At 59.7% G+C, this 114390-nt stretch carries 103 protein-coding genes and 7 pseudogenes (2 of these 110 cut by a window edge); 57 read left to right on the top strand and 53 right to left on the bottom strand.

The window, feature by feature from the left end; translation table 11 throughout:
- The 5 genes from N2600_RS25330 to N2600_RS25350 all read right to left on the bottom strand — a co-directional run.
- A protein-coding gene (locus tag N2600_RS25330; protein ID WP_260299246.1) for a Gfo/Idh/MocA family protein crosses the window boundary here: on the bottom strand, window positions 1-467 show its beginning. The gene continues 625 nt to the left of window position 1, outside the view; the window shows 467 of its 1092 coding nt (coding positions 1-467); the start codon lies at window positions 465-467; its stop codon lies off the left edge, out of view.
- 121 nt (window positions 468-588) lie between these two features.
- Window positions 589-1368: an ATP-binding cassette domain-containing protein gene (locus N2600_RS25335; protein ID WP_027664439.1), complete on the bottom strand. Its 780-nt coding sequence runs from the start codon at window positions 1366-1368 to the stop codon at window positions 589-591.
- On the bottom strand, window positions 1368-2480 hold the full coding sequence (locus N2600_RS25340; RefSeq protein WP_222281281.1) for an ABC transporter permease: 1113 nt from the start codon (window positions 2478-2480) through the stop codon (window positions 1368-1370). The genes N2600_RS25335 and N2600_RS25340 overlap by 1 nt, the downstream gene beginning before the upstream one ends.
- Before the next feature lie 73 nt (window positions 2481-2553).
- Window positions 2554-3507 carry a sugar ABC transporter substrate-binding protein gene (locus N2600_RS25345; protein WP_222281280.1) on the bottom strand — a complete coding sequence of 318 codons (954 nt, stop codon included), beginning with the start codon at window positions 3505-3507 and terminating at the stop codon, window positions 2554-2556.
- A gap of 550 nt (window positions 3508-4057) precedes the next feature.
- Window positions 4058-4972, bottom strand: coding sequence for a LysR family transcriptional regulator (locus N2600_RS25350; RefSeq protein WP_222281279.1), 915 nt, complete (start codon window positions 4970-4972; stop codon window positions 4058-4060).
- Between the two features lie 134 nt (window positions 4973-5106).
- On the opposite strand from N2600_RS25350, the gene N2600_RS25355 reads away from it, so the two are divergent.
- The 5 genes from N2600_RS25355 (at window position 5107) to N2600_RS25375 (ending at window position 10408) form a co-directional block, all read left to right on the top strand.
- Window positions 5107-6015: a LysR family transcriptional regulator gene (locus N2600_RS25355; RefSeq protein ID WP_260299247.1), complete on the top strand. Its 909-nt coding sequence runs from the start codon at window positions 5107-5109 to the stop codon at window positions 6013-6015.
- 562 nt (window positions 6016-6577) lie between these two features.
- Window positions 6578-7651: a zinc-binding dehydrogenase gene (locus N2600_RS25360; RefSeq protein WP_222281277.1), complete on the top strand. Its 1074-nt coding sequence runs from the start codon at window positions 6578-6580 to the stop codon at window positions 7649-7651.
- A 166-nt stretch (window positions 7652-7817) separates the two neighbouring features.
- The gene (locus tag N2600_RS25365; RefSeq protein ID WP_222281276.1) at window positions 7818-8243 is read left to right on the top strand and encodes an RrF2 family transcriptional regulator; all 426 of its coding nucleotides are present in this window, start codon (window positions 7818-7820) and stop codon (window positions 8241-8243) included.
- A gap of 75 nt (window positions 8244-8318) precedes the next feature.
- A complete protein-coding gene (locus N2600_RS25370) occupies window positions 8319-9062 on the top strand; it encodes an SDR family oxidoreductase (protein ID WP_260299248.1) in 744 nt (247 codons plus the stop codon).
- A gap of 224 nt (window positions 9063-9286) precedes the next feature.
- Window positions 9287-10408: a metallophosphoesterase gene (locus N2600_RS25375; RefSeq protein WP_222281274.1), complete on the top strand. Its 1122-nt coding sequence runs from the start codon at window positions 9287-9289 to the stop codon at window positions 10406-10408.
- A 281-nt stretch (window positions 10409-10689) separates the two neighbouring features.
- On the opposite strand, the pseudogene N2600_RS34635 reads toward N2600_RS25375, so the two are convergent.
- Window positions 10690-11221, bottom strand: a pseudogene (locus tag N2600_RS34635) (DUF4143 domain-containing protein).
- Between the two features lie 71 nt (window positions 11222-11292).
- Window positions 11293-11850 (bottom strand): ATP-binding protein, encoded by a 558-nt coding sequence (locus N2600_RS34640; RefSeq protein ID WP_445944949.1) that lies wholly within the window; start codon window positions 11848-11850, stop codon window positions 11293-11295.
- Between the two features lie 277 nt (window positions 11851-12127).
- Here N2600_RS34640 and N2600_RS25385 point away from each other — a divergent pair.
- Window positions 12128-12648, top strand: a pseudogene (locus tag N2600_RS25385) (methyltransferase); the annotation flags it as partial.
- Window positions 12649-12814: 166 nt separating this feature from the next.
- Here the strand turns inward: N2600_RS25385 and N2600_RS25390 are convergent.
- Window positions 12815-14689, bottom strand: a complete 1875-nt coding sequence (locus N2600_RS25390) for a HAMP domain-containing methyl-accepting chemotaxis protein (RefSeq protein ID WP_162115842.1) — start codon at window positions 14687-14689, stop codon at window positions 12815-12817.
- A 413-nt stretch (window positions 14690-15102) separates the two neighbouring features.
- On the opposite strand from N2600_RS25390, the pseudogene N2600_RS25395 reads away from it, so the two are divergent.
- From N2600_RS25395 to N2600_RS25435, 9 genes and pseudogenes are all read left to right on the top strand, one after another.
- Window positions 15103-15441: pseudogene (locus tag N2600_RS25395) on the top strand (4'-phosphopantetheinyl transferase family protein); the annotation flags it as partial.
- 423 nt (window positions 15442-15864) lie between these two features.
- Window positions 15865-16608 (top strand): FadR/GntR family transcriptional regulator, encoded by a 744-nt coding sequence (locus N2600_RS25400; RefSeq protein WP_003550551.1) that lies wholly within the window; start codon window positions 15865-15867, stop codon window positions 16606-16608.
- Entirely contained in the window at window positions 16592-18190 is a 1599-nt protein-coding gene (locus tag N2600_RS25405; protein ID WP_260299249.1) for an ABC transporter substrate-binding protein, read from the top strand. Before N2600_RS25400 ends, N2600_RS25405 begins: the two co-directional genes overlap by 17 nt.
- A 71-nt stretch (window positions 18191-18261) precedes the next feature.
- Window positions 18262-19221: an ABC transporter permease gene (locus N2600_RS25410; protein WP_260299250.1), complete on the top strand. Its 960-nt coding sequence runs from the start codon at window positions 18262-18264 to the stop codon at window positions 19219-19221.
- Window positions 19222-19223: 2 nt separating this feature from the next.
- On the top strand, window positions 19224-20102 hold the full coding sequence (locus tag N2600_RS25415; RefSeq protein ID WP_260299251.1) for an ABC transporter permease: 879 nt from the start codon (window positions 19224-19226) through the stop codon (window positions 20100-20102).
- 18 nt (window positions 20103-20120) lie between these two features.
- Window positions 20121-21038, top strand: a complete 918-nt coding sequence (locus N2600_RS25420; RefSeq protein ID WP_260299252.1) for a dihydrodipicolinate synthase family protein — start codon at window positions 20121-20123, stop codon at window positions 21036-21038.
- An 8-nt stretch (window positions 21039-21046) separates the two neighbouring features.
- Window positions 21047-22063, top strand: a complete 1017-nt coding sequence (locus tag N2600_RS25425) for an ABC transporter ATP-binding protein (RefSeq protein WP_260299253.1) — start codon at window positions 21047-21049, stop codon at window positions 22061-22063.
- Complete coding sequence (locus N2600_RS25430; protein WP_260299254.1) at window positions 22064-23017, top strand: ABC transporter ATP-binding protein; 954 nt, start codon at window positions 22064-22066, stop codon at window positions 23015-23017.
- 26 nt (window positions 23018-23043) lie between these two features.
- A complete protein-coding gene (locus N2600_RS25435; RefSeq protein WP_222282219.1) occupies window positions 23044-23979 on the top strand; it encodes a dihydrodipicolinate synthase family protein in 936 nt (311 codons plus the stop codon).
- Window positions 23980-24875: 896 nt separating this feature from the next.
- On the opposite strand, the gene N2600_RS25440 is transcribed toward N2600_RS25435, so the two are convergent.
- A complete protein-coding gene (locus N2600_RS25440; protein WP_260299255.1) occupies window positions 24876-25640 on the bottom strand; it encodes an IclR family transcriptional regulator in 765 nt (254 codons plus the stop codon).
- Between the two features lie 193 nt (window positions 25641-25833).
- Between N2600_RS25440 and N2600_RS25445 the strand changes: the two genes are divergently transcribed.
- The 7 genes from N2600_RS25445 (at window position 25834) to N2600_RS25475 (ending at window position 33951) form a co-directional block, all read left to right on the top strand.
- Complete coding sequence (locus N2600_RS25445; RefSeq protein WP_260299256.1) at window positions 25834-27408, top strand: ABC transporter substrate-binding protein; 1575 nt, start codon at window positions 25834-25836, stop codon at window positions 27406-27408.
- Between the two features lie 146 nt (window positions 27409-27554).
- Complete coding sequence (locus tag N2600_RS25450) at window positions 27555-28409, top strand: alpha/beta hydrolase (protein WP_260299257.1); 855 nt, start codon at window positions 27555-27557, stop codon at window positions 28407-28409.
- Window positions 28406-30016, top strand: a complete 1611-nt coding sequence (gene ggt / locus N2600_RS25455) for a gamma-glutamyltransferase (protein WP_260299258.1) — start codon at window positions 28406-28408, stop codon at window positions 30014-30016. Before N2600_RS25450 ends, ggt begins: the two co-directional genes overlap by 4 nt.
- Before the next feature lie 64 nt (window positions 30017-30080).
- A complete protein-coding gene (locus tag N2600_RS25460) occupies window positions 30081-31055 on the top strand; it encodes an ABC transporter permease (RefSeq protein ID WP_260299259.1) in 975 nt (324 codons plus the stop codon).
- Between the two features lie 3 nt (window positions 31056-31058).
- Window positions 31059-31973 carry an ABC transporter permease gene (locus N2600_RS25465; RefSeq protein WP_260299260.1) on the top strand — a complete coding sequence of 305 codons (915 nt, stop codon included), beginning with the start codon at window positions 31059-31061 and terminating at the stop codon, window positions 31971-31973.
- Window positions 31970-32947, top strand: a complete 978-nt coding sequence (locus N2600_RS25470; protein ID WP_260299261.1) for an ABC transporter ATP-binding protein — start codon at window positions 31970-31972, stop codon at window positions 32945-32947. Before N2600_RS25465 ends, N2600_RS25470 begins: the two co-directional genes overlap by 4 nt.
- Window positions 32947-33951: an ABC transporter ATP-binding protein gene (locus tag N2600_RS25475; protein WP_162115906.1), complete on the top strand. Its 1005-nt coding sequence runs from the start codon at window positions 32947-32949 to the stop codon at window positions 33949-33951. The genes N2600_RS25470 and N2600_RS25475 overlap by 1 nt, the downstream gene beginning before the upstream one ends.
- A gap of 39 nt (window positions 33952-33990) precedes the next feature.
- Here N2600_RS25475 and N2600_RS25480 read toward each other — a convergent pair whose 3' ends face one another.
- The 3 genes from N2600_RS25480 to N2600_RS25490 form a co-directional block, all read right to left on the bottom strand.
- Complete coding sequence (locus tag N2600_RS25480) at window positions 33991-34416, bottom strand: CBS domain-containing protein (protein ID WP_162115857.1); 426 nt, start codon at window positions 34414-34416, stop codon at window positions 33991-33993.
- A 100-nt stretch (window positions 34417-34516) separates the two neighbouring features.
- Window positions 34517-34957: a DUF2267 domain-containing protein gene (locus N2600_RS25485; RefSeq protein ID WP_260299262.1), complete on the bottom strand. Its 441-nt coding sequence runs from the start codon at window positions 34955-34957 to the stop codon at window positions 34517-34519.
- A gap of 91 nt (window positions 34958-35048) precedes the next feature.
- Window positions 35049-36098 carry an AI-2E family transporter gene (locus N2600_RS25490; protein ID WP_222385854.1) on the bottom strand — a complete coding sequence of 350 codons (1050 nt, stop codon included), beginning with the start codon at window positions 36096-36098 and terminating at the stop codon, window positions 35049-35051.
- Between the two features lie 25 nt (window positions 36099-36123).
- Between N2600_RS25490 and N2600_RS25495 the strand changes: the two genes are divergently transcribed.
- The 3 genes from N2600_RS25495 to N2600_RS25505 all read left to right on the top strand — a co-directional run bounded on the left by N2600_RS25495 (window position 36124) and on the right by N2600_RS25505 (window position 38590).
- Complete coding sequence (locus tag N2600_RS25495; RefSeq protein WP_260299263.1) at window positions 36124-37185, top strand: alpha/beta fold hydrolase; 1062 nt, start codon at window positions 36124-36126, stop codon at window positions 37183-37185.
- A gap of 179 nt (window positions 37186-37364) precedes the next feature.
- A complete protein-coding gene (locus N2600_RS25500) occupies window positions 37365-38039 on the top strand; it encodes a L,D-transpeptidase (RefSeq protein WP_260299264.1) in 675 nt (224 codons plus the stop codon).
- 14 nt (window positions 38040-38053) lie between these two features.
- Complete coding sequence (locus N2600_RS25505) at window positions 38054-38590, top strand: OmpA family protein (protein WP_260111434.1); 537 nt, start codon at window positions 38054-38056, stop codon at window positions 38588-38590.
- A gap of 310 nt (window positions 38591-38900) precedes the next feature.
- On the opposite strand, the gene N2600_RS25510 is transcribed toward N2600_RS25505, so the two are convergent.
- Window positions 38901-39371, bottom strand: a complete 471-nt coding sequence (locus tag N2600_RS25510) for an Hsp20 family protein (RefSeq protein WP_260299265.1) — start codon at window positions 39369-39371, stop codon at window positions 38901-38903.
- Window positions 39372-39543: 172 nt separating this feature from the next.
- Here N2600_RS25510 and N2600_RS25515 point away from each other — a divergent pair, with 172 nt between their 5' ends.
- Entirely contained in the window at window positions 39544-39981 is a 438-nt protein-coding gene (locus tag N2600_RS25515; protein ID WP_445944950.1) for a hypothetical protein, read from the top strand.
- A gap of 109 nt (window positions 39982-40090) precedes the next feature.
- On the opposite strand, the gene N2600_RS25520 is transcribed toward N2600_RS25515, so the two are convergent.
- The gene (locus N2600_RS25520; protein WP_260299266.1) at window positions 40091-42553 is read right to left on the bottom strand and encodes a beta-glucosidase; all 2463 of its coding nucleotides are present in this window, start codon (window positions 42551-42553) and stop codon (window positions 40091-40093) included.
- Between the two features lie 199 nt (window positions 42554-42752).
- Here N2600_RS25520 and N2600_RS25525 point away from each other — a divergent pair, with 199 nt between their 5' ends.
- Window positions 42753-43391: a TetR/AcrR family transcriptional regulator gene (locus N2600_RS25525; protein ID WP_162115862.1), complete on the top strand. Its 639-nt coding sequence runs from the start codon at window positions 42753-42755 to the stop codon at window positions 43389-43391.
- 104 nt (window positions 43392-43495) lie between these two features.
- Window positions 43496-43773: pseudogene (locus N2600_RS25530) on the top strand (LysR substrate-binding domain-containing protein); the annotation flags it as partial.
- A gap of 72 nt (window positions 43774-43845) precedes the next feature.
- Here the strand turns inward: N2600_RS25530 and N2600_RS25535 are convergent.
- The 4 genes from N2600_RS25535 to N2600_RS25550 form a co-directional block, all read right to left on the bottom strand.
- The gene (locus N2600_RS25535) at window positions 43846-44418 is read right to left on the bottom strand and encodes an RES family NAD+ phosphorylase (RefSeq protein WP_260299267.1); all 573 of its coding nucleotides are present in this window, start codon (window positions 44416-44418) and stop codon (window positions 43846-43848) included.
- Window positions 44415-45137 (bottom strand): antitoxin Xre/MbcA/ParS-like domain-containing protein, encoded by a 723-nt coding sequence (locus N2600_RS25540; RefSeq protein WP_260299268.1) that lies wholly within the window; start codon window positions 45135-45137, stop codon window positions 44415-44417. Before N2600_RS25540 ends, N2600_RS25535 begins: the two co-directional genes overlap by 4 nt.
- 148 nt (window positions 45138-45285) lie before the next feature.
- Window positions 45286-48312, bottom strand: coding sequence for an alpha-mannosidase (locus tag N2600_RS25545; RefSeq protein ID WP_260299269.1), 3027 nt, complete (start codon window positions 48310-48312; stop codon window positions 45286-45288).
- 274 nt (window positions 48313-48586) lie between these two features.
- A complete protein-coding gene (locus tag N2600_RS25550) occupies window positions 48587-49606 on the bottom strand; it encodes a LacI family DNA-binding transcriptional regulator (protein ID WP_170255541.1) in 1020 nt (339 codons plus the stop codon).
- Window positions 49607-49775: 169 nt separating this feature from the next.
- Here N2600_RS25550 and N2600_RS25555 point away from each other — a divergent pair, with 169 nt between their 5' ends.
- The 8 genes and pseudogenes from N2600_RS25555 to N2600_RS25590 all read left to right on the top strand — a co-directional run bounded on the left by N2600_RS25555 (window position 49776) and on the right by N2600_RS25590 (window position 57932).
- Window positions 49776-51035: an ABC transporter substrate-binding protein gene (locus tag N2600_RS25555; RefSeq protein ID WP_260299270.1), complete on the top strand. Its 1260-nt coding sequence runs from the start codon at window positions 49776-49778 to the stop codon at window positions 51033-51035.
- Between the two features lie 63 nt (window positions 51036-51098).
- Window positions 51099-51980, top strand: coding sequence for a carbohydrate ABC transporter permease (locus N2600_RS25560; protein WP_162115867.1), 882 nt, complete (start codon window positions 51099-51101; stop codon window positions 51978-51980).
- Window positions 51973-52810 (top strand): annotated as a pseudogene (locus tag N2600_RS25565) (carbohydrate ABC transporter permease). Before N2600_RS25560 ends, N2600_RS25565 begins: the two are co-directional and overlap by 8 nt.
- Window positions 52811-52823: 13 nt before the next feature.
- On the top strand, window positions 52824-53966 hold the full coding sequence (locus N2600_RS25570; RefSeq protein WP_162115869.1) for an ABC transporter ATP-binding protein: 1143 nt from the start codon (window positions 52824-52826) through the stop codon (window positions 53964-53966).
- Between the two features lie 141 nt (window positions 53967-54107).
- Window positions 54108-55493, top strand: coding sequence for a NosD domain-containing protein (locus N2600_RS25575; RefSeq protein WP_260299271.1), 1386 nt, complete (start codon window positions 54108-54110; stop codon window positions 55491-55493).
- A 42-nt stretch (window positions 55494-55535) separates the two neighbouring features.
- Window positions 55536-57245, top strand: a complete 1710-nt coding sequence (locus tag N2600_RS25580) for a glycoside hydrolase family 32 protein (protein WP_260299272.1) — start codon at window positions 55536-55538, stop codon at window positions 57243-57245.
- Between the two features lie 161 nt (window positions 57246-57406).
- Window positions 57407-57589 (top strand): hypothetical protein, encoded by a 183-nt coding sequence (locus tag N2600_RS25585; RefSeq protein WP_162115871.1) that lies wholly within the window; start codon window positions 57407-57409, stop codon window positions 57587-57589.
- A 97-nt stretch (window positions 57590-57686) separates the two neighbouring features.
- A complete protein-coding gene (locus N2600_RS25590) occupies window positions 57687-57932 on the top strand; it encodes a DUF6429 family protein (RefSeq protein WP_041365332.1) in 246 nt (81 codons plus the stop codon).
- Here the strand turns inward: N2600_RS25590 and tnpC are convergent.
- The 3 genes from tnpC to tnpA are packed head-to-tail and all read right to left on the bottom strand — an operon-like array spanning window position 57901 to window position 60355.
- Entirely contained in the window at window positions 57901-59544 is a 1644-nt protein-coding gene (gene tnpC, locus N2600_RS25595) for an IS66 family transposase (RefSeq protein ID WP_260299273.1), read from the bottom strand. The genes N2600_RS25590 and tnpC overlap by 32 nt on opposite strands.
- A gap of 47 nt (window positions 59545-59591) precedes the next feature.
- Window positions 59592-59942, bottom strand: a complete 351-nt coding sequence (tnpB, locus tag N2600_RS25600) for an IS66 family insertion sequence element accessory protein TnpB (RefSeq protein ID WP_113109094.1) — start codon at window positions 59940-59942, stop codon at window positions 59592-59594.
- A complete protein-coding gene (gene tnpA, locus N2600_RS25605) occupies window positions 59939-60355 on the bottom strand; it encodes an IS66-like element accessory protein TnpA (protein ID WP_260299274.1) in 417 nt (138 codons plus the stop codon). The genes tnpB and tnpA overlap by 4 nt, the downstream gene beginning before the upstream one ends.
- Window positions 60356-60748: 393 nt before the next feature.
- Here tnpA and N2600_RS25610 point away from each other — a divergent pair, with 393 nt between their 5' ends.
- From N2600_RS25610 to N2600_RS25620, 3 genes are all read left to right on the top strand, one after another.
- Window positions 60749-60943, top strand: a complete 195-nt coding sequence (locus N2600_RS25610; RefSeq protein ID WP_260299275.1) for a hypothetical protein — start codon at window positions 60749-60751, stop codon at window positions 60941-60943.
- Between the two features lie 501 nt (window positions 60944-61444).
- Complete coding sequence (locus tag N2600_RS25615) at window positions 61445-61705, top strand: CopG family ribbon-helix-helix protein (protein WP_162115873.1); 261 nt, start codon at window positions 61445-61447, stop codon at window positions 61703-61705.
- Complete coding sequence (locus N2600_RS25620; RefSeq protein ID WP_260299276.1) at window positions 61702-62040, top strand: type II toxin-antitoxin system RelE/ParE family toxin; 339 nt, start codon at window positions 61702-61704, stop codon at window positions 62038-62040. The genes N2600_RS25615 and N2600_RS25620 overlap by 4 nt, the downstream gene beginning before the upstream one ends.
- Before the next feature lie 132 nt (window positions 62041-62172).
- Here the strand turns inward: N2600_RS25620 and N2600_RS25625 are convergent, their stop codons facing one another.
- Window positions 62173-62436, bottom strand: a complete 264-nt coding sequence (locus tag N2600_RS25625) for a hypothetical protein (RefSeq protein ID WP_260299277.1) — start codon at window positions 62434-62436, stop codon at window positions 62173-62175.
- Window positions 62437-62585: 149 nt separating this feature from the next.
- Here N2600_RS25625 and N2600_RS25630 point away from each other — a divergent pair, with 149 nt between their 5' ends.
- Entirely contained in the window at window positions 62586-63725 is a 1140-nt protein-coding gene (locus N2600_RS25630; RefSeq protein ID WP_260299278.1) for an ROK family transcriptional regulator, read from the top strand.
- An 8-nt stretch (window positions 63726-63733) separates the two neighbouring features.
- Here the strand turns inward: N2600_RS25630 and N2600_RS25635 are convergent, their stop codons facing one another.
- Window positions 63734-64780 (bottom strand): Gfo/Idh/MocA family protein, encoded by a 1047-nt coding sequence (locus N2600_RS25635; RefSeq protein WP_260299279.1) that lies wholly within the window; start codon window positions 64778-64780, stop codon window positions 63734-63736.
- Window positions 64781-65149: 369 nt separating this feature from the next.
- On the opposite strand from N2600_RS25635, the gene N2600_RS25640 reads away from it, so the two are divergent.
- The 6 genes from N2600_RS25640 to N2600_RS25665 all read left to right on the top strand — a co-directional run bounded on the left by N2600_RS25640 (window position 65150) and on the right by N2600_RS25665 (window position 71669).
- Complete coding sequence (locus tag N2600_RS25640) at window positions 65150-66448, top strand: ABC transporter substrate-binding protein (protein WP_162115876.1); 1299 nt, start codon at window positions 65150-65152, stop codon at window positions 66446-66448.
- 170 nt (window positions 66449-66618) lie between these two features.
- A complete protein-coding gene (locus N2600_RS25645; protein ID WP_162115877.1) occupies window positions 66619-67548 on the top strand; it encodes a carbohydrate ABC transporter permease in 930 nt (309 codons plus the stop codon).
- Complete coding sequence (locus N2600_RS25650) at window positions 67545-68387, top strand: carbohydrate ABC transporter permease (protein ID WP_012755199.1); 843 nt, start codon at window positions 67545-67547, stop codon at window positions 68385-68387. Before N2600_RS25645 ends, N2600_RS25650 begins: the two co-directional genes overlap by 4 nt.
- Window positions 68388-68427: 40 nt before the next feature.
- Window positions 68428-69666 carry an ROK family transcriptional regulator gene (locus N2600_RS25655; RefSeq protein ID WP_260299280.1) on the top strand — a complete coding sequence of 413 codons (1239 nt, stop codon included), beginning with the start codon at window positions 68428-68430 and terminating at the stop codon, window positions 69664-69666.
- A gap of 64 nt (window positions 69667-69730) precedes the next feature.
- On the top strand, window positions 69731-70585 hold the full coding sequence (locus tag N2600_RS25660; RefSeq protein WP_260299281.1) for a sugar phosphate isomerase/epimerase family protein: 855 nt from the start codon (window positions 69731-69733) through the stop codon (window positions 70583-70585).
- 22 nt (window positions 70586-70607) lie between these two features.
- The gene (locus tag N2600_RS25665; protein WP_260299282.1) at window positions 70608-71669 is read left to right on the top strand and encodes an ABC transporter ATP-binding protein; all 1062 of its coding nucleotides are present in this window, start codon (window positions 70608-70610) and stop codon (window positions 71667-71669) included.
- A gap of 171 nt (window positions 71670-71840) precedes the next feature.
- Here N2600_RS25665 and N2600_RS25670 read toward each other — a convergent pair whose 3' ends face one another.
- From N2600_RS25670 to N2600_RS25690, 5 genes are all read right to left on the bottom strand, one after another.
- Complete coding sequence (locus N2600_RS25670) at window positions 71841-72314, bottom strand: ProQ/FinO family protein (RefSeq protein WP_260299283.1); 474 nt, start codon at window positions 72312-72314, stop codon at window positions 71841-71843.
- A 271-nt stretch (window positions 72315-72585) separates the two neighbouring features.
- Window positions 72586-73119, bottom strand: a complete 534-nt coding sequence (locus tag N2600_RS25675; RefSeq protein WP_260059629.1) for a TetR/AcrR family transcriptional regulator — start codon at window positions 73117-73119, stop codon at window positions 72586-72588.
- Between the two features lie 184 nt (window positions 73120-73303).
- Window positions 73304-74248 (bottom strand): aldo/keto reductase, encoded by a 945-nt coding sequence (locus N2600_RS25680; RefSeq protein WP_260299284.1) that lies wholly within the window; start codon window positions 74246-74248, stop codon window positions 73304-73306.
- Window positions 74249-74442: 194 nt separating this feature from the next.
- Window positions 74443-75972, bottom strand: a complete 1530-nt coding sequence (locus tag N2600_RS25685; protein ID WP_260299285.1) for an MFS transporter — start codon at window positions 75970-75972, stop codon at window positions 74443-74445.
- Window positions 75965-77206, bottom strand: a complete 1242-nt coding sequence (locus N2600_RS25690; RefSeq protein ID WP_260299286.1) for an HlyD family secretion protein — start codon at window positions 77204-77206, stop codon at window positions 75965-75967. The genes N2600_RS25685 and N2600_RS25690 overlap by 8 nt, the downstream gene beginning before the upstream one ends.
- Window positions 77207-77620: 414 nt before the next feature.
- On the opposite strand from N2600_RS25690, the pseudogene panC reads away from it, so the two are divergent.
- Together panC and panB are read left to right on the top strand one after the other, a co-directional pair.
- A pseudogene (panC, locus tag N2600_RS25695) lies at window positions 77621-78531 on the top strand (pantoate--beta-alanine ligase).
- A complete protein-coding gene (gene panB / locus N2600_RS25700) occupies window positions 78528-79349 on the top strand; it encodes a 3-methyl-2-oxobutanoate hydroxymethyltransferase (RefSeq protein WP_260299287.1) in 822 nt (273 codons plus the stop codon). Before panC ends, panB begins: the two are co-directional and overlap by 4 nt.
- Window positions 79350-79370: 21 nt before the next feature.
- Here the strand turns inward: panB and N2600_RS25705 are convergent, their stop codons facing one another.
- Window positions 79371-80285 (bottom strand): hydrogen peroxide-inducible genes activator, encoded by a 915-nt coding sequence (locus N2600_RS25705; RefSeq protein WP_260299288.1) that lies wholly within the window; start codon window positions 80283-80285, stop codon window positions 79371-79373.
- A 143-nt stretch (window positions 80286-80428) separates the two neighbouring features.
- On the opposite strand from N2600_RS25705, the gene katG reads away from it, so the two are divergent.
- Complete coding sequence (gene katG / locus N2600_RS25710; RefSeq protein WP_260299289.1) at window positions 80429-82609, top strand: catalase/peroxidase HPI; 2181 nt, start codon at window positions 80429-80431, stop codon at window positions 82607-82609.
- Window positions 82610-82672: 63 nt separating this feature from the next.
- Here the strand turns inward: katG and N2600_RS25715 are convergent, their stop codons facing one another.
- Together N2600_RS25715 and N2600_RS25720 are read right to left on the bottom strand one after the other, a co-directional pair.
- The gene (locus tag N2600_RS25715) at window positions 82673-83083 is read right to left on the bottom strand and encodes a type II toxin-antitoxin system VapC family toxin (RefSeq protein ID WP_222296283.1); all 411 of its coding nucleotides are present in this window, start codon (window positions 83081-83083) and stop codon (window positions 82673-82675) included.
- 164 nt (window positions 83084-83247) lie between these two features.
- Window positions 83248-84222: a zinc-dependent alcohol dehydrogenase family protein gene (locus N2600_RS25720; RefSeq protein WP_260299290.1), complete on the bottom strand. Its 975-nt coding sequence runs from the start codon at window positions 84220-84222 to the stop codon at window positions 83248-83250.
- 50 nt (window positions 84223-84272) lie between these two features.
- On the opposite strand from N2600_RS25720, the gene N2600_RS25725 reads away from it, so the two are divergent.
- Genes N2600_RS25725 through N2600_RS25735 form a run of 3 tightly spaced genes read left to right on the top strand, consistent with a single transcriptional unit; the run spans window position 84273 to window position 87431 of the window.
- On the top strand, window positions 84273-84689 hold the full coding sequence (locus N2600_RS25725; RefSeq protein WP_017967760.1) for an acyl-CoA thioesterase: 417 nt from the start codon (window positions 84273-84275) through the stop codon (window positions 84687-84689).
- Between the two features lie 29 nt (window positions 84690-84718).
- Window positions 84719-86248: a class I adenylate-forming enzyme family protein gene (locus N2600_RS25730; protein ID WP_260299291.1), complete on the top strand. Its 1530-nt coding sequence runs from the start codon at window positions 84719-84721 to the stop codon at window positions 86246-86248.
- The gene (locus N2600_RS25735; protein ID WP_260299292.1) at window positions 86226-87431 is read left to right on the top strand and encodes a thiolase family protein; all 1206 of its coding nucleotides are present in this window, start codon (window positions 86226-86228) and stop codon (window positions 87429-87431) included. Before N2600_RS25730 ends, N2600_RS25735 begins: the two co-directional genes overlap by 23 nt.
- Before the next feature lie 20 nt (window positions 87432-87451).
- Here the strand turns inward: N2600_RS25735 and N2600_RS25740 are convergent, their stop codons facing one another.
- Window positions 87452-87910: a carboxymuconolactone decarboxylase family protein gene (locus N2600_RS25740; RefSeq protein ID WP_170281015.1), complete on the bottom strand. Its 459-nt coding sequence runs from the start codon at window positions 87908-87910 to the stop codon at window positions 87452-87454.
- Between the two features lie 398 nt (window positions 87911-88308).
- Between N2600_RS25740 and N2600_RS25745 the strand changes: the two genes are divergently transcribed.
- Window positions 88309-89073 carry an SDR family oxidoreductase gene (locus tag N2600_RS25745; protein WP_222281817.1) on the top strand — a complete coding sequence of 255 codons (765 nt, stop codon included), beginning with the start codon at window positions 88309-88311 and terminating at the stop codon, window positions 89071-89073.
- Window positions 89074-89116: 43 nt separating this feature from the next.
- Complete coding sequence (locus N2600_RS25750; RefSeq protein ID WP_017967765.1) at window positions 89117-89530, top strand: cupin domain-containing protein; 414 nt, start codon at window positions 89117-89119, stop codon at window positions 89528-89530.
- 65 nt (window positions 89531-89595) lie between these two features.
- Here N2600_RS25750 and N2600_RS25755 read toward each other — a convergent pair whose 3' ends face one another.
- The 15 genes and pseudogenes from N2600_RS25755 to oiaX all read right to left on the bottom strand — a co-directional run bounded on the left by N2600_RS25755 (window position 89596) and on the right by oiaX (window position 109390).
- Window positions 89596-90879, bottom strand: coding sequence for a cystathionine gamma-synthase family protein (locus N2600_RS25755; protein WP_260299293.1), 1284 nt, complete (start codon window positions 90877-90879; stop codon window positions 89596-89598).
- A 72-nt stretch (window positions 90880-90951) separates the two neighbouring features.
- A complete protein-coding gene (locus tag N2600_RS25760) occupies window positions 90952-92031 on the bottom strand; it encodes a YihY/virulence factor BrkB family protein (protein WP_260299294.1) in 1080 nt (359 codons plus the stop codon).
- Between the two features lie 3220 nt (window positions 92032-95251).
- Window positions 95252-96071: pseudogene (locus N2600_RS25765) on the bottom strand (protein-L-isoaspartate O-methyltransferase family protein).
- 226 nt (window positions 96072-96297) lie between these two features.
- Window positions 96298-96807, bottom strand: coding sequence for a GNAT family N-acetyltransferase (locus N2600_RS25770; protein ID WP_260299296.1), 510 nt, complete (start codon window positions 96805-96807; stop codon window positions 96298-96300).
- Between the two features lie 64 nt (window positions 96808-96871).
- Window positions 96872-97513: a dihydroxyacetone kinase subunit DhaL gene (dhaL, locus tag N2600_RS25775; RefSeq protein ID WP_260299297.1), complete on the bottom strand. Its 642-nt coding sequence runs from the start codon at window positions 97511-97513 to the stop codon at window positions 96872-96874.
- Between the two features lie 3 nt (window positions 97514-97516).
- Window positions 97517-98521 (bottom strand): dihydroxyacetone kinase subunit DhaK, encoded by a 1005-nt coding sequence (locus N2600_RS25780; RefSeq protein ID WP_222295826.1) that lies wholly within the window; start codon window positions 98519-98521, stop codon window positions 97517-97519.
- A 55-nt stretch (window positions 98522-98576) separates the two neighbouring features.
- Window positions 98577-100439, bottom strand: a complete 1863-nt coding sequence (gene apnL, locus N2600_RS25785) for a D-apionate lactonase (RefSeq protein WP_260299298.1) — start codon at window positions 100437-100439, stop codon at window positions 98577-98579.
- Complete coding sequence (locus N2600_RS25790) at window positions 100436-101470, bottom strand: Gfo/Idh/MocA family protein (protein ID WP_260299299.1); 1035 nt, start codon at window positions 101468-101470, stop codon at window positions 100436-100438. Before N2600_RS25790 ends, apnL begins: the two co-directional genes overlap by 4 nt.
- 1 nt (window position 101471) lies before the next feature.
- Window positions 101472-102536 (bottom strand): ABC transporter permease, encoded by a 1065-nt coding sequence (locus N2600_RS25795; RefSeq protein WP_017957302.1) that lies wholly within the window; start codon window positions 102534-102536, stop codon window positions 101472-101474.
- Window positions 102533-104083, bottom strand: coding sequence for a sugar ABC transporter ATP-binding protein (locus tag N2600_RS25800; RefSeq protein ID WP_260299300.1), 1551 nt, complete (start codon window positions 104081-104083; stop codon window positions 102533-102535). Before N2600_RS25800 ends, N2600_RS25795 begins: the two co-directional genes overlap by 4 nt.
- A complete protein-coding gene (locus N2600_RS25805; protein WP_260299301.1) occupies window positions 104080-104724 on the bottom strand; it encodes a DUF2291 family protein in 645 nt (214 codons plus the stop codon). Before N2600_RS25805 ends, N2600_RS25800 begins: the two co-directional genes overlap by 4 nt.
- Before the next feature lie 72 nt (window positions 104725-104796).
- Window positions 104797-105738, bottom strand: coding sequence for a D-ribose ABC transporter substrate-binding protein (locus N2600_RS25810; RefSeq protein ID WP_260299302.1), 942 nt, complete (start codon window positions 105736-105738; stop codon window positions 104797-104799).
- Between the two features lie 75 nt (window positions 105739-105813).
- On the bottom strand, window positions 105814-106641 hold the full coding sequence (locus tag N2600_RS25815) for a phosphogluconate dehydrogenase C-terminal domain-containing protein (RefSeq protein WP_168315854.1): 828 nt from the start codon (window positions 106639-106641) through the stop codon (window positions 105814-105816).
- A 110-nt stretch (window positions 106642-106751) separates the two neighbouring features.
- Window positions 106752-108089, bottom strand: coding sequence for a four-carbon acid sugar kinase family protein (locus tag N2600_RS25820; RefSeq protein WP_260299484.1), 1338 nt, complete (start codon window positions 108087-108089; stop codon window positions 106752-106754).
- Between the two features lie 5 nt (window positions 108090-108094).
- Window positions 108095-109390, bottom strand: a complete 1296-nt coding sequence (oiaX, locus tag N2600_RS25825) for a 3-oxo-isoapionate-4-phosphate decarboxylase OiaX (RefSeq protein ID WP_260299303.1) — start codon at window positions 109388-109390, stop codon at window positions 108095-108097.
- A 138-nt stretch (window positions 109391-109528) separates the two neighbouring features.
- Here oiaX and N2600_RS25830 point away from each other — a divergent pair, with 138 nt between their 5' ends.
- Complete coding sequence (locus N2600_RS25830; RefSeq protein WP_162118915.1) at window positions 109529-110233, top strand: transcriptional regulator NanR; 705 nt, start codon at window positions 109529-109531, stop codon at window positions 110231-110233.
- Window positions 110234-110440: 207 nt separating this feature from the next.
- On the opposite strand, the gene N2600_RS25835 is transcribed toward N2600_RS25830, so the two are convergent.
- The 4 genes from N2600_RS25835 to N2600_RS34650 form a co-directional block, all read right to left on the bottom strand.
- Window positions 110441-110872 (bottom strand): type II toxin-antitoxin system MqsA family antitoxin, encoded by a 432-nt coding sequence (locus N2600_RS25835; protein ID WP_260299304.1) that lies wholly within the window; start codon window positions 110870-110872, stop codon window positions 110441-110443.
- Window position 110873: 1 nt separating this feature from the next.
- The gene (locus N2600_RS25840) at window positions 110874-111092 is read right to left on the bottom strand and encodes a type II toxin-antitoxin system MqsR family toxin (protein WP_260299305.1); all 219 of its coding nucleotides are present in this window, start codon (window positions 111090-111092) and stop codon (window positions 110874-110876) included.
- Window positions 111093-111203: 111 nt separating this feature from the next.
- Window positions 111204-111368 (bottom strand): poly-gamma-glutamate hydrolase family protein, encoded by a 165-nt coding sequence (locus N2600_RS34645; protein ID WP_445944951.1) that lies wholly within the window; start codon window positions 111366-111368, stop codon window positions 111204-111206.
- Between the two features lie 13 nt (window positions 111369-111381).
- Window positions 111382-111573, bottom strand: a complete 192-nt coding sequence (locus N2600_RS34650; protein WP_170255638.1) for a poly-gamma-glutamate hydrolase family protein — start codon at window positions 111571-111573, stop codon at window positions 111382-111384.
- A 144-nt stretch (window positions 111574-111717) separates the two neighbouring features.
- Here N2600_RS34650 and N2600_RS25845 point away from each other — a divergent pair, with 144 nt between their 5' ends.
- Both N2600_RS25845 and N2600_RS25850 read left to right on the top strand, forming a co-directional pair.
- A complete protein-coding gene (locus N2600_RS25845; RefSeq protein ID WP_017967783.1) occupies window positions 111718-112038 on the top strand; it encodes a hypothetical protein in 321 nt (106 codons plus the stop codon).
- Window positions 112039-112313: 275 nt separating this feature from the next.
- Window positions 112314-112841, top strand: a complete 528-nt coding sequence (locus N2600_RS25850; protein ID WP_017967784.1) for a sigma-70 family RNA polymerase sigma factor — start codon at window positions 112314-112316, stop codon at window positions 112839-112841.
- Window positions 112842-113034: 193 nt separating this feature from the next.
- Here N2600_RS25850 and N2600_RS25855 read toward each other — a convergent pair whose 3' ends face one another.
- Both N2600_RS25855 and N2600_RS25860 read right to left on the bottom strand, forming a co-directional pair.
- A complete protein-coding gene (locus N2600_RS25855) occupies window positions 113035-113175 on the bottom strand; it encodes a hypothetical protein (protein ID WP_017967785.1) in 141 nt (46 codons plus the stop codon).
- Window positions 113176-113551: 376 nt separating this feature from the next.
- On the bottom strand, window positions 113552-114390 hold the 3' portion of the coding sequence (locus N2600_RS25860; RefSeq protein ID WP_260299306.1) for a sensor histidine kinase. 547 nt of this gene lie beyond the right edge of the window; only the last 839 of its 1386 coding nucleotides appear in the window; the start codon falls outside the window, past its right edge — the gene reads right to left on this strand; the stop codon is at window positions 113552-113554.

A 114390-nucleotide genomic window follows, 5' to 3' on the forward strand; every position in this document is an offset into this window, starting at 1 on the left:
GCCCTCACCTGCAGCACCTTGCCGAGCCGGCCGCTCGAAAGAACCTCCTGCATCTTGTCCACCGAAGGAGCAAAACGCCAGCAGTAACCAACCTGGAACAGTCCGCCCGTGCGCTCAACGGCCTCGACGATCCGGGCCGTATCTGCAGATCCCCGGCCCGCCGGCTTCTCGCACAACACGGCCTTGCCGGCCTCAAGCGCCTCGATGGCCAGGTTGGCCATGCTGAGGCTCTTTGAATGCACCAGCACCGCGTGGACGTTGGGATCGGAGAGGATCGCTTCCTTTGTTCTGGCTTCCAGCCCGAGAGCGTCGACGAAGGGGGCGAGCAACGGACTGTCGTCGTACGCTCCCATCAACCGAGCACCGGGCATGCGCTGAAATGCCTTCACGCGTCCTGAGGTGTGCGGGTGCGTAATACCCAGGCAAGCGATACCAAATTCGACGTTTTCGCCGATCGCGTAGGTCATTTCATTCTCCCAAACCTTGTTGAACCACGCCCGACGAGTGACGAGCGATGTCATCAAACTCGTCAGCATTGTCTCGACCGCATGGTGTTTTCCCTACGGCCGAGCCATTCGATCGGGAACGCTACACCGTCTTTCCGAGCGAGGCTTCGAGCTCGGCGAGCTCCTGCCCGCCTGCCATCAGGCTTTGAAGCTCCTCGGAGGAAATATGGCCGCGATCGGCCGTGCCGAGGGTCTTGCCGCGATTGAGGACGGTAAAGCGATCGCCGACAGCAAGGGCATGTCGGACGTTGTGGGTGATGAACACCACCCCTACCCCCTTCTTCCGCACACGGTCGATGGTCGACAGGACATTGGCCGTCTGACGCACGCCCAGGGCGGATGTCGGTTCATCCAATATGAGAACCTTGGCGCCGAAATAGACCGCGCGAGCGATTGCCACCGTCTGGCGCTCGCCGCCCGAGAGCGTCCCGACGGATTGTCCGGGCTCACGCAGGTTGATGCCCATTTCGCGCATCTGTTCGAACGTGATTGCATCGGCCTTCTTGAAGTCGATCCGCTTGAACGGGCCAAAGCCGGTTTCGGGTTCACGGCCAAGCCAGAAGTTGCGGCTCACGCTCATCAGCGGGATCATTGCCAAGTCCTGGTAGACTGTTGCGATTCCCGCCGCCAGCGCCGCCCGGGGGCTGGTGAAGTGGACCGGCTCGCCTTGGATTTTCATCTCGCCGTGCGTGGGAGCATGTACACCGGACATCGTCTTAATGAATGTCGACTTGCCCGCGCCATTGTCGCCGAGCAGGCAGTGACACTCGCCTGCCTTGACATCGAAGGACACGCCCGAGAGGGCAATAATGTGACCGAAGTGCTTCTGGATATCGGTCATTTCAAGAATTGGTGCGGACATCATCGCTCTCCGGTGATCGCGCGGCGGATGTAAGTGTTGGCGATAACGGCGGCGAGGAGGATCGATCCGAGGAATACCCGGAACAGGGAACTCTCGACATTGGTGAAGAACAGACCCTGCTGCACGACGCCGAAGATGACGGCTCCTAGCGCTGCGCCAACGACGGAGCCATACCCGCCCGTCAACAAGGCGCCCCCAATGACCACACAAATGATTGCCTCGAACTCCTTCATCATGCCCCGGTCGGAGGCAGCCGAGCCGAACTCCACCGCCTGGGAAATTCCCAAGAGCGTGGCGCACAACGCCGCAACGATGAACATCGCCACCTTCACGCGGGCGACAGGTACGCCGATATAACGTGCAGCCTGCGGGTCGCCGCCGGCCGCGTAGATCCAGTTGCCGAACCTGGTCCTTGTGAGCACCCACTGACCGACGATCACCATGACGATAGCCCAGATGATCAACATCGGGATGCCGTCAACGATCGGCTGTCCCATTCGGGTACCGCGGGTATAGGTCGCAATCCACCCCTGCTGGCCGAGCCATGAGAACAGCCCTCCAAGCGCCTTGCCGCCAAAGAACCAGGCGATGGGATCGCCAACGGCGATATCGGCAATTCCCGACACCACCGGCTGCCTATTGAAGGTGATAGCGCTCCAGATCGTCATACCGCGCAAGATGAACATAAAGGCAAGCGTGACGATGAATGATGGCAGGCCGGTGCGGATGACCAGCAGGCCATTGATCGCCCCAATCAGACCGCAAGCAAGTACCGTGACGCCGATGGCCGCCCAAGCAGGCAAGCCGACGTAGATAACCAGCAGACCGAAGACCATACCGGAGAAGCCGACCATCGAACCGAGCGAGAGATCGAACTCGCCGGTAATCATCAGCAGCGAGACACCGACAGCGAGGACGACGAATTGCGCCGAAACGGTGCTCCAGTTCATGATCCCGTCGATGGCAAACATTTGCGTGTTGCCCGCAAGGATGAGGAAGAATGCGAACACCGCAATGGTGCCGCCCATGGCCCCGAGTTCCGGGCGGACGAGCGCCCGTCGGAGAGTTGACGTCTGTTTAACGCGCTCGTCAGCGCTGATTGTCGTGCTCATTGCGATCACCTGAAACTGTCGTAAGGGCCAAACGGAAGCGGCGATCGCCGCTTCCGTCCGGGAGGTCGTCCGCTTACCGGTATTTGCCGGCAAGCGACTGGACGAGAGCCAGATTGTCCTTCGTCACGAAGCCGGGTCCGGACAACACCGAGTTCGCCTGCAGGACGCCGTAGCGAAGGTCGTTGGTGAGGGTGATCACCGGCAGATAGCCCTGAAGGAACGGCTGCTGGTCGATGGCGAAGTTGATGACGCCATCCTTGATCGCCTGCGAGATCTCCGGCGTGAGATCGAATGTCGCGAAGAAGATCGTGCCGGCCAAACCGGTATCCTTGAGCGCCTTGATGGTAGGCAGGGCAGTCATCGGCCCAAGGGTCAGAACGGCGCCCGTATCCGCATGATTGGAAAGATACGCCTTTACACGGTTGGCGATTTCGGTCGCGTCGGTGCCCGAGTCGATCATCTGTCCGCCGAGTGGCACACCCAGGCCGGCCGCAAAGCCCTCGCAACGCTGCTGCCCTGCGACGTTGGGGAAGAGACTGTTGACGCAGAGGAACGACGTGGTGCCCGCAGCCTTCGCGCGCTCACCGGCTCCCTTGCCGGCGTCGAATTCGGGCTGTCCGACATGAAGCAGGGCGCCGAGCTTCTTGGATTCTTCTGCCGTACCGGTGTTCATCGTGACAACAGGGATGCCCTTGGCAACCGCGTCTTCGATGGCGCCACCGACCGTCTCGACATCGGGAATAGTGACGATGATCCCGTCAGGCTTCTCGGCGGTGGTCTGCTGGATGATGCGCACCATGTCGGCCAGGTCGCCGGTCGGCGGGTTGCGGAAGGTCACGGTCGCGCCGACTTCTTTTGCTGCCAGGCTGGCACCGTTCTTCACGGTGTTCCAGAACGTCTCGCTGTCGGGCGAATGATGGATGAGAACGTATTTCTCCCCATCCGCCAGGGCAGTTCCGACGAAGCCCAGAGTGGCCGAGACAGCCAAACCGGCAAGCAACGCCGCCTTTAATACACGATTGTTCATATTTTCCTCCTCATGGTGACCAAGAGCGGTCTGCTTGGCAGCTGGCCGGGTGCGGCTGCACCACCGTCTTCTCTCTCCAACTCCGAGCCAATGTTATGCATTTTTGTCTACTCGGGATGAACCAGGGGCAGAACAAAACAGTATTGCAGTAGCTGCAAAAATCTTACGGTGATTGTACCGGCGGCCGTGACATTGGCGGGACCTTCGAGGCGACTGGATCGCGCCCTAACGCATGTCGCCAGTTCACCAACGGCATCGTAAAGTTAACAAACCCCGGCCAAGGATGGGAAAGGTTTGCGGGAGTTAAGCGGCTTGAAGGCGCATAATGTCGCGCCAAATCTGCATAGCCACGTCTCGTAGCTCTCGATGGTGAACTGAAGCGATATCCTAGCAGCGAATGCGGAAAATGTTGGCGATCGGATCATGGACCGGACGAAACGCTAAAGCTGTCGCGGTGACCTGAAGCGCTTCAAACGGCGACGGGTCTACAGCACGGCAATTGCCAAGCTGTTATCGTCCCAAGGATGGCGAGCTTATTCATCCGACGAACCTAAGCCGTCCATTTGGCCTCGTAGTCGCTGTTCTTAAACTCCCTGACCAAAAAGTCGATGAATAGGCGGGTCTTGGCAGGAAGGTGGTGACGGGTCGGATAGGCGATATTCATGGTCAGCCGCGGCAGATCCCAGTCGTCCATCACTCGCACCAGCCTACCCGACTCTAAATCATCATTTATGATGTAGGTCGGCTGAGCCAGAATCCCGAGGCCGTCCAAAGCGGCCTTACGTATGATCTGGCCTTCGTTCGAGTTGAGTACGCCGTTGACCGGCTTTGTGATGGTTTCGCCATTCTTCTTGAAGGTGAGATGGTTCCAATTGTCGGCCAACGTGTAGAGGAGCAAGTCGTGCTCGGCGAGCTGATCGGGATTGAGTGGCGCGCCACGCTTTGCCAAGTACTCGGGCGACGCTGCAAGCAGTCGCCTGGTTTCAGCGAGGCGGCGGATGGTGACCGACGAATCTGCCTCCACGCGACGCGTACGAATCGCCAGGTCGACCCCGTTTTCGATCAAATCATAATACCGATTGGAAACCAGTACCTCGACCCTCACCTTAGGATAGGCTCGAGTGAACGCTGGAATGAGCGGGCTGAGGTGCAATAGGCAGAACGACATCGAAGCGCTTATCCGCAGCAACCCGCTTGGACTCAACGCGCCTTCGCTGACGCTCGCTTCCGCATCGAGCATCCCCGCCACCAGCTCCTTGCCGCGTTGATAGTACAGTTCCCCTTCGCTGGTCAGACTTAGATGTCGAGTGGTCCGTTGCACCAGCCGAGCGTTGAGACGCTCCTCGAGAGATTGCAGGCTTCTGCTCGCGGCCGAGACTGACATGTCCAACGCGTCCGCGGCCCTAGTGATACTGCCACACTCCGCGATCTGTATGAAGACTTCGATCTCTGTGAGACGATCCATGGCCCGACATTCTTGCGTTGAGCGCGAAGACCATTGCGATGTTCGACTTTTCTTGCGCGTGCGCTATAGCTTAATGTAACCTTGCTGGAACAGAAGGGTTTCAATTTCTCCAGTATGTGGAGTGAAAGTTTACAATGACCCAGATCGACCAGTTGAATGGAGTTATTGCATTTCTGCACTCCGCAGAAACTCTCAGCTTCACGGCGGCGGCCGCCAAATTGGGTATTACGAAGTCTGCGGTCGGCAAAAGCGTGACGAAGCTTGAAGAGCGCTTGGGTATCAAACTGCTGCACCGGAGCACACGGCGGTTGAGTCTAACTCCCGATGGTGAAGCCTATTATGCGAGCGTGCGACATGCGCTTGGGGAAATAGCAGCGGCGGAGACAACGCTGCTCTCAAAAAGCCAGGTGATTTCAGGACGATTGCGGATCGACGCTCCCGCAGCGTTCGGACGGCAGATTCTCATGCCTTTGCTGCTGGATTTTTCCAGAGCCTACACGGGTCTGACGCTGTCCCTCTCGTTTAACGACAAGATCGTCGATCCCGTCGAAGAGGGTGTCGACCTCACAATCCGGTTCGGTGAAACTCGCGACTGCACCGGGCTAATATCCAAGAAGCTTACTGAGCAACCTTCCGTCGTTGTAGCGTCGTCCTCATACTTAGCAGCACGGGGAACACCTCAAAGCGTCGCCGATCTTCAACAACACGATTGCATCTGCGGCTTCGGAGGCAATTCAGCAAGCTGGCGCATCAAGGGTTCAGACGGCGCTGCGGTTCGATATTTGCCCCCTGTCAGTCACCAGTTCGGTGACGGAGAGGCGATCGTGCAGGCGGCGTTGGCTGGTCTGGGGCTCTGCCAAATGCCCCGTTCGCTCGTGCGGGCGCATTTGGAGAAGGGAACTTTGACGTCAGTTCTGCAGCAGATCGCAGATGTTCCAGTGTCCGTCTACGCCATCTGGCCGGTGACGCGCCATCTGCTGCCGCGGGTTCGAACCGTCGTGGATTTCCTGGCGGAGAAAGGGCGACAAGGAGCCCTTGACTGAACAGGGCCTTGGGAAATGAGCCTCTGGACATCGCGCAGCGTTCGACCAGCGCTGGTGCTCCTTCAACGCCAATCTCGACGACCTTGTTTGGGAATTTGCCTCAGCATGTTCATGTCACGGCTTATCAACTCCAATGCGGCCGGCCATACCCCTGCTTGATCCCGTCAGCACCCTAATCATGAACGCCAACAGTGGCAACGTAGACGCAGGGATGGTCGCGGGCGTATTTGTAAAACGCGACGGGCCGCTTGTTGCACATTGACACCAAGTTGCTGAGCGCGAGGTTGGAAGCTTCTGATAAGCGCCTACCCGCGGCTTTCAGCCAGATTCGCACCGCGCAATCTCCCGCCTGAATCTTTTGCATGCGCCGGGAAAGTGTTTTCCGGTTTGGGCTCTTATTTGCTGGTTTAGCATTTGTATTATCCAAACACCGGGATGGAGGGCGGAGCGCATTAGCGGTCTCGACATCTGTCAACCGAAAGTTTCCAGGCGGTTCTGAAGGCACTTGCCAACGCGCGCAAAAGTCTGGCCCGAAGACCCAGAAAGTCGAGAGGATTTGGCGGTGAAGGCTATACGCTACTACGGGAAACATGATGTCCGAGTGGAGGAGGCTGCCGAGCCCGCGTCACCCCAGTTTGGCCAGGTCATCGTAGAGCCGACCTTTTGTGGCATCTGCGGGACCGATCTGCACGAGTTCGAATCCGGTCCGATCTTCACTCCCAAGTCGCCCAACGGCTATAGCGGGGCCATCCTCCCTCAAATCCTGGGCCACGAATTCGCGGCGCGAGTCGTCTCCATCGGCCCTGGTGTGGAGACGCTGAAGCCTGGAGACCGCGTGTCAATCCAGCCGCAGATCGGCCCAAGACTCGACTATTTCGGGACCCGCAACCTGTCGTTCCTGGGGCCTCAGGCTTCCGTCGTCGGACTGAGCTGGCCTTGGGGCGGCATGGCGAAGCGCGCCATCGTCCACGAATACAACGCCATCCGCATGCCTGACGACGTGACGGACCAGCAAGGCGCGCTCGTCGAGCCGGCGGCGGTAGCCGTCCATGCCATTGACCGATCAGGGCTGACGCCTGGGGGTACCCTTCTTATAACGGGCGCGGGTCCGATCGGCGCGCTGGTGGTCCTCGCGGCTGTCGCCGCAGGTGTGACGCGGATTTTCGTCAGCGAGCCGAATGCCAACCGTCGTGCGCGCATCGCGGCGCTTTCGATCGACGTCACGGTGCTCGATCCTAGTTCCCCGGACTTCATGTCCACGATCAGGGACGGGACGGAGGAGGGCGTCGGAGTAGACGCGGCGATTGAGTGCGCGGGCCATCCCCGCGCCTTGCAGACTTGCCTTCAGGCCGTCCGCGCCCAGGGCACCGTCGTTCAGGTCGGGCTAATGGGCGGCCCCGCCGAGATCAGTCCGTTCGAACTGACGATGCGGGACATCACTCTACGGGGATCGCTGAATTACCCGCTGACCATCTGGCCCCGAATTTTCGAGATGATGAGGACCGGCCTCTATCCAGCCGAGAAGATCGTCGATGACGAAATCGCCATGGATGACGTCGTCGACAAGGGCTTCCGAGAACTCCTGGACCCGAACGGGGGCAAAATGAAGATACTCGTGTCGATGCAGTCCGCCTGAGGCAGCGGACTTCTTTCCAAAGGAAAGATCGAAATTCCGCGATGAGGGAATCCTCGCGTGGATGTCGGCTGCCCATAGTTTCGAAAGTGCTACATAAGCTCGCATGGAAAAGCCTTGCCGTCGCGCAGCTCTTGCATCCATACGGATACTAATATAGTATCTGAAAATGGCTTCAGTAAACACTCAATTTTCGATTGCCGTCCACGTCATGGCGGCAATCGCACATCACGAAGGAGTTTTCGCGTCGGAGGTTCTCGCACGCAGCGTGAATGCGAACCCGGTTTTCGTTAAAAGAATCCTCGTTAAACTCTCGAAGGCGAAGCTCGCGAAGACGACTGTTGGCAAGTCGGGAGGTTATGGCTTGGCACGAAGCTCCAATAAGATTTCGCTCCTAGACATCTACCTGGCGGTAAACCCTCCAGATGCTTTTGCCATCCATGCTTATCCCGTGAGCAAGGAGTGTATTATCAGCTCTAACATCAAGGAAGTCATGGGCGACGTGCTGGTTGGCACTGAGGAGGCCGTCCATGGCCATCTCAGACGGACGACGTTGGCGGATGTGGTATCGAAAATCAGAGCCAAGGCCAGTTAGCTTTTTGCCCTGATTTTTTTGCCCATAATAGATACGTTCATAGTAACCAATGCCGATCAAAAAAAGGACCACGAAATGACGCAACTGAACGAAAAATCTCCTGTGATTACCGGTGGCGCTACCGGAACTGGGCCAGCCGCTACAAAGCAGGGCAAGGATGCGCCCACCGCCGTTCTCATCGGTGTGACCGGAGGACTTGGTCACGCGCTGGCTAAGCTCCTGGCGGCCGAGGGCTTCCGGTTGGTGCTCGCGGCTCGGAGCGACAACGACGCCGCTAAGCTGACCGGCCGGAACGATGGTTCGGCGATTTACCAGCGCGCGGACGTCACCGATCCGGCGAGCATGGGGAAGCTGGCGGCAGTGGCCTTCGAGCACCTCGGCCGGGTCGATGCGGTGGTGAACCTTGCGGGCATCTCGCCGCGCAAAGCTATTGAGGAATACACTTTGGCCGATATCGACGATCTGTTCGCGATCAACGTTAAGGGGCCTATGTTCGTGACGCGGGCCTTCCTGCCTGGACTGCGCAAGCAAGCCGGTAACGCAGTGGTTGTCCACGTCGGCGGTGCCATGGACGGCCGGGTGGCGCTGCCGTTTATGAGTTCCTATGCCGCGAGCCGCGGCGCGCTGGCGAGCTATGTGCAAAGCGCCAACCGCGAACTTGCCGGGACCAACGTAATGCTTTCCTTCTTTGGGCCTGTTCCCTCCAACACCGAGGCCGAGTCGCCTTTCTTCGACATGTGGAGCAAGCTGGGCGTCGACCTTATGCGAACCCGACCAGGTCGCGCGCGAGATCCTCGCCACCATCCGCGAACGTCGTAAAGTCCACGTCATGGGCGGCGGGACGCTCAAAATGCTTACGCTCGCGAACGCCATATCGCCGTCCATTGCCGACGCAATGGGCCTGCGAAAATTTGGCAAGCTCATGCAGCAGTATCGTCCACGCTGATCGGGCCTGAACATTGCGACGAACGCGTCGCCTGCCACCCCTAGGGCTGACAGTACTTACAAGCTGTGGTGACAGCCCACCCAGATGAAAGCATCTGATGTTCCACCTCGTTTTCGGAATTCCCTGGCTGGTCGTCGTGGTACGATTCATTCAGCCACTGCCATGGATTTGGTCGGCAAAGGCATCCCTGGCGATCCTCTTGTTGGTAGCCTCGCAATTTCATCTGGTTAGTCGTCTCTCTTCCGGCTCGGTCTTCGACCCAGAGTTTCCGCGCCCTTTGGCCATTGCTTTCAATGTCCTTTTCGGCGCGATCGTGTTGCTAGCAGTGTTTCAGATTGCGCTAGATGTGGTCTCACTCGCGATCATCCCATTCAAGGGAGGCTTCCCCTCTGCCCCGGCAGGTCTGCGATATGCCATCGGAGTTTTGGCCCTTGGCCTGTCAGCGTACGGTGTCAACCAGGCAATCAGAGTGCCACCGCTAAACGACATAGAAATTGCCATCGCTGGATTGTCTCCCGAATTTGATGGCTATCGGCTGATTCAGTTGACTGACCTTCACATCAGCCGTCTGTTCCCAGCCGCATGGACTAAAGAGGTCGTATCGAGGACCAATGCGCTCAATGCGGACCTGATCGTCATCACCGGGGACTTCATCGACGGTGACGTGGCTCACCGCAAAGACGATGTCGCACCGCTTTGGGGTTTGAGGGCACGTGACGGTGTCTACGCAATTCCGGGGAACCACGAATATTTCTTCGATTACCAAGAATGGATGCGCCACCTCCAGATGTTGGACATGCGGATGCTGTCTAACAGCCACGTAGTCCTCAGGAGAGGCAATGCCGAGATCGTACTGGCGGGTGTGACCGACTTGTCGGCCCGCGGGCACAGCGCTCCACCGCCGGACCTCGCGGCGGCAATCAAGGGAGCTCCTGCGAACACCCCCATCCTATTGCTCGATCACCAGCCGATGATGGCCGAAAAAGCGGCCGCCTCTGGTGTGGCGATTCAGCTGTCGGGGCATACACATGGTGGCATGATTCTCGGCCTCGACCGCTTGATCGCGCGCGCCAATGGAGGCTTTGTTTCGGGTCGATACCAAATCGGAGCCATGACGTTGTACGTAAACAACGGAACAGGCCTGTGGCCCGGATTCGCATTAAGGCTCGGCGCTCCATCGGAACTAACCAGAATCACCCTCCGGGCGATAACCAAGTGATTAGCAAGCATACCTGTCTGTAACATCGTTTATACGGAAAACGACCCGGACCGTGTGGAAACACAAACCAAACTCGCTGCATAGAATGCAATTTCATAGAATTCTGACTTTCAATGATCTGGCCGCCTTGAAGGGAATCGAACCTGCGGCCCATTTTCATCGACACCGTCGGAATTTCAGGAATGCTCGCGTCTGGAGATTGAAGCGAAATTCCCAGGCGTTAATGCCACAACGCCGAAATTGGCACGGCTGATAGGCGTTCGCCGAATGGAACCACCTTGTTACGATCGTACAAGACAATGCCTGAAACAAATTGTTCTCCACATGCCTCGGCCAAAATTCGCAATGCGGAAAAATCGGAACTCGAGACGGATGCTGCCGCTTTTATCTCGATCGACAACCCTCCCTCTTCTGTCTTCGATGACGATATCGACTTCGTTCTGTTGCTTGTCACGAAAATGCGAAAGCTCGAAGCGGGTATGCCCGCCGCTGGCGAGTTTTAGGATCTCCCCAAACACGAAAGTCTCCAGCAATGCTCCGAACTGACCCCTGTCGTCGCGCAGGCGGTCGAGAGAGAGGTCCCGAAGACACGCGAGCAGACCAGAATCGAGGAAATGTATTTTCGGTATTTTGGTCAGGCGTTTCAGTTTGGTTGGAAAACCAGGGCTGCACAGTTCGAGCGAGGAACAGGCTCTCGAAGATGCCGACATATTTTTGCGTTGTGATGTGGTTCATACCGATGGCCGCACCAATTCCGGAATAGTTCACGAGCTGACCCGAATGCTGTGCCAGAATGCGTAGCAGGCGCGGCATTTGAGCAATCTGCTCGATTTGCGCGACATCGCGAACGTCGCGTTGAACGATCGCCTGGATATTATCGCATACTAGTCCTGTCTGCGGCTCAGGGTTTTACGGCCCAATGCCTCGGGATATCCACCGGCCAACACCGCCGCCATCAGGTCGTCTCCGGCGATTGGTTCTCCGGCTTTGGCTTCGTTTTGAAAGGCGTCGCGCAGGAAGCTGCTGTCGGCTGTCCTGATCTCGCTTTGCGCAAGCGGTAGCAATCGTACGACCTCCATGCGCCCCGCAAGCGAGTCTGCCACGCGTGGCAACGTCATTAGATTGGCTGAACCGGTCAGGAGGAAACGCCCTGGGCGCTGGTCGGTATCCGCGCTTTCCTTGATGGCCAACAACAACTCGGGAGCGCGCTGAATTTCATCGATGATGGCGCGATCCATACCTCTTACAAAGTCAACTGGATCCTGTCGCGCTGCGTCCAGGGTCGTCGCATTGTCCAGCGTGCAATACTCCATCCCTTTGTTGGCCATCTTCTTGGCCAACGTTGTTTTTCCTGATTGTCGGGGACCGACGATCAGTACGACTCGCGTGTCTGACATGGCATCGGCAACGCGTTGCTCGACGAGTCTTGGATACAGCGCCACAGCTTCATTCCTTTAATGACTGTTTTGAAACTACGGTGATGACCGATTGAAAGTCAGGGCGTGACCAATTGAAATCCACATGGCGGCCGATTGAAACGAGAAACCAAAAGTCGGTAGCATGCCAGATTGCGGCCTGAGGTAGGCGAGAGGCCACGCAGGCGCTGCTGAAGCTTTCGCGGCGGTCACCGGAACTGACCTGGCTGATCCTCAACGGAGGGGTACCTGATCAGGAGAGAAGCGAAAGCAAATTTGTGTATATCTCCATCGCACCGCAAAGCCGACCGGGGTGCGCATCCTCCGCTACTATCTCGTGGTTCATGGCTTCCTGACCAAGGAGGGCGAACAGTACCGAATGACGCCCTCGACCAGAATTTTCCTCGATCGCAGTTCGCCGGCCTTATATGGGCTCTGCCGTCGAGTTCGTCGCGGCACCCGAAATTCTCGATAATTTTATGCGCCATCCGGCCGCTGTCGTGCGCAATGGCGGTTCGGCCGGACTAGCAAACCTTTCGGCGGACAATCCAGTCTGGTTGAAGTTTGCGCGTGGCATGGGCTGCTTCACGAGTCTCAGCGCCAAATACTGGCTGACGAAATCTCCGGCTGGCCGAGCGCTCCCAAAAGATGTTGGACATCGCTGCAGGTCCAGGCGTCTTCGGGATCGAAATCGCGAAGGCCTTTCCAACGGCGGAGATCGTCGCCGTCGACTGGGCCGCAGTGTTGGAGCTGTCGAGGCAGAATTCGGAAAAAGCCGGCATGGCTGACCGGTATCGGACGATAGCCGGCAGTGCTTTCGATGTCGCGACTACCAGGACAAAACAGACCCAGGGCCACATACTGGATCAACGCGGTAATCAGAAACCAACCCGTCGGCATCGAAATCGCTCTGGCCAGTGCTCAAGGAACGAACGCGACTGGAACCGCCGGCAGGGTTGTCTCATGTCCCTGATCTGAAGTCGGCTACGCCTTATCTTTGCGTCACGCGCCGCGAAGCGACCAAGTGGATAGGCCCGTTGCCTTCAAAGGTCCGTCCGCTGCGCTGCCCGTCCGCGCTTTTGTCTCCGTCCAATTGAAACTGGTTGACCAGATCCCGCAGGCGGCCTGCCTCGGAGGACAATGAGGCTACGGCAGCCGTCGACTGCTCAACCATCGCCGCATTTTGCTGGGTCGCTTGGTCCATCTGATTGACGGCCGTGTTGATCTCAGCAAGTCCCGTCGACTGCTCACGCGCCGATGTGGCAATCGCATCCATGAGTTGGTTGATCTGCACGACATACTCACCGATCGACTTGAGCGACGTTCCCGTTTCGAGAACCAGTTTTACGCCATTTTCCACATCAGTTGATGACTTTTGAATAAAGCCTTTGATTTCCTTGGCCGCTTGAGCTGCGCGCTGGGCAAGCTCACGGACTTCCTGTGCGACCACTGCAAAACCTTTGCCCGCCTCACCCGCACGGGCAGCTTCAACGCCGGCATTCAATGCCAGGAGGTTCGTCTGGAAGGCGATTTCATCGATTGCACTAATGATGTTCGAAATCTGCTGTGAACTGTCTTCGATGCGTCGCATGGCCTGTTCCGCCTGCGAGACGACAGTTGCCGACCGCTGAGCGCTGATATCGGCTTCCTTGGCGACGTTGCGCGCCTCGTCGGTGCGTTTGGTCGACATCGTCACATTCGACGTGATCTCATCCAGGGCTGCGGCCGTCTCCTCGAGAGAGGCTGCCTGTTGTTCGGTACGCTTGGACAGATCCTGCGCGGCAGATGCAATTTCACCGGTACCATTATCGATGCTGTGCACCGTCTCGAGCACGGCGCCGATCGTCGCACCCAGTTGCCGGAGCGAGGCGTTGAAGTCTCCGCGCAACGCTTCATACTCGGCCGAAAATTGCTCTGAAAGCTGGAAGGATATGTCGCCTGCTGCAAGCCGCCGGAGACCTTCGCCCAATGTCGTGGTCGCGAAGCGCAATTGTTCCGCCTCGCGTTCAACGCGCTGCTGGGCTGCGGCGCGCGTTGCCTCGCTCTCTCTGCGGGATTCGGCCGCTTCCTTCTCGAGCCTGACGACATTGAGGGCATTCTGGCGGAAGATTTCAACCGCACCGGCCATTTCGCCGACTTCATCGGCGCGACCGGCATAGGGAATATCACTGTCAAGATCGCCACCCGACAAGCGCCTCATGGCGGAGGCAATGTCTCGGATTGGGTTGGCGATGCCTGATATCGCAAAGAAGATGCCGGCTATGGCAAGAAGCACGGCCAGCCCTGCGATCGCGGCTGTCAGCAGGAAGGCGGATTGCGCGGAATCACCGCTCGCGGTCACAAAGCCTTCGGCCTGTTTGAGAATGAAAGCGACTAGATCCGCCACTGCCTTGTTCACCAGCTCGGCTTGCGGCTCCATATTTTCCTTAAAGAGGCGGATAGCTTCAGGCGTCTTCGCGTCATTCTCAAACGCGATCATTTGCTCTGCCAGGGCACGATATTTGGCGAGTTCCGGCTTGATCTGATTGATCAGTTCGCGCCCACGCTCCGTGCGGACACCCTTTTCGTATTCGGCGACAACCGTGTCCAGCTCAACGCCAGCCGCATCGATCTCTTGCTGGCCGGCCTTTTTTTGCTCCGCCGTGTCCACGAGAAGGTATTGTCCATAGACTAATTTCAGGTCGAGGAAGTTATCCTTGATCTCGCGAGCCGTCACCAGCCGCTGCATCCAGAAGGTCCCGATCTGCTCGGTATTGGCACGAAGCGTCGAAATCGTGGTCAGCGAGATATAGGACAGGCCCACCATGAACAGACTGATGACCGACAGCTTTAAGATCAGGGCTTGCTTGATACTCGGGCGTTTCATGCGGGTCTCCTCCAAGGTACTACGACGACCGGCGTGCCGGCTGATGTAAAATTTCGCACCGGATTCAATAATTTAGTATTAACTAAACAATGATCCCGCTTTATTTCCTCAGATCTGCCAAGCAGATCCATACTTACGCGATCAAATAAGCGCACCGCGACTTTAAGTTCCTTGAATCTGAGGAATATGACACGTGTCGCGAGCGGAAAATAACCCGGTGTTAGTCTCGATAACAGGCTGAATCGGTCGACATCGACCAGAATCGGCACCTCCGGTCATTTCGCCATTGAGAAGCGTTGGAATGCCAATCGCCACAGCAAATGCCGATCAGCTCACGCAGCTGTCCTGCCAAGTGCGAGCTCGGCAAGCAGCTGCATGCTTGCAATTCGATCTACCGAACACATACCGGGTCGATGCAGCAACCAGTAAATCAACCTGCCGAGATTGAAATCGCGCTCTGGCAGTATTCCGGAACGAAGGCGACTGGGACCGACGGATGCAGCCGCTTTCATCGGATGAACGGGAGCGCGCATCGACCTACCGATTTGATCGGGATGGGGCTCCCTTCATCGCCGGCCGGTATCTCCTGCGGCGGCTGTTGAGCATGCATGCTCGGATATCGCCGAGTGGGCTGCTGTTGTCCCCGGACAACCACGGCAGGCTGAGGCTTAAGGGGCGTGAGAGGCCACAGTTCAGCCTCACCAATGCCGATGGGCTCCGTAGCGGTCGCTGTGGCTTTTGGATGTGATCACTGGGTTGCCCCTGCGCGCGGTGGCGGGTGTGCGCTGGTTTCGCCAACGGGCCAAGCAGAAAGCGTCTCGGCAAACAGCAGCCGGTATCTGCCTTAATGGCGCCCGTCCGGTAGCGGACAGGCTTCGCCGCAGCCGCCGACGCCCGGCAGATTATAGCTCAGGCACGCACGAATTCGAGCTCGCGGCGACAGGATGGTCAGCGATCAAGGTCGGGCGCTGGAGCACTCCGTTTGTCTCCAATGCCGTGCCTTACCACCGGTACTTCAGGGTGCCGGTCATGTTGCGGCCCTGGCCGAGATAGCAGAAGCCCTCTTCGCAAAGTCGGGCTCGATGTCGGCGTTTCTAAGCCTGACCATTTGACAGATATCCTACAAGTCGATATGTAACATGCATCTTATCGATGATGCGGAAAAGTGACCGGGCATGACATTGAAATCGATGAAGCCGCTGACGCGCGCCCCGCTGTTGCATGTCTCCGTGCAGGAAAGTCTTCGAGCCTATATCGACGACAATGGCCTTGCGCCCGGAACCCTGCTTCCGGCTGAGGGAGAACTCGCCACTCAGCTCGGCGTCAGCCGCAATTCGCTGAGGGAAGGCATAAAGGCATTGGAATCGCTCGGCGTGCTGGAGACGCGGCGCGGCGTCGGCATCTTCGTGAAGGCCTTTTCCTTCGAGCCGCTTCTCGACAACCTCGCTTACGGCCTCGGCGGCGCCCTGCGGCAGATCGAGGAGGTCCTCGAAATCCGGCGCACGCTGGAAGTGGGATTGATCGGCAAAACCATTGACGTGATCGGCGAGGAGGACATCGCCGAGTTGCGAGCCACCGTCAATCGGATGCGCGCCCATGCCGAGAGGGGCGAAACCTTTGCGGAAGATGACCAGCTGTTCCACCGACTGCTGTTTCGCTGCCAGGACAATGAAACGCTAGTGCGGTTGATCGATGTCTTCTGGCTCGCCTTCTACAAGGCGTCGGATTTCGTCAACCTTGAAAATGCCGATCCGATGGCGACGTGGCGCGACCATGCCGCCATCGTCGATGCGATCGAGGCAAAAGATCTGGAGGAGGCGCGCAGACGCCTGGATCGTCACTACGAGGGCATTGCCCGGGTGATTGCCAACAACAAGACAAGTTCAAACGTGGGAGGAACACATGAAAAGACTGTCTAGATTATCCGTTATCGCGCTTGGTGCCCTGCTGTCGACGGCTGCCGTTCCGGCTCTTGTCGTTTCGGGGGGTGCAGCTGAGGCTCAGGCAGCCACGCTGTCGGGCGGCTTCGATGTCGGCCCCGGCGGCTTCCAGGGCAACTTCAATCCGCTCGCCGCGACCGCCGGCTTCACCTGGCTCAGCGTCTACTACGAACCGCTGATCACCTATGATGAGAAGCTGCAGAAGGTCGTCGGCGCGCTGGCAAGCTCCTACGAGGTCAGCTCGGACCAGATGACCTACACGTTCAAGCTGGTGGACGCCAAATGGCATGACGGCAAACCGTTCACCGCCAAGGACGTGAAGTTCACAATGGGCCTTGCGATGGATGCGAAAACCGGCTCGGTGCTCGCCGCCCGGCTGAAGGGCATATCATCGGTCGAGACGCCGGATGAGCACACAGTTGTCATCAAGCTCAGCGCCCCCAGCAGCAGTTTTCCCGACACGGTGACCAAGGTGATGATGCTGCCCGAGCACGCGCTCTCCTCGATTCCGGCCGACCAGCTGGCGAAGAACACCTGGTGGTCCACGGCCCCGATCGGCACCGGTCCGTTCAAATTCACCAAATACGTTTCGGATCAATATGTCGAACTTGCCGCAAACATCGATTATCGCGGTGGCAAACCCGCCCTGGAACGTATCATCAATCGCTATTTCGCCAACCCGGCCGCAGCGATTGCGGCGCTGAGAGCCGGCGAAATCCAGTTCACCTATGTCGATTCCAACGACGTGCCGACCTTCAAGGACAACAAGGATTTCAAGGTCATCGAAGGCAACTCTTTCGTCGTTAACTATCTCGGCTTCAACCACGATTCCCCGCTCTGGAAAGACGTGCGCGTCCGCCAGGCGGTGATGTACGCGATCAATCGCGATGCCATCATCCAGAGCCTCTATGGCGGTGCGGCCAAGCCAGCCAATTGCGCCTATGTCGCCGACCAGCTAATACCCAAGGGCATCGACACCTATGCCTACGATCCTGAGAAGGCCAAGCAACTGCTGACCGAAGCCGGCTGGGACCAGATCAATGGCGCCAAGCCGATCACCCTTCTGACCTATTACACCACGCCGCTGGCAACCAACGTGCTTGCCGCAGTCCAGGCGATGCTTGCCCAGGTCGGCATCAACATCGTCCCGCGCGCCGTCGATGCGCCGACCTATAATAGCATCGTGCTCAATGCGACGCCGGACATTGCCCAGTTCCAGATGGTTTATGCCGGGCTGCAGAACGGGCCGGATGCCGGAAGCATCAATGTCGGCCTCAACGAGAAGCAGATCCCTCCGGCCGGGCCGAATGTCGCCAGGGTTCGCATGCCTGACCTCACCAAGGCGCTCGATAGTGCCTTGGCCGAGCCAGATAGCACCAAGCGAGAAGCCGCCTACCGGGACGTCTGCAAGGTGATGAACACCAATCTGCCCTGGGCGACGCTCTGGGTGGCAAACCGCTACGGCATCGTCTCGACCAAGGTGAAGGATTTCGTCTGGACGCCGGCGCCGGGCGGCGGCCCCTACCAGGCCAACCCGCAGAAATGGTCGATCGCCGAATAGGCGTTTTCCGGGAAAGCCTCGAGGGTGGCCTCGGCCACCCTCACAAGACGGCCTGACAAGACGGATTGCCGATGCTCCAATACAGTCTCAGACGCCTGATCATAGGAATAGGCATGCTCGTCGCGCTGAGCATGCTGATCTTCCTGTTGCTGCGCCTGACGCCCGGCGATCCGATCGATGCCTATATCGATCCAAACCTGCCGATGTCGCCGTCAGACCTTGCCGATCTGCGCCGAAGCCTCGGGCTCGATCAACCTTTGCCCGTGCAATATCTCGGCTGGTTGCAGCAGGCGCTGACCGGCAATCTCGGCTATTCGATCAAGCGTCTCGATCAGCCGGTTCTAGGCTTGGTGCTGTCACGGATCGGCCCGACAGTGCTGTTGATGGGCACCGCACTTGCCTTTGCCATCGTCGCAGGCATCACCTTCGGGGTGATCGGCGCCGTCCGCCGCAATTCGCTGGCCGATGTCTCCCTGTCGGTGGTTGCGCTTGCGGGGATTTCCAGCCCTGCCTTCCTCAGCGCGCTGATCGGCCTTTATATCTTCTCCGTGCGCCTGCACTGGATGCCATCCGGCGGCATGCTGACGCCGGGCGAGGAATTCTCGGTGGGCGATCTTCTCCACCATCTGATCCTGCCGGCGGCACTTCTGTCTGTTGCGCAGGCCGCATTGATCATGCGTTACATGCGCGCTTCGCTGCTCGAAGTCCTGAACCAGGATTACGTGCGCACCGCCCGCGCCAAAGGCGTTCGCGAGTTCTGGGTCATCAGCAAGCATGCCTTGCGCAATGCGCTTCTTCCGATTGTGACGCTGATCGGCTCCACCATCGGGCTTGCCATCGGCGGCGCCATCTTCATCGAGAGCGTCTTCAACTGGCCGGGCATGGGGCTTTTGCTCGTCGATGCCGTGCAGACCCGCGACTACCCCGTCATCATGGGGGCGACGCTCGTCATCGGCGCCTGCGTTATCGCCGTCAATCTTCTGACCGATATCACCTATGCGGTCGTCGACCCGCGCATCAAGGTGGGCTGACCATGCTGGCACGCTCTTCCGAACGCCGGAGCCCCGGACCACTGGCCCGCGCCTTCAGTCGCTTTCTGCTCAACCGCGCAGCCGTTGCCGGCGTCTGCATTGCCATTCCGATGCTGCTGCTGATCCTCTCCTATCCGCTATGGTGGGCCTACCGGCCGAACGACATCGATCTTCTGGCGATGAATAGCGGCCCGACGGCAACGCACTGGTTCGGAGCCGACGGCGTTGGCCGCGACGTCTTCGCGCGCGTGCTCGAGGGCGGCAGGATTTCGTTGCTGGTCGCGGTCGCGTCGACCGCGCTTTCGGCGGTCATGGGGTTTCTTTTTGGAGCAATCTCGGCGCTTGCAGGACGTTGGACGGACGCCGTCTCGATGCGCTTCGTCGATCTGGTGATGACCCTGCCGCCCGTCATCTTCCTGCTTGTGCTCGCCTCGATCGCCGGCACCGGCATCTGGCCGACCGTGCTCGTCATCTCGCTGCTCTCTTGGCCGCTGCTGGCGCGCATGATCCGTTCGCGGTTGCTGGAACTGCGCGAACGCGACTTCGTCATGGCCGCCCGCGGCATGGGCGCCGGCATCGGACATCTGCTGTTTCGCCACGGCCTGCCGAACTCGATCGATATCCTCGTGGTCTATGCAACGCTGCAGATTGCCAATGCCATCCTGCTCGAGGCGGGGCTGTCCTTCCTCGGTCTCGGCATCGCCCCGCCCGCGGCAAGCTGGGGTAACATGCTGAACGCGGCCCGCTCGACCGCCGTGCTCGAACAATATCCGTGGCAATGGCTCTTCCCCGGCGCCGCGCTGATCCTTGCCGTGCTGGCAATCAACTTCATTGGCGATGGCCTCAGAGATGCCTTCGACCCGCGTGCCGAACTGAACTGACAATCGAAAGAAGCGAAAATGTCCAAATTCAAGGGTGTCGTGCCTCCCGTCGTAACACCGCTCAATCCGGATCTCACCGTCGACTACCCATCCTATACGCGCGTGCTCGAGCATCTGATCGATGCCGGTTGCCATGGCGTATTCGTGCTCGGCTCGACGAGCGAGGTGATCTTCCACGATGAGAAGACCCGGCGGGACATCATCGAACATTCGGCCAAGGTGGTGAATGGCCGGGTGCCGCTGATCGTCGGCGTCATCGATCCGACCACGGATCGCGTCATCGCCCATGCGAAGGTCGCGAAGGCGGCCGGCGCCGATGCGGTCGTGGTGACGGCGCCATTCTATACCGTCACCAGCCAGTCCGAGATCCTCGACCACTTCCGTTATATCCGCGACGCAGTGGATGTTCCGCTAATCGCCTACGACATTCCCGTCTGCGTTCATATCAAGCTGCAGCGCCAGACGGTCGTCACGCTTGCAAGGGAAGGCGCCATTATCGGCCTGAAGGATTCCAGCGGCGACGACGGCAACTTCCGCTACGCGCTCCTCGATCTTGCCGAGCATAGGGACGTCTTCCTGATGACCGGCTCCGAGATCGTCGTCGATACCGCCCTGCTGATGGGCGCCCATGGCGTTGTCCCCGGTATCGCCAATGTCGATCCGCGCGGCTATATCAGGCTTTGGGATGCTGCCCAGCGCGGCGACTGGGTCGCCGCGAGGAAGGAGCAGGAGCGGCTTTGCCGCCTCTTCGAAATCGTCTGGGTCGCGCAGGGCCGCGTCAGCGGCGGTGCAGCCGGCATCGGCGCCTTCAAGACCGCCATGCGTAGCCTCGGCATCATTGATTCCGCCGTCATGCCGCGGCCGCGTGCCTCCCTTAACGATACCGAAACGGCACGGATCAACGAGATCCTGCGTGCAACCGGCCTGCTGAACTGAGCCGGCTGATGGAGCAGACCGCCGAACCCGTACTCGACATCAGAGGATTGCGAACGATCTTCCGCATCCGCGGCAGCGAGATCACGGCGGTCAACGATATCGACCTGAGGGTTGCCGCCGGCGAGACGCTCGCGCTCGTCGGCGAATCCGGCTCCGGCAAGTCGGTCACCAGCCTGTCGGTCATGCGGCTGCTCACCCGCAACATCGGCGTGATCGCCGCAGGCAGCATCCGCCTTGCAACGGGCGACGGTGTGATCCGCGATCTCGTCTCCCTCGATGAAGAGAGCATGCGCAGGATCAGGGGGGATGACATCGGCATGATATTCCAGGAGCCGATGTCGAGCCTCAATCCCGTCTTCACCATCGGCGACCAGATCGCCGAGCCGATCCGCATCCATCGCGGCGCCGACCGCAAGGCAGCGATGGACGCAGCCGTCGCGCTGCTTGAAAGCGTCGGCATACCGGACGCCCGACGCCGCGCCGGCCAATATCCGCACGAACTCTCGGGCGGCATGCGGCAGCGCGCCACAATCGCCATGGCGCTCGCCTGCGATCCGGCGCTGCTGATTGCCGACGAGCCGACCACGGCGCTCGACGTGACGATCCAGGCGCAGATTCTCGACCTGCTCCTCAAACTGCAGCGCGAGCGCGGCATGGCCATGCTCTTCGTCACCCACAATCTCGGCGTCGTCGCCGAAATCGCCCATCGCGTGGCGGTGATGTATGCCGGCCGGATCGTCGAAGAAGGGCCGGTCGGCGAGGTTTTCCGCAATCCCAAGCATCCCTACACGATGGGCCTTCTCGCCTCCATGCCGCGCCTTGGCGATGCCGCGCGGATGAAACAGGCCGGCGAAAAGCTCGCCGCCATTCCCGGAATGGTCCCGAGCCTGATCAACATGCCGAGCGGCTGCGCCTTTTCCCCGCGCTGCAAATTCGCGATCGAAGCCTGTCGCGCTGCCGTTCCCGCGCTCGAACAGGTCAATCCGCAGCATCGCAGCCGCTGCATCAGATGGCAGGAGATCTAGATGAGCGCACCGCTGCTTTCCGTCCGCGACCTTTCGAAACACTATACTTCCCGTGGCACGCGGCTGAACATTCTTGAGGGTATCTCCTTCGATATCGGCAAGGGTGAAGTCGTCGGGCTTGTCGGCGAATCCGGCAGCGGAAAGACCACGATCGGGCGTTCCGTCCTTCGCCTCGTCGAGCCGTCGTCCGGCAGCATCCGTTTCGACGGCACAGAACTCACGGCACTTTCCGCCTCCGCGCTCAGACGACAACGGCCGCGCATGCAGTATATTTTCCAGGATCCCTTCGCCAGCCTGTCGCCGCGTATGACGATCGGCGAGATCCTGACGGAAGGCCTTAAGATCCAGGGGATCGGCACCGCCCGTGACCGGCTCGAACGGGCGCAGTCGGCCTTGACCCAGGTCGACCTGCCCGCCGATGCGATCAATCGGTACGCGCATGAATTTTCCGGTGGCCAGCGCCAGCGCATCGGCATTGCCCGGGCGTTGACCTTGTCGCCGGAATTCATCGTCGCCGACGAGCCGGTTTCGGCACTCGACGTATCGATCCAGGCGCAGGTGATCAACCTGCTGCGCGATCTGCAGCAGCAGCTTGGCCTGACCATGCTGTTCATCTCGCATGACCTCGCCGTCGTCGAATATATCTGCGACCGGGTGATCGTGCTTTATCTCGGCCGCATCATGGAAATCGCGCCGAGTGCCGATCTTTATGCGAGACCGCAGCATCCCTATACGCGCGCGCTGCTCTCGGCGATTCCGTCGCCCGATCCGGATGCCCGCCGTAACAGGCAGATCCTGAAAGGCGATATTCCAAGTCCGGCCAATCCGCCGAGCGGATGTGTTTTTCGCACGCGCTGTCCGAGCGCGCTCGAGGCCTGCGCCGGCACCGTTCCGCAATTGCGGGAAATCGCACCTGGCCATTTCAAGGCCTGCATTCGCGACGACCTCAACTGATCCGTCATGCATCGGAGAAACAAGAGATGAATGCAAAGACGCCGCGTCCCGCCATCGGCGGAAATTGGGCGAGCCTGCTTTTGCCGATCGCAGCCGATGACAGCATCGAATTCGACAAGCTCGGTGAAGAGATCGATATCCTCATCGATGCCGGCGTCGATGGTATTTACTCAAATGGCACTGCCGGCGAATTCCACAATCAGACGGAGGCGGAGTTCGACAGGATCCAGGCAATGCTGGCCGAGCGCTGCAAGGCGTCTTCAACCCCATTCGTCATCGGCGCCTGCCAGCCCGACCCGCTGATCATGCTCAATCGCGTCCGCCGCGCCGCCGCACTCGATCCCCACGCCATTCAGGTCATATTGCCGGACTGGTGGCCGCTTACCGATGCCGAAGCGATCGATTTCCTGAAACAAGCGGCTGAGGCTGCCGACGGTATTCGGCTCATCCTCTACAATCCACCGCACGCAAAACGGGTACTGGCGCCAAAGGAGTTGGGCGCGGTCTGTGCGGCGGTGCCTGAGGTGATCGGCATCAAGCTCGCCGATGGCGACACCTCCTGGTATGCCGAGGCACGCCGGCATCTCTCCGGGCTTTCGCTCTTAGTCCCCGGCCATCATCTTGCAACCGGCACGAGGGAAGGTGTGGCAGCAGGCTCTTTTTCCAACGTGGCCTGCCTTAGTCCCCGCGGCGCTCAGATCTGGACGGTCTCGATGCGAAACGATATCGACGCCGCACTCGATCTGGAGCGACGCATCCGCACGTTTATGGACGCGCATATCGTCCCGTTTCGGCAGGATTTCGGCTATTCGAACGCCGCTCTCGACAAACTTTTAAGTGCGATCGGTAATTGGGGACCCGTGGGCACCCGCTTGCGGTTTCCCTATCGCTCGATAGACATGGCGGAAGCGGTCAGGTTGCGACGCATCGCACGTTCCGAACTCCCCGATCTTTTCCCCTGAATTTGCTGCGAGCAGTCTGCGCTTGGGCTTGGCACGAAACAACCTGCGTTGGCTGGCAGAAACGAGAATTGTCCCGAGATGGAGCAATCTCCCGGGCCAGTTGCAACACATTGGGGCTCTCGGCGTTCTCCCAAGATATGCAGCAAAGGATAAGGTCGCGACCGCTCTCGGTCCGTCGAGCTGCACGTTTCGGCGGTCCCTCCCGGAGCGAACTGGTGTGAGATTTCGATGTAAATGAACGCGACACGCCGATCGAAGTTGATTTTGATGGGATGATTGCTGAGCCCGCGCAAGGAGAATGCGATGGCGGATGATAGCAATGGTGCAGAGCAAATCCTGCAGTGCATGACAACGGAGCATTTCGTGCTGCAGACTGCCCGTGCAGCCACGATCCAGGAGGCCAATCAGCGCGCCAATCTGTTCCTGACATCGGTTTCGGGCGGCACGATCGCTCTGGCCTTCGTCGCGCAAGTCACTCAGATGGGCACGCCTTTCGTGCTGTTCAGCCTGATCCTGCTGCCCTGCCTCTTCTTCATCGGTCTTGTCACTTTCGTGCGCACCGTGCAGGTCACCATCGAAGACATGGTGCACGCCCGCGGCATGGCCCGGATCCGGCACTACTATGCCGAGTTGGCGCCCGTCATGCGGAAGTACCTGATCCACTCCACCCACGATGATCGCTCGGCCGTGCTCGTCGACAAGGGACTGAAGCCGTCGCCGTGGCAGTTCTTCGTAACGACGGCCGGAATGGTCAGCACCATCGATGGCGCAATCGCAGGCGTCTTCACAGGCATAGCGGTCACATCGCTCATCCATGCAGGGGTGGCTCCCGGCGTGGTTTCCGGAGTTTTTGTCTTCGGTCGTGACAAGATCCGATATGGCACGCCGAAAACCCGCTACCATCCCAGCCGGGCCGATATCTTGCTGGAGGCCTCCTTCAGCAGAACGATGAAGCGGTCGACATCGCTTTTTTGCGTGCGGAAGGCCGGGGCGCCGACATTCACCGCGGCGATCACGGATCCGTCGAATGCCAGAACCGGCACCGAGACGGAGACGAGTTGATCGCTGACTTCACCGTAGCTCACACAAAATCCCTGACGGCGGATTTTATCCAATTCAGCAACCAACTTGCCGCGATCCGTGATCGTGCGCTTGGTCAGCCGCGGCAAAGTCTCGGGGATCATCTGCGACTGCACCTGGGGCTGTAGATAGGCGAGAAGCACCTTGTACGAGCCGGCCGTGAGCGGCCGTCTTCGACCGATCATCGCCTGCACCCGCAAGTCGCGCATCGGTTCGAACTTCGCAATACACAGGGATTCCCCATTGTCGATGATCCTGAGCTGGGTCGTTTCGTTCGCCTTCTGGCCGACTTCTTCAAGAATGGGATTGGCTATGCGCACCAGATCAACCTGTGTCGAGGCAGCGGTCCCGAGAATGATCGCAGTCGTCCCCAGCCGGTAAGTGCTCGTATCACTCTTCCGCACCAGGCCGCGTCGTTCCAGTGTGCGTAACATGCGCAAAATTCTCGGCTTGGTCTCCCCGAGGTTCTGCGCCACCTCAGTCAGTCTGATATCCGGGTTTTTGGCGACATTTAGCAATACCTCGATGCAGACATCAACAGACTGCACGATATCGCTTTTTGACGGATTTCTTTTGTCCATAGGGCCAGAATTTTCTCCGCGACCAGGGCTGAAGGAGTGGCATAATTTCAAGTTACGCGTATCGTAACGCGCTTGTTTTCCGTTTGACAGCCCCCTTGCGGCCCCCTTACCAATTTGTGTCAAGAGTGGATGGGAACCTGCTCGCACCGACCAAGCAAGGTCGGCCCAAAAACGCTAAACCGGGATTGAAGAAATGGCCGCAAAAACATTGACGCGGGCAGCGATCGGGCTGCTTGGTACGATTGCTATTCCTGCAATGGTCGCCGCACAGGAAACCCCGCTGACGATCGGGATGTCGACGACGCCGACGACGCTAGATCCTCATGAAGATAGTTCGGCGCCAAACAATGCGACCTCACGCCATATCTGGGACAGCCTCATAAACCTCACGGGAACGTCGGCAAATGCGCCGGAACTCGCCACCGAATGGAAGGTCATCGACCCGACCCATTGGGAATTCAAGCTGCGGAAGGGCGTGAAATTCCATGACGGCAGCGAGTTCAACGCCGATGACGTCATTGCTTCGCTTCTGCGTGCCCGCGACAAGCCCAGCCAGAGCTTTGCTTCCTACACCCGCAATATTGTCAATGTCACCGCCACGGATCCCTATACCATCGTCGTCGAGACGAAGGTTCCGGATCCGATCCTGCTGAATTCCGTCAGCCGAATTCGCATTATCAGCGCCGATTGCAAGGAGGCGCCAGTCCAGGATTTCGACAACGGCAAGTGTGCAATCGGAACCGGGGCCTATTCCTTCGTCTCCTATTCGCCAGGCAGCAACCTGACCTTGAAGCGCAATGACAGCTATTTCGCGGGCCCCTCACAGTGGTCGAACGTTACGCTGCGCTTCCTGCCCGATGACGGCGCCCGTCTGGCATCGCTTCTTTCCAACGAGATCGACATTGTCGAAACTCTTCCTGCCGATGGAATGGCACGCGTCGAAGCGAGCGATAATCTGCAAGTCATCAATGGCCTGTCGTCCCGCTTCGTTTATCTTGGCCTCGATGTCAGCCGCGATGTTTCGCCTTTCGTGAAGGCTGCGGACGGCTCCGATCTCGACAAAAACCCGCTCAAGGATGAACGGGTGCGTCGCGCAATGCTGATGTCGATCAACCGGCCGGCAATCGTCGACCGCGTCATGCAGAAGAATGGCACGGTGGCCGATCAATTCGTCGTCCAAGGCTATGCGGGCTATTCCGCAAAAGTCGAGAAGGTGGGCTATGATCCTGCTGCAGCTAAGGCGCTTCTGGCTGAGGCCGGTTATCCGGATGGCTTCAGCCTGACCCTGCATGGCCCCTCTGGCCGTTACGTCAAGGATGCCGAAGTTCTGCAGGCGGTCGGCCAGATGTTTACGCGCATCGGCATCAAATCGAAAGTCGAGGTCCTGCCCTGGTCGATGTATTCGGAAGCCTATTCAAAGGGCACCTACAGCACCTATTTCGGCTCCTGGGGTGTGAACACCGGCGAAACCACCAACCCGACTGTTGCGCTGGTCGCGACGCGCGACGAGAAAAAGGGAACCGGCAGATATAATGGCGGCGGTGTGTCCGATCCGAAGATCGACGAGGTGCTGGCCAAGGCCAGTTCGACGCTCGATGAAGCTGCACGTGCGCCCCTTCTCGAGGAACTGTCGACCGAGACCTTCAATAACCTCTGGCTTCTCCCGATGCACTACGAAAACGTCGTGCTAGGCGCAAAGAAGACCGTGTCCTACACCCCGCGCGGCGACAAATATACGCTCGCTTACGACGTGAAGCCGGCGGACTGATGCATCTCGTCCAAAAGCGTGCAGCGGTTTTGGGACAAATAAAGATTTGAAGTGCGTCGCATCGATCCAATCGATGCGGCGCGGTTTAAAACAGCAGCATGGGGCCGCCCCGAGGCCGCCCTTTCGTCATCTCCCAGGAGACATTCATGCAGGAACTTGGAACGGGCGAAGCCGTCGCCCGGGCGAAGACCATCTATGACTATGGCCAGACGGCCATCTTCGCCTCTCAGGCCGATCCCCGCCTCCATATAGTGCTTTATGTGCCGCCGACGGCGGCAGACGGCCGCAAGCTCGACCTCCTGGTCGCGGTCCACGGCACCGGGCGCACGTCGGCCATCGACTTTCGCGACGGTTTTGCCGAATTCGGGCTCTACAACGACTGTGCCATCCTTTGCCCGATCTTCCCGGTTGGCGTTCTCGGCGATGGTGCGCGTTCCGGCTACAAGTTTCTTGAGGAAGGCGACATCCGCTACGATGAGGTCGTCCTCGCCATGGTCGCGGAGATGGCCGACAAATACCGCCAGGACTGGTCCAAATTCGCCATGTTCGGCTTCTCCGGCGGCGGCCATTTCGTGCACCGTTTCGCAATCCTGCATCCGGAAAAACTCTGGGCGGCATCGATCGGCGCACCGGGTTCCGTCACCCTTCTGGATCCGACGCGTGACTGGTGGGTCGGCATTCGGGATCTGGAGGCGCGCTTCGGCAAGGCCTTCCGGCCCGAGGATCTCGCCAAGGTGCCGGTGCATATGATCGTCGGCGACGCCGATCTGGAGACCTGGGAAATCACCCACAAGCCGGGCGGCAAATATTATATGGATGGCGCAAACGACGCCGGCAAAACCCGGCCAGAGCGCCTTGCCGCCCTGGCGAGCTCATTCCGCAAAGCGGGTGTCGATGTGACGTTCGATCGTGTTCCGGGCGTCTCTCACGACCGGATGAAAGTTCTGGGCAACGTCAAGGCCTTCCTGGCAAAGGTGCTGGAGGGCCGTCGCGCGAAATGAGAAATGCAACGATCGTGGCGCCTCAGCCGGAGGCAGTCGAAGCCGGCGCGGAAGTTCTTGAGCGCGGCGGCAATGCCATCGACGCAGCACTTGCCTGTGCTTTCGTCCAGGGCGTGGTCGACCCGCAGATGGCCGGCATCGGCGGCTTCGGCTCCATGCATGTCTACATGCCGAAAAAGGGCGTGCACGAGATCCTCGAATTTTATGCGCGCGCGCCGTTGAAGGCTGCGCCGGACATGTGGCTCGACAAGATCAAGCACCAGAGCCGCGACGGCTTCGGCTACGTGCTTGAAGGCAATATTTCCGATATCGGCTATCTTGCCGTCTGCACCCCCGGCTCGCTCAAGGGCTATGAGACCGCGCTGCGCGACTACGGCACCTTCGATTGGGCCGATCTCATCAAGCCGGCTATCCGCCTTGCCCGTAACGGTTTCATGATCCGAAACCATATGCATTGGTATTGGGCCAAGGACCAGTCGAATGACGGTTTTGCCAACACGATCGACAAGCTGCGCTTCTCCGCAACGGGACGGCAAACCTATTTCCACGACGACGGCACGCTCAAGAATGTCGGCGACCTGCTCGTCAACAAGGACATGGCAGAGACCCTCGAACGCATCGCGCGAAGTGGCGGCTCGGACATCTTCTATCACGGCGAAATGGCCGAACAGATCGCCGGCGATTTCGAGGCAAATGGCGGCTTGATCGATCGGGAGGATCTGGCGCGTTACGAATTGTCGAAGGTAGAGCCGGTTTGGGGCGACTACCGCGACAACCGCATCGCCACCTCGCCTCCGCCAGGCTCGGGCTTCCCGATGCTGGAACTCCTGCACATCATGGAGCAGTTCGATGTCGGCTCGCTGCAGCATGGCAGCGCCGAACATGTCCGCATCCTCTTCGAGGCCATGAAACGGATGACGATCGACAAGGACGCGCATATGGGCGATCCCGCCTATGTCGATGTGCCCTATGAAAAGCTGCTGTCGAAAGAGCATGCAAAGGCGCATGCCGGCGCGATCAAGGCGGGCGCGATCGCCAGTGTTTCGCGTCTTGATGGCTCGCAACGCGACACCACCCATATCTCGGTGATCGACAAGGACGGCAATGCCGTCGCGATGACCCATACCCTCGGCAGTCCCTCGGGCGCGATCACCGATGGACTCGGCTTCATGTATAATGGCACGATGAGCCGCTTTAATCCGCTTCCGGGCAAGCCCGGCTCCATCGCGCCCGGCAAGCGGCGTCCCAGCTCGGCGGCACCCACGATCGTCTTCAAGGGCGACGAGCCCAGCATTGTCATCGGAGCTCCAGGCGGCAGCTATATCGCGCCGGCCGTTGCGCAATGCCTGATGAACATGATCGATTTCGACATGTCCGTGCTCGAGGCCGTCTCGGCGCCGAGGATTGTAGGGGTGTCAAACACGATCGACATCTGCAATCGCATTCGACACTCTGTCGAAGACGAACTGCGGGCGCAGGGCTATCAGGTGGCCCGGTCGCCGCAGACATATGCGTTCGCCGCAGTCCACGCGATCAAGATTGACGGCGGCATATCGAAAGGCGCGGCCGATCCACAGCGCGACGGGACGGCGATCTCCGTCGCCTAGATTCAAATGTTATAGCGCCTTTGCGGCTCTCGAAAAGACGCGCGGCACTGTAGGGAGAGGTTCAATGGTCACATCCATCATCAGGCGAATGATACAGGCGCTGTTCGTCGTTGTCGCGATGACGATCATTGTCTTCATCGGCGTCAATGTGATCGGCAACCCGGTCGACATCCTCATCAACCCGGACGCCAATCAGGCGGAGCGGGCACTCGTCATCGCCCATTACGGCCTGGATCAGCCGCTGTGGAAACAGTACCTGCTGTTTCTCCAAGGACTTCTGCACGGGGACTTCGGCAACAGCTTCGTTTATGGGCGCCCGGCGCTGGGTCTGATTCTCGAACGTCTCCCGGCGACGCTCGAACTGGCGATCACGGCTCTCGGCATCGCGATGCTGTTCGGCTTGCCGCTGGGGCTGTATGCAGGACTCTACCCCAATCGGCTCTCCTCCAAGCTCATCATGAGCGGCTCGATCCTGGGCTTCTCGCTTCCGACCTTCTGGGTCGGTCTCATGCTGATCATGGTATTTTCCGTCGAGCTCGGCTGGTTGCCGACGAATGGTCGTGGCCCGACGCAAGAACTGCTTGGCGTACAATGGTCGTTTCTGACCGCAGACGGCATCCGGCACCTTTTATTGCCCGCCTTCAACCTGGCTCTGTTCAAGACGTCGCTCATTCTTCGCCTGACCCGCGCCGGTGTGCAGGAGGTCCTTCCCCAGGACTATGTGAAGTTTGCCCGCGCCAAGGGCTTGCGAGAGCGGCGGATCATTTCCGTGCACGTTCTCAAGAACCTGATGATCCCGGTGTTAACGATCATCGGCCTTGAGTTCGGGTCACTGATCGCCTTTTCGGTCGTCACCGAAAGCATCTTTGCGTGGCCGGGCATGGGCAAGCTCATCATCGACTCGATCAATCTTCTCGATCGCCCTGTCATCGTCGCCTACCTGATGATGATGGTGCTGCTCTTCGTCGTCCTCAACTTCATCATTGATATCTGTTATACCCTTCTGGATCCGCGGGTCCGGCTGGAAGGAAAGGCTTGACCCATGGCCGAACCAAACACGCAAGACACAAGCGCTCCAGCGCCCGAACCCAGTCGTCTGTCGAAAGGGATCGCGGATTTCTTCAGCTCTCCTGCAGCCGCGATCGCCTTCCTCACGCTGGTGATCATCTGTTGCCTGGCGCTGTTCGCGCCATGGATCTCTCCGCAAAACCCCTATGATTTGATGCAGCTCGACATCATGGATGGACGACTGCCGCCGGGGTCGGAATCCATGACCGGGCTCGTCTATCACCTCGGTACCGACAGCCAGGGCCGCGATATCCTGTCCGGCATCCTCTATGGCCTGCGTACCTCTTTGCTGGTGGGCGTTCTGTCGGCTTTCGCTGCTGCCATCATCGGAACCTCAGCCGGACTGTTCGCCGCTTACATGGGAGGGCGCACGGAAACCGCGATGATGCGGCTCGTCGACCTTCAGCTCTCGTTTCCCACCATATTGATGGCGCTCATGATGCTCGCTGTGCTCGGCAAGGGCGTGCCCAATGTCGTGATCGCACTGATCATCGCCGAGTGGGCGACCTATGCCCGCACGGTCCGCGGCACCGCTCTGGTCGAGCGCGAGAAGGAGTATATCGAGGCGGCCCGGATGCTGCGCCTGCCCGGATGGAGCATCCTCTTCAGGCACCTGCTGCCGAACTGTCTTGCGCCGGTCATCGTCATCGCCACCATGCAGATCGCCAGGGCAATTGGCCTGGAAGCAACCTTGTCCTTCCTCGGCCTCGGCGCATCGGTGACCGAACCCTCGCTCGGCATGCTGATCTCGACGGGCTACCAGTATCTTCTGACGGGCTTCTACTGGATCAGCTTCTTTCCCGGCATTGCCCTTCTGGTCACGATCGCGGCGATCAATCTCGTCGGCGACCGGCTGCGCGATGTCCTCAACCCGAGGAACATGTCATGACCCCATTGCTGCAAGTGAGCAATCTCGTCACCGAATTCGGCGGCGGCAGGGGACGGCCCAGCATTTGCGCCGTCAATGATGTGTCATTCACGGTGGAGCGCGGCAAGGTCCTTGGTCTTGTGGGAGAATCCGGATCCGGAAAGTCGGTGACCGGCTTCTCGATCATGCGGCTCCTCGATAAGCCCGGCCGGATTGTCGGCGGCAGCGTCATCTTCGACGGCGCCGACATCGCGAAATATTCTGACGAAGAGATGCGGCAACTACGCGGCAAGCGGATCGCCATGGTATTCCAGGATCCGATGATGACGCTCAACCCGGTCCTGACCGTCGGGACGCAGATGGTTGAAGCCGTCCAGGCACACGAGCGAGTCTCGAAGGATGCCGCCCGGCAGCGGGCGCGGGATGCTTTGGCGCTGGTCGGAATACCAAGCCCTGAAGAAAGGCTTGCCGCCTATCCGCATCAGTTTTCCGGCGGAATGCGCCAGCGTGTGGCGATTGCCATAGCGCTTCTTCACAAGCCGGACCTCATCATCGCCGATGAACCGACGACGGCGCTTGATGTGACCATCCAGAGCCAGATCATCTCCGAATTCCAGAAACTCACCGAAGAGGGAAATACGGCGGTGATCTGGATCACCCACGATCTGGCGATCGTTTCAAGATTGGCCGACGAGATCGCCGTCATGTATGCCGGACGCCTCGTCGAGACCGGACCGGTGGGCAAGGTTCTGACCGATCCTCACCATCCCTATACCGCCGGTCTGATCGCGTCCGTTCCTTCGCAAAACAGACGCAGAGAGCCCCTTCACCAGATCCGCGGCATGACGCCGGCCATCAACCGCCTCCCACAGGGATGTAGTTTTCGTACGCGCTGTGATCGGGCAAGCGACGGCTGTCTGGTCATGCCGGCGCTCGTGCCGGAAGGCGATCGCTCCTTCCGCTGCATTCATCCCGTAACGAAAGAGGTAGCATGATGACGGCGACCGCCGCGCCCCTGATCGAAGCGAGGAACGTGTCGCAGCGCTTCGGAGCCAAGCCCGATCTCGCCGCCAAGATCGCGCTCAAGCTCAAGCTGGCCAAGCCGGCGCCTATCGTTCACGCGCTTGATAATGTCAGCCTCAGCATCCGGCCCGGAGAGGTTGTCGGCCTTGTCGGCGAAAGCGGTTGCGGGAAGTCGACGCTTGGCCGCGCCATTGCAGGGATTACGTCACCGAGCCAGGGCCAAATCCTCTGGAAGGGGATGGACCGAAGCGCCATGTCGAAAGGCGAGCAGCATCAGTTCGGTCTCGCCAGCCAGATGATCTTCCAGAATCCGTTGGCGGCTCTCAATCCGCGCATGACCGTCGAAGAGCTTATCTGGGAGGCGCCTCGGACGCATGGGCTTGCCCGCTCCACGGAACGCGACGCCTATGTCGACAGATATTTGATGCTGGCCGGTTTCGACCCGGCCATGAAAAGGCGATACCCGCACCAGTTTTCCGGTGGCCAGCGGCAACGCGTCAATATTGCGCGTGCGCTTGCCGTGCAGCCGAAATTCCTCGTCTGTGACGAAAGCGTCGCAGCACTCGACGTTTCCATCCAGGCTCAGGTGATCAACCTTTTCATGGAACTTCGTGACAAGCTCGACCTGACCTATTTGTTCGTCAGCCATGATCTCGGCGTCGTGGAACATATTTCCGACCGCGTTGCGATCATGTATCTCGGTCGCATCGTCGAAGAGGCGCCCGTCGAGGAGGTTTTCAGGCGGCCCAATCATCCTTACACGAAAGCGCTCTTGGCCGAGGTGCCGCGCATCGAACCCGGCAAGCGACAATTCAAGCCCGTCGATGGCGAACTCCCCAGCCCGATAAACCCGCCGAAAGGCTGTCACTTCCATCCGAGATGCCCGATTGCGATGGACCGCTGTCATATGGAAGTGCCGGTGAAAAGGGAAATTGCACCGGGGCACCTGTCGGCTTGCCACCTCAATGATGAATAACCTCGAACAACAGACCGGTGATGGCTTCAGGTCATCCTGCTAATGTGCATGAGCCCCGCCCGGACGGGAGACTTTTTTCAACCCGGCTCCCGCGGCGGCGGTGTTCGCCAGGGAGGCGTCGCCGAGCGAAATGACGCCGGTTAGGCGCTTGTCACGATTGACGACGGGAAGGCGGCGGACCTGGACCTGCCCCATGTTGCGCGTCACGTCGTCGACATCATCGTCTTCGAAGCAATATTTGACATCGCGGGTCATGACTTCGCGCACCTTTGCATCGCCCCCTAATCCGTCGGCAAGCCCGCGCACGACGAGATCGCGGTCGGTGATGGTTCCGACGAGCCGGTCATTGTCGCCGACCGGCAGGAAGCCGATCTGCCTGTCGGCCATGCATCTCGCGATTTCGGCTATCGTCTGGTTAGGGTTGGCGATTTCTACATCGCGCGACATGATCTCTGACACTTTCATTGTCTTTCATCCTGCCTTTTGCGGTTAATGACGTCGAATGTTCCGGTGAGAGTCGTTTCCGAAACGATGTGGTTGCGGCTCCTGCCAGTCTCTCGAGGCCCTAATGGCGCATATCCGGATCCGGCCAGAGCGCCTGGACTTCTGCCGGCAGCCCTTGGCGCACTTTCCGCACCCCGCCCGGATCGATATAGTGGGAAAGCACCCGGAAAACCGACCGCACGGCCTCCTTCGCGTCTACCGGACGCGTCGATGAAAGCTCGTCGTTCACCTGCTCCAGGAACTCATCCAGGGAACGTGAACGGACGGGTTGTTTGGAAGGTTCGTAGCGGTCGTAATAGGCGCCGCGCACGAGGAGCGGCAGCTGTGCCGACAGATGCGCAGCCAGATCGATCGGCAGACGATCTCTCAACGTATGAAGAACCGCGCCAAGCACATGCCAAGCGAGCTGCCGATCAGGTCCCTGGTCGGCCATCAGATCGTCGAGCCATATATTTGTGGTTTGCAGCGTCTTATCGAAGACGGCGACACCCGAAGCGCTCATGGCTTCACCTCCATGATGATGGTTCGAATCTGTTGAACCACTCAGGGAGATGAAATTTCCGGAAGGCATCGTTAAATGCACCGGCCGCTCGTCAAGAATCCGACGTGCCCTCCTCCTCCACGAAAATTCCCCAAGCGGCGATGAAGAGAGCGGCTATCAACGGCCCGATCACGAAACCATTGATGCCTACGAGAGAAATGCCGCCAATGGTGGAAATGAGGACAACATAGTCCGGAAGCTTGGTCTCCCTGCCGACCAAGGACGGCCTCAGAAGATTATCGACAAGACCTATGACGAGGGCGCCGACCGCAACCAGCACAAGCGCCTTCACCCAAAAACCGGCCAGGGCCAGGTAAACGGCCGTGGGCACCCAGATCAATGCGGCGCCGACCGCAGGCAGCAGCGACAGGAAGCTCATCAGCACGCCCCACAGCAGGGCTGGCTCGACGCCGAGGGCCCAGAAGGCGATCCCGCCGATCGAACCTTGGATGATAGCGATGATAATATTTCCTCGCACGGTCGCGTGAATGACCGAGGTGAATTTGGAGGTGAAGCGCAGGGTATGGGCGTCGCTGAGAGGCAGCGCTCTTCTGATGGCGCGGGCAACGGCGCGCCCATCCCGGAACATGAAGAACAGAAGATAGAGCATCACGCCGAATGTCACGAAGAACCGAACGGTGTTCTGGCCGAGGCTCAAGGCACGCCCGGCAAAGAAGCCGCCGCCCTGCATCAATGCCGAAGAAACGCGTTCCTGAAACGTATCGACGCCATTCAGCTCGATCCTCCGGAGCCAGTCGCGGAGGAAAAGGGGCAACGCTTCTTGCAGTTTCTGGACAAAGCTTCGGACATCGATCTCGCCGCTGTCCATGCGTTGGTAGAGAAGGTTGCCCTGCTGGACGAGTGAACTGAGAACGATCAACCCCGGAATGATCACGACGCAAAGGCAGACCAGCACGGAGAGCGCTGCAGCAAGGTTTCCGCGCCCACCCAGCTGCGCCTCCATACGGGCGTGAAGCGGGAAGAAGATGATGGCGAGGACGACTGCCCAGAATATCGCCGAATAGAACGGTAGCACGATGGCGACGAAGGCAATGGTCACGAGGACCAGAAGCACATAGAAACTGACACGCTGAAGGAGCATTCGATCTTTCCGCTTCGAGACCGCGATGATGATGATAGCACAGATGCGGCGGCAGTGCTGGACCTCCCTTCCATCCTGTCTCGATGGCTCGATGCCGCAGGCGCTGTCTCGCAACCGGCCGGAACTTCTTCTTCCGATTTTTGTTATTCGGCTCATGTTAATGAAGCAATCAGTCCAGCCGAGGCTCGGAACAACAATTCATATCGAAGATCAGGGTGTTCACATCCTTGACGGAGGCAACCCACATGGCGTTCCAGTCCTCCTCCTGCATGGCTGCGGCAGTCTTGCGCAGGAAATTTCCCTTCCCTTCGACAACAGCGACTTTCGGATCATCGCGCCCGACCGCCCTGGCTATGGACTGACCACGCCGCTTGCGCGGGCGCAGCGTGGACCCGAGGGACAGTCCTTCTGGCTTGAGCGCCTTCTCACTTCTCTCGACCTGCCGGAGGTGAGGATCGTCGCGCACTCGATCGGCAGCGCGGCGGCGTTACACCTTGCTGCAAGAAGACCAGACCTCGTCAGGGGACTTTTTCTCGTTTCCCCATGTTGCGCGCCTGTGCCATCGAAGCCGTTGATTGTGCTTAGATCGGCGGTTGCTCCGGTGGTCGGGCCGTTGATCCGCCAGCACGTCATTGGCCGGTGGCCCGCATTCTTTCTCGATCGAGGTCTGAGGTCGTCCTCTTTTCCTAATCCTCTGCCTTCTGATCTCGCGGACCTGCCGGCCCCTCACGTGGTCAATCCGATTACCATCCGCACGATGGCCGACGAGTTGCGCGCCTTCAACGGAGACATGGAGCGCCTTCCAGATCTGCCTGGCGATCTTCCCCTGCACGTTCTCTTCGGGATGGCGGACCGAGTGATTTCACCGAACTGGCATATTGATTGGCTTTGCAGGAAGCATCCAGGGCCGGTCGTCAGATTGCTGGAAGATGTCGGGCATTTACCCCATCATGTGGTCCCTGGCGTGGCGCGAGAGATGCTTTGTGATGTTGTGGAGGCATCGGCACAAGATACGAAACTCCCGCGCGTGAGGAGCATCGGCTCGCAGGCGGTTGCAGAAGCGAGTGCCGGTCTCAAGAGTAGATGAATCCCCGGCCCTCCAGTTCAAGGCGCCGCGGTATTCCAGAGTAACGATGGGGCAATACCACACCAGAAGGCCGCAAGCCGATCTCTGCCTTTAGAGTGGAGATGATTTTTCTGTTGTCGCAAATGAAAAATCTGATTTACTGACGCTTCGCTGCTTGGCTTTAAGGGGGGATATTGCCGATGCCGTGGACTCGCAGAAATATTATGCTGGGTGGTTTGGCGTTACTTGGCGTCGGTGCAGTCCGGAAACCGGCATTTGCCGCGGCATCATCCTATTTCGACGGCACCATCGTCGACAATGGCGTGACGTTCCGAAGCACCAACTTTGCCAAGATCGACAGACAGTGGCACCGCCAGGTTGTCAAATATTTTAGCAGCGAGCCAATCGGCACCGTCGTCGTCGACACGAGGCACCATTTTCTCTACGTGATCATGGAGAACAAGACAGCCATCCGCTATGGCGTCGGCGTCGGTCGCGAGGGCTTCAAATGGTTTGGCCGCGCGACGATCGACGATAAATCGCTGTGGCCGCGCTGGACGCCGCCGCCGGAGATGCGCAAGCGCCATCCGGAACTGCCCGAATTCGTGGCGGGAGGCTCACCGAAAAATCCACTCGGTCCCCGCGCCATGTACCTGCATCGCGACGGCGTCGATACCGGCTATCGCTTCCACGGCACGCTGGAGCCGTGGAGCATCGGCAAAGATGCCTCCAGCGGCTGTATCCGCATGTTCAACGAAGACGCCATCGATCTTTACCAGCGTTGCCCCATCGGCACTGCGGTGCAGGTTCTGCCGCATATTGCAGACCAGGCTGAAAGCGCCACGCAGGTCAGCCAGACAACCCCGGCCGAATAAGGAATATCACCTTGATCTCAATTGCGACCGGATTTACCAGGCGCCTTGTTGCCGCGACAATGTTCTTGGCGCTTGCCGCCTGCTCCACCACCGAACTCGCCTCGCTGGAAGAACCTGCGGCCGCCCCTATGACCGGCCAGACGAACGATCCGGCGCCTGGTTTCGAAAACGTGGCGGCTGGAAGCGAGGAGGATTTTATCCTCAATGTCGGCCGACGGATTTATTTTACCCAGGACTCTGCCAAGCTCGATTCCGTCGCCATGGCGACCCTGGACAACCAAGCCAACTGGCTCAACAACAACCCGACCTGGATGCTCAAGCTACAGGGATTCTCCGACGATTCAGGGTCCGCGTCCAAAATGGAGACGCTGTCGCAGAAGCGCGCCGATGCCGCGATGGCTTATCTTGTCTCGAAGGGCGTTGACGCAAAGCGCATGTGGGCCAAGGGTTACGGGAACGAACGCGAAGTCCGCGACTGCACGGAGCGCTCCTGCAAAGTGCAGAACCGGCGCGTCGTCTCCAATCTCCGCAAGCAGCCCGACGCCGTCTGAGCTCTTCGCGAATGCCCATCGTGCAAAAGGGAATGAAGCCACGTACTTCGCGACAAGATGACGTCGCGTAGGTGCATTTGGGGGGATGCGGCGAAGCGAGTATGGTGGTCCGCAAAGGGCCGGCCACCAAGCCGGCCCTCTCGGATCCAACTCAATTCAGGATCGCGCTACCGGAACCGAGGCTCCGGAGCGGAGCCTGTCAAGAAGCTTCGAGAGCACACGCCTTCCGACGTCTTTTGCGCTTGCTCCGCGGCGTTTCCTGATTTCGACCGTGAACGGCTTTTTCCGGGACTTCATCGAGAGGCCCTCCTTAAGCCACTTCGCGCTCGGCTTCGATCTGGAGAGGCGCGTGCTGAAAGGAGCCGTCTCCAATCGCGATTTTGCGCGGCTTCATGGCTTCCGGCACCTCACGCTTCAGCGCGATCGCGAGAATACCGTTCGTCAAAGACGCATTCTCGACCCTGACGTGGTCCGCGAGTTCGAAGCGACGTTCAAACGCGCGCCCGGCAATCCCGCGATGCAGATATTCGCCATCCTTCCCTTCGCCCTTCTGGCCTTTCACCACGAGCACGTTCCGCTCCTGGGTGATCTCGAGATCGGCCTCGGCGAAACCGGCCACTGCCATCTGGATACGATAGTCGTCTTCGCTCGTCTTGACGATATCATAGGGCGGCCAGGTCTCGATCGCCTGCAGCCGCTGCGCATTGTTCAAGAGGTTGAAGACCCGGTCGAAGCCGATGCTGGACCGATAAAGGGGTGCGAAGTCAAGTTCGTTTCTCATAGCCATATCCTCCGTAAAGCAACATGGAATGGAGACGCGTCGAAAACGCGTCCCCGGTCTGGTCGGCCCGCGTTTGCGCTGTCGACGAAAATGATCTGGTTTCGAGCGTTTTTCGATTCAAGAGGACATTTGAAAAAATTTTGGTCCAGGCTTCAGGCGGGCCGCAAGCCTCTTGAACGCTGTTTTTCTTCACCTGAATCGAATGGCGCCTGAAGATGTTCTTCGCTTGCGTGGAAATGTTTGGGAGAAGTTCATGACCGGCAAAAGCATCAGCACGACCCCTGCGGATGGCGTCATCGAGGCGATCTCCGCCTCGCACATTCTTCATCCCCATCGCCATGTCCATTTCACCTCTCCGAACGAAATTCTCGCCGCCGACATCTCCGTGCAGGACAACAGAGCGATCCTGGCGTCGTGGGCTTCGGATCTCTTTGCGGTAGAGTCCGTTCTGGAACTGAGGCAGCCGCCTCGCGTGCCGCCTCCGGTTCGTTATGCCGAAATCATTACCGCGCTCAAAGCCCCGGATAGCGGAGGTGGTACGGCCGGCCGTGTCGTGAAAGAGCTGGGAAGCGCTCGTCCTTGGATGACGAGCCACATCCGAGGTCCTTGAACTCTCGTGGAGCGATGGTCCCGCACTATCGCCTTATCGAAGGCGCCCCTTGTCGGTCGAACGCGCCCGCGACGATGACATGACGGCCGATCCGGTATGCGACCACCGCCTACTGCGAAGGCGGCAGCAGATATGCGCGTGGTGACGGCAGGTCGATGACGAACCTGATATCCGCGGCATTGGCCGCCACGACTAGTTGGTAGTCGCCGGGCTCAGCGCGGAAGGCACCGGCCTCGACGTCGAAATAAGCGAGATCACGCGGCAGGATGTTCATCACGGCTGTCCCTGTTTCACCGGGTAGCAGCGAAAGCTTTGCGAAGGCGCGCAGTTCCTTGTCCGGCCGCTCCACCTTGGATTTTGGCGGCCGCACATAGAGCTGGACCAGTTCCGAACCGGCCCGGTCGCCGATATTGATCAGATCGACACTGACAGTCACGCCGTCCCCACCCATTTCGCTGGCTGAGAGCCGCGGCTCTCCCCAGCTGAAGCGCGTATAGCCAAGGCCGAAACCGAAGGGGAAGAGGGGCTCGACAGCGCGTGTATCGTGGTGACGGTAGCCAACGAACACGCCTTCGGCGTAACGCACATGCCCATCCTCACCCGGATAGACGGCTGGATCGCCTGTTATTGCGGAATTGTCGGCAAGCGCCTTCGGGAATGTCTGCGGCAAGCGTCCGCCGGGCTCGGCGTCGCCGAAGAGGACATCACCGACGGCATTACCCAGCTCCTGTCCGGGATACCAGATCTGCAGCACGGCGCGAACCTTGCCGAGCCAGGGCATTTCCACCGGGCCGCCGGTCTGCAGGACGACCACGGTATTGGCGTTGACGGCCGCGACCCGCTTGATCAGTTCTTCCTGCCGGCCGGGAAGCCGCATGTCTGGCAGGTCCAAGCCCTCAGTATCCCATTCGCCGTCGCGGCCGACGAAGAGAAGCGCCACTTCGGCATTCAGCGCCGTCTCGACGGCTTCCTGCATATCGGCCTCGCCCAAGGGCTTTTCGACGCCGAAACGGATGGCCGTGAGGTTGATCCCCTCCCCGGTCGCCACCGGCGTGTCGTACTCGACGGTGACGGTATAGGTCCTGCCCGCATCGAGCGCCACCGTTCCGCGCTGTTCGTCATTGGCCGTGCCGAAATAGTTCTCGCCGCGTGTCCAGCCGTCATGGCCGTCGACCGTGAGCTTGCCATCGACGAAGAGCCGCGCCAGCCCGGCATTGGTCATGCCGAAGACATGATCGCCGCTCTCTTCCGGCGCGAATTGCATCGTCATCCGCGCCGAGAAATCGGTGGGGTCGAGTTCGCCTGACGGCAGCTCGAACCAGAAGAACTCGCCCTTGTCGACGGCCTCGACATGGAGCGGATTACCCCGGCAACCACGCCCCTTGAAATATCCGACGGTGATCTTTCCCTTGAACACCTCGATCAGGCGGTTATGGCGGCAGCCGACCGCGTGGCTGACGCTGTTGGCATTGGAAAGGGCGGCTCGAATCCCTTCGAGCGGGCTGATTGTATAATGCGCCGCGATCTGCGCGCTGCCGCCGCCCATGACACGCGCGCTCGCGGCGTTGGGTCCGATCACGGCGATCCGGTCGAGCGACGTCTTGGCAAGCGGCAGGATGCCGTCGTTCTTCAAAAGGACCGCGCCTTCCGCGCCGAGACGCCGGATCAGCGCCCGATCTTCCGGCAGGTCGACCGCCTGCTCCGTAAGGTCTGGCCTCTTCTCGAACGCACCGACCCGCTCGAGCAGCAGCAGGATACGTCGCGCCGCCGCCCGGACGGTCGCCGCCTCGACCCTGCCTTCGCGCACGGCCACGACCAGCTTCTCGCCGCGATCACGCGCCGGGCCGGGCATTTCGAGATCGAGACCGGCATTGATCGTCTCGGCCGTCGAATGCGAACCGAACCAGTCGGACATGACAATCCCGTCGAATCCCCATTCGTCGCGCAGCACCTTGGTCAGCAGCCACGCATGCTCGCTCGTATAGGTGCCGTTGAGACGGTTGTAGGAGGACATGACGGCCATTACGCCGGCGCGCCTGACAGCCTGTTCGAAGGGCGGAAGGTAGATTTCGCGCAGCGTCCGCTCGTCGATATCGGAAGACATGGTCTGCCGGTCGATCTCGGATTCGTTGCCGGCGAAGTGCTTGATCGTCGCCGCGATCCCCTGGCTCTGTACACCCTTGATATAGGCGACCGCCAGTTCTGCGGTCAGCATCGGATCCTCCGAATAACATTCGAAATTTCGCCCGTTGAGACCGGAACGATGGATATTCACCGTGGGAGCGAGCAGCACGGCTGCACCCTTGCTCTTCGCCTGGTGGGCAAGCGCCACGCCCATGCGCTCGACGAGATCTGGGTTCCAGGTGGCGCCGAGCGCGATGGCAACAGGAAAGCAGGTCGCCTTGACGCCGCCGACCAGCGAACCCGCGCCGCGAGCCCCATTCGGCCCGTCCGTCACCTTGATCTTCGGCACATCAAGACGTTCGACGGGAACAGTCGTCCAGAAATCGGCGCCGGACAGCAGCGAGACCTGCTCCTCGAGCGTCATCTTGTCGAGAATGGAATCGATCATGCAAACCTCTCCTTCAACGGAATTCGGGCATTGCGAAGTGCTGGCCGAGCATGCCAGGTGTCAATTCATCCGGCGGCATCATCACTTCTCAGCGCCAGACAGTTATTAAACCTACCGATTACTCGGTATTTTTAAGATGTCAACTGCCGAACCGTGATGTATGGATGGAGGGCGGGAGAAAGGGCAGATGGAAGAGACGATGGCAGAATTTCTCGAATCGAAGACCAGACAGGACGAAAAGCGATGGCGCCGATCTCGCAAGGGCGAAGCGCGCCGCGCGGAGATCCTGTCGGCTGCGATGCGACGTTTTGCCGAAGACGGCTACCAGAATGCCGCCATCGGCGATGTGGCTCGCGACGTTGGCCTGTCGCTGCCGGGCCTGCTGCACCATTTCCCGACCAAGGTCGATCTCCTGCTTGCCATTCTGGACAAGCGCGATCTCGAATGTGAAAGCTACATCGGGCCCTATCGTTCCGATCTCCGTGGCCTGCTCAAGGGCATGGTAGAGGTCTTTCGCCGCAACGCCGAAATGATCGAGGTCATCAGGACCTTCGCCATCCTGAATGCCGAGAGCCTGATGAAGGATCACCCGGCCAAGGCATGGTTTCTCGATCGCGCCACCCAGCTGCAGGACGACATCGCCGCCACCTTCGACCAAGCCGTCGCCGATGGCTCGATAGACGGCAAGATTGATGGCAGGGCAATGGCGGCCGAGCTGATCGCCGTGATGGACGGACTTCAGATGCTCTGGCTGCGCGATCCCACCCGCTTCGATATGGTCGGCGGGTTGGAAGCCTATGTCGGCCGCTTGCTGGTGAGCCTTGGTTTGGAGGATTGAGTTTTGGCTTGCGGCTTGCGGACGCTCAAAGCGGGCCAACCAGATCATGATGGGGTTAAGGCTTCGTGATATCTTGGCCGACCAGCAAACCCGTATGCGTCGTGCCATACGAACGGTTGCTTCTGTGGAGAAGTCTTACATTAAAGAATACGGATGCAGAGCTGCGGCCAGCCCAAGATGGCCTCGGCCTCGCTCCATTTGCCCGGTCTACGTCGCAGAGTCGCACATGCGAGCCGGAACTCTGGTCCCCGTCCTCACCTCCTTCATGGTGCCATTCGGCGCGCTCTCGCTCGTCTGGCCCTCCAATCGTCAGCTTTCACCAAAAGCCCGCGCTTTCGTGGATTTTGTTGTTGCGAACTTTGCCGCCCGACCCGACGCTTTCGACCAGCGCCAAGTTTGTCGCGATGATCGAGATCGACTGAATGCCGAAGCACGACAGCGCCACGCGTCCTTCTCACCGATTGGACATCATTCCCCTATCTATGACCGTGAGGTGAAAGGCATCGAGTATGGGGCCGAGCGCCGACAAGCGGATGAGATCCCATGCGGGGCTGTCGGCCTCAATGCTGGCCGTAGCGCGATCATAGATGGCAACGCACTGCTTGTTGGTAATCCGGGACATGTAGAGAATGCCGTCAAAATCGGTGCGATCGTAGATTTCCTGACTGAGCCGGCGTCCGCTGGTCTGTGCCCTGGCTCGAACGGCATCCGTCGAGACCCCGAGCAGGTTTGCGCCTTCGTAGCGCAGGTCGAGCAGGAAAAGCGGACTGGGGTTTCGGATAACGGCGATCGAATAGCGGTCGAACTCCTCCCGCAGTATCAATCGCTCGGCCTTGCCTTGAAACCGGTCAGCGGGATCCTGAGCGAGATAGAGCAACTGGAACTTGTCCCTCGGGCTCGAAAACCGCGTCTTGCCGAAGCCCATACCGAGAGGCGTCGCGGCGTGAGCGCGCGAGATGATTCTGACATAGTCGGTGATGTCGGCGCGAACGGCGAGGCGCTGCAGGACGGCCTTGTCGAGCGTCATTGCGCGGAGAAATAGGTCTGGGCCGCGTCGATGACCTCGCCCGCATGATCCTGTCGCAAGAGGTTTATGGGCCTGCGCCCGCCCAGCATGGGATTCGGCTGGCTGAGCCAAAGCCATGCTACCCGCTGATTGGAAACGAGAGCGGCAATCGTTCCTATGCCCTTTGCCGGACGCCCGTCGATGAATTGTTCGATCGGATAGACGTGCTTCCTCGTTCCTTTCAGCAGTGCGATGACCTCGCCGGCATGCTGCCAGCGATTGAGGGTGGAGCGCGCAATTCCGAAATCGCGCTGGAGTTCGTTTGCGCCGGCAACCGGCCCCGCCCATTCCTCGAGCTTGCGGGCAACCGCAAACTCGCCTAGCAATCGCTCGCCTTCCTCCGCTGCGGCGATCTTCCCAAGCCCTTCGCCTTTGGAGGGTTCCACGGCCGTCGGAATTTCAAGTGCGATCTTGCCGCCATCAGGTTCATCGTTGAAGGTCTCTACCAGACCACGAATGCGGCGGGCAAGTTCGCCCTGTCGCTTGCTGAGTTCGCGTCGCACGCTAACGGGAAGATCGACAATGGCCGCGGCCGCCGCTCCCGCAATTCTGGCGGACAGGGCAACCGAGCCGGACTCGAATGCAGCGTCGGCTTTCAGCACATCTGCGACTTTGGCGGCGACACGATCGGCGACCTGCGCCTGACGAGCACGATCCAACTGCACATGGGAACCAGCCATGAAACTATCTCCATTCTTAGAGGAGCTGATATAATCTCAAATGGCCCATTTGTCCAGTTTGTCCCGCTAAGAGGCTTTGCTCTATTGCGAGTCCCGCAACGCCTCGCGGCATCGAAGCGGCGAGGCGTGATCTCTCCGGAAAGGAACGTCAGCCATTCTGCAGCTTCCAGGTCCGGATTTCGAACGGCATGATGTCGGCAGGTCCCTTTCGCTCCATCGGCTCCTCGAGAATGTTCAGCGGCTGCGATGCTTTCCATCCGGAAGGCAGGCCGAGGGAGAGCCTGCCACGCCGACCGGCCGGTTCGTAAAGGCGCAGGATAAGCCCATCGCCCTCTTCCGCCGGCTTCAGGCCTGAGAACGCGACGGGGATGCCGGTGAGCGCAAGCGGCGCAAAACTGCCGGCGGAGAGGCCGCTGGATTCAGCCGAGACGAGCGGTTGGTTGAGATCGATCGCCTCGTCGAGAACGCCGCCTTCATGCCAGGCGCCTTCATGCGGCATCAGCGCATAGGTGAAGCTCTGCTCGCCTTCGTCGGCCAGCGGATCCGGATAGATCGGCCCGCGCACGAGGCTCATGCCGATCACGTTGCCGCGGGCGCTATGGCCGTATTTGGCATTGTTGAGCAGCGCCACCCCGAAATCCGGCTCGCTGATATCGACGAAGCGGTGCGCGACGGCCTCGAACATCGCCTGGTCCCAGGACGTATTCGTGTGCGTTGCCCGCTCGACGATGCCGAAGGCACATTCGAAGGTCGCCTTGCGGGCCTGCGCGGCGACCGGGTTCAGGGTGCGCAGCAGCGTGCGGCGATCATGCCAGTCGATCGTCGTTTCGATGTCGAGCCGCCTGGCGTTGGCCGTCAGCACATAGGTCTGCGTGACGCTCGAATTCCGGTAGCGGTAAACGACGCGGATCGCCGCGCGGTGCGGGCCGTCTTCCACGAGGTTGATACCATCAGGCGCATCGAGGCGGACGGCCTTTTCGGCATAATCCGCGTCGATATCCCAAGCGTCCCAGTTGCGCGGCTTGTCGGCCGGATAGACCCAGAGCTGGTTTGCCGAACCATCGACGGCTTCGCGGCCGGTCGCCTTGTGGATAAGGCTCGCAACCGCTCCGTCGTTGCCAATGACGACCGCGAGGTGGTCGTTTTCGAGACGGTCGGGGCTAGCCTTTAGCCCGCCCGCCGGCCTGAGCGAGCCCTTGTCGAAGACCGCGACGGATAAGGGCGCGACGAGATCGGCGGCGGCGACGACCGTGCCGTCGGAGAGTGTCGCGCTGAGCGGCCTCGGCGCAAGAGACGGATTGACGACGACGAGGGCATCGCCAACCCCGCCTTTCGCCAGCTTGGCCGACAGCGCTTGCAATGCCACCGCCTGTTCGGCCTTGGCATGTTCGATGACGCCCCCCAGTTCCTGCTCCGCATCCTGATAGACTTCACGGATGCTCGAGCCCGGCAGAATGTCGTGGAACTCGTTTTTCAGAACCACGCGCCAATCCGTCTCGAGGCTTCGGGGCCTGTCTGCTCCGAGCATATGCGCCAGCGAAGCAATGGTTTCAGCGGTGATCAGCGCCCGTTCGGCCTGGCGATGCTTGCGCTTGACGCCGCTTTGCGACGTTAGCGTGGCGCGGTGCAGTTCGAGATAGATTTCACCGTCCCACACGGGAAGGTTCTTTTCGCCTGCGGTGCGGTGCGCCTGCTCGTAAAAGCTTTTGACGGTGCCCCAGCGCGCCTGCGGAATTGCCGGGAAATCGCGCAGCTGCACTTCGCGCTCGACCATCTCCGGCGTGACGCCGCCGCCGCCGTCGCCATAGCCGACGGCCAGCAGCGAAGTATGGTGCTGCGTCTTGCCGCGGAAATTCTTCCATGTCGGCACGTAGCAATCGGGTTGCACGAAGCCGTTATAACCCTGCATCGGATTGTCGAACGTGTGGGTCAGCACCCGGCTGCCGTCGAGACCCTTCCACCAGAAGAGATCGGAGGGAATATGGTTGGTCTCGCTCCAGTTGACCTTGATCGTGAAGAAGCTGTCGATGCCGCCCTGTCTCAGGATTTGCGGCAGCGCACCTGAAAAGCCGAAGCAATCGGGCAGCCAGCAGACCGTGTGGCGGGTGCCGAAGGTCTTTTCAAAATAACGCTGGCCATAGAGGACCTGACGGGCGAGGCTTTCGCCGGTCGGCATGTTGGTGTCGGGCTCCACCCACATGCCGCCGACGGTTTCCCACTTTCCTTCCGCGACCTTCTGCTTGATGCGCTCGAGAAGCTCCGGGTCTTCCTCTTCCATCTGCGCGTAATAATGAGCGGTCGATTGATTGAAACGGAAATCGTCGGAGCGCTCCATCAATGACAGGGCCGTATTGAAGGTGCGCCGCATTTTCCGCCGCGTCTCGCGATAGGGCCAAAGCCAGGCGAGATCGATATGCGCATGGCCCGTCAGCAGCAGTTCTCCATTCGGCGGGAAGCGCTTTTGCAGCTCCTTCAACCGCGCCGTCAGAGCCTCGAATGCGGTGGCCGCCGAGCCGCTCTGCTCGTCCGTAAGGCCTGCCGGATCAGCCTCAAGCTCCGGCAGTTGCCAGATCTTCTGCTGCATGACGGCGCCTGACGTGCGGGAGATATAAGCCGCCGTATCCGACGGCCAGTCGAGGCTGCGCAACGCATGCTCGGCGGCATCCATCAGATGCGGCACAACTTCATGCTCGCCCAGCGCATCGATTGCCTCGGCAACCTGCTTCAACAGAAGGTGCAGGCGATGGGCGGGTCCGTCGAGCCAGATAAACCGGGCCTTGTTGAGTTTGGGCGCTCGATTGGGCTCGCCGAACGGAAAGCGGGCGACGGTTTCCGTTGCAATCGAAAAGCGGCGGCCCTTCACCGGGAATTCCTGATGATAGGGATCGAGACCGAATGTTTCCGTCTCTCCATCGGGATAGCTCAGTGTGATCAAGCTCTCGCCGCCGAGGTCGAGCTGCAGGCGAGTATCTGCAAGAGGCCACGACTCCGGCGCTTCAGCGGTTGCGGCAAAATGCACCACTCCCTGGCGGTGCGGCCAATCCTGGTGATGGCCGATCGGCTCGCCCTCGAAACTCCAGCCGTCGATCGCAGCACTTTGTCGATCCCGCCAATGCGCCAACTCGGCAATGCGAACTTTCAGACGATCGAGGCGCTGGGCAATGGTCAGAGGCATGGCTTATCCTGTTGAAAATCGACGGCTGACAATCTTGTCGTCATGCTTTTGAGGTCGTGGTCATGGTTTTGGGGGAGATGAAGATGGCGCGACCGACATCGCGATTGCCCGGCCCCTCCTCCAAGCGGGCTTGCAGAGTCTTAGATTAAGTAACTTTGATTTGGCGTCAAGCCCGGAAGAAGTGAACCGCTCCGGGTTTACCGGATATCACCGTCACGCCATTTCTTGCGAAAGCTTGCTTGCTCGACCAGACACTCTCGCGCATGAGCTCAGATTACAAGGAGGACACCGAAAGTCGCTCCACCAAATTGCAGGACATAACTCGACTGCTCGGGCAAACTTCGCTTCCCGCCACCACGCTATTCAACAATTCAGCCCCTTGCAGACCAAGACCGTAATATGGCAAGGCGGCAGTGGTCAGCTCCGGCTTCAGCGCCAGGGAAACTGTCCGGAAATCGTCAAAACCGACAATACTGACATCCTCGGGAATCCGAAGACCCAATGCCATCGCCGCGATATAGATTTGGATCGCCATTTCGTCGTTGCCGCTCATGATTGCGGTCGGTCGATCCTTTTGTTGAAGCATCTCGGTGGCGGCAGCAAAAACGTAGTTCTTCTCTGCTCCGACGGGTCCTTCCATGCCAAGGCGGATCGTGAGGTCACTGTCCGCAAGGCCAAAGTCTCCAGCGGTCTTGCGGAAAGCATCGAGGCGCAGTTCCGCACCAAGCAAAATCGGATTGAGCCGGATGTAGCCGATCTTTCGATGACCCCGCTCAAGCAGATAGCGGGTCAGATCTCGCGCACCCTGATAGTCATCGGGTTCGATCGACGGCAACAATTCCCTCGTTTTTGGTCGGCAGTTGATCATGACTGTGGGGATAGCGACGTCGCCGATTTCGGGGTCAACGATGCGATGGTACATCGTTACATAGAGAACACCGTCAATGCGGTGCGATTGGAACATTTTCCAAATTTTAATTTCCTGTTCGGATGCGCCGCCGGTATTTGCCATCAGAATGGTCTTGCCGTTAGCATTAGCCCAATCCTGGATCCCGCGAACGATATCCACTGAATAAGGCGTCGTCGACACGTAGTCAGCGATGATACCAAATGTGTTGGAGCGACTTGAGCGTATCTGGCGCGCCGCCATATTCGGCACATATCCGAGGTCTCGAATTGCCCTTTCGACCCTCTCTCTCGTTTCCTCGGTCACATATGGTTCGCCGTTAATGACGCGAGACACAGTTTTGTTGGAAACCCCCGCCACCTTCGCGACGCTGACTATGCTCACCATGGACGCCAATCTCCTTGTCGGATTCGTTTTAATCCAGACAAATGACAACGTCGACATATTTTTATGACAACGTCGTCATTTCATATTGACAACGTCGTCATACGAGGACTACCTTCGCACCAAGAAGGAGGGCTCAGTGCAAGTGCAGCGAGCCAAACGGGAGGAATCAATGAAGAAATTGCTTGGTGCCAGCGCACTCGCGCTTGTTTTCATGGCCGCCACTGCCAATGCCGAAACCATCAATATCTTGGTCGAAGGTGGTGGCGAAATGTTGCAGAAGGCGATCGCCGAGAAGTTTACTGCCGAAACAGGCATCAAGGTGAACTTCACGACCGTTCCCTATCAGGGTGTATTCGACAAGTTCTCAGCCGAAATCGCCTCAGGTTCTTCCGCGTTCGATGTCGTGACGATCGACGTCGTGTGGAATGCGAAATTCGCGAGCCACGTCGAGGATCTTTCGGCTCTTTTCACCGATGCGGTTCGTGCGGATCTGCCGCCTTCCTTGCTTGCCGATGCGAAGGCCGGTGACAAACTGATCGGCATGCCTGCCTGGGCCAATGCCGAGATCGTGTTCTATCGCAAGGACCTGTTTGATAAGGCGGAGGAAAAGGAGGCTTTTCAGGCGAAGTATGGCTATCCTCTCGCGCCGCCCAAAACCTGGCAGCAGTGGCGCGACATCGCGAAATTCTTCACGCGTGACACTGACGGCGATGGAAAGACCGACTTCTGGGGCACCGACACCATCGGCACGTTTTCAGAGGAATGGATGGCGCATGTGCTGCAGGCGGGTTCGCCAGGGGTGATCCTCGATAAGGACGGGCAGGTCATTATCGACAATGAGGCGCACAAGAAGGCACTTGAATTCTATATCGGGCCGCACTGCATTGATCATTCCGTTCCTGAAAACGTGAACGAAATCGGCTGGGGCGAGGCGCAGAACCTGTTCTACCAGGGCAAAACAGCCATGATGAAGTTCTGGGCGCACGCCTACAAGATGACGCCTCCGGATTCAAAAGTCAGCGGCAAGGTCGGTGTGGTGCCGATGCTGGCCGGCGACGCCGGGATCGCAGCTGTTCCCGGCCCTTGGTACAACGTCGTTCCCTCGACATCCGAGCACAAGGACGCTGCAAAAAAATTCATCTCGTTTGCCATTGCCAATAATGCATTGGGCATCGAAGCTCCGCTCGGCCTTGCCGCGACGAATTCCGCCTATCGCAGCTATTCAGGCAAGGCCGGCTATGAGCACTTCCCCCCACTTCTTGAGACGCTGAGCGCGCCTGCCACCCAGGGCCGGCCGATCAACGAAAAATATCAGGAAATCGTCGACGAAGCCGTGCTGCCCGCTATCCAGAAGGCACTCACCTGCAAGGCGGATACCGGGGAGGTTCTGACGGAAGCCAAGGAAACGATCGAGGACATTCTCAACTAGCCTCGTACATTCCTCCACGTCGTGGGGCAGAATATGCCCCACCCTTAGCTTTCGGAGACGGACATGTCGGGTGAAGACCGATTTGTACTTTGCATGCTCGCGCCTGCTGTCGCCATCCTCGGCGTGCTGGTCGCTTACCCGGTGGGGCTCCTGGTCTTCGATTCCTTTTTCAAGGTCGATACGATCACGCCCCATATTCGCGAATGGGTCGGGCTGCAGAACTACGTCGATGCCTTGACGTCGAAACGTGTCATCGAAAGCGCTCTGCGGACCGTTCAGTATTCGCTCTTCGCTCTGTTTTTCGAGTTCACGTTCGGCTTCTGTGCGGCGCTGCTTTTTTCGGCGCTTGCCGGTCAATCGCGGTGGCATCGCACGATTTTCGCTCTGCCGTTGATGGTTCCGCCGATCGTCGCGGGTCTACTCTGGCGCTTTCTGCTCGTCGGCAATATCGGCATTCTGAACTATGGGCTCGTTCGTTTGGGTCTGATAAGCGATCCGGAAGCGATCGCATGGCTGTCCAGCGAAGATATTGTCATCTATTCCGTTTCCTTTGCCGACATCTGGCTGACGACTTCCTTTGTCGCCCTTGTGTCCTATGCCGGGCTGACGAACATCCCGAAAGACCTGCTGGAGGCAGCGCGGATCGACGGGGCGAACGCGCTCAAGCGCTTTTGGCATGTCACCCTTCCCCTTATGCGGCCGGTGATTGCCGTCGTGGTGATCGTGCGGGGCGTGGATGCTGCAAAGACATTCGACCTGATCTGGATACAGACGCAGGGTGGTCCCAGTCATGCTTCTGAAGTGTTCTCGATGAACATCTACCAGCGCATGGTTCGGTTCGGCGATCTTGGCGAGGCTTCCGCGTCCGGCACATTGTTTCTCATCGTCATGATGCTTTTGGCGGCGGTCGCCTACTGGAAGATATGGAGGCCGGTCCATGCGTAGAGCTCCTAGCCTCAATCTCAGGGGAATCCTGATCAACGCGGCAGCCCTCGTATTGGTGCTATCCTACGCACTGCCTTACATCTATCTCCTCATGACCTCGATCAAGCCGGCGGCTGATGTCCAACAGATCCCGCCAAGCTTCTTTCCCGCCGTTGTCTCGTTCGAGAATTTCCGCGAAGTGCTGCGATCCTCCACCTTGCCGAGAGCCTTCGTCAATTCCCTCACCGTCGCGGTGCTGACGACGGCTCTCTCGCTTTCGGTGGCCGTGCCTGCCGCTTACGTTGCCACGCAGTACCGGCGCCGGATCACCACCATTTTTCTGCTCTTCGCCTTGGTGACGCGCATGGTGCCGTCGGTGGCGCTCGGAGTGCCGCTGTTCCAGCTTTTGAAGTCGCTGGGTCTGCTCGATACCATTCCAGGCCTGGTGCTCGCTCACACGTCGGCCGCGGTACCACTGGCACTGTTGCTCATGTCCGCGTTCTTCGAGGGCATACCGAAGGAGCTCGAAGAAGCGGCGCGCATGGATGGCTGCACACGATTCCAGGCGTTTCGAAAGATCGTGCTTCCGGTCATGACAGGCGGGATAGCGGTCACCGCGCTCTTTACCTTCATCACAAGCTGGAACGAGTTCCTATACGCGCTGCTGCTGACGTCGGAGGCGACCAAAACGGCGCCGATCGTCATCGCCGAATACAATTCGGTATATGGGCTTGCCTGGGGGGGCGATGACCGCCGCGGCCGTCCTCTACTCGCTGCCGGTCATCATCGTAACGCTCGCATTGCAAAAACAGATCGTCGGCGGCCTGACTTTCGGCGCTGTAAAGGGATGAGGGAGGCAAAGGCATGGCCGGCATAGAGTTGCGCAATATCAACAAGGTCTACGGAAACAGGTTTCACGCTCTGCACGATCTGAGCTTCGACATCAGGGATGGCGAGTTCATGGTGTTTGTCGGTCCGTCAGGATGCGGAAAGTCGACGGCGCTCAGGATGATCGCTGGTCTGGAGAGCATTACGAGCGGTGAACTCAGGATCGGTGACAGGCTAATCAACGATGTCGATCCCAAGGATCGCGACATCGCCATGGTCTTTCAGTCCTATGCGCTCTACCCACACAAGACGGTGCGGGAGAACATTGGCTTTCCCTTGCTGATGGCAGGCCTGCCGAAGGCTGAGATTGCCAGCCGCGTAGACGAAGCCGCCCGCATCCTCGAACTGACAACTTTGCTCGACCGCAGACCGGCACTCCTTTCAGGAGGTCAGCGTCAGCGTGTCGCCATGGGACGGGCGATTGTCCGCAAACCAGCAGCCTTCCTGATGGATGAACCGTTGTCGAACCTCGATGCCAAGCTGCGCGTGCAGATGCGCGCCGAGATCGCCAGTCTCCAGAGAAAACTGAATGTCACGACGATTTACGTGACCCACGACCAGGTCGAGGCGATGACGATGGGTGACCGCGTCGCAGTCATGAAAGGCGGCGTGCTGCAGCAAGTCGACACACCGCAAAACCTCTACAATCGTCCTGACAATGTCTTTGTCGCCGCCTTCATCGGATCGCCCTCGATGAATTTGTACGAGGCCGTTCTGAATGGGAGAACGCTGACCCTGGGCAGCAACAATCTGGAAATCCCCGACCGGGTATTCGAAGACCGCCCCTCGCTCAACGGTGCGTCCAACCGCCGGGTCATTGTCGGTATCCGGCCCGAGCATATGAACGACGCCGCAATCCGGCCCTCTTCGGCCGAGATCTCGGCCCCGGTTACTCTTGTCGAGGCGCTAGGTTCTGAATCCATGGTGCATCTGAATATCGACGCCAGCCGGGTGGACGCCGGCGACCCGGACGCCGTCGTCGACATCGGCAACGAAAAGGCTGCTGTAGCCCGCTTTTCTCCGAAGAGCGCAGTCCGCGCAGGTGACATCGCGCGCATCGCTATCGATGCCGACGAACTCCATTTTTTTGAACCGGACATCCGCACCAGCATACGGTGATGGTGCGCAGGATCTTGCTCCAAACTCGAACAAGAGAGCCGGTTGAACGCATTTTCCCAGGCGGCTTGGGCACGACAAGCCAATCAAGAACATCGGTCTACTCTCGCTGCAGAGTAGGAAATGACCGAGGAGACATGAACCATGGCAAGTGACAATTTTTACGACGTTACACAGTATCCCGTAGGCAACCCCTATGAGGATATTGGCGCGGTCATCAATAGCATCATTGCGGATATTAAAAGCAGGCAAGCGGTTCCCGACCATAATGACGGCGGAAAGCCTGGAGCAGTGATCTATATACCGCCAGGCGATTATCGTCTTGCCACTCAAGTCACTATAGACCTGAGCTATCTGAAAATTGTCGGCTCGGGACATGGTTTTACGTCGTCGAGCATCCGTTTCAATACACCCGCAGACGAGCTGGCACAGTGGCGCGAAGTGTGGCCGGGCGGAAGTCGCATACGTGTGGACATGTCTCCGGACGCCGCCGACGGCGTGGCTGCCGGAGCCGCGTTTTATGTCCACCGCACCGGCAATCCTCGCATAAGCTCTGTGGAGTTTGCCGATTTTTGCATCGATGGCCTGCACTTCATGGACGACGGTTCGGGGCAGAATGATGCGGAAAATACCTACAGGAATGGCAAAACGGGAATCTATGTGGGCAGCGCCAATGACTCATTCCGAATAACGGGGATGGGCCTTATCTATCTGGAACATGGCGTGACTGTTCATGACGCGGACGCGCTGGCGATAGACAATAATTTCATTGCTGAGTGCGGCAACTGTATCGAATTGAAAGGTATGGGTCAGGCCTCGAGGATAGCGAATAATTTTGTCGGAGCCGGATATAGGGGACATTCCATCTACGCTGAAAATTACGGGGGCATCCTGGTCTCTTCAAACAACGTCTTCCCCCGAGGCGCGAGCAGTGTCTATTTTTCCGGCGTGGTGCGTTCCTCGATCACAGGAAACAGATTCCATTCCTTCTATCCCGGAATGTTGGTTTTTGCTGCGAACTGCTGCGAAAACCTGGTGTCCTCAAATCATTTCTTGCGTGATCGCGAGCCGTGGGCGCCGATGCAGAAGTACGATAACGGCCTGGACGACCTGTTCGGACTTTTGCACATTGATGGCAGCAACAATTCTGTCATCGCCAACCACATTTCAGAGACGATCGATACTCAATATATCAAGCCTCTCGCCGCAAAGCCTGTGATCATCAATGTTGTTTCCGGCAGCGGCAACTACATCGCCAACAATCACATCGTGGCCACAACCGAAATGTCGCAAATCAACGATGCACCAAACAGTGCCTGTTTTTCCACGCAAGTGGGCGCGTTGCTTTCAACGGACAATTTGAAGGCGCTCGAGGTAACGGCAGTACGGGTGCAACGGGGTTCGGTGCGGAATACCGTTCTGGATTCAGGCAATGTCGAACAGGTCGAGATGGACAGAGCGGTGAATGCTTTCAGGGGCACTCCAGTTCTTGGGCAATCGTCGGCAGAGTTTCCACTAGACCGAGCATAGCCAGGTCGTAGGTCAAAAATACAGTGATTCGGAGTTGTGTTCATGGCAAACCAAATGGACCGGGAAGATGACCCGTTGACGCAGCAAAACCTGTTCCTACCCTCTGGGTACCGCTTGGAATTTTGGGCCGCGGGCGACGGCTTTTTTCGTATCGACATTGACGGGAAAACGGTTTGGCAGGTTCGGTCATTTGCCATCGATCCGGAGTTTTTCAAATATCACCACAGGGAAGCTTGCGAGGTCACCATTGTCACCAATGCGCCGGACGCTGTTCTGTGGGCCTATGGATATCAGCCTCAAACCGTGAACGAGACCGGCATAACGGTGTTTGAATTCTCGCAAAAAGGGATCCTTCAGCACACCGGCGCGGAAATTGAAGATTGGCTTCGGTCCGATCCGGATCGTCCTGTGCTTCATTTCTCGCCAATCCGGCATTGGATGAACGACCCGGTCGGTCTCTGCAAGATCGACGAGCTATGGCACCTTTTTTATCAATTCCATCCCGGCGGCAGTGATTGGGGACCGATGCACTGGGGACATGCGACCAGCCGCGATCTGGTCAATTGGCTTCATATGCCGGTATTTCTGCATCCGGAACAGAACCTGTGGCGTCTCGGCGCTACAGGAGGCGCATTCTCCGGCAATGCCTTTCGGGATCGAGATGGAAGTTTGATGTTCTTTTACACCGAGCGCCTGCCCGCCTATGACCTTTTCAAGGGCTATCGGGAAATTCAGAAAATAGCGCGCCCAGATCGGCGGATGATCAAGGCGGAAGGCATTGTGACGGTGTTGGAAGAGCGTCCCGACGGGGTCGAGCACGATTTCCGCGATCCAAAGGTTTGGTGGGACGACGCAGCCAATGCCTATCGCATGATACTCGGCGCATCGATTGAAGGCGATCCCGCGGTGTTGTTGTTCGGCTCCGGCGATGGCCTCGATTGGCAATATCTCAGGCCGCTCTACCGTGCGCCGGTTAAATTCCGCCAGGAGGGCGCGCGTGCGGTGGAATGCCCGGATTTCTTTCGGCTGGAGGAAAAGTGGGTTCTGGTGATGGGTTTTGTTGGCCATGTCGAGCCACGAACACGGCGCCACAATCTCCTTTATGCCCTGATCGGCGAGTTTATTGACGACTGCTTCGTGCCCGACATCCCGGAACTGCAATTGCTGGATTTCGGCACCGATTATTACGCGATGCAGAGTTTCGAAGCGGGAGGGCGCCAGATCGCCTTTGCCTGGCTGTTCAACTGGGAATACCGCAAGCTTGAGGGTTCGTCCTATTCAGGGGAGCTGTCCCTGCCCCGTGTTCTGAGATTGAGTGAAGACAGGAAGAGGCTGCGCATGCTGCCGGCGATCGAAGTCGACGATCACTTTGCCGCTGACCCTATCGTCGTGGAACAAAGCGGCAAATTCTCGCTACCGATGGCGCCCATTGAAATCCGCCTTTCCGGCGCCCTGGAAGGTAGCAAGGTCGTTGCGACGCAGGGCGGCGAACTTGCCTTCGAGGTCGGCGTCGCAGGCGGTATCCTCTCGATCCGGCTCGCTCAGGACGACGGCTCGATCCGTTACGTGGCGGAGCTTGGCGACGGAAAGGAGCTTCGTCTGTTTCATGACCGTGGAATCGTCGAGATCTTCGCCGATGACGGAACTGTCTGTGGAACCCGTCGCGGCTACGCGAACATCAACCCAGATTATCTGGAAATCTCATCGTCCGCTTCAACGCGGGTGCTGGAAAGAGATGCGAAACGCTGCTGAGCTGCTGCGAGATGAGCTATTGAATGAAACGCTCGTCACTGGCTCATGCTCGTCGAGCGCTTCAAACTGGCGTATGGATCATAGACTGATCACTGGTTCGGCCCTATTTGACCAGAATTGCAGTGATATCGCAAATTTCAGGCAGCGCTGGGGAGGGTGGGATGCTTCAAGTCCGCAAATTATTGACAGCCGCGACAGCCGTCATCGTGGTTGTCTTATCGTCCTGCACGACGAGCTCGAATGACTCGATGCAAACCGGCTCGGTTGGATATACCGGCGCCGACTATTCGCTCAGGCCTGCCTGCCGCGATGGATTCGGCAACGATCATCCTTGCAGCTATTAGAGGCAATGGCTGCTCGACGAGCGATATCAGCGGATGAGCGTATCCATCCGAGGTGGGCCGCAGGACTTAATGGGGCTCGCGTGGTAACGTCGGGTTCATGGAGATCGATGAGGACAAGATCGACGATGCCGTTTTGGCGCTGTTGTGGCTAACGCTGCATAACGAGCGTTGTGCCTGGAAGGGCTTTGACTGGGCAACGACGGATCGCTTGCATCAGAAGGGCATGATCGGCGACCCGGTGAACAAGTCGAAGTCGCTGGTGCTGACGGACGAGGGTCTGCGGCGGTCGGAGGAGCTGTTTCGGACGCTGTTTACGCGGCAACCGATATCGCCACCGCCTTGATCCTCTTCCATTCCCAAGGCAAGAGCTCACGCAGGCGGGAGACGGGAAGATCTGCGATGCGCGTCAGCACATCTGCGAGCCAAGCCTTCGGGTCGATGTCATTGAGGCGGGCCGTCGTAATAAGGGTCAGCATGATGGCCGCCCGGTCGGCGCCCCGCTCGGATCCGGCGAAGCTCCAGTTCTTTCTTCCACATGCAACCCCGCGCAGGGCTCTTTCCGCCGCGTTATTCGTCATGCAGATCCTGCCGTCGTCGGCGTATCTGGCAAAGTCGGTCCAGCGCGACAGCATATAGTTGATGGGTTCAATCACCGGTGAGGATCGCGACAGGCCTTCGAGTTCCAGCCTGAACCAAGCCTCCAGTTCGTCGAGCAGCGGCTTGCTCTTTTCCTGGCGCACGGCAAGGCGCTCTTCGGCACTCCGACCGTTGATCTCGCGCTCGATGGCGAACAACGCGTCGATGCGTTTAACCGCCTCCAACGCCGTTGCCGAGACAGGCCGTGCGCCTTTACCTCGGCGTGCACTGCGAGAGACGTCGGCCAACTCGAAGAACTTTCGCCGCGCATGGGCAAAACAGAAGGCTGGCGTTACCGGGATTTGTTTCCTGCTCCGGTCGAAGAGCGGATTGAAGCCATTGTAGCAATCGGCCTGCAGGATGCCGGTGAACTCGGCCAAATGTCGTTGCGGATGTTCGCCACGCCGGTCGCTGGAGGCGTAGAAGACGGCAGCCGGCGGCGCGAGCCCTCCAAATGGCCGGTCGTCGCAAACGTAAGTCCATATGCGGCCGGTAATGCACTGCCCCTTGGCCAGGATCGGGATGGTGGTGTCGTCGCCGTGGAGGCGCTCGGCCGCAAACACGTGGGTTTCGATCATGTCGAAGAGTGGCTTGACGGCGGCGCTGACGTAGCCAACCTGGTCGGCGAGCGTCTGGGTTGACAGATCAATCCCCTCGCTGCGGAACCGGCGACTTTGGCGGTTCAGGGGCTGATGCTCGGAGAATTTGTCGAAGACGATGGTGGAAAGAAGGTTGGGGCCAAGGAAGCCGCGCGACGTGGCATGGAAAGGCGCCGGCGCCTGGCTGATGCAGCCACAGTCCCGGCAGGTAAATTTCTCCCGGACGGTTTCGACGATCTTGAAGCGGCGCGGGACCTCCTCCAGCGTCTCGGTAGTATCCTCACCGAGCTTCGACAGACGCTCGCTGCCACAATGGGTGCAGGCGGTCGGCGCGTCGACGACGAGACGTTCGCGCTCAATATTTTCTGGCCAGGGTTTGCGCACCGGGCGCTTGCGGGTGAAGGCACGAACGGTCTGTGTTTTCGCTGAGGCCGCCTCTGACGCAAGCTCATCTTCGGTCGCATCAGCGACCAGTTCCTCAAGCTGCAATTCCATCTGGTCGATCAGCCGCTGGGTGCGCTCCCGGCTCGGACCGTGTTTGTCGCGTTCCAACTTGGCGATCAGCAATTGCAGATGGGCGTTGAGCGCCTCAATGCCGGAAAGTTTTGCTTTTGCACTGCTCGCTTCAGCCTCAGCGCGTATCCGCGCCTCGCGTTCCGCCAGCAACGCGGCGTGGGCGCTGGTTAGATCGTCCGGCAGTGAGAGAGGCGGTAACGACATGCTGTCATAGAAGCATATTTATCCAACAAATTCAATGCAAAAGACGTTCAGACCCGCGTCGGGCGCCAGGTTTCCTGAGGGGCTCTCCAGTCAATTCCGGACAGCAAATAAGAAAGCTGCGCCGGCGTGATTGCCACCGCGCCGCCCTCTACATTCGGCCAGATAAACCGGCCGCGTTCCAATTTTTTCGTGAACAGGCATGCGCCCTGGCCATCATGCCAGATCAATTTTACCAGATCACCTCGGCGGCCCCGGAAGCAGAACAGATGACCGCCCACCGGGTCATGCTTCAACACTTCCTGCACCCGAAGGGCTAGCGAAGGAAAGCCGCACCGCATGTCTGTATGTCCGGTCGACAACCAAACCTTGACACCCGTTCCCATCGGAAACGGGTTCATCGCAACGTCTCCAGACCCCGCATAATCCGCAGCAGGACGTCCACGTCGACATCCCGACCGACGATCACACGCCGGTCGTTCGCACTCACCACCTCCATGCGACCCTGGTCGCTGACAGGCGGCGGCACAGCGACAGTCGCCGCAGATGGCGTCTTCGCAACAGCCGGCTCGGCAACAACGATCGCTGGAACAAACCCGTTCGTCGAGCGGTGGACAAGCCGTCCTTCCCGGACGGCCCTGCGCCAGGCATTCAACTGCCAGCGCGTGATCCCATGACGCTGCGCCGTGGCCGTCACCTGCCGCGGGCCGTTATAACTCTCAGCCACAATCGCCAGCTTCGCTTCATCCGTGAAACGCCGGCGACGCCCGCTATCGACAATCTCCATCCGGGCTAAAATGCCCGGTGAGATCATTCATCAAGTCCATGTGTGAAGCACCGTCTATATTGCCGTCTATATAGACAGAGCATCCACACTCTCACTCACTCCACAATGCGGCCCAACTCGGATGCCTACGGATGAGCCGTCGGAAGCAAATATTCATTCCGCTCTTCAGCTTTGTCGTGAGCGTTCAAAGTAGCGATTCACGATGTCCTTGACTTCGCTTGAACTGAATCGCGGAACCCATCTGTGCGGTATCGCGACGGTCCTTTCAAGAGGCTGACGCTTGCGCAATTGTTCGAGCATCTCCGGATCAGCATCTTTGCGCACAGTCACGTAGATAAATCCGCAATTAGGTAGCAACTGCCATCAGACTTCGGCCTGCTGAACCCATAGGATCGGTGTGATTCTAGGGAGTAATTGTGCATGGTCCTTGTTGCAGACGAATTGAAGCGGAAACAGGCCGAGATCCGCTTGAGGATTGAGGAGCTGCGGTTGGAGCTTGCTGCGCTGGAGCAGCAGCAGGCCGCTTTCGTCGTCATCATGCGGACATACGAGCCGGAATATGATCCCGGCACGGAGCCAAGCGTGTTCGGCCGCGGAAGACCGTTCCGGTCGTAACCGAGAACTCGCGTCGGCAAGCCTGACATTTGAAACGGCGGCGCCGGATCTCCCAGCAGTTCGAGTGTGAGCAGCGGTCGCAGGTCGGCTTTCCTTCCGTATCCGGCCAGGGGGATAAAGCAGAAGGCCTTGTAGGGCCGCTCCTCGTCGAATGTACGGAGGTTTCTTTAGCGTAAAGCTCCGGCAGTAGGACGACAGCAGGAAGTGCTGGTTGCCCCAATATTTCGACCCTCCGGAGTGCCTCCAATTCAGAGGAGATGGAGTTCTGCGGCGGAATGACGGACGGCAGATTGGTCGCCATGTTCAGGCCCTTGAAGGTTACGCGATACGACAGGACGTCGCCGAGGTCGGCGTGCGGAAGATCAGCGTCGTCGTATGCCTATGGACCTGAACATGGCGCGGGCCATTCCAGGGTGTCCGCCAAGGGTTGATCGGTCATTGAATTTGACGTTAGCCGGCCGATGAGCTATCTTCCCTGTATTACAAAAGCAGGAAAAAACGATGTCAGGACGTGAGCTGTCAGATCCAATCACCATGCGGCTGCCGCTGGACGTGCTATCTGAAATCGAAGAGATCGCTGAAATATGCGATCGCAGCCGAAGCTGGGTCTTCGTCCGTGCTCTGAAATCATATCTAGCCGCAGAGGGGCGCGAGATTATCGAACTCGCTCAGGCAAGGCGAGATATTGAAAACGGGCTGGGGCATGATCTTGACGACGTGATTGACGAAGTCGATGCGATCGTCAAGGGAGCGGCTGCTTGAAAGTCACCCTCTCTCCTAAGGCACGAGAATACGTAACGCGCGAAGCGAAATATCTTAAATCGGGAAGTCCCAGAGCAGCTCAACAATTTGCTGATGACATCAAGCGGCTTAGGCAAGGACTCAACCGCTTTCCGGAGATGGGAAAGTTCAACGACGAGGTTCCCGTTCCTGGAGTTTTACGCTTTGTCATGGGACCATATCTCGTTGATTATGAGATTCGGGGCGACGAGATTTCAATATTCGCGATCCGTCACGGCCGCGAACGTCCGCCAGGCGTTGGGATGGACGACGATTTCGACCTCGAAGAACCTAGTAGCGATCCCCGCTCCAAGTAATTCCTTCTCTGGTGGCAGTTGCTACCTAATTCCGGATAAATCCCGCTTGCCCGGCTTGAGGGATATCAACGCCGATCATTAACCAATGGATGAGCTTCGGCAGCTTTTGACCAGCGATACCGTCGAGCCCGATCACCATTGCGGGCTTTCCTGCCGAGCCTTTGCCGCAACATAAATGATGACGACGAGGAACAGGATCGCGAACAGGCCATCTCCGACACCGCTCATAGCTCTGCTCATTTCGATCTGCCCAAGGGCGATAAGTGAGAGGTAGACGAAAGGGAGCGCCATGACGCCAAGGAACATGAAGAGGTATCTAAGGCTCGCTTGCAGTACGAGAATTGGCTGGGTGGCGTTTGGGTCGCGGTCGGCGGCGGGAGAATGTTCATCAGTCATCGGTTGAACTCAACTCTCCACGCAAGTAATTCCGAGCACATCTTAGCTGCGTAGAGCCGCGGCCCTTCGTTACAGGCATCTGCTGGAAAATTGTTACGAACACCTGCAAGCGTGATACACAACCGAATAGTGCTCTAGGAAAGACGGTCATGCGGTATCTTCGGTCAGGGCCGCGTCGGCTTCATACTCAGGAGATGGGCGGTCCGCGCGCCAAAACGGTGGGTCTGAGGTCGGGCGAGATCGCCGACCGGAATATTCGCGTCATTCTGGAGGCGATCCGCCGCCATGGCCCGTTGACGCGGATGGAGCTTGGCCGGCATTGCGGCCTGACCGGGCCCGGCATCACCAATATTCTGCGGCGGCTGGCGGAAGAAAAACTCGTCACGTCAAACCGCCGCAATGGAATCGGGGGTGGCGCAACCGCCACGGAATTCGCGCTTCGACCGGAGGGCGCCTTCTCGGTCGGCGTCAAGCTTCGCCAGAGGCGTGGCGAGATGGTGCTCATCGATCTCAGCGGCCAGGTGCACGACCGGGTCTATTTCGGCCTGGACCCCGCCGACAAAGTCGGCCTAGTGCACGCGGCCGTCAGGGATATGGTCGATCGCCACGCCGCCCTGCCGATCATCGGGTTCGGCATCGCCGCCAACGACTGGACAGACGATCAAAGCGAGCAGATCGCCGCAATCTCGACGATCGCGCGTCCCTATGTCGAGAACGAATGCACGGCGAGCCTTCTCGCGGAACGCACGATCGGCAGCTTCGGCAGGGAAGGCGGACTGGCGATGATCATCGTCGACGACGACGTTCAGGCCGGCTTTCTCATTCGCGGTATTCCCTATTCCGGCGTGCATGGCCGGGCAGGCAGCATCGGCGAAATGCTGACGGGTCCAGACAATGTCCAATTGAACACCGTCGTCGGTTTCGAATCCCTGAGATCACGGATCGGCGACCAGGCATTCACCCGCCTGCTGCAAGGAGAGGAATTCTCCTTGCCCTCACTGTCGCAATGGATACGGGAAGCCGCGGGCCATCTGCTCGACCCGATCATCGCCATGGCCGGTTTTCTCGCCCCGAGCGTTGTCATGATCGGCAGCGACCTGCCGCAGAGCGTGATCGAAGCGCTGATCCATCAGCTTTCGATCGAGCGGCGCGACACCTCGACGAGACCATTGCTGACCCCCTGGATTTCGCCGATGAAACCCGCGAGCTTCAGCGGCGGCGGCGTTGCGCTCGGTGCAGCACTCCTGCCCTTCCTCAACACTTTGCTGCTGCCGCCGGCTTCGGCCTGATGGCCGGGTCAGGCGAGCGCTTCATCGGCGTGGCTGAGATCGGAGGCCAGCGCCTTGTCCAGGACTTTCTGGATATTGGCCGCCCGCCGGAACGAGGGTTCCTGGGTCCTGCCCGCCCGCACGGCCTGGACGAAACGCTGATAGTTCGTCTCGACCGGATCGAAGGGGACGTCGCGCCAGGTCGCCGTGTGCACGTCCTCTCCAAGACAGGCGCGTAGCGTCGATTTTCCGGTATTGTAGATCATCTCGATCGAGCCGGTTTCGCCATAGACCCTGAGGCGCAGCTGATCCATCTGTCCGGCCGCCGTCCGCGTCGCCTGGATCGTCCCAATTGCGCCATTGGCGAAATCGACATTCATCGTGAAACTGTCGTTGGCGTCGAGATCATATTCGCCGATCCTATGGTCCGGTGCCTTGTCGAAGGTCTTCAGCCGGGCGAAGACATGGGCGATGTCGAGCCCTGAACCATAGGACGCGAAATCGACGATGTGAATTCCGATATCGCCGAGCGCGCCGTTGGATCCATGTTTTTTGCTCAGCCGCCACAGCCATTTGCTTTCGCTCTTCCAGTCGCCCCAGTGGCGGCCGACCAGCCAGCTTTGCAGATGCGACGCCTCGACGTGGCGCACTTGCCCTATTTCGCCGGCAAGCACCATTTGCCGGCCCTTCTGAAGAGCGGGCGAGTTGCGGTAGGTGAAATTGACCATGCCGACCTTGCCCGATCGCTCGATGGCCTCGGTCATCTCCATGGCCTTGATGGCATCGGTGGCAAGCGGTTTTTCGCAGAAGACGTGCTTACCGGCGGCGATTGCCTGCAGCGTCGTCGGGTAATGAATGCGGTCCGGCGTGACGTTCGCCACTGCGTCGAACTCGCCCCAGGCGAGAGCATCCTCGAGGGTAATGAAATGATTGGCGATGCCATGTTCGGTGCAAAAGGCCGCGAGCCTTTCCGGGACGACATCGACGCCGCCCACGACACTGACGCCTTCGATCGCCTTGAAGTTGGCGGCATGCTGGTTGGCCATTCCGCCGGTACCGAGAATGAGTAAACGCATCTTATCCTCCATGGAATTGACGTCCCGCCTCAGTTGAGCCGGGGCAAAACCGCACTCACGCCATCGCAGCCGTCAGCGATTGCCTCGTGCTCTTCTTCAGGAAAATTGCGGTGGATGCGCCGCGCGTCCCGCGGGACGCTCCATCACCTTCACGACGCAGATCCTTTTCCGAAAATCGATCTCGATTTTCCGGAACTCTGCGCTAGCTGCTGTTGATTGTCGCCAGCATCTCAACCTCCCAGGTTCTGGCTCCCAAGCTGTGGCTTGACATCAAATCAAAGTAACTTAATCTAATTAATGCAGCACGGAAATGAGGAGAGGTCAACTGACCGCCAGGCTGTATCCGTTCAAATGGGGAGGAGACCCATCATGAAGAGCGCCACCGTCAGCGCATTTGCGCTGAGCACTATGTTGTTTTCAGCATCCGTTTCATTTGCCCAGGAACTTGCCACGAAAGACAGGATCGGCCTTGCCGATGCGCCAAAATCCCTCGTCGTCCGTCTGACGAACGACAGTCCCAACAATTCGGATCCGGCGATCGCCGAGGGCTACCAGAAGCTCTTCGTCGATTTCATCAAGAAGCATCCGGACTGGAAATTGCAGATGCAATTCATGTCCTCGGACATCGGTACCGAACAGGCCAAGATGCTGGAGCAGGCCAAGGCCGGCAACGCGCCTGACTGCGCTGCTGTCGACTCCTTCGTCCTCTCGCAGTTCATGGTCAATCATGTGCTTGCGGACTTCACGCCGTATTTTTCCAAGGAGGAAGTGGACGACCTGTTTCCCTTCATTCGCAGCGGCATCACCGATAAGGACCAGACCGTCCGCGCCTGGTGGTGGGATACGGACCTTCGTGTGCTCTACCGCAACAAGTCGATCGTTGCCGATGCGCCGCAGACCTGGGACGACCTGAAAAAGGCCGCGCTCGCCTCCACCAAGGAAGGCATGGAAGGTGTTCTCTTCAATGGCGGGCGCTGGGAAGGGACGACGTTCGACTGGCTCGCGAATTATTGGGCGCTGGGCGGCAAGCTCGTCGACGACTCGGGCAAGCCAGTCTTCGGCGAAGGCGAAAACAAGGAGAAATTCCTGAAGGCGCTGAACTATTTCAAGGATCTCGTCGATTCGGGTGCCGCGCCCAAACGCGTCAGCACGATCGCGAACTACGACGATATGAATGCTGCGGCCGCAGCGGCGACGACGGCGCTCTTCATCGGCGGCAACTGGCAATATGCGCAGCTGAAGGCCACGCTCGACGAGGACGAGTTCAACAAATGGACCTTCTCGCCGATTCCCGGCCCTACCGCCGATCAGCGTTCGACCGGCACCGGCGGCTGGACGATCGCCTCCTTCAGCAAGGACAAGGACAAGGTCGAGATGTGCGCCAACCTCGCACGCGAGGTCTATATGGGGCCGGCAAACGCGCTGCAGCAGCAGTTGCCGACCAGGAAATCACTGTTCGACAAATATGAGGTCTTCTCCACCGAAGCCAACAAGACCTTCGCCAAGGCTCTGGTTGACGGACAGGCGCGCCCGGGTGTGCCGATCTATCCTGAAATCTCCAACCAGATCCAGATCATGATGGGCGACGTTCTCTCCGGGACCAAAAAGCCGGAAGACGCCTTGAATGCCGCCTTTAACGCGGCGCTGGAGGCTTACAAGCGTCTCTAGTGTTTCCGACTGTGACGGCGCCTGCCCGCTAGGCGCCGTCGACCTACAGCGTCGCGCGCCTTTTCACGCGCAAAAGGACGCTGGAACACGTTGAATCTACGCATCGTGCTTTCCGAAAATCGATTCCGATTTCGGGCCGATGCGCGAGCCAACCCGGACAGAGAAGCTTAATGAGCCCCATTGCCATCGAGGTTGACAGCCCGCCTCAAAGCAGATCGTTCATGCGCCGTTTCGCCGGTGCGCCGCTGCCCTGGATCATGCCCGTGATCATCGTCATCGGCATCTTCTACCTTTACCCCGTCATCGACGTTTTCAGGCTTTCATTCACCAATGCCACGCTGATCGGCGACAATCAGGATTATACGCTGGGGTCGATCACTAATGCGTTGAGCTCGCCGCAGCTGCCAGACATATTATGGGCAACCTTGATCTTCGTCGGCGGCAGCGTCATCGGTCAGCAGATTTTAGGCCTTGCAGTCGCCGTCGTGGTTATCCGCGGTGAGAAGCGTGGGCTGTTCGGCACCACCATTTTGAGGACAACGGCGCTAGTTGCGTGGGTGGTCCCCGGAATCGCCGGCGGTATCATCTGGCAGATGCTTTTTTCCGAAGCGCCTTATGGTGCGTTGAACAGCATTCTAAGATTGATGCACATGCCGACGGTCGCCTGGCTCTCGGACCCTGCTATTGCGCCGTGGTCGACCCTCATCTCCAACATATGGCGCGGCACGGCATTTTCGATGGTCGTCATGTATGCGGCGCTGAAGTCGATCGATCCCTCACTCTATGAAGCCGCCGAGGTCGACGGCGCGACGGCATCGCAGCAGTTTTTCTTCGTCACGCTTCCGCAGCTGCGCGCGGCAATCCTCGTCAACATGATCCTCATTACGATCCAGACGGTGAATACCTTCGATGCGATCATCACGCTGACGGGCGGCGGTCCGGGGCGCGCGACCGAGGTCATTTCGCTCTACGTCTTCAATATCGTCTTTAGAAACTACGACCTGTCCGGCGGCAGCGTGCTCTCCGTGCTCATGCTGATCATCAGCCTCGGGCTCGCCTTTATCTATGCGTCGTTCCTGCCGAAGGAGGAAGAGCAATGAACGGACGGACCGGAACACGGCTCGGCGATGCCATGAGCTATCTTTTCATGCTGGTAATGTTCGTGTTCTTCGCCGGCCCCCTCACCTATCTCCTGTCGATGGCAATGCGTGACAAGCGCGAGATCTATCGCGGCGCGGCGCGATATATTCCAAACAATCCGACCATCGACAATTTCATCACCGTCTTGAACAACAGCTACTTTCCGATCTATCTCTGGAACGGCCTCAAGCTTGCCGCCCTCAGCGGACTGGGCGTCCTGATCGTCGCTCTGCCTGCCGCATACGCTTTTTCCCGCTTTCAATTCCGGGGCAAGGGCCTGTCGATGATGGGGCTGCTGCTCTTCCAGATGATCTCGCCACTTGTGATCATGGTGCCGCTTTACCGCTACATGAACCGTCTGGGGCTACTGGATACGCATTTTGCCGTGGTCATGGTGTATATCGCGCTTGGCGTTCCGCTGGCGACCTGGCTTCTGAAGAGTTCGGTCGACGGCATCCCGCGCAGCCTCGACGAAGCGGCCATGATCGACGGCTGCAACAGGTTTTCCGTCTTCTGGCGGATCATTCTGCCATTATCGGCGCCGGGCATAGCCTCCGTCTTCATCATCACTGTGATTGCCGGCTGGTCGCAATTTTTGGTGCCTTTTCTGTTGCTCACGAAAAATGATCTGATGCCGATCGGCGTCGGGATCTTTAACTTCCGCGGCATGCAAACCGACTCCTCCATCCAACTGCTTGCCGCCGCCTGCCTGATCGCAGTCGTTCCGGCAATCGTCGCCTTCCTGTCGCTCCAACGGCTGATCCTCGGTGCGATGACCAGCGGCGCGGTCAAGGGATGAGGAGCGGTTTAGTCTTTATGCACAAGGAAGGATTTCGGGCATGAACCAGACACTCGGCGCCAGGCTGTCCCCGGATCTGACCGGCGCCAATGTCGAAGATGCAGGCGAGCACAACAGGGCTGTCGTCCTGCGCTGCATTCATCGCCAGGCGCCGATTTCGCGCGCCGAAATCGCCAGGCGGACGGGTTTTACCAAACCGGCAATCGCCCGGATCGTCGATCGTCTGCTGGACGAGGGCCTGATCATGGAAGCCCGCCGGAGGCATGGGCTGAGAGGCCAGCCGGCGATCGAACTCGAAATCAATCCGGATGCCTGTTTTGCCATCGGCATCAATATCGATCGCGACCATCTGACGATCCTGGCCGTCGATGCCGTCGGCAACGTCCGCGCCCGTGTGCATCATGAGAAACGTTTCATCCTGCCGGCGGAATTCCTGCAGCTCACCGCCGATGCGATTTCGCATTTCCAGCGCAGCCGGCTCATCGACGACGCGCGCCTTGCCGGTATCGGTCTGGCGATGCCGGATTGGCTTGGCGAAATTTCGCTCCTCGGCAAGCCCGACGCCTATCAGGAATGGACTGCATTCGATGTACGCACCGCACTGGAGAACCTGACACCCCATCCCGTCTTCATCGAGAATGAAGCCAATGCCGCAGCCCTGGCCGAACTCGATTACGGACTGGGTGCTGAAAGTAGCAGCTTCTTCTACGTCGCCATCAATCCATGCCCGGGCGGCGGCCTCGTGCTCGACGGCAACGGCCATCGTGGCGCCATGGGCCTCAGCGGTGAAATCGGCTGGCTGCCGATCGCCGACAGCGGTGACGGGAAGGCCCATAAGGTCCAGCTTCTCGGCGAGATATTCTCGCTGTTCTTCCTCTATGATTTCCTTGCGAAAAACGGCGTCGAAGTGAATGTTCCCCACGATCTCCTGACGCTGGATGCGCATGGCAGGCGCCTCGTTTCGCAGTGGCTGAAGGAAATGAGCGCGCATCTGGCCGTCGCCGTCAAGCATATCGGCATGGTCGTCGACCCCGACGCCGTCCTCGTCGGCGGCCGATTGCCGATCCGCATCGTCGACGAGTTGCTGCGTTATGTGCACGAGCATCTCGATGCCGAGGACCCCAACCTGCCCTCGCTTCATCGCGCCTCGCTCGGAGAGGATGCCTCTGCCATGGGGGCGGCGGTCATGCCGATGGCGGCGGCCCTCATGCTCGCATCGGCTGACCCTGCTCAACGCACACGCTCGCCACTCAAGAACATGGACCGCCTGAACAGTTGAAACGTCGGCAAGGCCCAGGGATTTTGGTGAAGATCGGGATTTTGGTGAAGATGGGAGGATTTTGGTGAAGATCGGCTTTTACACATCGACATTCAACGATCGCCCGCTGGGGGAAGTGGTGGATTTCGCCGCATCGGCCGGGTTCGACGCCATCGAGATCGACATCGGCGGCCATATCAAGACGCCGGATCAGGTGGAGGCCGCCGTCGCGCTGGTGCGCAGCCGCGACCTCTTCGTGTCGTCGATCACCTATTTCGGCAATCAGCTCGATGCCGACCGGGGAAAACGAACGGCACTTCGCGAGACGACCGCGGAATATGCGAGCGCGATCGGGCAAGCGGGCGTCCCGATCTTCGTGATCTTCCCGGGCCGGGACGACACCGCAAGCGACGAAGCCAATTATGATGACTTCGCCGATTTCGCCAACGGGCTGATCGCGAAGACACAACCGTATGGGCTCACCATCGCAATCGAGAACTGGCCGGGTCCGAAGGATAATTTCATCGGAACGACACCCAAAGGATGGCAGGAGCTTTTTCACCGGATCAGCGATCCTCGTTTCGGGCTGGAATTCGATCCCTCCCACCTCATTCGCATCGGCGTCGATCCCTATCAGGCGATGGAGGGGGTGAAAGATCGCATTGCCATCCTTCATGCCAAGGACATGGCAATCGATCCGGAGAGGCTGCAGGCTGTCGGCTATCACGGCAAGGGCTGGTGGCAATACAAGCTGCCCGGGCTCGGCCTCATCGATTGGCCGAGGTTTCTGCGCCAGGCCAGCAGGGCTGGCTTCGACGGCACGCTGTCGATCGAACATGAGGATGCCGCCTATGGCTGGCCGGGCAAGGACTTAGCCGCGCGGAAAGACGGCGAGCGCCTCGGCCTCGATTATATGAGAAACGTCCTGAGCGGACTTTGATGGCAATTTCGGGAGGACGGTAATGGCCCATGTTTCGGTCAACAATGCTCGCAAGGATTACGGCGCGTTCAAAGCCATAAAAGGCGTCTCGGTCGATATCGGCGACGGCGAGTTCGTCGTTCTGGTCGGTCCCTCGGGCTGCGGCAAATCCACGCTTTTGAGAATGATTGCGGGCCTCGAGGGCATCACCTCGGGGCAGATCCAGATCGGCAAGCATATCGTCAACGAGCTTGCGCCCAAGGACCGGGACATCGCCATGGTGTTCCAGAACTACGCGCTCTACCCGCACATGACTGTTGCCAAGAACATGGGCTTTTCGCTGCGGCTGAAACGAATGCCGAGGACGGAGATCGATCAGCGGGTCGGCAACGCCGCGAAGATCCTCGGCCTCGAAAGTCTCCTGGAGAGATACCCCAAGCAACTGTCGGGCGGCCAGAGGCAGCGTGTGGCGATGGGGCGGGCGATCGTGCGCGACCCGGCCGTCTTCCTGTTCGACGAGCCCCTGTCTAACCTCGATGCCAAGCTCAGGGTGCAGATGCGCTCGGAGATCAAGGAATTGCATCAACGGCTGCAGGCGACGACCATCTATGTCACCCACGACCAGATCGAAGCCATGACCATGGCTGACAAGATCGTCGTCATGAAGGACGGCCTGATCGAGCAGTCGGGTTCTCCGCTGGAATTGTACGATCGTCCGAACAATCTTTTCGTGGCCGGCTTCATCGGCTCCCCGGCGATGAATTTCATCAGTGGGAACATGACGGAAGAGGGGTTTCGAACCGCCGACGGTCTGCTCCTGCCAAGCGAGCGTCGTGCGCCTGAAGCCGTGACTTACGGCATTCGCCCCGAACATATCCGATTGGACCGAGGCGGCATCGAGGTAACGACGGTGGTCGTCGAGCCCACGGGTTCGGAAACGCTCGTCATCGTCCGGCTGGGAACGCAGACGCTGACCTGCGTCTTCAGGGAACGGATCAGGGCAGCCCCCGGCGAGGTGCTGAGGATTGCGCCAATCCATGATGCGGTTCACCTGTTTGCCGGAAACGAGCAGCGGATCACATCAGGCGAAGCGCCGTTGAACTGACCCGGCCGATTGCCCCTCCCCTTCGGTCGGCGCCAGCCGGGGGCGCGTTTTCCGCGCCCCCGATGCGGCCAAGCTCAGAGAGCGACTACGTCGCCCTTGTGAATAACGGTCGCATGACCAGGTACCCGCAATGACGGCAAGCCGGATATGAGACGCTGATATCACCCCGCTCTAGCTGGCGGCGTTCCTTTTGCCGAGGAGGGCTGCGCGGATCTGTTCGCTTTTGCTCAACAGGGGAGCGGGAACCGGTACTGTCTGCTCGGACGCGTCTGTCTTGCCGGTGGCCTGCTTGAGGCTCAGGAAGCGTTTTTGCGCGACCAGCCGGTCTTCGGACGACAGTGGTTCGACGGGTTCACCGTCAAGACTATGGCGCATGGAACCGGGCTGGGCGCTGGCGAAATAGTAGCGCCGGCAGTGGACATAGGCCGCGGTCGCGCGCCGCAGTGTCGTGACGCCAGCATCGGGCTTCAGGAGCGGGCGGAGTTCGTTGAAAAGGCCGACGGCAAAAGGAAGGACAGGATCTCCCGCCTTGGCCGGAAGGACGCCCGCCGGCCGGATCAACAGCACATTGATCGCGTTTGCCTTCTCCACGTCGAGCTCGGTTGCCGCAATCGGTCCGCGGCTGATCTTCCAGGGCTTGTCCATGCGTCCTCCATATAACGTCCATAACGGCCGACTGTGATGGTTTCTTGACGGCAGGGCGAGCAACGGAAGTCGCACATCGTCGTTTCCACTGCAAGCCGGTGGGATGCGACATGAGAGCCTATAGGAATTCAACCCCCAAACGACTCCTCGCGAGGAACCGAATGCAGCAAACCAATCTCTGCTGGGATCAGTCCTTGAAAAAACGGACAATTTCACCGTGTTCGGCCATAAATCTCGGCCAGGCCGGACAAGGCTGGCGGTGGCACGACGCTCAGGACTGAACGTGTCGTGGGACACCCGAGATCTGCATCATGACAGGCCCAATTGCGTCTTCGTCATGAAGTTCGCCGATCAAAAGTTTAAACCAGCTAAACCCCACCCAAAGCGAGACCTTGTCATCGACCTCCTCGAGGCATATTTCGCCGCGGGCCGCGCCACTGGTCAATATATGCCTCACGTCGGCAGTGCGGTCCGGAAGGAACTTGTCGCGCAGTGCTCCCAACGCCTCTTCGGTGCCTTGTGCCTCCGCGATCAATCCCTTCAATGCAGCTCCGGCCGGGTGGGAGGACCAGAAACGCCACAGACTCGTCGTGTACTGCACCAGCTCTTCGACCAAGTTCCCGACGTCGGGCACCGTCACAAAAGTCGATCGTTCCATCGTATAGATCGCGATAAAGAGATCTGCCTTCGTGGGGTACCATCTGTAAATGGTGGTCTTTCCCGCTCCAGCTCTTCTCGCGACTTCTTCGACAGAAAATCCCGCGTAACCCTTCTCAGAGATGAGTTCCCTCGCGGCTGCCAGCACTGCGGCCTCCGCCTCCGGATTGCGACGCGATCCGATAGAGGTTCGTTTTCTTGCCGAGACAGCATTTGGGGTCGTGATCATTATTCAGGCGTAGCCCAAGTCGATGTCACCGATCAACAGGCAATGGGGAAGAACCTATGGCGGACGCCTCAGGAGCGTTTCGGAAATCTCGCCAAACTCCCGCTCACTGACTGCCTTGAGTTGGACCGGCCCGAGGAATGAAACCCGGGACTCCAGTTTCGACGACTCCGTTGAAGCGGATGTTCGTCTTTATGCCATCTCGGATCTGCTGCATCGCGTCTTCCGGCAATGCGGAAAGATCAAAATTCTCCCTGGTCCGGCTGGATGTGACCGAGGTGGTGAGGAAGGCAGTGCCGCGCTGCACTGCCCAGGCCAGCGCAACCTGCGCCGGCGTCTTATTGACCCGATGAGCTATTGCCTTAATGACCGGATCTTCGAGCAGATTGGGCTCCATGCCATGCCCGAGAGCCGCAAAGGCCAGCAGGACGATCCCGTGCTCTCGACAAAAGTCAAGCAACTCCCATTCCGGCAGGTACGGATGCGACTCCACTTGCACCACGGCCGGCTTGATCCGCGCAACCGCGACAATGTCCTTCAACTTTTCCAGCGTAACATCCGACAGGCCGATGGACCTGCACCTGCCACTGTCCACAAGCGCCTCAAGTGCGCGCCAGGTGTCGATTAGACTCACTCCTGAATCGTAAATGACCTCGCCGTGTTCGTCCCTTGGATCATTCTCGTCGCCGGGTTGAAAGGCGAAAGGGGTGTGGATGAGATAACAGTCGACATAATCGACCTGAAGACGTCGGAGGCTCGCCTGAAATGCAGCAAGCACCCGCTCTGGACGGTGATTGGTATTCCAGAGCTTGGTCGTGACAAATACATCTTCGCGCCGGACAGTGCCAGCGGCGAGGGCGTCGCGCATCGCCTCTCCGACTGCGTCTTCATTGCCATATCGTTCCGCGCAATCGAGATGCCGGAACCCAGCTTCAAGCGCTGCGGCAACGGCACGTTTGGTGGTGGCAGGATCGGGAATCAGCGTACCGAAACCCAATGCCGGAATCGAGGTCGCGCCGTCGGAGAGGGGAATTCTTTTGTAGCGGAGCATATGAGCGGGTTCCATGTTAAGTCCCTTGATTTAGAGTGGATGATGATTGAGCGCGAACGCTTCCTGGCGTCTGAATGCCGAACGACGGCTGCACATGCGCCGCCTTCTTCATGAAGAAAGCAACCGACTGGTCGTCGACGACACTTCCCTAATGCACGGACAATCGCGACCCCAATACGGCGGCGCGGGATCGTTTATCGTGTCGTCAGCGGATGAGAGGGGGATGGCGCCATAAGCGAGACGACAACCAGCCCCGCAATCGCGGCCGCAAAGGTGATCCAAAAACCATCAATGTAGGCTTGGGCGCTCGCCTCCCTTTGCACCAAGCCCGCCAGCACGCCGACACCCCGCGCCGCCGAACCTGAACCGAGTTGCGTCAATGTCGTATTCCACCCGGGCGTCGCACCCGTGACATGCGAGCCGATAAGATATGAGTGCAGTTGCTCCCGCTGCCGTATCCAGGTGTTCATCGTCGTCGTGACAGTTTCCGAGCAGATTAATCGCATGACCTGTACATATGCGGTGAGCGATATCGCCCTCGCTGGATTTACATTGCTGAACAACGTCGCGACCGCGGCCAGAAATACGGTTTCTTCACCGAACGTCTGAAGGATGACGATCAGCCGGAACTCCGGCAGCGACCACAAGCTGGTCAACTGCGTGCCAAGCCACGCCGATAGAGCGAAGCAGATGAACCCGATCATCAACGTGGCACGCTGCTTGACCGTCTGGACAAGGGCGACCGCAGCGATAGTTGCGCCGGCCAGAAGGAGAATTGCATAAGGTGCGGCAAAGTCACCAATTTGTTCCGGTCGCAAATGTGCCACCGCAATCAAGAAGCTCGGCTCCAACAGAGAACTTCCGAGACTCGCCGTCATAAAGCAGCCAATAGCGGCGAAACCCAGAGCGATGTTTCTTGCGAACAGGATCGAGATGTGCGCCCAGGGATACTGTACGCGAGCCTCGTGCCACAGGAAGATGCACGCGAGAAACGCCGTGGCGAGAAGCAGCGAGATGATGAAGCCGGATTGAAACCAGTCCAATCGATTGCCTTGGTCCAAAGCAACGTAGAGGGTCGTAAGAGCCACGCCAAAAATAGCCATTCCACCCCAGTCGGCTCGATTGAGGAGCACACGGTCGACCGGCGTCGGCTTGCCGCCGTACCAGAAGAGGATGCCAATCAGGGGGCCGACAACTGCGCCCTGCCAGTACAGCCACTGCCACCCTATCGTCTGCGTATAGCTTCCGGCCGCATACAAGCCGAGATTTTGCGCGAATGGGATTCTCAAAACGTAAAATGCCAGTGCGAAAATCCAGAATTTTCGGTCGATGTTTCGAAAAGCCGTCATGAGCGTCGCGCCGACGAACAGGCCGAGCAAAACCGCTCTTAAGGCGTGCAGTGCGGCCAGCATTTCGAAGTTGCTGGAGAATGGTATGAGTAACGAAATTGCGGAATAAAAGATGGTCGGCGCGATCATTACTCTTTTAACCCCAAAGACCGCGATCAACCATCCGACGCTCGGAGCAGCCAGAATCTGTGGAGCGGTGGCGAAGGTGCCAAGCCACGCCCCCTCGTCAAAGGTCAAGCCAAAAGCGCCTCGCAGGTCCGGCAAACCAGTGCTTACTGAACGTATGTCAAAGGCAGTTAATATGGACGCCATGAGCAAAGCGACCGCGACGAATCCTTGGCGTGGCAGGTCGTTCGGATGATTCATCCTAGACATGATGGTCGGCCTTCGTGGAGATATGGGTTATAACCGACATACCAGGGCGAAGGCGGTCAAAGTTCGGCTGGTTCGGGTCGAGTTCGATCCGAACCGTCAGGCGTTGAGCGACCTTCGTGAAGTTGCCGGTCGCGTTGTCGGATGGCAGCAGCGCGAATGTCGATCCGCTTGCGGGCGAAATTCTCGAAACCGTCCCATGCAGCTTTGCCCCGGGCAATAGATCGACCGATATGTCGACCGCTTGTCCTTCCCGGACCATTCCCAATTGGTTTTCCTTATAATTCGCAAGGATATACACCTGAGGGAGCGGAACGATTGAGATCAGGCTTGTGCCGGCGCTGACATAATTTCCACGTTGCGCGTTTCGTTTGGCGACCACGCCATCGACGGGTGCGCGCACATTGGCGTAGCTCAACTCAAGCTCACGCGCGGCGACATCCGCAGCAGCAGTGTCGACATTGGCCTCAAGGACCTCACGCTGCTTCGACAGCACGCCAAGCTTGACTTGTTGGGCAACGACTGTGGCTCGCGCCGTTTTCGAACTCGCCAATGCACGCCCGCGCGCCGCAGTGGCCTTTTCGAGGGTCTGGATCGAGCTTGCCCTGCCGTCGATACCAAGACGTGTCTGTCGTTCCAGTTCCTTGCTCGCCTGGATCTCATCCGCCTTCGCGGCCTCCTGCTGTGCAAGTGCGACATCGATCTGGGTAAGCTGGAACGAGCGCTGGGTGTCGTTGTCCCCAAGCTGCGCCTGAGCTGCATCCAGCTTCGCCTTCGAGGCGCGGAGAGCAACTTCGTACGGCCTGGGATCAATCGAGAACAGGAGGTCTCCAGCCTTGACATGGGAATAGTCATCGATCGAGACCAAGTCGATGGTGCCGCTGACGCGAGCGCTGATTGAGGATATGTCCGCGTAAACTGCAGCGTCCTCGGTGGACTGCACCGCACGTCTTGCAACCCACCAATCCCAATTTGCCCCGGCCGCAACGACGGCTGCAAGGGCTATGACGATTGCCGACACTGGGACAATGAGTGACCCCGCAGATGCCAAGACTGGCGGCGCAAAGGAGTGTCCAGGCGCGACGACCTCTACCTGAGGCGCGGCCACCAGGGCAGTGACATTGATTCCAGATCTTTCATCCATTTCGTTCTTCTTTCGCGACCACGACATCTTTTCATCCGTTCGCAGGACGGTCCGTTTTTTAACAACCCGGCTTTCTCCGCCGACAGCTACCAAGCCATCCTGCCGCTCGGGCTTCACGGCCCACAGGTGACTCGATCTGATAGTTGACTGCCCCATCGCCATTCCTTCGTTTGGGACCGCGTGTCACTTCGAGCGAGAAACCTGACTTCATATAAACGCTACGTATCGTTTTATCAAGCCCGTGAACAGTCAACCCGTTTTGGGCCGGTGTTAATGAGAAAATGAATCGTGTCACTCGACCTTGCGTCCATTTGGGACGCTAGCCCCGCGAGAGCGGAGCGGAAATTGTACTTAGGTGTCGTGCTGGAGGGCAGCCTCGTTCTATTCCGCAAAAAGGTCAGCCGCCGATGCGTCTAATCGTTTTTATCGAGAAATATGCATTGACCTGCCGCATCGATTACACTTCATATCCGCGCCCAAGATGGAGTGACCGGCCGGGGAGGATATATGCGGGTTTTCTCGAGCATTGACGAGCTGCGCCACACGCTCGACGCGCTGAGGCGGCAGGGGCGAACCGTCGGCCTTGTTCCGACCATGGGCTATCTCCATGCCGGTCATATGGAGTTGGTCGCGCGCGCTCGCGCCGAGAACGACATCGTCGTCGTTTCGATTTTCGTCAATCCGCTGCAGTTCGGTCCGACGGAAGATCTCAGCAAATATCCGCGCGACCTGGAACGCGATGCCGCCATGCTGAGACAGGCCGGCGTCAATTTCCTTTTTTCACCTGGCGTCGAGGACATGTATCCGCACCCGATGCTTGCTGTCGTCGACGTTCCCGATCTCGGGCGCGAACTCGAAGGAGCGGTCCGGCCTGGGCATTTTGGCGGCGTTACCACGGTCGTCTGCAAGCTGTTCAACATCGTGCAGCCGCAGACCGCCTATTTCGGAGAGAAGGATTACCAGCAGGTCGTTATCATCAAGCGCATGGTAGAGGATCTCGCCGTGCCGGTGCGCGTGATATCCGTGCCAACGGTCAGGGATAGCGATGGCCTCGCATTGTCCTCGCGCAACGTCTATCTCAGCGAGGTCGAGCGGCGTGCCGCGGCGATCGTCCCCCAGACCCTCGACGAGGCCGAGCGTCTGGTGGCCGGCGGCCTTGCCGATCCGGTGGAACTCGAGGCAAAGCTCACGGCGTTTCTTAGTCGCGAGCCTCTGGTAAAGCCCGAGGTCGTCGCCGTCAGGGATGCCTCAACGCTGCAGAAGGTCACGTCGATCACAGACCCTGTCGTCGTGGCGCTCTTCGTTCGGGTCGGCTCGACAAGGCTTCTCGACAACAGGGTCGTTAGTGACAACCGATGATCGGGAACAACAGGGTTGTCGGCGGGCGGGGCCTGCCGGGAAAGGGAGTGACCAGATGAGCGCGGCAGGAATTCAGAAGCGCCTCACGCCAGCGCGCATTTCAGCCATGAAGGGCGGCAAGCCGATCGTCTGCCTCACCGCCTATACGACGCCCATGGCGCGGCTGCTCGATGAGCATTGCGACCTTCTGCTGGTCGGGGATTCGCTCGGCATGGTGCTCTACGGGATGGAAAGCACCATCGGCGTCACGCTCGAGATGATGATCGCGCACGGCAAGGCGGTGATGCGCGGCGTCGGCAAGGCGTGCGTCGTGGTCGACATGCCGTTCGGCAGTTATCAGGAATCCAAGGAGATCGCCTTCCGCAACGCTGTCCGCGTCCTGCAGGAAACCGGTTGCGATGCCGTCAAGCTGGAGGGCGGCGAGGAGATGGCCGAGACTATTGCTTTTCTGACCAAGCGAGGGATTCCGGTTATGGGCCATATCGGCCTTATGCCGCAGCAGGTCCAAACCGCAGGCGGTTATCGGTCCGTCGGCCATTCCGAACACGAGACGTCGAAAATCCGTCGCGATGCCCACGCCGTTGGCGGCTCAGGAGCCTTTGCCGTCGTAATCGAGGGCACGGTGGAGCCGCTCGCCCGCGAGGTGACGGCCGCCATGCACGTTCCGACCATCGGTATCGGCGCTTCTTCCGCCTGCGACGGTCAGATTCTGGTTTCCGACGACATTCTGGGTCTTTTCAATGATTTCACCCCGCGCTTCGTCAAGCGCTACGACGAACTCGGCAAAAGGATCTCGGCCGCCGCCGCGGCTTATGCCGAAGAGGTCCGATCGCGACAGTTTCCGGCAGCGGAGCACACCTTCAAGCGGCGATCCTGACGCGAGACGATGAAAGCTCCATCACCGCACGATATAATGCTCGCGCATGGTTTCGGCCGAGCGGCGGACCGCCTCGGAAACCTGCTGGAGCTGTTTGGCCATGGGCGTCGAATTGCGCCAGATCATGCCGATCGTTCGCGACGGCTGCGGAGACTGAAAACGGGAGATCGAGACATGCGCCGAGCGCGTTTCGAGGGGAACGGCCATCTCGGGAATTAAGGTGATGCCGATACCGGCGCTGACCATCTGGACCAGGGTGGACAAAGAGCTGCCTTCCATGACTTCCCGGGGACGGGCCTGCCCTATCTTGCAGAACGACAAGGCCTGATCGCGAAAGCAGTGGCCTTCCTCGAGCAGCAGCAACCGCATTTCGCGAAGCGCCTCGCGTTCGGGCACCGGCTTACCCTCGTCTTCGGGCCGCCGGACCAGCACGAACTCTTCCTTGAAGAGCTCGAGTTCTGCCAGGGAGGGTTCCGACACGGGCAAAGCAACGATTGCCGTGTCCAACTGGCCTTGCGCCAGCTCCTGAACCAGCTTCGACGTCTGCGTTTCGCGCACTTCGATCTGGATTCCCGCAAAGCTCTTGTTCAGGTCATTGATGATGGCCGGCAACAGATAGGGCGCAATCGTCGGTATGATGCCGATGCGCAGCCGCGTCAGGAAGAGATCACGCGCCGCCCGCGCCAGCTCCGCAAGCTCGTCCACGCCACGCAGGATATCGCGGATCCTGAGAGCCACGGTCTGACCGAAGGCGGTCAGCTTCACCTCACGCGCGTTGCGCTCAAAAAGCTCACCGCCCAATTCTTGCTCAAGTTCTTTGATCTGCATTGACAATGCCGGCTGGGAGATCGCACAGGCGTCGGCAGCGCGCCGGAAGCGGCCATCTCTTGCCAGTGCTTCAAAATACCGTAGCTGTTTCAGGGTAAGGTTCTTCATAACTTCATCTTATCGCGACGATCAGTAAATCCAACTTAAATTTATGAAGCGCTTCCGATATGAAGACTTCAGGGAGAGAGTGGGGCGCCAGCTCGGCTCATCTTTTTGGACCGAAGACAGATCAAGCAATCAAGGAGACGATCATGGACAACCCCACTGACAGCGCAGGCAAATGTCCTGTTGCACATGGCAATACGCATCGCGGTAGATCCAACCGCGACTGGTGGCCCAATCAGCTGAACGTGCAGATTCTTCACCACAATTCCGGCCGCGCCGATCCCATGGGTGAGGCGTTCGACTATGCCGAGGAGTTCAAGAAGCTCGATCTCGACGGCCTGAAGAAGGATCTTCACGCGCTGATGACGGATTCGCAGGATTGGTGGCCGGCCGATTTCGGCCATTACGGCGGCCTGTTCATCCGCATGGCCTGGCATAGCGCCGGCACCTACCGCATCACCGACGGCCGCGGCGGCGCCGGTCAGGGCCAGCAGCGTTTTGCGCCGCTGAACAGCTGGCCCGACAACGTGAACCTCGACAAGGCCCGCCGCCTGCTGTGGCCAATCAAGCAGAAATACGGCAACAGGATCTCTTGGGCAGACCTTCTGATCCTTACCGGCAATGTCGCGCTCGAATCCATGGGCTTCAAGACCTTCGGCTTTGCCGGCGGCCGCGCCGACGTCTGGGAGCCGGAAGAACTCTACTGGGGTCCTGAGGGTACCTGGCTGGGTGACGAGCGCTACAGCGGCGAACGCGAACTGGCAGAGCCGCTTGGCGCCGTGCAGATGGGCCTCATCTATGTCAACCCGGAAGGCCCTAACGGCACTCCGGATCCGCTGGCGTCTGCCCGCGACATCCGTGAAACCTTCGCTCGTATGGCGATGAACGACGAAGAAACCGTGGCACTGATCGCCGGCGGGCATACCTTCGGCAAGACCCATGGCGCTGGCGATCCCTCGTTTGTCGGTGTCGACCCGGAAGGCGGCGAGCTCGAAGCTCAGGGCCTGGGCTGGATCAGCAAGTTCAATACCGGCGTCGGTCGCGATGCCATCGGTAGCGGCCTCGAAGTGACCTGGACCCAGACGCCGACCCAGTGGAGCAACTACTTCTTCGAAAACCTGTTCGCTTTCGAATGGGAGCTGACCAAGAGCCCGGGCGGCGCGCATCAGTGGCAGGCCAAGAACGCCGACGCCTCCATTCCGGATGCCTATGATGCATCGAAGAAGCATCTGCCGACCATGCTGACCAGCGACCTGGCGCTGCGTTTCGATCCCGTCTACGAAAAGATCTCGCGCCGCTTCCTGGAAAATCCTGCCGAGTTCGCCGACGCCTTTGCCCGCGCCTGGTTCAAGCTGACCCACCGCGACATGGGACCGAAGGTGCGTTATCTCGGCCCGGAGGTTCCGGCCGAAGACCTGATCTGGCAGGACGTGATCCCGGCCGTCGATCATCCGCTTGTCGACGATAAGGATATCGCCGACCTCAAGGCAAAGGTGCTAGCAACCGGCCTCACCGTGCAGGAACTGGTCTCGACCGCCTGGGCGTCCGCCTCGACCTTCCGCGGCTCCGACAAGCGCGGCGGCGCCAATGGCGCGCGCATCCGTCTTGCCCCGCAGAAGGATTGGGAGGTCAACCAGCCGGCGCAGCTAGCCAAGGTCCTCCGCGTTCTCGAAGGCGTCCAAAGGGACTTCAACGCCGCCCAGGCCGGGGCCAAGAAGATCTCGCTCGCCGACCTGATCGTCCTGGCCGGCGCAGCCGGCGTCGAGAAAGCGGCAGCGGCCGGCGGTCATGCCGTCAGCGTGCCGTTCACGCCAGGCCGTATGGACGCCTCCGAGGCACAGACCGACGCGCATTCCTTCGCGGCGCTCAAGCCCCGCGCCGATGGTTTTCGCAACTATATCGGTGGCCGGCAGTTCATGAAGCCGGAAGAGGCCCTGGTGGACCGTGCGCAGCTGCTGACGCTGACCGGACCTGAAATGACCGTTCTCGTCGGCGGCCTGCGTGTGCTGAAGGCCGGCGCACCCGAACATGGCGTCTTCACCTCCCGTCCGGAAACGCTGACCAACGACTTCTTCGTCAACCTGCTCGACATGGGCACGCAGTGGTCCCCCGCTGCCGGCAAGGAAGGCGTTTACGAAGGGCGTGATCGCAAGACTAACGACGTCAAGTGGACCGGCACCCGCGTCGACCTGATCTTCGGCTCGCACGCGCAACTGCGCGCCTTTGCCGAAGTCTACGCCCAGTCCGACGCCAAGCAGAAGTTCGTCAAGGACTTCGTCGCGGCCTGGACCAAGGTCATGAACGCCGATCGTTTCGATATCGTCTGATCGGCAGCATTTTGCCCGGGCGCCGTTTCGGCTGCGCCCGGGCATTTTTTTTGGAGACCGGACCTACCGCCCGACCGTCCAGTCCTCGACACGCAGACCATCGACGCGGCGGAATTCCCCGACATTGTTGGTGGCGAGAACCAGATCCCGGGTCCTGGCCTGAGCGGCGATCAGAACATCAAAGGGACCGATCGTCGTTCCCTTTGCCGCCAATGCGGCACGGATCTCCCCAGCGGCCAACGCATCCTCATGCTCGAAACCGACAACTGAGAAATCCGCCACGAACAGGCGCAGGGTTTCGAGATTGTAGGAAATTTTTGCGCTTTTATAGGCGCCATAATAGAGTTCGTGCATCACCACGGTCGACAGCCCAATCGATCCCTCGTCGCTGTCGATCACGCTCTTCAGCAGTGTTTCGGATTTCCTGCCGATCAGGGCGATCACCGCATTGGTGTCGATAAGATGCGTGATCACTTGAACAGGTCCTGAAGACCCGGTCTCTCCTGCTCCCTTGGCTGCTCTCGCCCTTCCGCCATGAAATCGTCGCTGAGGCCGCGCTCCAAGGCGCCATGCAACGATGCCCACCGCATGCCGCGATCGGCCAGCCTCAAAACGTTGTCGCGGCCTGCTCATGTTCGTTAGGCCAGCAGCACTTTGCCGCCCGTCCGGAACGGAACGGCGGATCCCAGTGCTTCACTGACCTTTTCCAGAGGAAACACCTCCCGCACCTCGGTGGCGATGACCTTCGAGGCGATCTGCGCGGCGAGCTCGGAATAGGCCCGCTGGACGTCGCTCATCGCTTCGGAATGAACCCATTCCCGGAGGTGACAATAGGAAAAGGCAATATCGGGATGTGACATCCAGAAAGAAGCCGGTATGCCCTGCCCCGAAAGCAGACCGTAATGCACGAAGTGTCCGCCGGGTTTAAGCGCATCCGCGAGGATTGAGGCGTGCGCGCCTCCGACGCAATCAAGCACCGCGTCGAGCCCATGCCGGCCGGCGAGCCCGGCGACCAGATCGCTTTCGCTTTCCTCCCTGTCGACGATGACAGCCTCGACCCGGCCGCGCAGGCGCTCAAGCGATCCTTCGTTGCGGATGATGGCGATCGGCTCCACGCCCGCGCTATTGGCGAGACCGATCAATATCGCTCCGATCGAAGAGGCGGCGGCATTGATGGCGATGCGCATTCCCGGCCTCAGCCCGATCTTGGCATGCAGCATCAACCAGGCCGTCATCGGATTGACGTAACTCGTCGCAGCCTCGAAATCGGTGAGCTCGTCTGGAACACGCAGGCACCAGCCTGGATCAGTGTCCTTAAATTGCTGCCAGCCGCCGGCGCTGCGCACGGGCAGCACGCGTGTTCCGAGGGGAAGCCCATGAACCTCCTCGCCGCACTGTTCGACCACGCCGAAAGCTTCGAAGCCGGGAATGAAGGGCAATGTCGTGCGTCCGCTATAGGCTCCCGATATGGTGATGATATCGGACGGATTGATCGCCCGCGCCAGCAGGCGCACCCTCACCTGGTCGCGCCGCAGCGGCGGCAGCGCCGCCTCCTCGAGTTCGACAACATCCTGAGCCCGGCCGAATTTGCGCACGACTGCCTGATATTGCATTGCATCCCCCACACACTGCGATTAGATCACTCCGTCGAATTGGTGATCGAATGAGCGTTGACGACAGGCCTTTAGCATTGTTCCGGGTCTCGATGCGAGACATCGACATCTATGGTCACGTCCACAATTCCCGTTATCTCGATTATTGCGAGGATGCGGTCGTCGAATTCCTGCGGCAAGGGCAAATTCTCAGCCATTTCCGTCACACCTCCTCCGGCGTTGCCTATCACGTGAAGAAGGCGGAGATCATCTTTCATAGCCCGATCGACCTCGATGATGTCGTCGAGGCAAAGGTGGACGTAGAAAAAATCGGGCGCACGAGCCTGTCCTTTGCCATAGGACTCTTTCGCCAGCGCGATGGCGCCCATTGCGCATCGGCACATTTCGTCTGGGTCTGCGTCGGCCTCTCCGACAGCCGCCCGACGCCGATCCCCGAAGCGACCAGAGCGGCTCTGTCTCCGGGCTGATTGCCGATCATTCAAACCAGCGGGTGTCCATGCCGATCCATGCGCAGCTTCTTCGACATGCAAGGGAGACACCGGACAAACCGGCGCTGGTGATCGACGGGCACTCGCTCAGCTACAGCGAGCTCTATTTGCGCGCCAAGGCAATCTATCGGTTTCTCCAAGATCTCCCGCGCTCGAACCGCCGCATGCTCCATCTGCCCGGTGTGGAGAAGCTTGCCGCTCTCAGCCTTGGCAATCACATCGGCTTTGCCCAGTATTTTGCGGCGGCCACCGCGTTGCCGAACGCCTGTGCGGTCATCGACCCGATGATGCCGGTGGAAAGGATCGAACGCATCATCGAGCGCCTGGCGCCTGACGTTCTGATCGTCGACGACAATGCTGGGCCGAGCGCCGAAATTGCCCGAAGACTCGGCATTCCCGTTGTCGCTGCCGGAGCGGAGGCCTTCGACCTTGCGTCGACGGAAGGTAAAGCCGAGTTGCCGGTCGATGCCGACAAGACCTTTCTGATCGGCTTCACGTCAGGGACCACCGCCGAGCCGAAGGCCTATTATCGCTCGCGCGAACAGTGGCGCCGGAGCCTCGATCGGGGACGCGGCGTTTTCGAACTCGAAGACGCGCCGTCGACAATGTGCCCGGGAGCCCTCGCGCATGGCCTGGCGCTTTATGCACTGGTCGAAGCTCTTGATGCCGGGGCAACCTTCCATTCAGTCCGGAAATGGGACCCCCTCGCGGTCGCAAGCACGCTCTCCTCCTGGCACATCGAGCGGCTGGTCGCCGTGCCGACACATATAGCCGGCATTGCAAGGGCGTGGGCAGGCGAACCCGCTCTGACGTCCTTGCGCGACGTTCTGACCGCCGGCGCAAAGCTTGACAGGAACCGGCTCGAATCCATGCGTCGCCTGTTTCCGAAGGCCCGTATCCGGGAATATTACGGCGCATCCGAGCTCGGTTTCATGACCGTCTCGACCCTTGTCGGCGGCGAGATCGATTTTCCGATCGAGCGGGTGGGGCAAGCCTATCCCGGCGTCAAAATTTCCATTCGTGACCCCGATGAAAACGACGTCGGGACCGATGTGGCCGGAACCATATTCGTCGACAGCGACCTGATCGCGGATGGATATCTTTGGGGCGACGACGGTCAGGCGTTCCGGGTCACGGAAGCGGGAGCGACGGTCGGAGATCTCGGCGAACTCGATGCCAATGGCATACTGCGGGTGATCGGCAGGGCGGGCGGCATGATGATATCAGGCGGCAACAACGTTTATCCCGCCGAAGTCGAGAGCGCGCTCAAAGCCTGCCCCGGCGTAGAAGATGCCGTTGTCTTCGGGCTGCCGGACGCCTATTTCGGTCAACGGATCGTCGCTGTCGTCTCGGGAGAGATGACGGACCCGAAAATCCTGGCCGATCATTGCGCGCGGATGCTCGCCAGGTACAAGATCCCCAAGCGATTTTACCATATAAGGTCCTGGCCGATGACAAGCAGCGGCAAGATCTCGAGGGGACAAGTGGAGCGGGCGGTGGTTTCGGGAGGCGATTTTGTCGTACGCCTATCAGCCTGACGGGGATTGGCAGCCGGTCGTGGTTGCCGCCTATCGGTCGCCGATCGGCCGGGCGTTCGGATCGCTGTCGACCGTCGCAGCAGAAGACCTGCTGGCGCCGATCATCCGCCGGATCGTGTCCGAAACGGGAGTTGCACCCAACACCATAGACGACGTGCTGGTGGGCAATGCGGCGGGCGGCGGCGGAAACATCGCGCGGCTGGCAGCGCTCACCGCAGGTCTGCCCATGACGGTTCCGGGAGTGACTATCGATCGGCAATGCGGCTCGGGCCTGGAAGCGATCATCATGGCAGCCCGACTGATCCAGGCGAATGCCGGCGCATGTTTTCTCGCCGGCGGCGTCGAGAGTGTCAGCACCGCGCCATGGCGCGTCGAAAGACCAAAGCCGAATGGGGCGCTGCCCCGCTTTTACGGGCGCGCCCGGTTTTCGCCTGACGCGATCGGTGACCCGGAAATGGGAATTGCCGCCGAAAACGTCGCCAGGCAGTTCGGCATATCGCGTCAGAGACAGGATGAATTCGCCTTTCGCAGCCACCGGCTCGCCGTAACGGCGGCCGAGGCGGGCATCTTTCGGCCCGAGATCGTCGACATTTCCGCCAGCCACGGTTTGATCGAACGGGACGAGTGCCCACGTGCGGCTACATCCCTCCAGGCGCTCGCAAACCTCCGGCCGGTCTTCCTGGCCGATGGTTCGGTAACAGCCGGCAATGCCTGCCCGCTGAACGACGGCGCCTGCCTGGTGCTCGTTATGAGCCGCGGCATGGCGAGAAGCATGGGCATCGAAAAGGGCCTTGCCTTCATCGACAGCGCCGCTGCCGGCGTTGACCCCAACCTGCTCGGCATCGGCCCGGTCGCCTCGACCAGGAAGCTGCTGCAGCGTCAGCCCGGGCTCTCGCTCTCCGCCATCGATGCCATCGAATTCAACGAGGCCTTCGCGGCCCAGGTTCTGGCATCGCTGGATCAGCTCGATATTCCTGCCGACACGATCAACAGGAACGGTGGAGCCATTGCCTTGGGCCATCCTTTCGGGGCCTCCGGCGCAATCCTCGTTACCCGCCTGTACAGCCAGCTGATCCGCAACACCGGGGATGGCTGGGCGCCCGGTGCGACTGCCCTGGCGATGATCGGCATCGGCGGAGGCATCGGGCTGACAGCCATGTTCGAGGCTACCCAGCTTTCCTGATCCGCCGAAGGCGCAGACCGTCAGGCGGCGGCGCGCTTGTGATCGGCCGGATGCTGTAGCCGAAAGCCAATCGCCAGCCTGTTCCAGGCGTTGATCATCGCGATGCCGATCGAAAGCGCCACCAACTCGTCATCCGAGAAGTTGGCGTGCGCTTCTTCATAGACATCATCCGGCGCATGGCCTTTCGCAATCTCAGTGAGAGCCTCGGCCCAGGCGAGTGCGGCCCGCTCCCGGGCGGTGAAGAGCTGCGACTCCCGCCACGCGTTCAGAAGCAGCAGCCGGTCATCCGTTTCGCCGAGCTTCAGTGCGTCCTGGCGGTGCATGTGCAGGCAATGCGCACATCCATTCATCTGGGAAACGCGCACTTTGACGAGTTCGAGCAACTTCGGATCGAAGCTTTTGGCAATCCAGCCTTCAACGGCCACGAGGCCGTCGATGCCGCTGTTCTTATGGGCCATAAAGTTCAGACGCTTGATCATTCTTATCTCCATCGTGAGAGGATTGATGACGCAAGCCTCGGCTTGCAGGCCAGTGAATACGCCTTGCCTTCCGGGTCGGCCATCTGCCCCGACGGTACATCTGGCCAATACCTGTCGATGTGATGTTCCGCCAATTCGGCCGACTGCCTCGACCGCAGAGCCAGCTGGCCTACGACGTTCGCATAGGCTGACAGCGACCGAGGAAGAATAGTTTGGGGCCGCGATCTGGCGCATCCTCCTGCCCATCGGTTTACATCGGTGGCACCGGCGACGGTCCCGATGAAGTCGCTTCGCTCTCGAGGAGGCGGGGGCATGCCGAGCAGTTGCCTCCTCGCTTTCAAGTCAACAAAGGCAAGTCAACAGAGGAAACACCTCGTAAAGGACAAAGGAGACTACCCGTGAAAATCGTCGTTATCGGTGGCACTGGCCTCATCGGCTCAAAGACCGTGGAAAGATTGCGCAAAAAGGGGCACGAGGTATTGGCGGCTTCGCCGAACTCGGGTGTGGACACGATCACTGGCAAGGGCGTGGCGGATGCGCTCGCCGGGGCGCAGGTGGTCCTCGATCTCGCGAACTCGCCCTCGTTCGAGGACAAGGCCGTTCTGGAATTCTTCCAGACGTCGGGCCGCAATCTGCTCAAGGCGGGGGCTGCCGCCGGCGTCAAGCATCACATCGCGCTGTCGATCGTCGGCATGGAGCGGCTGCAGGGCAGCGGCTACATGCGCGCCAAGATGGCCCAGGAGGAGCTGATCAAGAGCTCCGGGATACCCTATACCATCGTGCACTCCACCCAGTTCCATGAATTCATGGCTGGCATCGCCCAGTCGGGTACCGTTGGCCAGACCGTACATCTGTCGCCGGCCTATGTGCAGCCGATCGCCTCGGACGACGTCGCCGACGTCATGGCCGAGGTGGCGCTCGGCACGCCTGTGAACGGCACGATCGAGATCGGCGGGCCGGAGAAAGTCCGCCTCACCGAAATCGTGACGCGTCTCTTCAAGGCGACGAACGATCCGCGGCAGGTGATGGCGGATCCGCACGCCCGCTACTTCGGCGTGGAGCTCGAGGATAATTCGCTCGTGACCGGCGCTAAGGCGCGGCTCGGCAAGATCCGCTTCGACGATTGGCTGAGCCGGCAGCCGCCTCAGAAAAAGAGCGCCTGATATCGGGCGCCCGACCCATTCCCATCAACGCAGGAGACCAGACATGCTCAGAAAAATGATCTCGGCGGCGGCGCTCGCCATTGTCCTTGCCGCCGGCACTCAGGCTCACGCCGCAGGCGGCGACGCGAAGGTAAGCGTCGTTTTCGACCAGAAGCTTCCGAATGTTCCCGGCAAGAGCATGCGGGGGGTGCTCGTCGAATACGCGCCGGGCGGTTCCTCGCCCGGCCATACGCACCCGGCTTCGGCCTTCATCTATGCCACCGTTCTCGAAGGTGCGATCACCAGCAAGGTGAATGACGGGCCAGAGAAGGTTTACAAGGCCGGCGAAAGCTTTCCCGAATTTCCCGGCGATCATCACAGCGTCAGCAAAAACGCCAGCAAGACAAAGCCGGCGCGCCTTCTTGCGGTCTTCGTACTGAATACTGACGAGACGGAACTGACGACCGACGACAAATGAGGTCATGAACGCACCGATGCCCGGGTCGCCGGGCATCGATATCAATGACAGCGCTGCGATCGGCGTCAGGCCGCCTGCAGCGCCAGCTCCAGGTCGGCGATCAGATCGTCCGGATGCTCGATGCCGATCGAAAGACGGATCGTCGATTCCAGAACGCCGATGCGCTGGCGGACGTCGGCGGGCACGCCGGAATGCGTCATGGTGGCCGGATGGCTCGCAAGCGATTCCGTGCCGCCGAGACTGACCGCGAGCTTGAAGATCTGCAGCGCGTTCAGGAATTTGAACGAGGCTGGCTGACCACCGCGGATGTCGAAAGAGAAGGTGGAGCCCGCGCCGGTGCATTGAGCGATGAAGGTCCGCCCGGCCGGCGATTCCGGGTCGTGGTAGGACAGGTAGTGAACCTTCTCGACCTTCGGGTGATCACGCAGAAAATCTGCGACGGCCCGCGCGTTGCTGTTTGCCCGTTCCATGCGCAGCTGCAGCGTTTCCAGCGAACGGCCGAGCATCCAGCAGGAATGCGGATCAAGCTGGGTGCCGATCGCGCCGCGCAGGGCCTTGATCTGCTTGATGACCGCCTTGCGACCAAGGACGGCGCCGGCGATCAGGTCGGAATGACCGCCGACATATTTCGTCAGCGAATAGAGCGATATATCGGCGCCGTGCTCGATCGGCCGCTGGAAGACCGGTCCGAGTAGGGTATTGTCGCAGACGATGATCGGCATATGGCCCTGTCTTGCACCGATCATGTCGGCCACGCGCCGGATCATCGCGACATCGACCAAACTGTTGGTCGGATTGGCAGGCGTCTCGATCAGGATGACGGAGACGCGGCCCTTTGCCATCGCCTCTTCTGCCGCCTTTTGCACCGATCCTTCGCTGACGCCGTCGGCAAACCCGACCGCGGCGGCGCCGAGGTTCAGGAAGGTCTTCGCCAGCAATGTTTCCGTTCCCCCGTAGAGCGGCTGAGAATGCAGGATCGCATCGCCGGGCCGGACGAAGGCGAGCAGAGTGGTGGTGATCGCCGCCATGCCGGATGAAAACAGCACGCCGCTTTCCGTCCGCTCGTAGACGGCGAGCCTGTCTTCGACGATCTCGCTGTTTGGATGGTTGAAGCGCGAATAGACGAGGCCGGCCCCCTTCCCCTCGGGAGGCTCGCGACGGCCCGACACATAATCGAAGAAATCGCGGCCATCCTCGGCCGTCTTGAACACGAAGGTGGAGGTGAGGAACACCGGCGGCTTGACCGCTCCTTCCGAGAGTTCCGGATCGTAGCCATAATTCAGCATCTGTGTTTCGGGATGCAGGGCATGATTGCCGATATAGGTTTTGGAAGGATGCGGGGCGGTCATCATCATCTCCTGTGTCGGACTGGCGAAATATCAGAATACATCAAAACTGTAGGAGAGGAGCAATCTTCGCGGTCAGTTCCTGGTCTCGCCCAAAGTGTCCGCGACATAGGCGCCTCGCGCTCCCATTGGCAGCGGTGTCCCCGTCGTCGTGTCCCTGGCGGTCTGATGTTCGAGTTCGCTGTTCAGCTCTGCCCCAATGATGAGAATGACAACGGACAACCACATCCACATGAGGAAGCCGATCAGCGCTCCAAGGGTGCCGTATGTCGCGTTGTAATTGGCGAAATGATTCAGATAGAAGGAAAAGCCGAGCGACATGAGGGCCCAGCCAACAGTAGTCAAAGCCGCGCCCCACGTCATCCACCGGGCTTTTGCAGGCTCCCGGCTTGGGCCAAAGCGGTAGACCAGTGTGACGGCCACCGCAACCACGAGCAGGAGCAGCGGCCACCTAAGAAGAAGAGCCAGGTGCTCCTTGAATTGATCGAGCCAAAGATAGGAGAGCACGACTGGCATTACGCCAACGAGGGCCACCATGACGACCGCAAAAGCCATTGAACATAGGGTGAAGCAGAGACCCGTCAGATTCAGTCGCACGAGGCTTCGTTTCTCCTTTTCCTCATAGGCCACGTTCATGGCGTCGAATATCGCCAGCGTTCCATTATGCGTGCTCCATAGCGCGATCGCGAGGCCTACGAAAAAGGCGATTCCGAGTGTGCTGTCGCGCCGTTCGACGAGCGCCTTGATCTGATCTGCAAGAAGGTCGAACGCGCCAGGTGGCATGAGGACGGCTAGTTCGCGAAGGTGTTCTGATATGGTAGCGGGATCGGCAACCAGCCCGTAAAGAGAGACCAGGGCCGCGAGGGCAGGAAATATCGCCAGCAAGAGATAGAAGGTCACGCCTGCCGCGATGAGAGTGACCCTGTCATCTAGAATTTCATGGAAAACGCGCCAGAATACGTCGCGGAGGCCGCTGAAAGGGATAGCCTCGGGCGTGCTGGCGCTGCGGCCATGATCGTCAACTGCGTGGCCAGGTTCCGCAGACGGGTCGGTCGACCTGCGCTCGATTGCCTGCATGTAGACAAGCGCGCCAACCGCTGCGGCCATCATTGCAGCCGCGGCGGAGAATCTCCTACGTTGAAGCACATCACGCATGTGGATGGTCTCCGATCTAGTGCGGAGATAACGCGGCGTGCCGCTAAAGGATGCAAGCCATTGCTTGGCTGTGGGCATTTGATGCGGGAACGAGATCGTCCGTTTGACTAATCGGGTGAGGATCGGAACGATTAAGCCGCGCCGCCACCGCGCTCAGTATCTCCTAAAGCAAAGCCAATGGAGTAGTTTCAGAAATCATAATCCATTGATATTACTGCAAATTGCCCGCTTTGCGGAAGCAAGCGCGGGCGTTAGTTCCCTTACTCCATGGTGGTGCTTTGGTGCCGCTACGGGCAGATCGGTGCGCAGCCAAAATAGGAAGCGGCGCTTGGATCGGAATCCCTTGCTGTCACCCGATCCGCGCGCCGGCGCCCGGCATCTGCAGCAATGGCCTCTGTCTCGGTGCCTATAAGAATAACGCCGTTGACACCGACGTGCAATAGCCGCTTACGGCTCTGGCTGCGAGCCGATTGTTTCCCTCCGTGTGTCCCCTGGCAAGCGTCGGCGACACCGGGAGAATGCCCGCCTGAAGACGCGATCTCGATGGCCTCGGTGATTGCTCGATAGTGTCTCGGCGGTACGAGCTGAAATCGATCAAGAGGCCGCGCGTGGGCTGAGCCGAGCGCGAGGTGGCGGAGGTGCGGTGCACGCCGCTTCGGCCGCAGGCTAGTTTGCAGCGTGGCGCTACTTTGCGGCACCCGCCCCTCTCGACCTGCGCTGAAGGTGCTGCTCCCCCGGCGTACCGTTTATAGGTGCAGGAACATCTTCCGGCATGTCGGTCGGGGATGAACGCAGCTCTTCTACAGTGGCTGGCAGCGGGGCTGCACGCTATCACTAGCTGTATCGGAGACGGGCGCCGCGCATCGAGCATGATGGGACGGTCTGGGCTCTGAGGTCGGCTATCTCAGGACAAGGTGGACCCGTGACTGCCGTCCCCACATATGCTCGGCTCACTGTCGCAGGCATGTCGACGATAGTCGCCGCTGCGGCAGTGCGCTCACGGACGTGGTCTACGTCAGCGACTGCCTATTGCAATGGGCTGATGCGCCCGACGGGCTCGGCCGTGAGCTCCCGATCTTGCGGAACGAAAGGATGCCCTCCCCTACCGCTCGGCCATACGATGAAACGGATGACAGCGAGGCGGTCGGACTGCTGGCCGACTACTGAGGAGCCGACGCCGTGACCAAGGCAGAACGTTGGCTGATCACGCCGTTGTCCGCGGACAACCGCATGTTCCGCAAGATCGTTTGCTCCTGAAGCAGGTTCCGCAGCAACTGGTTCGCAAGGATATTGCGGCGGGATCAACAGCTCTGCCTGACGTCGTGCAAAAAGCCGGTTCATAAGCCTCAAAGGCGTCACATGTGCGGCTTCAAGATCTCTGTCCGCAATGCCGAGGCATGCACCATGTTTGGCGACGAGAAGAGCGCCGTCCAATCGACAAATCGCGGCACTGTGCGCGCTGCGGCTTCATTCATCGAATGGCAAAGGTTGTGGGCCGCCGCAGCGCCATCATCCTTGCGGCTCTTGCGTCGCATGGGGCAGCAATCGAGGCTCCCATCGTTTGACAAAAGGCAGGCTGGCTAACGGCAACGCGGCGTTTGGGCAGAGCGGGTGCCCCAACTGAGCTAATCGGGAAGAAGGCGGCGAGCCAGTCCTTCGAGGCCCCACCCGGCCGCCCCAGTTGGGTAGAGAGGGCGGCACGCAACGGCAGCGAACCGATCAGTCTGTTGGTTCAGGGGGGGGTCGATCAATTGGTCCGGTTCAAGCTATGTCGACTGGCCGTCTTGCTCAGACGGCAGGCCGAAGGTTGATGGATGATGGAGTGGATGGCTGAGCGCCGGCCGCACCATTCGCAAATGTGGCTGGATAGTGGGTGTTGTCGCCGTCGTTTGTAGTCGGCGCGCGATCTGTCAGGTTGGCGATCGCCTTCTTCGATGCCTCGATCAATTCGGCCGTCAATCGGGTGGAAATGAGTGAAGCCAGAACATCTATTGGGCGAAGGATGGGGCACTGTGCGACCAAGACGGATCGCCGTCGATCATTGAGATGATCTCCTCGCGTCATGCTGTTGGCACAGCCGCGGTGCGATCCTGGTGCGCTCATCAAGCGCCAGGACGTCGGAGAGAATCCCTCCGCCAAGATCTCCGCTCGGCAAGTTGTCCGCGGACAACCCGCGCCCGGGCCGATAGCGTGCCAGAGAAGGCTGCATTTGCCTTGAGGCTCGTCTGCGATATCGGTGCGGCCGCTAGGCTTGAATTTGCCGCATTGCGGCACTACCTCGTGACCGACCGAAGCGCTAAACCCCTCCGAGCCGCTTCGGCCCGACGGACAGCACTCCTCCTCCCAGGCTGTCGGTCACTATCGAAGCCCGGCGCATTCTCCCGCGCCGGGCTTTTGCCGCCTCCGCGACCCACCGTCCTCGCCGGTCACCGAGCGTCTCCTTGTCCTCCATTCTTGTCGCTCCGGTCCCCGAGCCGGTTTCGGCGGCGATTTGGAACGCCGGGCGGCGGCGATCAATTGCGTGCGTCGGCAATCTGTGTCGCTGCTGCCGTGCTGCAGCCAGCAGAGGAGCCGTGATCGTCCGGGGTGGGGCACGCCGCCGAGACGCCGCCGATCGAGGGCCGTCCCCTACTGGCCTTCATCGTCAGTCTGAGTGCCGTCCTCCCAGAGGGGCGTCGAGAGCCGTAGTGGGATCGCGCCGGTAAGTTCGGCCGGCCAGAGGTCGCCAGACGGCGCGGACTGTCCGGCTCCTGCTGCTCACAGATTTCGATAAGCGCGACGGGGCGCCGGCGGGGAGGCTGCACTGAGCTTTGAGATAGCTGCATCGGAGGTCGGCACCCAGGGCGTGTTCTCGCCCGCGCCTTGCTCCGGATGTTTGAGCGTGGCGACGCCATCGTCGGTCAGAAGGCGAGCTAGCGTAAAGGAGGATGGTGTCGAGGACGTCAAGCTCTTCGGTGCCGCGGCGCGCTATGCTGCATCGGAGGTCGGCACCCAGGGCGCGTTCTCGCCCACGCCTTGCTCCGGATGTTTGAGCGTGGCGACGCCATCGTCGGTCAGAAGGCGAGCTAGCGTAAAGGAGGATGGTGTCGAGGACGTCAAGCTCTTCGGTGCCGCGGCGCGCTATATTGCTCGGCTGAGGTGAGGCGGCCGACTTTCGCGAAGTCGGCGCGGATATTTAGGCGTCACCATAGCAAAGCGCCCATTGGTCGCCGATATGCCATCAGCGTCCTATCCGCGGCTCCGTCTTCCAGAGCAGGCTCTTTGACGAACTCGATGCCGCCGCGCCTGAAGGCGGCGGTGAGCGCCTCGATCTCGATATCTTCGATTGTTAATCCACCATTGGCGCAGACGAAATAAGCTGTGCCGACCCAACGTGCTGCAAATCCACCCTCGCCGCGCTCAAAACGAAGTGCAGCACTATGGGGTAAGTGACGGCCGCCTTTCGGCGGAGTGGCAGCACGAGATGCCCTCCAGGCCGAAGCCTTTCGATCCAGGGTTCCGCGGGGCCGCGCGACGGCGAAATTCACATAGATCGCATCCACCGCTTCCTGCGGCCATTGACTACCGTCGGCGTTAATGACGCTGACATTGGCCCGATCGGCAAGCGCTGTTTGAGCGTGGGCAGCGAGATCTGGATCCATCTCGACGGCACAGACATGACCGGAAGCGCCGACAAGCTCCGAAAGAATAGCGCTGTAACAGCCGGTGCCGGCACCGATGTGGGCGATGCGATCGCCGATTTGTATGTCCAGCTCTGCCAGAAGTCGGGCGTGCAGTGAGGGGCTGCCATTGTTGGCGCCCTTGTCGGGCTGCAGTGCGAATAGCACGTCCTGATAGGTCAGAAACAAGTCGGAGGAGGGGAGGGGCGATATCCATGGCCTAGGTCGCAATCTGCCATGGCGGCGCACCGAGGAATTTTTCGGACGGTGGCGAAGGCAGCTTCGATCCGCGGGCTCGTGGTTACGGCGGTTGCCACCATCTGATGGGCGTAAGCGCGGCGGATCACTGCGTTCGTCGGCTGTGAACAACGCAGTCGGCACGGCCAAATCTCCGGGCTCGGCTATAACAAATCCCTTTTTCACGTCCCGGCGGCTTCCAAATCGACCTTGGCATCCCGAACGCTTGATTCAGCGGAATGGAACGTGTGACGGAAGTTAAATGTCATATCTCTTCCATTACGGAAAACCACGCTTCTATATCATGAGGTTAGGGTCACAAAGCTGGCGCGGTCCGGACTTCGGATACCAGGCACTCCCACAAACACGTTTAGGTGCCCGGCATCGTGTGGTGCCCACCGCCCACTGTGAAACGCTTCTTGATCCTGTCGACGGGCGCCCCGTTCTGAAGCGGAACCTGGATTAGCCGGTCATAGGTCTCGAAGCCCATCTTCGCGTAATACCTCAGACCGCTGACGTTGTCTGCGCGAATGGTCGCGTTGATGAATTCGAGCCCGAATTCTTCCGCTGCCGCTCGGGTTGCGGGGAAGAGAGCGCTGCCGACGCCTGCGGTCCTTGGGTGCATACGGGCAAAAGTCGCGATGTCGGCGAAGCCTTTCGGCGGATCGCCGTATAAGCTCAGGGACTGAAAACCGACGAGCGACTGATCGTGCTCTGCAACATGGCAGGTCAGAGGAAACTCTCCATCGATGAACCAGTCCGCAAACTCGGCAGCCGAAAGCGGCGTCTCGAGTGCGGTTGTTCCGCCGGCAAGGATGATCTCGTTTAAAAGACTGCTCAGCTCCTCCGCGTCAGCAGAGACGGCCCTTCGAATATGCATGTCTTGACATCCTTGTTTCGGCTCGAGAGGCCCTGCTTCACTATCGTTTAGACGTGCCCTTCTATTAATCGACGGAACGAGTAAATTTTGTCATTGCCGCGATGATGATAGCGGCAGACGCAGCGCCGGGATCGATGTGTCCGATCACGCGGTCCCCCAATCGCGAAGCCCGTCCCTTGGCCGCCGTCATGTTGCTGGTCGCGTCACAGCCTGACCGCGCCGCGCGCTCCGCTGCCTCCAAGCATTGGGCGAGGGGCTTTCCCGACTGCCACGCTTCGAGTGCCGCGTCGGCAGCGGGCCTCCACGCGTCGACCATCGTCTTTTCACCGGGTTCGGCCTTTCCGCGTTCCTGGATTCCCTTTGCCATTGCCGCAAAGACGCGCAGGAAGTCATCATCGCTCAATGTCTGCTTGTCTTTGGCGGCGGCTCCGGCGCGCATGAAGGCCGTGGCATAAAGCGGGCCGGACGAAGCGCCGACTGCATTCAGGAATGCCTTTGCCGCGGCGTTGAATGCGGCTGTCGGCGCGATCCCGGCGTCAAGCTCTCCGACCGCTTTCGCCGCGGCCTGGCAGCCGGCATCCATGGCAAGGCCGTGATCCCCATCGCCAATGGCACCGTCCAGTTCGCAAAGGTGATCTCGTTCCGCCGCGATATCCTCGGCAATCCCGGCAAACAAACGCCGCAGATCTTCGGTCGTAAATGTCATCGACTACCTCGTAAACATCGCGCAATCGCAGGGGTGGTCGATCAATCGCTGAAGCTCGTCGTCGAGGTGCATGATCGTGATCGACGCGCCGGCCATTTCGAGCGAGGTGCAGTAATTCCCGACGAGCGACGTATGGAGGATAAGGCCCGCGTCGTCCAGCCGGGACTTCACGCGCCGCATCATGATGTACAGTTCCATCATCGGGGTCGAGCCCAGCGAATTGACGAGCACGGCGACACGATCGCCGCGGTCCGCCTTCATCTCCCGAAGAATGCTGTCCATGAGTTCGTCGGTCACCACGTCGGCCGATTTCAGCGGCTCACGCGCCACGCCGGGCTCCCCATGAATGCCCATGCCGATCTCCATCTCGTCGTCGCCGATCAGGAAGTTCGGTTTCAAAGTCTGAGGCAGCGAACAGGGCGAGAGCGCCACACCCATCGTATAGGTCCGCGCGTTGGCGTGGCGGGCAGCGCGCTCGACGTCATCGAAAGAGTAGAGGAGATCGCATGCCGCACCGGCGGCCTTGAAGATGAAGACGTTTCCCGCCACGCCGCGTCGTCTGTCCCGCTGATCGGCAGGGGCCGACGCCACGTCATCTGTGGTGAGGACGGTGCGCACTTCGATCTCGTCAAGCGCAAGCATCTCGGTGGCCATGTCGAAGTTCATCACGTCGCCGGCATAATTGCCATACATGAATAGCACGCCGGCGCCGCCGTCGACCGCCATCGCGCAGGCGACGATCGGATCGGGCGGCGGCGACGCGAAGACGTTGCCGATTGCGGCCGCGTCCGCCAGCCCCTTGCCGACAAACCCCAGAAATGTCGGTTCGTGCCCCGATCCGCCGCCGATGACCAGGCCGACCTTGCCCTTGCGGGGCCCGTTTCTGGCAATGATCGCGCGGGGCATGTTCTCCACGGCGTACAGATGGCGCGGATGCGCCGCCAGAACGCCTTGCAGCATCTCATCGACGGCATCTGCGCCGGCATTGATAAGCTTCTTCGTCTTCATGCCGATCCTCCCAGTGCGAGCTCCGCCTGTATAAATGCGGTTGCGCCGCCGAAGGTCAATCCGCCAGCGGGAGGGCTGCGGTCGCAAACGGCGCGAGCAGCAACTCTTTGCCCGCATCTGCCGGCCGGCATGCGCCGCAATCGACCTTTCGTTCTTCGCCCGTCAGATTGACGACGTGAAGCCTGGCGCCTGCGGCATTCCGCGCAACGAAAGACAGGACCTCGGAGGGCGAGGAGGAGACGCATTCCTGCCAGGATGAGCCAGCCAATCGGGATAATCTGTGCACGGCGTTGAATAGCGGCCGCCGACCGCCTTGCTCCACCGGTTCATCAGGACCGGCGATCAAACCGAACGGGCCTGACACGGCCGATAGCGTCAGGCATTCCAGATCGGCATCGAGCACCCGTATCGCGTAACCGAACGCGAAGGCCTCGGCGAAACGTCCATTGTGGCGTGGGTCGCGATTGGCCATAGGGATACGCGCGCCCGCCGGATTGTCCATCGTGCGGCTGCCATAGGGGTTCTGCCGCATCGGGATCGTCGATGGACCGATCCGGTAGGGCTTGTCGCCATAGATCGCACGCACCGACCGCGTGATGAAGGGCAGCGCTTCCAATGTCTGCATGATGCTGAGGTCGTCGGCCGCGTGCACGCTCGGATTGGTGCAGTGGCTGACGAAGTCGAGCTGTCCATCCGGGACGCGCTTGCGGTTGAGTTCGGTGAAATAGCTCAGCATGCCGCCGCCGATGCGAATACCGGGAAAGGCGGCGTGGGCTGCGGCATAGACCTCATCCAGGGGCGGGCAATCCGGCCATTTGCTGCCGGGCGGCGTCGACTGCCGGTCGACGGAAGGCGAGACCATGATCGCATCCGGCCGGAATTTCGCCAGCTGCATCTGGCGGGCAATCTCAGCCGCCTCGCTTGAGGGGGACGACCTGCAGGGAAGGGCGATCTCCAGAGTCGAGCGGCCGCGATGGGCCGCGGCGAGTACGGCGAACTGCGCGAGCGCGTCGACGCCGTGCCCGGCACTGGGGTCGAAATGAAAGAGGAGTTCCTCGGGAGCGATCTCCGCCAGGACGGACTTTGCCGAGAGAGTCGCATCAGCCTCTTCGGGAGTTATGATCACACCGATATCAGGCATAGTGCCGGTGCGCGCGCCGAGTTCGAGTTTTATGACACCGCCTGACGCCGCATCTGGAGAAGGTGGTGTCGAACCGCTGGTATCCTTGATAATAAGCGACGTTTTCTGCCGGACCGGCCGATCAGCGGGAATTTGGTACGGCCAGGGAAGAGCGAGCGGTCTGACATAGGTCTTGTAGGATGCGTCCGACCAGTTCCTTTGATCTTCCATTTCAAACGTGTCGCCCTCCATCCGACATTCCGCCTGAACGCCAGGCATCACCTCGTGGGTGATGGCGCGCATGTCTTTGAACGGTTGCCAGGGCTCGATGGCATCGGGAAACCGCGTCGCCACGATCTGCCCGTCGACATGTTCGACCGTCGCCGGTGAACCCGCCACGCCGACGATCGGGTGCAGGATGCAGAAACCGCAGCGGTTGGTCTCGAAGCCGGTTGCGGCGATGGCTTCGGCCTCGAAGTCAAGGCGATCCGCGTTTCCGGTGATGCGAACATCGATGATGAGTTTGGTATCATCCGGTCCCTCGCAGCGGGCGAGATAGGCGACCTCGAAACGATCGTCACTCTGCTCGATCCTGAGATCGGCGATTTCAGGGCTGTAAGTGCCCCAATCGCGGTCGCGAACAAGATAGGAAATCGCCCGCAGCACCTCGTTTCCATCGTAGCGGATGGTGCGGAGGTTGCCGTTGGCGAGATCGGCTTCCAGTTTTCCGGCTCTCAGGCGAACCGGCGGCGGATCGACGAGATGGGTGCCGTAGAGCTGGAACGCATCGATTGTCATCGCAGCATCGCTCCGACATCGATCGTCTGTCCCCTGGCCGCACTGTCATAGGCGGCCTCGACGAGCGCAAAAGTTTTCAGATTGTCGGCCCCCGACGTCGAATGCTCTGCGCCGCGCTCCAACTGATCGACCCAATGCTGCTGGATCGCATAGACGCTCTCCTGGATGTTGTGCCAGGGCCGCGAGGCCCATGACAGCAGCTTCGGCGACACGTCAGTGATGGAGGTGCCCTTGGCGTTGGTAATTGCGAGGCCGTAACCCTGGGTGAGGCGGATCGTGCCCTCCGAACCGTCGAGCTCGATCAAGGTCTCGGGGAACGGTTCCTTCGAGAGCTTGGTGGCGTAGCTGACGTCGACGACCGAGGTGGCGCCGTTTTTATGATCGAGCAGAATGGTCGCGACATCCTCGCCCTTGATATTGGGATTGACGCGCCTCGTTCGGGCGGTGAGTGAGCGGACATCGCCTAGAATGTATCGGGCGATATCGAGCGTATGGATGCCGAGGTCTTCGATGATGAAACGTTCGCCTTCGGCGAGATAGGGCTGGCCGGAAAAGACGTCGTAGGCAGAACGGAAGGAGAAGCGGCCCCAGAAGGGCTTGCCGATGACATCGGTCGCCAGCGCCTTACGCACCGCCTGGATCGGCGTCTGCCAGCGAAAATTCTCGTGTACCATCAGCGGTATCCCGGCATTGCGGCACGCCTCGACCATCGCCTTCGCGTCCGACAAGGTCTTGGCGAACGGCTTCTGGCAGATGGCCGGCACCTTGTTCCGCGCCGCCATTTCGACGAGAAAGCGATGGCTTTGGACTGTTGTGGCAATGTCGACGAAATCAAACCCGCCATCGGCAAACAAAGCCTCAGCATCGCCATAGCGACGATTAATGCCGAACTGATCGCCGACGACTTTCAGCCGCTCTGGATCGCGATCGCAGATCGCGACGATGCCGGCACCTCGAACGTCGTTCCAGGCGTGCATCTGGTTAACGGCAAAGAATCCGCAACCGATCAAAGCCCCTTTCAATTCCGTCATCTCAACCTGCCTTTGCCATCTGCATCAGGGTGACGCGCTGCTGCAGGCGGCGCTGCGCCTGGTCAACGACGACGGCAATGATGATGACCAGGCCCTTGATGACCATCTGCCAGAAAGAGGAGACGCCCATCATCACCAATCCGTCGGAGAGGATGCCGATGACGAAGGCGCCGATGATCGTACCGCCGATCGTGCCGCGGCCGCCCGACATCGAGGTGCCGCCGAGCACGGCTGCGGCAATTGCATTGAGTTCGAAGCTTTCGCCGGTCGCCGGATGGGCTGCCATCAGCTCGGAGGAGATGACGACGCCGACAATTGCCGCGCAAAGTCCTGAGAACATGTAGACGAAGATCTTCACGACATCGACCCGGATACCGGACATGCGTGCGGCTCGCTCATTGCCGCCGACGGCGAAGATATGACGGCCGATCGGCGTCGAACGGGCGACATAGGCGGCCAGCAGCGCCAGCACGATCAGAATCCAGATCGACACCGGCAGACCGAGAATGCGTCCCGCGCCGAAGAAATCGAAGCCGGTCGTGGCATATTCCGGCCGGCCGACAAGGTTCGGAAAGGTCTGCCCGTCCGATGACAGCAGGGCCAGACCGCGGGCGATATAGAGCGTGCCGAGTGTGGCGATGAAGGGCGCGACGTTGAGCTTGGTGATCAAGAGACCGTTGATCAGCCCGATCAGCAGGCCGATCGACAAGGTGATCAGCACGATCTCGAAGAGGTTGAAAAAGATCGTGTAGCCGATCGGCAATTCGATGCCGTAAAGGATCAGGCCGCCGGCGACCATGCCGCAAAGCCCGACGATCGATCCGACCGAGAGATCGATGCCGCCTGTAATGATGACGAAGGTCATGCCCATCGCCAGGAAGGCGTTTAGCGCCACATGCTTCGACATCAGGATCATATTCGCCGTCGAGGTGAAGTTCGGGGCGAAGATCGCAAAGAAGATGATGACGGCAAACAGCGCGATGAAGGTCCTGAGCTTCATCAGCGTCAGAAGCGCCGAGCCGTTGGCGCCCTTCGGCGCAAGAGTGGTTGATGTAGCCGCCATCATGACGCGAGTTTCCCTTGATGTCCGTGTCCCTTGGCCGAAGCCGCGATGATGGCTTCTTCCGTGGCCTCGTTCCGATCGAAGACGGCCACCAGCTGGCCGTTGCTCAAGACCGCGATGCGATCTGAAAGCGCCATGACCTCCTCGAGGTCGGAAGTCGAAAACAATATTGCGAGCCCGTTTGCCGCCAGCCGCCGCATGGTTCGGAACACATCGGCTTTGGCGCCGACATCGATGCCGCGGCTCGGTTCGTCCATCAGCAGCACTTTCGGATTGGTCATCAATGCCTTACCGATGACGACCTTCTGCTGATTGCCGCCCGACATCGAGGTCACCTCGAAATCCGGGTTCGGCGCCTTGATCGAAAGATCGCGGATTGCATCTTGAATGGCACTCTTCTCCGCACCCCTGTCGATATGAAAGAGCCTTGTGAAGCGGCCAAGGCTCGCCAGCGTCAGATTGGAGGCGATCGAGAGCACCTGGACCAGACCTTCGCGCTGCCGGTCTTCCGGAATGAGCGCAAGGCCGCGGCGGATGCGCCGCGTGGTGTCGCGGGCACGAACCTGCTTGCCGTCGATGAAGATCTTGCCGGTCGAGTGCTTGTGACGGCCGATCACGCATTCGAAGAATTCGCTGCGCCCAGCACCCATCAGACCATAGATGCCGAGGATTTCGCCTGACTTGACCGACAGCGAGACGTCGTTGACCGAAAGCCCACCCGTCGGCCGCGGCAGACTGATATTTTCGGCGCGAAACATCTCGGCTCCGACGACGTGGTCTACGGATTTTGCAAAATCCTTGGCATCCGAGCCGATCATCGAGCGCACGATCCAGCGCGTGTCGATGTCGCGGACCATTGCTTCACCGGTGACCTGACCGTCACGCAGCACGGTAATGTAGTCGCCGACGCGCATCAGCTCTTCGAGCCGGTGGGAGATATAGACGATTGCGACACCCTGTGCCTTCAGTTCGGCGATCACCTTGAACAGGATCTCGACTTCGGCTGCCGAAAGCGCCGATGTCGGCTCGTCCATGATCAGGATCCGGGCATTCAACGACATCGCCTTGGCGATCTCGACGAGTTGCTGCTGGCCGATTGGCAGGTCCTCGACCATCGTATCTGCCTCGATCCCGGCATCCAGACGGTTCAAGAACGCATTGGCCTTTTGAACCTGTGCCTTGTGATCGATCCCGAGGATGCCGCGGGTGATCTCACGCCTGGCGAAAATATTCTCGGCGACCGACATGTTGGCAAAGAGATTGAGCTCCTGGAAGATCATGCCGATGCCGTGCGCCTGCGCATCGGCCGGGCTGTCGAAGGAGACAGGCTTGCCATCCAGAATGATGCGGCCGAGCGTCGGACGCTCGACACCGGCGATGATCTTCATCAGGGTAGACTTGCCTGCACCGTTTTCGCCGACAAGGACATTCACTGCGCCGCGGCGAAGCTCAAGATTGGCGCGCTTGACGGCGACGATGCCCGAATAGACCTTCGACACATCGTCGAGCCGCAGGATGATGTCGTCCTTTCGTGCCTCTCCCGTGGTCATGGGCCGACCTTCAGTTCCGAAGGCGTTATGAGCGGCAGCTCGCCGCTCTTCGGCAGCGGAAAGGCGCCGATTGTGGTCACCGTCTTGCCGACCAGACCTTCGCGCGGGACGGCGGAGAGAAACGCCGTATTGGCCTTCTCGTTGAAAGCTTTGCCGAATTGCGCCCACTCGATCTGGTTCTTGAATTCGTTGAAATTGACGAACTCCAGCGTGTCGCGCAGCGCCGTGCCGCGCAGCGCCGGCCCGATCTGGACCTTGGCATCGGCCTTGCCGTCGCCATCGGCGTCGACATCGAGCGTTGCCGCGCGCGACGCCGTATCAGCTGCGACAACCTTGCCGGTGATCTTCACCGCATAGGTCCATGGCGAGCTGCTCTGCTTGCGGGGATTGCCGTATTTCTCGCCGGCGGCGTCGGGACTGGAAGCGGAAAGCTGAATGACGTCTTTCAGGTCGCCGGCGCGCTTTTCGAAATAGGGCACTGCCTCGGACTGCCAGATCGCCTCGACCTTTGCATTCGGATCGAAGGCGGTCTTGGCCGCTGCTGTCGCCTTTTCCTCAGCCGTCGGCGTCTTGATGATCTTGCAACCGGGCAAGGCGGCCGCCACGATGGCAGCGAGCAGGGCGCCCTTCACTCTCAACATGCTTAAACCTCGACGTCTTGCAAAATGCATTGCGGAGGGCGCAGCGCTGCGCCCTCCGCAATTCGCTGCTGATCAGTTCTTCAGGGCGAAGGTTTCGAGCTTGTCGGCATTGTCGGCGTTGATGAGAACGCAATCCATCAACTGCTTCTCTTCCTTTGGCGTCGTCTTGTTCTTGATGTAGGCGTCTGCCTGTTCAACCGCCAACTGAGCCTGCGCATAAGCGGGCTGCAGGACTGTTGCCTTGATGCCGCCCGACTTGATGGAGTCGCGCACGTCGTTGGAGCCGTCGAATCCGACGACGATCACGTCCTTGCGGCCGGCCGCCTGCAGCGCAGCGATCGCACCCATCGCCATCGTGTCATTCCCTGAAATGACGCCCTTGATGTCGGGATTTGCCTGGAGGATGGTTTCCATCTTCGAATAGGCTTCCGTCTGGCTCCAGTTGGCCGACTGCTTGGCGACGGACTTCAGGTCCGGATAGTCGTCGATGACGTCGTGATAGCCTTGCGAGCGGATGCCGGCGTTGGTGTCGGACTCCTTGCCCACCAGCTCGACGTAATTGCCCTTCTCGCCCATCAGCTTGACGAATTCCTGCGCCCCGAGCTGGGCGCCCTGGTAGTTGTTCGAGACGATCTGGGCGACGGCAACGCCGGTCGCGTTAATTTCGCGGTCGATCAGGAAGGAGGGAATGTTTGCATCCTTCGCCTTCTTGACGGCCGCGACGGAGGCGTCGGCTCCGGCATTGTCGAGGATAATCGCCTTGGCGCCGCGTCCGATCGCCGTATCGATCATTTCGGACTGCTTGTTGGCGTCGTCGTCATGCGTCATGAGCAGCGTCTCGTAGCCGAGTTCCTTCGCCTTGGCTTCGGCGCCGACCGCTTCGGCCTTGAAGAAGGGATTGTCATGCGCCGGCGTGATGATGGCGATGAGATCGGCCGAAAAGGCCGGAAGAGCCGTTCCGAGCGCCAATGCGCCGGCAAAAGCTGCAAGTGTCAGTCTGCGCGTCAGTTTCATATTTTCCTCCCTGTTGTGAATGAAGCCCCTTCTCCCTGGGGCGGTTGAGGGGAGGGCTTGCCTCCCCAAGCCGGTTCAGGTGATGCGCCGGATGCTTTCGGCGATCTCCTGCGGTTCGAATACCTTTTTCCAGTCGTCGCGCATCAGCGCCGGGATCCCGAACTCGATCGCCTTGTTGCAGGCATCTGAAAACACGCCGTCGACTTCCTTGAAAATGACTGCGCCGAGCACGTTCATATGGCCGAGCAGGAAGTCGCGGGCGGCCTGTTCAGGGACGCCGCGTGCCACGCATTCGTCCATGGCCTGTCGCATGACGACGAGCAGCGATGCGCAGACGGTTTCCGACAAGCCTGGTTCGAGCATCGCAAGCTGGTCGACCGTGACCCGGTGCGAGCGCATGACTGGGGCCCAGATCAGCTTGGCGATCTCCTCACCAAGCGCGTAGGCGCTTTCGGGACCCTGCATTAGTGCCGAGACGATATGCTGCTTGGCGAAGAGGCCGCCGAAGTGGTCCTTTTTCGCCTGCATGTCCGTCTCGTCGTTGAAGATCGGCGGATGGCAGGGATGGGTGACGAAGTAGGTAAGATCATCGCGCTTCGGCAGGTGGCCGGCAAAGGGAGCCGCAGCGTCAAGCGCGATCACCATGGTGCCTGATGCGAGCTTGTCGACGATGCCTGCCGCGACTTTTCCGATCGCCGTGTCCGGCACGGCAAGGATCACCACCTCGGCGCCGTCGAGCCCGACATCGACGGATACGCAATCGACACCGAGATCATTCTTCAAACGAGCCTTGCCTGCGTCGCTTACCTCGACATGGCGGACCTCGAAACGCGAGCCTTTGAGATTTTTGGCGAGCCGGTATCCCATTTTCCCGCCTGCGCCGAAGAGGGCAATCTTAGTCATGTTTCCTCACCTTTTCCGTTTCTGGATAGGATCACATACTGGTATGATGAGTCAATCACCATATCACTTGATCCGAGCTTTTTTCTGCGCCAAACCGGATCGTGAAACCATCAGTGTTTCCTTCCATCGCGGATCTGCGTGAAATAGCCGTCAGTCCCGACCTGACCGCCTTTGAGGGCGATCTGCAGGCCGTTGGTCGGCTGATAGTCGCCATGCGCAAGGCAAAGCGGAGAACCAGGCGTCTGAGGCAGCGGCAGAAGCGTCGTCAGCGCGTCGATCTTCAACTGCCTGAGTGCGTGACTTGATGTGTCGCCGCCTGCGACGACCGCACGTGAAAGCCCTTCGTTCTCGATCAGGCGGCGCAAGATCGCGCCGAGCGCGCCGCCGAGCCGGTGACGAGCCCCCGGAATTCTGTCGATGTCGGCGCCGCGATCCGCGGACGGTCCAAGCGCCGTGTGCAGGATGATGCTCTTGCCCTGTCTAAGCTGCTGGGTTCCAGCCTCCACGGCAGCATTTACCGCGTCGTCGCCATGCTCCGAGACCAGTGCAAGTGGATCGAGCGCGATGCTCTCGAAGCCGTTCTCGACAGCCGTCCGGATCTGGCGCTCGGTCGTCGGCGATACGCTGCCCGATACGACGGCGAGGCGGTCGACAGGGCCGATATCAGGAAACTCGGCGCTGCTTTCGCCGATGAAGCCGCTCCGCCGCCATGCGCTGAGCAGGGCATATTCGACCCCCGAGGAGCCGGCGACGAAGCTTCCCGAACGGCCGGCGGCACGAAGCAACTGCTGGCCCGCGGCCTCCTGCGTCGCCTCGGAATCGACGTCGATGAGCAGTATCCCCTCTGAACCCGACGTCAGCCCGTCGATACGCGCATCGGCATCCTTTGCCGCGATGGCGACGAGATCGGCGAGCATGACGGGAAGGCGGGTCTGCTTCGACAGGTGCACCGCAAGGTCCGCCTCGTCCATCGGTGTGACTGGATGGCGGCTCATGACGGGATGGCGGTCGATGCGAAAGATCCGGCCCTCGTAAGCGGCAAAGAGGTTGCCGAATGCCGTATAGCGCTTCAGTTGCGGAGCGCCGACGATCACGGGCACGACGGATTGGCCGAAGACCGATCGGCCGATTTCGATCGCCTTGCCGATATTGCCGATTTCGGGGCTGGAATCGAAGGTCGAGCAGACCTTGTAGTGGCAGATGTCAGCGCCGAGCGAATTCAGCCACTCGAAAGCGCGCGCAAGGTGCTCTTGCATCCATAAGGGGGTCTCACTGCGGCTTGTCCCGGCAATGCCGATTGCACGGCAATCTCCAAAACGCGCGAGCAGTTCCGGCGTCGGAATGTCGAGGAAGAGCACGGTCGACACGCCGTTCGAGGCCAGGGCCTCCATCACGTCGGTGGAGCCGGTAAAGTCGTCCCCGTAATAGCTGACGAGAGGTCCATGCATCGCGGTCACGCGCCCTTGCCGCCGCTGAATTTTGCAATCGAGGCAGCGAGCTCCGGATGATCTTTTGCATAGACCTCCAACGGGATATCTGCGACTGCTGCCTGCCAGGCCTGTTGCACGGCCCGAACGCCGGCGGCCGGTCCGTCGGGGTGGCTGACGATGCCGCCGCCGCAGAGATAGAGAAGATCGACGGTGCGACCGGTCCGTTGATAGGTCTCCGGCGCCTGTCCACCCCACTGGCCTGAACCGGCAACCGGAAGCGGGCAATCGGAGGCGTCAAAGAGCGGCGTGCTGACGGCTTTGAAGGACGAGACGAAACTGTCGTCCGGTTCCCAATACTTGACCCTGATGCCGTTGATCTGGAACTGGTCGACGCCCAGCAGCCGCCAGAATTGCTGGTAGACCTTGAAATCCATGCCGGCGCCCGGATCGCGCGTCAGCACATCCCAACCGTTTCGATGCGCGTGCAGCACCAGGTTGGAGCGCTTGCGCAGAAAGCTCATGCCGCCGAACCCGATCGAGTTGATGTTGACGACGGCGCAGTTGCCGCCGGCAGTGGCGACGATGTCGTGGTTGCGCATCATCTCGTCAGGGTCTGTATGCGAGATGCCGAAGGCATACATCACCTTCTTGCCGGTCTTCTGCTCGTGATCGAGTATGCGCGGCATGATCGCCTGAACGCGGTCCTTGAGCGGCGAATAGGCCGGGCTCATTAGTTTTTCGTCATCTTTGATGAAGTCGACGCCGGATGAGATCAGCTCGCCGACGAGTTCTGCCGTCTCATGTGGTCTGAGGCCAAGCGCCGGTTTGACGATCGTTCCGATGATGGGGCGACCTTCGACGCCGGTGAGCCGACGGCTCCCAGGGATACCGAACTGCGGTCCGGGATGCGCACTTTTGAACGCGTCGGGCAGCGTCATGTCGACGATGCGGATGCCGGTCATGCCCTTGATAGAATAGACGCCGCCGATCGCAATGGTCATCAATGCCGAAAGGTCGGTGCCGATCGCGTCCAGCGGAAAGGCGATGTCGACATCGGCACGACGAAGCAGCGTGCCCGGGACGACCTCGGGCCAGGTCGGATGACGCGTATCTTCGAGGGGGCGGATCGCCAGCACGCGGGCGGCGACACGCGACTTCAGCTCTTCTGTTTCACCGGGAACGGGCACGAAGGTGCCGGTCGACTGGTCGCTCGCGATCTTTTCCGCCATCGCCTCGACGCTGCCGGGCGTTTCGATACGGTAGGTCAGGGTAATCATCATGAAACGGACGGTTGCTCCTCTCGCCCTGGAGATTGCCATGGCGTCAACTCATGATCTGGTATAATGAGTATTCCAAGTGATGAAAAGTGGAATCTTCGGATCCGCAATTTTCGCCGACAGCTTTGTTCTCGACCCGGAAAACTGTTAGGAGGAGACATTTTGAGCCAGCGAGATGTGATGACCCAGCCCCTCGAACAAATCGTCCGCCGGAAACTCTCTGACGAAGTGTTTGATCGACTTGAGCGAATGATCACCTCGGGCGAGCTTCAGCCCGGCGACGAAATGCCCTCCGAGCGTGTGCTGATGGAACGCTTCGGTGTCGGTCGGCCGGCAATCAGGGAGGCCATGCAGTCCCTTGCCAACAAAGGTCTTGTCAGCATTTCGCATGGCGAACGTGCGAAGGTCCTCAGGCTGACGGCAAGATCGATATTCCGCCAGGTCGATCTCACTGCCAAGATCATGCTGTCGCAATCGTCGGACTCGTTGGAATATCTGAAGAGTGCGCGCATCTTCTTTGAGCGGGGCATGGCGCGCGAGGCCGCGCAGCGCGCCTCGGCAAGTGATATCGCCGATCTCAGGAACATCATCGAACGCCAGCGAATGTCGCTTGGGCGGGCTGAAGAGTTCATCGACGCGGACATGGAATTCCACACCCGCATCGCGCAGATATCGGGCAACCCGATCTACGTTGCCGTCAGCGAAGCAATGCTTGCCTGGCTGAAGGAATATCATACCGAGATGCTGATCTGGACCGGCAAGGAAAAATTCACGCTCGCCGAACACGACGAAATCGTCGACCGCCTTGAAGCAAACGACGTGGATGGCTCGGAAACGGCACTCCTCAAGCATCTCGAGCGGTCGCGAGCGCTTTACGCGAAGTAGTCGCTATTCCCTTGACCCCCGTCGGAACCATCCCTGGCGTCATGGGGCCCTTGGACATGAGAGACTCCATTCATGCGGTCGTGGTAAAGCCGACGAAGACGGCTTCGCGCTGGACGCCGATCGAAGGTCTCGATGACGCCGGCGCGAAAGCAGCCTGATTGACAGTATGCAACAGGCTGACCGCTTCGAATGGCGCGGCGGCCGTTTTCATGTCGCCGGCTGGCGCAGTTCCTCGATCATCTCGGGGTGGCGATCGAGGAGACGCAGCAACTGGCTCGTCGGGCCACTCGGCTCCATCAGTCCCCGTTCATATTTGTCGAAGGCGTTTTCGCCGACTTTGAGCAGACCGCCGGCTTCGCGCTGGGAGAGTTTCAGCTTCCGCCGGATCCTCTGGATCGTCGATGGCGATGGAACGCCATCGATCTCTTCCTTCAGCGCCCGGAGTGCAAGATCGGTCACGGCCATGTCGTTACCGACATGAACTCCCTCGTCGCCGCTCTCCCGATAGTAGCCCGGCAGCTCGACCGTGATGCTTTTGCCCTTGTAGGTCACGACGAACGGCCGGACGTCGCGATGCAGTGTCTCCCCAGTTTCGGGAGAGACCATCGTCTCCGGATATACCCTTTCCGCAACTGCCATCTCATTTCTCCTTGAACGACATGAGCGTGAACTCTGTCACCACGTCCGCCTGAAACTTCACGTAAAGCACCATTCCCTGTGCCGAGACATGATAGACGTCCTGCCAGACTCGATGATCGGCGAAGGTCGTCATCGACTTGTAGAACATCCGCCTGTTCATCCTATGGATGGTATCGGCAATGCCATTGCGGTCGAAGCCCAGTCCTACTGCATCGGGCAAATTTGGAGCTGGGCGCCTTTGCGGCTCTTGCAGCGGTTGCAGAAATTGTTGCGGGCGCCGCCCGCCAGACTCTGCCGGGTCGCCCGGCCACGGCGGCGAATCCGGCACCGATCAGCGCGGCGATGATCCGGTCACGTGTTGCAAATTGAGGCCACCGAACCAGGCGCCATCGGCGTCGGCGTCATCTGCTCGCCCATGCACGCCCAACACAGTTTTGCAGGCCTCGACCAGCGCGAGCGCCCGCGGTTCGTCGAACCGATCCGAGATGACGTGCAACTCGCGATGATGTTCAGCCGGACTCAGCCTTCGAATGAATAAAAGCGAAAAATCCTCGCCGTCGATGGCTGACGGCGATTTCAGACGTGTGCGGTTCTATGTGGCTGCCGTGCGGAGCGACGATGGCAACGGAAGTACGGTACGATCCGAAAGTCGACGCCCTCCTGTTCGGAGGCGGATAGCGCCTCGAGGCTTTCGTACCGATCCTTGTCCGTCAGTTTCTCATGCACCCCCGCGCGCGATGGCTGTGGGCACGGTAGTGCATTTTGTCGGCTGCAGCCGGAACAATGATCTAAGAACGTGGTTCTGAGTGGGTCAAGCATGCAAGGATCCCAAGGAGGACATTACAATGCGTATGAAACTCGTAGCAGCGTCACTATTGGCTCTCGGCATGGCCACATCCGCCTTCGCCCAATCGAATCCGGCCCCCGCAGGTGCCACCATCGACAAGAACCAAGCCGACCAGGGTGGCGGCGCAGCCAGCGACACGAAGACCAAGAAGCCGATGGCAACGGATACCACCACAACGGGTTCCACGACCAGCGGCACAATGAAGATGGACAAGACCAAGTGCCCCAATCCGGTCAACAACTCTGCTAAGCTTCAAACACAGGGCGGTACGAGCAACGCCACCCCGATGGATGAAGCCTGCGCGGCTCACAACAATTGATCGGCTCCTTCACGAAAACTCCGCCTCGTGAACCTGACCCCCGAAAGTTGGCAACCCAACCTCGGGGGTTTTGCATGGGCAAACTTCAGTAAGCGGTCCAATCGGGCAGGACCGCTGGCGGCACGACGGCTTGAGGCCGCTTGCTCTCCTTTTGCGATGACGTGATTCACCAACGCGAAACGGGGCGACCGGGTCAAATGACGTGTTTGTCTGATATCGTACGGCAACGATTAGGACGTCCAGAACTTTTCCCTCTCATCCGGAGAGAGAGAAAAATGGCGTCAGTATCTTCCATACATTCTGCGTCGGACGACAAAAATAAGTCCGCAATCGAGCTAGAAATCGTTGCACTGACGCCGGCATTGCGCGTCTTTGCCCGAAGGTTCCTGCGCAGCAACGACGATATCGACGATCTTGTGCAGGAAACCTTGTTGAAGGCATTGAACTCGCTTCATCTCTACCGCCCCGGCACCTCCTTGAAATCCTGGCTTTTCACCATCCTTCGAAACACGTTCTGCACCAATTATCGCAAACAGAAACGCGAACCGACGGGAATTGACGTGATGGTAGAACGGATTGCGAGCGCGCCGACCCAGGAATGGGCGCTGCGGGAACACGAACTGCAGCAGGCACTCACACTTCTTTCCGACGACAGGCGCCGCGCCCTGACACTGGTGGCTGCCGGTAACAGCTACGAGGAAGCCGCGCGAATGTGTGGGTGCCGGATCGGCACGCTGAAAAGCCGCGTCAGCCGCGCCCGCGAGTCCCTGCAGTTGATGCTCGGAAACCATCTTCGCGACTGATCATCGGCCTGTTCTTTTGATCGTGCTGTTCTTGGAGACGATCAGAAGCTCCGGCTATAGCAGGATGATTTTAGGCCGGTTCGGCTTAGTCTGAATCCTCTTCGACATTGTGTAGTTCGAGCATGATGTCGTCCGAAAAACGCTCACACTTTTCGGGATCATGCTCTAGTGGAACGCCGGATCGCCAGTCCGATCAAACGCCCCCGTATTCCCGTTCCGGAATGACGTAGCTCCCCGTAGCGATCTCCTCCAGCCTTTCTCGGTCGAGAATCCTGACGTTGGCGCGGGTCGACCTAATCGCTCTCATTCCTTCGATGACATGCAGTCCTGCCATGCCCTCATATCCGGCATGTCCGACCTCGCTTCGTCTTCGACGTTCGTCGCCACCATCGATACCAGACCGCTTTCGACCAATCAGGCATGCTCGTTCGGCTGGTCGGACTCGACCAGCACATGTCTCAATGGCAGCTCGACGGTCTGGCATCGGCGGCCGGCGGTTCAAAGGCCTCGGTGGGCAAACCTTCAATAGCAAGTTATGAACAATACCCTGATCCGGTGCGGCAAGGCCACTTTCCAGCGGGAGGGAGCCTGCGCTCATACCGGCATCTTTGTGATCTCGGGAATAACAGCTTGCGCCTTAAGACAGCAGCCATATCCATATTTGGCCTTTGAGCAGTTTTGGCAAAGCTTTCGGGCTGCCGGGAACCCTGTCACGGATTTCGGGGTACACGGATCACAAAACTCGCGCCGGGCCGCCGATTCTCGATGTGAAGCTCGGCCCTCAGCTGCTGCGCCAGAACGCGCACGAGTTTCATGCCCAAGCTCTTGCCACCATTTTCGCAGACGGAAAATCCCTCCGGGAATCCTTTTCCATCATCGGCGATTTCAAGGCGGATTTCGTCGCGGGTGGCGCGCGCACGGACGGTGACGGTGCCTGAAATATCGGCATAAGCGTGCTTAAAGGCATTCGTCACCAGTTCGTTGACGAGAAGGGCAAGCTGGATTGCCCGGTCTGCATCGATAACGCACGCATCCGCGTCGACCGAAACCGTGTGCTTTGACGCCGCCTGCTGCAGGCGCTGACACAGGCTCGACAGAAAATCCGCCAGTTCCACCGTTTCGATGTTCGGTTGGCGCCACAATTGGTCGTGAACCTGGGCAATGGTGCCGACACGCGCTTCAGCATCGCGCAAGGCCGCTGCCACTTCCTGATGTTCGGCCGAGCGGGCCTGCATCGCGAGCATCGCAGCGACAAGTGCGAGGCTGTTTTTGACGCGATGACTCATCTCGCGCATCATGATTTGCTGGTGCTCATCTGCAAAGTGACGCTCGGTGTCATCTCGCAGTACCTTGAGATAGCCGGCTTTTTGATGATGGGCGCGCAGCGGCATGGTCAATCCGCTGCCCCAGAAGGTCGATCCGTCCTTACGCAAATGAAATCGTTCGTTTTCAGCACGACCGCGCTCACGCGCCGTCTCCATCTCGCGATCAAGCGCCCCGTCGCCCTCGGTACGGTCTTCCGGTACGAAGAGAATGCGTGCATCGTGAC

It is taken from the genome of Rhizobium sp. WSM1274 (genome assembly GCF_025200775.1).
GTDB classification, from domain to species: domain Bacteria; phylum Pseudomonadota; class Alphaproteobacteria; order Rhizobiales; family Rhizobiaceae; genus Rhizobium; species Rhizobium leguminosarum_I.

What these genes read in the sequence shown, in the direction of transcription:
- N2600_RS25615 (WP_162115873.1), top strand. Translation starts at nt 61,445, where the DNA reads ATGTCAGGACGTGAGCTGTCAGATCCAATCACCATGCGGCTGCCGCTG.
- N2600_RS25630 (WP_260299278.1), top strand. Translation starts at nt 62,586, where the DNA reads ATGCGGTATCTTCGGTCAGGGCCGCGTCGGCTTCATACTCAGGAGATG.
- N2600_RS25635 (WP_260299279.1), bottom strand. Translation starts at nt 64,780, where the DNA reads ATGCGTTTACTCATTCTCGGTACCGGCGGAATGGCCAACCAGCATGCC.
- N2600_RS25480 (WP_162115857.1), bottom strand. Translation starts at nt 34,416, where the DNA reads ATGAAAGTGTCAGAGATCATGTCGCGCGATGTAGAAATCGCCAACCCT.
- N2600_RS25640 (WP_162115876.1), top strand. Translation starts at nt 65,150, where the DNA reads ATGAAGAGCGCCACCGTCAGCGCATTTGCGCTGAGCACTATGTTGTTT.
- N2600_RS25375 (WP_222281274.1), top strand. Translation starts at nt 9,287, where the DNA reads ATGTTCCACCTCGTTTTCGGAATTCCCTGGCTGGTCGTCGTGGTACGA.
- N2600_RS25540 (WP_260299268.1), bottom strand. Translation starts at nt 45,137, where the DNA reads ATGGCTGGTTCCCATGTGCAGTTGGATCGTGCTCGTCAGGCGCAGGTC.
- N2600_RS25625 (WP_260299277.1), bottom strand. Translation starts at nt 62,436, where the DNA reads ATGACTGATGAACATTCTCCCGCCGCCGACCGCGACCCAAACGCCACC.
- N2600_RS25400 (WP_003550551.1), top strand. Translation starts at nt 15,865, where the DNA reads ATGACATTGAAATCGATGAAGCCGCTGACGCGCGCCCCGCTGTTGCAT.
- N2600_RS25470 (WP_260299261.1), top strand. Translation starts at nt 31,970, where the DNA reads ATGACCCCATTGCTGCAAGTGAGCAATCTCGTCACCGAATTCGGCGGC.
- N2600_RS25555 (WP_260299270.1), top strand. Translation starts at nt 49,776, where the DNA reads ATGAAGAAATTGCTTGGTGCCAGCGCACTCGCGCTTGTTTTCATGGCC.
- N2600_RS25355 (WP_260299247.1), top strand. Translation starts at nt 5,107, where the DNA reads ATGACCCAGATCGACCAGTTGAATGGAGTTATTGCATTTCTGCACTCC.
- N2600_RS25815 (WP_168315854.1), bottom strand. Translation starts at nt 106,641, where the DNA reads ATGACTAAGATTGCCCTCTTCGGCGCAGGCGGGAAAATGGGATACCGG.
- N2600_RS25780 (WP_222295826.1), bottom strand. Translation starts at nt 98,521, where the DNA reads ATGAAGACGAAGAAGCTTATCAATGCCGGCGCAGATGCCGTCGATGAG.
- N2600_RS25335 (WP_027664439.1), bottom strand. Translation starts at nt 1,368, where the DNA reads ATGTCCGCACCAATTCTTGAAATGACCGATATCCAGAAGCACTTCGGT.
- N2600_RS25730 (WP_260299291.1), top strand. Translation starts at nt 84,719, where the DNA reads ATGCCGATCCATGCGCAGCTTCTTCGACATGCAAGGGAGACACCGGAC.
- N2600_RS25545 (WP_260299269.1), bottom strand. Translation starts at nt 48,312, where the DNA reads ATGCCTCTGACCATTGCCCAGCGCCTCGATCGTCTGAAAGTTCGCATT.
- N2600_RS25485 (WP_260299262.1), bottom strand. Translation starts at nt 34,957, where the DNA reads ATGAGCGCTTCGGGTGTCGCCGTCTTCGATAAGACGCTGCAAACCACA.
- N2600_RS25760 (WP_260299294.1), bottom strand. Translation starts at nt 92,031, where the DNA reads ATGCGTGATGTGCTTCAACGTAGGAGATTCTCCGCCGCGGCTGCAATG.
- N2600_RS25685 (WP_260299285.1), bottom strand. Translation starts at nt 75,972, where the DNA reads ATGTCTAGGATGAATCATCCGAACGACCTGCCACGCCAAGGATTCGTC.
- N2600_RS25705 (WP_260299288.1), bottom strand. Translation starts at nt 80,285, where the DNA reads ATGAAGAACCTTACCCTGAAACAGCTACGGTATTTTGAAGCACTGGCA.
- oiaX (WP_260299303.1), bottom strand. Translation starts at nt 109,390, where the DNA reads ATGGCAATCTCCAGGGCGAGAGGAGCAACCGTCCGTTTCATGATGATT.
- N2600_RS25790 (WP_260299299.1), bottom strand. Translation starts at nt 101,470, where the DNA reads ATGACGGAATTGAAAGGGGCTTTGATCGGTTGCGGATTCTTTGCCGTT.
- tnpC (WP_260299273.1), bottom strand. Translation starts at nt 59,544, where the DNA reads ATGTCGTTACCGCCTCTCTCACTGCCGGACGATCTAACCAGCGCCCAC.
- N2600_RS25490 (WP_222385854.1), bottom strand. Translation starts at nt 36,098, where the DNA reads ATGCTCCTTCAGCGTGTCAGTTTCTATGTGCTTCTGGTCCTCGTGACC.
- N2600_RS25845 (WP_017967783.1), top strand. Translation starts at nt 111,718, where the DNA reads ATGCGTATGAAACTCGTAGCAGCGTCACTATTGGCTCTCGGCATGGCC.
- N2600_RS25725 (WP_017967760.1), top strand. Translation starts at nt 84,273, where the DNA reads ATGAGCGTTGACGACAGGCCTTTAGCATTGTTCCGGGTCTCGATGCGA.
- N2600_RS25770 (WP_260299296.1), bottom strand. Translation starts at nt 96,807, where the DNA reads ATGCATATTCGAAGGGCCGTCTCTGCTGACGCGGAGGAGCTGAGCAGT.
- N2600_RS25520 (WP_260299266.1), bottom strand. Translation starts at nt 42,553, where the DNA reads ATGATCGATTCCATTCTCGACAAGATGACGCTCGAGGAGCAGGTCTCG.
- N2600_RS25450 (WP_260299257.1), top strand. Translation starts at nt 27,555, where the DNA reads ATGCAGGAACTTGGAACGGGCGAAGCCGTCGCCCGGGCGAAGACCATC.
- N2600_RS25645 (WP_162115877.1), top strand. Translation starts at nt 66,619, where the DNA reads ATGAGCCCCATTGCCATCGAGGTTGACAGCCCGCCTCAAAGCAGATCG.
- N2600_RS25350 (WP_222281279.1), bottom strand. Translation starts at nt 4,972, where the DNA reads ATGGATCGTCTCACAGAGATCGAAGTCTTCATACAGATCGCGGAGTGT.
- N2600_RS25365 (WP_222281276.1), top strand. Translation starts at nt 7,818, where the DNA reads ATGGCTTCAGTAAACACTCAATTTTCGATTGCCGTCCACGTCATGGCG.
- N2600_RS25665 (WP_260299282.1), top strand. Translation starts at nt 70,608, where the DNA reads ATGGCCCATGTTTCGGTCAACAATGCTCGCAAGGATTACGGCGCGTTC.
- N2600_RS25655 (WP_260299280.1), top strand. Translation starts at nt 68,428, where the DNA reads ATGAACCAGACACTCGGCGCCAGGCTGTCCCCGGATCTGACCGGCGCC.
- ggt (WP_260299258.1), top strand. Translation starts at nt 28,406, where the DNA reads ATGAGAAATGCAACGATCGTGGCGCCTCAGCCGGAGGCAGTCGAAGCC.
- N2600_RS25835 (WP_260299304.1), bottom strand. Translation starts at nt 110,872, where the DNA reads ATGGCAGTTGCGGAAAGGGTATATCCGGAGACGATGGTCTCTCCCGAA.
- N2600_RS25460 (WP_260299259.1), top strand. Translation starts at nt 30,081, where the DNA reads ATGGTCACATCCATCATCAGGCGAATGATACAGGCGCTGTTCGTCGTT.
- N2600_RS25495 (WP_260299263.1), top strand. Translation starts at nt 36,124, where the DNA reads ATGATGATGATAGCACAGATGCGGCGGCAGTGCTGGACCTCCCTTCCA.
- N2600_RS25805 (WP_260299301.1), bottom strand. Translation starts at nt 104,724, where the DNA reads ATGTTGAGAGTGAAGGGCGCCCTGCTCGCTGCCATCGTGGCGGCCGCC.
- N2600_RS25850 (WP_017967784.1), top strand. Translation starts at nt 112,314, where the DNA reads ATGGCGTCAGTATCTTCCATACATTCTGCGTCGGACGACAAAAATAAG.
- N2600_RS25425 (WP_260299253.1), top strand. Translation starts at nt 21,047, where the DNA reads ATGGAGCAGACCGCCGAACCCGTACTCGACATCAGAGGATTGCGAACG.
- N2600_RS25750 (WP_017967765.1), top strand. Translation starts at nt 89,117, where the DNA reads ATGCTCAGAAAAATGATCTCGGCGGCGGCGCTCGCCATTGTCCTTGCC.
- N2600_RS25445 (WP_260299256.1), top strand. Translation starts at nt 25,834, where the DNA reads ATGGCCGCAAAAACATTGACGCGGGCAGCGATCGGGCTGCTTGGTACG.
- N2600_RS25650 (WP_012755199.1), top strand. Translation starts at nt 67,545, where the DNA reads ATGAACGGACGGACCGGAACACGGCTCGGCGATGCCATGAGCTATCTT.
- N2600_RS25435 (WP_222282219.1), top strand. Translation starts at nt 23,044, where the DNA reads ATGAATGCAAAGACGCCGCGTCCCGCCATCGGCGGAAATTGGGCGAGC.
- N2600_RS25405 (WP_260299249.1), top strand. Translation starts at nt 16,592, where the DNA reads ATGAAAAGACTGTCTAGATTATCCGTTATCGCGCTTGGTGCCCTGCTG.
- N2600_RS25340 (WP_222281281.1), bottom strand. Translation starts at nt 2,480, where the DNA reads ATGAGCACGACAATCAGCGCTGACGAGCGCGTTAAACAGACGTCAACT.
- N2600_RS25610 (WP_260299275.1), top strand. Translation starts at nt 60,749, where the DNA reads ATGGTCCTTGTTGCAGACGAATTGAAGCGGAAACAGGCCGAGATCCGC.
- N2600_RS25415 (WP_260299251.1), top strand. Translation starts at nt 19,224, where the DNA reads ATGCTGGCACGCTCTTCCGAACGCCGGAGCCCCGGACCACTGGCCCGC.
- N2600_RS25800 (WP_260299300.1), bottom strand. Translation starts at nt 104,083, where the DNA reads ATGACCACGGGAGAGGCACGAAAGGACGACATCATCCTGCGGCTCGAC.
- N2600_RS25370 (WP_260299248.1), top strand. Translation starts at nt 8,319, where the DNA reads ATGACGCAACTGAACGAAAAATCTCCTGTGATTACCGGTGGCGCTACC.
- N2600_RS25345 (WP_222281280.1), bottom strand. Translation starts at nt 3,507, where the DNA reads ATGAACAATCGTGTATTAAAGGCGGCGTTGCTTGCCGGTTTGGCTGTC.
- katG (WP_260299289.1), top strand. Translation starts at nt 80,429, where the DNA reads ATGGACAACCCCACTGACAGCGCAGGCAAATGTCCTGTTGCACATGGC.
- N2600_RS25510 (WP_260299265.1), bottom strand. Translation starts at nt 39,371, where the DNA reads ATGAGAAACGAACTTGACTTCGCACCCCTTTATCGGTCCAGCATCGGC.
- N2600_RS25810 (WP_260299302.1), bottom strand. Translation starts at nt 105,738, where the DNA reads ATGAAACTGACGCGCAGACTGACACTTGCAGCTTTTGCCGGCGCATTG.
- N2600_RS25830 (WP_162118915.1), top strand. Translation starts at nt 109,529, where the DNA reads ATGACCCAGCCCCTCGAACAAATCGTCCGCCGGAAACTCTCTGACGAA.
- N2600_RS25535 (WP_260299267.1), bottom strand. Translation starts at nt 44,418, where the DNA reads ATGACGCTCGACAAGGCCGTCCTGCAGCGCCTCGCCGTTCGCGCCGAC.
- N2600_RS25410 (WP_260299250.1), top strand. Translation starts at nt 18,262, where the DNA reads ATGCTCCAATACAGTCTCAGACGCCTGATCATAGGAATAGGCATGCTC.
- N2600_RS25430 (WP_260299254.1), top strand. Translation starts at nt 22,064, where the DNA reads ATGAGCGCACCGCTGCTTTCCGTCCGCGACCTTTCGAAACACTATACT.
- tnpB (WP_113109094.1), bottom strand. Translation starts at nt 59,942, where the DNA reads ATGAACCCGTTTCCGATGGGAACGGGTGTCAAGGTTTGGTTGTCGACC.
- panB (WP_260299287.1), top strand. Translation starts at nt 78,528, where the DNA reads ATGAGCGCGGCAGGAATTCAGAAGCGCCTCACGCCAGCGCGCATTTCA.
- N2600_RS25680 (WP_260299284.1), bottom strand. Translation starts at nt 74,248, where the DNA reads ATGCTCCGCTACAAAAGAATTCCCCTCTCCGACGGCGCGACCTCGATT.
- N2600_RS25550 (WP_170255541.1), bottom strand. Translation starts at nt 49,606, where the DNA reads ATGGTGAGCATAGTCAGCGTCGCGAAGGTGGCGGGGGTTTCCAACAAA.
- N2600_RS25575 (WP_260299271.1), top strand. Translation starts at nt 54,108, where the DNA reads ATGGCAAGTGACAATTTTTACGACGTTACACAGTATCCCGTAGGCAAC.
- N2600_RS25795 (WP_017957302.1), bottom strand. Translation starts at nt 102,536, where the DNA reads ATGATGGCGGCTACATCAACCACTCTTGCGCCGAAGGGCGCCAACGGC.
- N2600_RS25670 (WP_260299283.1), bottom strand. Translation starts at nt 72,314, where the DNA reads ATGGACAAGCCCTGGAAGATCAGCCGCGGACCGATTGCGGCAACCGAG.
- N2600_RS25585 (WP_162115871.1), top strand. Translation starts at nt 57,407, where the DNA reads ATGCTTCAAGTCCGCAAATTATTGACAGCCGCGACAGCCGTCATCGTG.
- tnpA (WP_260299274.1), bottom strand. Translation starts at nt 60,355, where the DNA reads ATGATCTCACCGGGCATTTTAGCCCGGATGGAGATTGTCGATAGCGGG.
- N2600_RS25475 (WP_162115906.1), top strand. Translation starts at nt 32,947, where the DNA reads ATGACGGCGACCGCCGCGCCCCTGATCGAAGCGAGGAACGTGTCGCAG.
- N2600_RS25420 (WP_260299252.1), top strand. Translation starts at nt 20,121, where the DNA reads ATGTCCAAATTCAAGGGTGTCGTGCCTCCCGTCGTAACACCGCTCAAT.
- N2600_RS25755 (WP_260299293.1), bottom strand. Translation starts at nt 90,879, where the DNA reads ATGACCGCCCCGCATCCTTCCAAAACCTATATCGGCAATCATGCCCTG.
- N2600_RS25590 (WP_041365332.1), top strand. Translation starts at nt 57,687, where the DNA reads ATGGAGATCGATGAGGACAAGATCGACGATGCCGTTTTGGCGCTGTTG.
- N2600_RS25740 (WP_170281015.1), bottom strand. Translation starts at nt 87,910, where the DNA reads ATGATCAAGCGTCTGAACTTTATGGCCCATAAGAACAGCGGCATCGAC.
- dhaL (WP_260299297.1), bottom strand. Translation starts at nt 97,513, where the DNA reads ATGACATTTACGACCGAAGATCTGCGGCGTTTGTTTGCCGGGATTGCC.
- N2600_RS25820 (WP_260299484.1), bottom strand. Translation starts at nt 108,089, where the DNA reads ATGCATGGACCTCTCGTCAGCTATTACGGGGACGACTTTACCGGCTCC.
- N2600_RS25525 (WP_162115862.1), top strand. Translation starts at nt 42,753, where the DNA reads ATGGCAGAATTTCTCGAATCGAAGACCAGACAGGACGAAAAGCGATGG.
- N2600_RS25500 (WP_260299264.1), top strand. Translation starts at nt 37,365, where the DNA reads ATGCCGTGGACTCGCAGAAATATTATGCTGGGTGGTTTGGCGTTACTT.
- N2600_RS25465 (WP_260299260.1), top strand. Translation starts at nt 31,059, where the DNA reads ATGGCCGAACCAAACACGCAAGACACAAGCGCTCCAGCGCCCGAACCC.
- N2600_RS25570 (WP_162115869.1), top strand. Translation starts at nt 52,824, where the DNA reads ATGGCCGGCATAGAGTTGCGCAATATCAACAAGGTCTACGGAAACAGG.
- N2600_RS25580 (WP_260299272.1), top strand. Translation starts at nt 55,536, where the DNA reads ATGGCAAACCAAATGGACCGGGAAGATGACCCGTTGACGCAGCAAAAC.
- N2600_RS25855 (WP_017967785.1), bottom strand. Translation starts at nt 113,175, where the DNA reads ATGGCAGGACTGCATGTCATCGAAGGAATGAGAGCGATTAGGTCGACC.
- apnL (WP_260299298.1), bottom strand. Translation starts at nt 100,439, where the DNA reads ATGACAATCGATGCGTTCCAGCTCTACGGCACCCATCTCGTCGATCCG.
- N2600_RS25560 (WP_162115867.1), top strand. Translation starts at nt 51,099, where the DNA reads ATGTCGGGTGAAGACCGATTTGTACTTTGCATGCTCGCGCCTGCTGTC.
- N2600_RS25440 (WP_260299255.1), bottom strand. Translation starts at nt 25,640, where the DNA reads ATGGACAAAAGAAATCCGTCAAAAAGCGATATCGTGCAGTCTGTTGAT.
- N2600_RS25720 (WP_260299290.1), bottom strand. Translation starts at nt 84,222, where the DNA reads ATGCAATATCAGGCAGTCGTGCGCAAATTCGGCCGGGCTCAGGATGTT.
- N2600_RS25390 (WP_162115842.1), bottom strand. Translation starts at nt 14,689, where the DNA reads ATGAAACGCCCGAGTATCAAGCAAGCCCTGATCTTAAAGCTGTCGGTC.